Raw genomic sequence first — 114194 nt, forward strand, 5'->3', positions numbered from 1 at the left:
CGTGATCGTGCCCTGGAACTATCCGTTGTACCTGGCTATCGGGCCGTTGGTGGGGGCGTTGGCGGCGGGTAACCGGGTGATGCTCAAACTCAGCGAATCCACGCCCGCCACCGGTTTGCTGCTCAAGGAACTGCTCGCGCGGATCTTTCCTGCGGATCTGGTCTGCGTGGTGCTGGGCGAAGCCGATATTGGCGTCGCGTTCTCCCGGCTGCGTTTCGATCACTTGTTGTTTACCGGCGCCACCAGCATTGGCAAACACGTGATGCGCGCGGCGGCCGAGAACCTGACCCCGGTAACCCTCGAACTGGGCGGCAAGTCCCCGGCCATCGTGTCCCGCGACGTGCCGCTCAAGGACGCCGCCGAACGCATCGCATTCGGCAAGACCCTCAACGCCGGGCAAACCTGCGTGGCCCCGGACTACGTGCTGGTGCCGGAAGACCGCGTTGGCTCCTTCGTCGAAGCTTATCGCCAGGCGGTTCGCGGGTTTTATCCGACCCTGGCCGACAACCCGGACTACACCGCCATCATCAATGACCGACAACTGGCGCGGCTCAACGGCTACCTCAGCGACGCCACCAGCAAAGGTGCGCTGTTGATTCCGCTGTTCGACCAGGGCCAGGGCCGACGCATGGGCCATAGCCTTTTGCTCAACGTCAGCGACGATATGACGGTGATGCAGGACGAAATCTTCGGCCCGGTGCTGCCGATCGTGCCGTACACCGATCTGGATCAGGCGTTTGCCTACATCAACCAACGGCCTCGTCCGCTGGCGCTGTACTACTTCGGCTACGACAAGCGCGAGCAGAATCGCGTGCTCCACGAAACCCATTCCGGTGGCGTTTGCCTCAATGACACATTGCTGCACGTCGCTCAGGACGACATGCCGTTCGGCGGCATCGGTGCCTCAGGCATGGGCCATTACCACGGCCACGAAGGCTTTCTGACCTTCAGCAAGGCCAAGGGTGTGCTGATCAAACAGCGCTTCAACGCGGCGAAGCTGATTTACCCGCCGTATGGCAAGTCCATTCAGAAACTGATCCAGAAGCTGTTTATCCGCTAACCATCATCATCGCCGGGTAATAACAATAATGAACCCAAGCCTGTCCGCTACACCCGCGCTGTCACGGCGCGGCCTGCTGAAATTCAGCTTCGGTGCCAGCGCCTTTCTTGCCACCGCCGGGTTGGGAGCCAGCCTTAGCGGCTGCTCGTCGAGCATCCCGGCCAATGGTTTTGCGATTCTGCGCAGCGGCGACCTGCTGTTTTTGCGCGCGCTGATCCCGGTGATGCTCGACGGCGCCGTAGCGGCCGAGAAAATGCCGGCCGCCGTCGATGGCACCCTGAAAACCCTGGATAACGGCCTCAATCATCTGTCGCCGGAGATGCTCAAACTGACTCAACAGCTGTTCGATGTGCTCGGCATGGCCGTGACCCGCGGGCCGCTGACCGGGATCTGGGGCAGTTGGGAAAACGCTTCCGCCGATGAGATCCGGCACTTCCTCGACCGCTGGGAAAACAGCTCGTTGAGCCTGCTGCGCATGGGGCATAGCTCATTACTGCAACTGGTGATGATGGCGTGGTACAGCCGGCCGGAGTCTTGGGCGCATTGCGGGTATCCGGGGCCGCCTACCGTTTGAAACCGTGTCGGCCCTATCGCGAGCAAGCTCGCTCCCACAGGACGGCGTACATCCAAAATAAGAAGAGAACCTGAACATGCCCGTACCCGATCCGTTCCGCGAAGGCCTGGCCCGTGGCTGGAAAACCTACAACGGCGCGCAATTGACCCAGGACCTGACCCTGGAAGCGGACGTGGCGATCATCGGCAGCGGTGCCGGCGGTGGCACCACGGCGGAAATCCTCAGCGCTGCCGGCTACAAGGTGTTGCTGATCGAAGAAGGCCCGCTCAAGACCAGCAGCGACTTCAAAATGCTCGAAGACCAGGCCTACGCCAGCCTCTATCAGGAAGGCATCGGCCGCATGAGCAAGGATGGCGCGATCACTATTCTTCAGGGCCGCGCGGTCGGCGGCACCACGCTGATCAACTGGACCTCAAGCTTTCGAACGCCGGACCCGACCCTGGAACACTGGGCTAATGAGCACAACGTCAAAGGCCACAGCCCGGCCGAGATGGCGCCGTGGTTCGAAAAAATGGAACAACGCCTGGGCGTCGCCCCGTGGAGGGTTCCGCCCAACGCCAACAATGATGTGATCCGCAAAGGCTGCGAGCAGCTCGGATACAGCTGGCACGTGATCCCGCGCAACGTGCGCGGCTGCTGGAACCTTGGCTACTGCGGCATGGGCTGCCCGACCAACGCCAAGCAATCGATGATGGTGACGACCATTCCGGCGACCCTGGAAAAGGGTGGCGAGCTGCTTTACCTGGCCCGCGCCGAAAAGTTGTCGATCAAGGACGGCAAGGTCACCGGCCTCAATTGCGTGGCGATGGATGAGCGTTGCGTGGCGCCGACCGGTCGCACCATCACGGTCAAGGCCCGGCATTACGTGCTCGCGGGTGGCGGAATCAACAGCCCTGCGTTACTGCTGCGTTCCGATGCACCCGACCCGCACAAACGGCTGGGCACCCGGACCTTCCTGCATTTGGTGAACATGTCCGCCGGGCTGTTCGACGAGGTGATCAACCCGTTCTACGGCGCGCCACAGTCGATTTATTCCGACCATTTCCAATGGCAGGACGGCCCCACCGGCAAAATGTCCTACAAGCTCGAAGTACCGCCCCTGCAACCGGCGTTGGCGGCGACCTTGCTCGGCGGCTTCGGTAAAGAAAACTCACAACACATGGCAAACCTGCCCCACACCCACGCCATGCTGGCGTTACTGCGTGACGGTTTTCACCCGGACAGCCCCGGCGGCTGCGTCGAGTTGCGCGGCGATGGTACGCCGGTGCTCGATTATCAGGTTTCGCCCTACGCCTGGGACGGTTTGCGCCGGGCGTTCCATAGCATGGCCGAGATCCAGTTCGCCGGTGGCGCCAAAGCGGTGATGCCGATGCACGCCGATGCGCGTTACGTGAAAACCCTCGCCGAGGCTCGCGCCTTGATCGATGGTTTGAGCCTTGAGCTGTATCGCACGCGGCTGGGCAGTGCCCATGTGATGGGCGGTTGTGCGATGGGTGAAGAGCCGAAATTCGCCGTCACCGACAGCCTCGGCCGGCATCACCAACTCAGCAACCTGTCGATCCACGATGGCTCGCTATTCCCCACCAGCATTGGCGCAAACCCGCAATTGTCGGTCTACGGGCTGACGGCGCAACTGGCGACGGCGTTGGCCGAACGTCTGAAAAACCCATGAAAAACCACAATATTCCTATCGTCTATAGTGCTTTCTTACCTAACAGGCGACTTTCCCGACCGGGAAGGCTGCGATACCATCCGAGTCCCCAACGGACTCCCGCCAGGACGACGCGATGAACCGAGTGTTGTACCCAGGTACCTTCGACCCTATTACCAAGGGCCATGGCGATCTGGTCGAACGCGCCGCGCGCCTGTTCGATCATGTGATCATCGCCGTCGCTGCCAGCCCGAAGAAAAACCCGTTGTTTCCCCTGGAACAGCGCGTGGAGCTGGCCCGCGAGGTCACTAAACATCTGCCCAACGTTGAAGTCGTCGGCTTCTCGACGCTGCTGGCACACTTCGCCAAAGAGAAGAACGCCAACGTGTTCCTGCGTGGTTTGCGCGCGGTGTCGGACTTCGAATACGAATTCCAACTGGCCAACATGAACCGCCAACTGGCGCCGGACGTGGAAAGCCTGTTTCTTACACCGTCCGAGCGTTATTCGTTCATTTCCTCGACGCTGGTGCGTGAAATCGCAGCCCTGGGCGGCGATATCACCAAGTTTGTCCACCCAGCGGTGGCGGATGCCCTCACCGAACGCTTCAAGAAGTAGGAGCTGCCGAAGGCTGCGATCTTTTGGGGCTAACACCCCAATTCTGGCAGCCACCGCAGACTGCGATCCCCTGCACTTGATCGCGCCCGCGTGCACTGCGGGCGCCAATGCGGCACAATTGCGCGCATTGGTTTATTGCGCCCGGGCCTGCCGCCCCGGCTGGAGTTAGCATGTCCCTGATCATCACCGACGATTGCATCAACTGCGACGTCTGCGAACCCGAGTGCCCGAACGCCGCCATTTCCCAGGGCGAGGAGATCTACGTGATCGACCCGAACCTGTGCACCCAGTGTGTCGGCCACTATGACGAGCCGCAGTGCCAACAGGTCTGCCCGGTGGATTGCATTCCGCTGGATGAAGCCCATCCGGAGACTGAAGAGCAGTTGATGGCGAAGTATCGGGTCATTACCGGTAAGGCTTAAAAAGCAAAAAGATCGCAGCCTTCGGCAGCTACAGGATTAATGCGATCCCATGTAGGCGCTGCCGAAGGCTGCGATCTTTTAATCTTGATATTCACTCCCGCTGCTCAAACCCCTCCCCGATACACCCCAGACACCGCACAAACGCCGCTTTCGCCGGATCGACCACCAACGCCTGCCCCGCATCGCCTACACCGCCACCCAACGCGGTAAACGGCAACGACACCACAAACACACCCGCACCAATCACTGTCGCCGCAACCAGCAAAGGTCGGGCAATCAGCAAATCGCCGATCATGGCGTAGGCCGGTGGGTTTTGGATGGTGTAGCGCGGGTCGCCGCTGCCGTTGTCAGCCGCCAGCGCGGGCAGACCGACGCTCAGCAGCATGGTGACGACAAAGGTTCGAAACGAATTCATGGCACGGTCCTTCGGCTAGGCAGTGAGAACACTGACTATAGACCGTCGCACGTATCAGCTCTGGCAACGTGGGCAAAAGACGCTGGCGCGCTGGCCCAGCTTCACGTCCCGCAGCTCCGTGCCGCAGACTTTGCAGGGTTGACTGCCGCGCCCGTAGACGAACAGTTCCTGCTGAAAATAACCCGGCTGGCCGTCGCCGCCGATAAAGTCGCGCAACGTGGTGCCGCCACGCTCGATGGCGTGGGCGAGGATGCGTTTGATCTCGATCGCCAGTTTCAGATAACGCGCCCGGGAAATGCTCTTGGCTTCACGGCGCGGGTCGATGCCGGCAGCGAACAACGCTTCTGTCGCATAGATATTGCCGACACCCACTACCACCGCGTTGTCCATGATGAACGGCTTGACCGCCATCGAGCGGTTGCGCGATTGCTGGAACAATCGATCGCCATCGAACAGGTCGGTCAACGGCTCCGGCCCCAGACGAATCAATAATTCGTGATTGAACGGGTCGAGACTCCAGAGCATCGCGCCAAACCGACGCGGGTCGGTGTAACGCAGGGCCAGGCCCGACTCCAGTTCGATATCCACATGTTCATGCTTGGCCGCTGGCGAACCCACTTCCACCAGCCGCAGGTTGCCCGACATGCCCAGATGGCTGATCAACGTGCCGACCTCGGCATTGATCAACAGGTACTTGGCGCGTCGTTCCACCAGCACGATGCGCTGGCCGGACAGGCGCACGTCCAGGTCTTCGGGGATCGGCCAGCGCAGTCGCCGCTCACGCACGATAACCCGGCTGACACGTTGGCCTTCCAGGTGCGGGGCGATGCCCCGGCGGGTGGTTTCGACTTCTGGCAGTTCAGGCATGGTGCTCTCGAATCAGACGCTTTTAATCATCAAGACCGGGCCCTCAGTGATGAGTGCCGAGGTCGCGAATCGTTTGCTTCAGGGTCTCGAAATCGTAATCCGACAAGCCGACATAATCGAGCACCAAAGGCCCGACGCTGTTCCACTCGTGGTCTTCGTTCTGGTTGCCCAGCACTCGATAGGACGCGCAAATGTGCTCGGCCATTTTCAGGATCGACAGCAGGTTTTTCATCTGCGTGTTGCGCGAAGACTCATCGGTGAAGATCGCCAGGGCATTGTGGTGATTGGCGATGGCTGCGGTGATGTGTTCCGGCAGGCGCCAGGACTTAGCGGTGTAGTAGCCGACCACCGCGTGGTTGGTGTTGAACACCCGGTTCTCGGTGTCCACGACCCGGCATTCGGGGCTCGCGCTGGCGTAGGCCTCTTCCAGGGTTTTCATGTACTCGGGAAAGCGCTTGAGCATCAGCGGCACGCCGCAGTCGTGGAACAGGCCCAGTGCATAAGCCTCGTCGCCCGCCTGGGAGCCGATGCGCTTGGCCAGGGTCAGGCAAGTCATCGCTACATCCTGGGCCGTGTCCCAGAACCGGTTCAGGGTCACGATGGTGTCATCGTTCATCTCGCCCTTGATCGACTGCGCGTTGATCAGGTTGATGATCGAACGGCTGCCCAGCAGATTCACCGCACGCTGGATCGAGGCGATCTTGTTACTCAAGCCGTAATACGGCGAGTTGACGATTTTCAGCAGCGCCCCGGAGAGGCCCGGGTCCTGGGAAATCAGCTTCGCGATCACCTCCAGGTCCGGATCGGGCATGTACTGTTCCATCTGCAGATCCACCATGATCTGCGGCTGGGCCGGCACGCTGATGCCTTGCAGGGACTGTTGAATCTGTTCGGAACTCAGCTCTTGGGACATAAGTACACACTCTGGGACAGGCGCCGATTCTAACCCTTATAAAGTTGGATCCGACACATTGGCCGGCAGATCGCTGAAAATTTCATCGATTGTGCAGCATCGCCACAGGTCTATCTGCCAAGCCGAGGCCTTGCGCAACACGCTATACTCCCGCTCTTTTTTCCGGAGCGACGTCATGTCCCTGCCTAGCCTGCGCCTTAAAGCCAACGCCGACCGTCGCCTGCGAAACGGCCACCTGTGGGTCTACAGCAACGAAATCGACGTGGCCGCCACCCCGTTGCACGGCTTCAAGGCCGGTGACCAGGCGATCCTCGAAGCCGCCGGCGGCAAGCCGCTGGGCATCGTCGCCATGAGCCCGAACAACCTGATCTGCGCCCGCCTGCTGTCGCGCGACATCAAGTTGCCGCTGGACAAATCGCTGCTGGTGCATCGCCTGAACGTCGCCCTGTCCCTGCGCGATCGCCTGTTCGACAAGCCGTTCTATCGCCTGGTCTACGGTGATTCCGACCTGTTGCCAGGCCTGGTCGTCGACCGTTTCGGCGACATCCTGGTGGTGCAGATCGCTTCGGCGACCATGGAAGCCCATAAAGACGACGTGATCGCGGCGCTGACCCAAGTGCTCAAGCCAAGCGGCATTCTGTTCAAGAACGACTCCGCCGCCCGTGACGCCGAAGGCCTCAACCGTTACGTCGAAACCGTGTTCGGCCTGGTGCCGGAGTGGGTTGCGCTGGAAGAGAACGGCGTGAAATTCGAAGCACCGGTCATCCAGGGCCAGAAAACCGGCTGGTTCTACGACCACCGCATGAACCGCGCGCGCCTGGCCCCTTACGCCAAAGGCAAACGCGTGCTGGACCTGTATAGCTACATCGGCGGCTGGGGCGTGCAAGCCGCCACGTTCGGCGCCAGTGAAGTGTTCTGCGTCGACTCCTCGGCCTTCGCCCTCGACGGCGTCGAGCGCAACGCCGCGCTGAACGGCGTCGCCGAGAAAATGACCTGCGTCGAAGGTGATGTGTTTGAAGCCCTGAAAGAGCTGAAAGCCAGCGAAGAGCGTTTCGACGTGATCGTGGCCGACCCGCCGGCGTTCATCAAACGCAAGAAAGACATGAAGAACGGCGAAGGCGCCTACCGTCGCCTGAACGAGCAAGCCATGCGCCTGCTCAGCAAGGACGGCATCCTGATCAGCGCTTCGTGCTCGATGCACCTGCCGGAAGATGACCTGCAGAACATCCTGCTGACCAGCGCCCGTCACCTGGACCGCAACATCCAGATGCTGGAACGCGGCGGTCAGGGCCCGGATCACCCGGTACACCCGGCCATTGCCGAAACCCGCTACATCAAAAGCATCACCTGCCGCCTGCTGCCAAACAGCTGATAACGCCGGTTAGACGGGGAGCCAGCAGGCTCCCCGTTTGCTTTCTTCCCTACTGAATCCTTCTATTTCTTACACTTGCCGTCCTACTGACGTGCAGGAAGTTTCCCTGCATTCTTTATTCTAAAGAATAAGACTTACAAGCACTCTTCAACCTAAAGATCGCTCCCACAAAATTACTGGATATTTCCTACCAATTTACCCCTTGATAAGAACTCATTACAAACTATGATTGAGTTGTCACCAAGCGGTGGCACTCACTATCACTTACAAGGAGTTAAAAACATGAAAGCAGTTACTCTGGAAACCAACAAAATCGCTAACCTGGCTTTTCTGGTTGCACCAAAAGCCCGTTAAGTAAGTGAGACGCTGGGGAGTGCCGGCTACCCAGCGTTTTCTATGGCACAGCCCAGAGCGAACCGCCCATCATGCATATAAACCCTTATCTATTCATACTGCCTCGCACACCCGGCCAAATAGTCTGGGACTACAGGAGCCACAAGCAATTCGAACTAAACCTGGAATATTCAACCCGACTTGCACAACTTATCGACAACCCTGAAATATTCGACAACGACAATATAATAGACAGTCAATTCCTGAACACAGGAATACTCTCAACTTCAACACAAGATACGCACAACTGGGGCTGGGATGAACTATCCAAAATATTTCATATCGGCACCAAGAACATACCTTGCGAATATATCCCGCAGAACATTCATGAATGGTCGAGACACTATCTGGACCATTGCAACGAAGTATTGACCTCCAGCGCACCCGACACCGCGCTCGCGCACCGTACGGCCGGCGGGCTGATTGCCCTGCCTGCGCCTTCCGGGTTGCCGGCCGATAGCCTCGGCAATGCTCTGGTCAGCCGCAAGACCTTCCGGTCTTTCACCGGTGAAGCGGTTTCCCTCGGCGACATCAGCACGTTGCTTTACCTGTCCCTCGGCTACCTTAAAGAGCGCGAAGCCGATATCGATGAAACGGTCGCCGAAGGCCTTACCGCCCGCCGCAGTAGCCCTTCGGGTGGAGGATTGAATGCCTGCGAGGGTTTTCTTCATGTGCAAAACGTCATTGGCCTGGAACCGGGGCTCTACGCCTACCATCCAGCCGATCATGCATTGAGCTTCGTCAACCCACTGTCCGGCTCGCCGCTGGGTCAGCTGCTCTGCGGGCAACACTTCATCAACAACCTGCCTGTGGGTCTGTTCATCAGCGCGCGCTTCGACAAACTGTGGTGGAAATACCAGCACTCCCGCGCCTACCGAATGGCTTACGTCGAGGTTGGTCATATTTCCCAGACCTTCCAACTGGTAGCTACCGCACTGGGTCTGAACACCTGGCTGACGGGGGCACTGACGGACGATCAGGTCGAAATGCTGCTGGGGCTCGAAGAAAGCGCGGAGCAACCGTTGTTTTTTGTCGGCTGCGGCCAGAGCGATGGGCAGGTGATGTGCAAGGAGTTAAAAGCGCTGCTGAACGAGGGCCTGCAACAATGACCGGCGTTTCCTCTCTGCCGGATTCCTGGGCACAGCGTTTCACCCTTGGCGAATGGAACACCCGAGCCTCGGTACGGGCCAGCGAGCACACCTATCTGTTGCCGTCGGACCTGAAACTACAACTGGAAACACGACACTGGTTTCCGCCGACCTTTCTGCCTTACCTCCGCCACCCAAACATCGCTGCAGCGGACCGATCGATCATCCATCGCTTATCGGCCAATCACCTGGTGTATTTCCTCGACTACACCACCCTGCTTGAACATCGCATCGTCAACCGCGCCGTGGAAACCATCGTCCACGGTGAGCTGGATGTCAGCATTCCACAGCGAATGAAAACCGCCGCCTTGCAGCTCTACACCGACGAAGGTTTCCACGCGCTGTTCTCCAACAGCCTCGCCGAGCAGATTGCCGATCATTACGGCATCACCCAGCGGCCAGCGATGCCACAGCGGATAACCCGGCTGAATGCCCTGCTCGACCAGACTCCGGATCGGCACAAGGCGCTGGCCTGGTTTTTGGTCGGTTTCGTCTCGGAGACGATCATCGCCAGGGAATTGCTCGAGGTTTGCCGTGACGCGCTAGTCTCCAGCGTCCAGGAAATGCTCAGGGACCACCTCACGGATGAAGCACGGCACAGTCGTTATTTTTCAGAAGTGTTCCATTATCTGTGGCTGACCTTGAACAGCAGTCAACGCACGTTCAGCGCCAAACTGCTGGTGGAGATCATCCTGCTGTTCTTTGAAGTCGATGAGCGATGGCTGAAGGAAAGCCTGCACAGCGCGGGTCTGAACAATGCCTCTATCGCAGACATTCTCGATGGGCTGACAGGCATGCAAGCCACCGTGCTGCGGGCTCGCTCAGGGGCTGGCGCCACGCTCCAGGCATTACACAGTGCAGGGTTCTTCGACCTGCGCGCCAACCAGCAACTTTTCGCACAGGTGGGACTCGTCGATGGATGAAGGAAAATCTGCTGTCAGTCTTGATAAACGTCGGGCCGCGGTCATCCTGTTAATGACCATGGTGTTGCTCGGGGTCTTTCCGCTGGATGTTCTGCTGCCTTCATTTCCGGCACTGGCCGAACACTTTCGGACCACTCCGGCCGATATTGCGTTATCCATCAGCCTGTTCGCCGTCGGCATCTCCTTGTCTCAACTGCTGATCGGGCCGCTGTCTGACACCATTGGGCGCAAGGGCCTGCTGCTGTCGGGAATGGCCGTCGCGATCATCGGCGCGGCCGGCTGCCTGCTCTCCACCGAGTATTCCTGGTTCCTGCTGTTCCGTGTGGTCCAGGCCGTCGGCTGCGGCTGCTTCGTGCTCACTCAAGCCCTGGTTCAAGACCTGTTCGAAGGCAAGGATCGGGATCGCTTGAGGATACTTTTGGTGACCGCCAGCGGCATCTTCATTTCCATTTCGCCACTGGCCGGGACCCTGTTGCAACAAGCCATGGACTGGCCCGGAAGCTTCGTGATCTTCATCGTCCTGGCCGGCGCGGTGTTTCTGAAAGCCTGCCTGTTTCTTGAAAACCAGCGTCCGGCCAACGTCATGCGACGGGGCATCGTCCAGTCATACCGCCTGGTCTACCGCGATGCCGGGTTTATGGGCTATTGGCTGATCGCCTCGATTGCCTTTGCCTGCCATTTTTCCTTTATTGTCATTTCGCCGCTGATTTTCATGGAGCAGTTGCACCACACGCCCTACGAATTCTCGCTGACCCTGTTGCTTTATGGTCTGGCCTACATCATCGGCGGCACCGTCGCCCGGGTTCTCGGCGGTCGGATCGCGCCCAATACACAGATCTTCGTGGGCCTGGGCCTGATCTTCTTTTCGGGTCTGGTGATGCTGGTGCTTTCAACGTTGCTGGGGCTGTCGACCTTCACCGTGCTGATCCCGATGATCATCTGCACCGCCGGCACCACCATCGCTCGTCCTGTGGCCACCTCGATGGCGATGGAGGTTTTTCCGGACATGGCCGGCACCTCGGCGTCGGCCGGCAATTCCCTGGTATTCATCTCGGGCGGCCTGATCAGCGCCCTGATCAGCCTGAGTCCCTTCGAGTTGCAATTGACGCTGGCACTCGGTTTCATCGTCTTGAGCAGCCTCGGGCTGGTCGTGGGCAGTCAAATTCGCCCGCGCAGCCCGGCCTTGAGCGAAGCCTGAAGCGGGCGCTCGACGTCATTGCGCCTCAGGTTCGGGAGCCAACGTGAGATCGCCTATTTGCACGCTCTTATAGCGCGGCTCGATGACCTTGAAGTCTCCGGCACGCAGCCGATCCAGGTTCTGCGGCGAGAGATTGGCGCCCAACAACACGGTGACGTATTGCCACTCACCGTCAGCTGCGCGTTTATAGAGCATCGCCCGGTGGTCCCACGGTTGCTGATTGAATTGCACCACTTCAGCCTGGCCATCGCCATCAAGGTCGACCCCCCACATCACGCAGCCATCATCCTGGCACTGAAGCTTGCGACTGTTGAGGCTGATAAATTGCTCGCTGCCGTCCACTTTCGGACCGATCCATTCCAGGTTCACAGGGCTCGGTGTATAGGGCCGAGGCTCAACCGTGGACTCACCGGGAGTGTTTTTAATCTGCGCGCGTAGCACCTCTCGCGAAGGAGCATCGAGCACCTCATCGCGTTCAAGCTGTTCGGACAACGCCTCGAACTGCCGCCGACCGGCCACTCCCAAACCATTGCGCAGATAATTGCTATCGAACGCCAGCACCGAGGTGCGGCCATCCAGCAAGCGGCGCACCTGATCCCGTGCGCTGAAGGATTGCCCATTGAACCAGGGCGTATTAATGAGCACCAATACCAGGCACACCGCCAAGGCCAGGGCCGGGTTGCTGCGCCGCAGCCCGTTTAGCCACAAGGCATTGCGTTGCACCACGGCCACCATCGCAGCCAGGCTGTACGCCGCGAAGATCGCGACCAGCAACAGACCGATAAAACGCCGGGGCGACAAGCCGTACTGCTCGACCCGCAGCCAGCTTGAATACCCGGACAACGCCACCAACACCGGCAAGCACAGCAAACCCGCCTCGACACAGCGCATCAGCCACGTCGGATAAGGCTTGGTCTGGCGCCCATCCTGGAACACCCCATTGAGCAAAAACAGATAAGTCCCCACCAGGCACAACAAAATCGGGGTCGAGTAGCCGGTCGCCCAGATCTTTTGCACGCCGGTAAAGGGCAATGTCACGGTAAACAGGACTGTGATCAGGGTGATCAACGGCAACAGGAAATGACAGGCCGCCAACAAGACGCCCCGCAACATGCCGATGACTCTTTCGTTGTGCAGTCCCAGGCGCATGGCCAGGGAAAATACAACCGACAGGCTGAGGCAAATAAAGACCCGGGAGGAGAACTGCTCGGCAAAAAAATCGATGCCCAGCATGAGGAACAATTTGCTCCAGAGCAGCAGCAACAAACTGAATACACCCGTCAGCATCAGCGCAAAAAACACCACGAACACATGGCTCCAGGCGCTGTGGAACAGATCATCGTAGGCCCAGCGCCGGCCGGTGCCCGATGGCCAACTGGCGAGAAACGCGCACACCACGTAGCTCAATGGCACGCCGGTTAACAACCAATTCTCCATCAACCATCGATCGCCGTAATCGAGGCCTGACTGTTGGACCCAGGAACTGATTGCCATCATCAACAGGCAAAATCCCAGCGTCAGGGCCAGAACCCGGCGGTCTTTGAGTTTGGGGCCGAGCAGTTGCAAGAGCAGCCCCCCAACCACCACCAACGTCAGGCTCGCCGCCAGCACGCCGCGGGACTCAAAAGACTCGACCTGCCAGAAAACCACCCCTTGGCACAGGCCGACGAGCAGGTAAAACCACAACGAGCGATTGAGCAGCGACATGCCAATTCCTTTTGGTGCGATTACGCGAAGGCCGGCAGTTTAGCCAAGCGTCCCGTGCGGTGATATCCCCCCGGGAGGCTCGCTCACCGTACCGATGGTCATCCCGCACACTGCGTCAGGGCGGGATCAACACTTTGAGCCATTCCCTCCTGACGCCAGCGGTGTAGAATCGCGAGATTCATCGCCATTCATCCCCCGGCGGGTTTATGAGCTCAGGCTGAGGCAAGCGGCGATCCCGCAAAGTCATCGGCAACTTCCGGACACACGGCCATTTCTGAGTGTTCCTGACGTCAATAGAAGCTCACTCCCCTTTGATACCTGATTAGCCGCCCGGAGTGCTCCATGCCTGATTACCGCTCGAAAACATCCACCCACGGCCGCAACATGGCCGGTGCCCGCGCACTGTGGCGCGCCACGGGGATGAAAGATGACGACTTCAAGAAGCCGATCATCGCCATTGCCAACTCCTTCACCCAGTTCGTACCGGGTCACGTCCACCTCAAGGACCTCGGCCAACTGGTCGCCCGCGAAATCGAACGGGCCGGTGGCGTCGCGAAAGAATTCAACACCATCGCCGTGGATGACGGCATCGCCATGGGCCACGACGGCATGCTCTATTCGCTGCCGAGCCGCGAGATCATCGCCGACTCCGTCGAATACATGGTCAACGCCCACTGCGCCGACGCCATCGTCTGCATTTCCAACTGCGACAAGATCACCCCTGGCATGCTGATGGCCGCCCTGCGCCTGAACATCCCGGTGATCTTCGTTTCCGGCGGCCCGATGGAAGCCGGCAAGACCAAACTGGCCAGCCACGGCCTCGACCTGGTCGATGCCATGGTCATCGCCGCCGACTCCAGCGCTTCTGACGAGAAAGTCGCTGAGTACGAGCGCAGCGCCTGCCCGACCTGCGGTTCGTGCTCCGGCATGTTCACCGCCAACTCGATGAACTGCCTGGTCGAAGCCTTGGGCCTGGCCTTGCCGGGCAACGGTTCGACCCTGGCTACTCACAGCGACCGCGAACAACTGTTCCTGCAGGCCGGCCGCACCATTGTCGACCTGTGCAAGCGTTACTACGGCGACAACGATGAGTCGGTATTGCCGCGCAACATCGCTAACTTCAAGGCGTTTGAAAACGCCATGACCCTGGACATCGCCATGGGCGGTTCCACCAACACCATCCTGCACTTGCTGGCCGCGGCCCAGGAAGCCGAGATCGACTTCGACCTGAAGGACATCGACCGCCTCTCCCGCCACGTGCCGCAACTGTGCAAAGTCGCGCCGAACATCCAGAAGTACCACATGGAAGACGTGCACCGCGCCGGCGGGATCTTCAGCATCCTCGGCTCGCTGGCCCGTGGCGGCCTGCTGCACACCGAACTGCCGACCGTGCACAGCAAGAGCATGGCCGAAGGTATCGCCAAGTGGGACATCACCCAGACCACCGACGAAGCGGTGCATCACTTCTTCAAGGCCGGTCCTGCGGGCATCCCGACGCAAACCGCATTCAGCCAGTCGACCCGTTGGGAAACCCTGGACGACGACCGTGAAAACGGCTGTATCCGCAGTGTCGAGCACGCTTATTCGCAAGAAGGTGGTCTCGCCGTTCTGTACGGCAACATCGCCCTCGATGGTTGCGTGGTGAAAACCGCTGGCGTCGACGAGTCGATCCACGTCTTCGAAGGCAACGCGAAGATCTTCGAAAGCCAGGACAGCGCCGTACGCGGCATCCTCGCGGATGAAGTGAAGGCTGGCGACATCGTGATCATTCGTTACGAAGGCCCGAAAGGCGGCCCGGGCATGCAGGAAATGCTCTACCCGACGTCGTACCTGAAATCCAAAGGCCTGGGCAAAGCCTGCGCCCTGCTCACCGACGGCCGTTTCTCCGGCGGCACCTCGGGCTTGTCCATCGGTCACGCTTCGCCAGAAGCCGCTGCCGGCGGCGCGATTGGTCTGGTGCAGGATGGCGACAAGGTATTGATCGACATTCCGAACCGCTCGATCAACCTGTTGGTCAGCGATGAAGAACTGGCCGCGCGCCGGGTCGAGCAAGATCAGAAAGGCTGGAAACCGGTGGAAAAACGTCCACGTAAGGTGACCACCGCGTTGAAAGCCTACGCCCTGCTGGCCACCAGTGCCGACAAGGGTGCTGTGCGTAACAAGGCGATGCTCGACGGGCTGTAAGTCTTAATCGCCGCCAAGCCCCGCCAAGTGCGGGGCTGATCGTTCCCACGCTCCCGCGTGGGAATGTCTCAAGGGCTGCATTCCCACGCAGAGCGTGGGAACGATCAGATGATGGGATTACTGAATCTCTTCCGGCTTCACGATCACCCAATTCTTGTCCGCCGTTACCGGCAAACCTTCCTTGGCCTGGGCCGCTGCGTGCTTGGCCATCATGCCGTTAATCTGGGTCATGTATTTGTCTTTGCGGTTGACCCACAAGTGAATGCCGCCCTTGGCCACGTCAACACTGTGGAACAGCATATAGCCGTCGCTGCTCGGGGTGTCGCCGCCCACCAGTACCGGTTTTTTCCACTCATCGATGTAGGTCAGGATCGCCGCTTGCTTGCCGGCCATCCAGGTGGCCGGGGTCCACAGGTAAGGCGTCAGCTCCAGGCCGAGGTTGGCCTTCTCGTCATACTTGCCGGCGGTGATCTGCTTGCGCGCGGTGGTCAGTTCGCCGGTCTTGCGGTCCTTGAGCAGCGTGGTCACGCCGATCACGTTCTGCGGTTTGACGTTGTAGCCGTACTTCGGATCGGCCGCCACCATGCGCACCAGCTCTTCGGAGGCGGCGGTCATCACGTAGACCTCGATGCCATTCTCCATCAGCTTGTTGTACAGCTCGGCCTGGCCGGTGAAGACTTTCGGCGGCTGGACGTCGATGGTCTTGACCACATCGCCGTCGTAATAGGTACTCGGCACTGGTTTGCCGGACGCCATCAGCTCATCGACATAGCCCTTGAGTTCTTGAAGGGTGAAGCCGGAGAACACCTGCGCGACCCATGGATAGCAAACCATGTCGTCGATTTCGCAGAGGCGATAGTAATAGCTGAACAGGCTTTCCTTGTGGTCGGCGGTGTCCTTGAACGGAATCAGTTTCAGAGAGGGGTCGAGGGTCTCGCGGGTGATCAGACCCTTGTTTTCCATGAACGGCAGCAACGACTCTTCGAGGTCGTAGCGGTAACTGGTGTTGTCCATGTCGAACACCGCGAAGTTACCTTTGTTGGCATTGGCCGCGATCATCGCGTCCAGCGCCTTGGCCTGATCGGCTGGCCAATGCTTCAAATCCGTGGCAAATACCTGGCCGGCGAGGCTCAGGCCCAATCCTAAACTCAGTGCGACAGCCAGCATTTTCGGTGCGAATTTCATCTGCATGCTTCCTTGTAGAGAGACCCAGATTCAAAGACATCGACGCTAACAAAAAACTGTGACAGTTCCCGCCTGCCCGCGACCGCTTGCATCCTGATTCCGTCAGGCGCATTCCCCACAGCGGCACCCGCTTATTCCAAAAACGACAGTCCACCTCTGTTTTTGGTATTAATTCATTAGATATCAAGCTGTTAGGCTTGCCGGTTCGCAGTCACACACGAAGGTGGCTGGCACAAGTCTATGGAGTCTTTATGAATCTGCCGCTGATTCTCAATCTGCTGGTATTCCTCGCCCTGCTCTTTGGCTTGGCACAAACCCGTCACACCACCTGGAGTCTAGCCAAGAAGGTCCTGCTCGCACTGGTGCTGGGCGTGGTCTTCGGTGTGGCGTTGCACGCTATTTACGGTGCCGGCAATCCGGTGCTGAAAGCTTCGATCGGCTGGTTCGATCTGGTCGGCAACGGTTACGTGCAGTTGCTGCAAATGATCGTGATCCCGTTGGTGTTTGCCTCGATCCTCAGCGCCGTGGCCCGCCTGCACAACGCTTCGTCCCTGGGCAAGATCAGTTTCCTGACCATCGGCACGCTGCTGTTCACCACCGCCATCGCGGCGCTGATCGGTATCGGCCTGACCAATCTGTTCGGCCTGACCGCCGAAGGTTTGGTCGCCGGCACCCAGGAAATGGCCCGACTGCAAACCATCCAGACCGACTACGCGGGCAAGGTTGCGGACCTGAATGTGCCGCAGTTGCTGCTGTCGTTTATCCCGCAGAACCCGTTCGCCGACCTGGCCCGGGCCAAGCCGACCTCGATCATCAGCGTGGTGATCTTCGCCGCGTTCCTCGGGGTCGCGGCGCTGCAACTGCTGAAAGATGACGTCGAAAAAGGTCAGAAAGTGATCAACGCCATCGACACCCTACAAGCCTGGGTGATGCGTCTGGTGCGCCTGGTGATGAAGCTGACCCCGTACGGTGTGTTGGCACTGATGACCAAAGTGGTCGCCGGCTCCAACCTGCAGGACATCATCAAACTCGGCAGTTTTGTGGTGGTGTCCTACATCGGCCTGGGCCTGATGTTTGTGGTCCACGGTCTGCTGGTGTCGGCGGCCGGGATCAACCCGCTGCGCTTCTTCCGCAAGATCTGGCCGGTGCTGACCTTCGCGTTCACCAGCCGCTCCAGCGCCGCGAGCATTCCGCTGAGCATTGAAGCGCAGACCCGTCGTCTGGGCATCCCGCAGTCCATCGCCAGTTTCGCCGCTTCGTTCGGCGCAACCATCGGCCAGAACGGCTGTGCCGGTCTGTACCCGGCGATGTTGGCGGTGATGGTCGCCCCGACCGTGGGCATCAACCCGCTCGATCCGCTGTGGATCGCGACGTTGGTAGCGATTGTGACCCTGAGTTCGGCCGGTGTGGCCGGCGTGGGTGGCGGCGCGACGTTTGCCGCGTTGATCGTGCTGCCGGCGATGGGCTTGCCAGTGTCACTGGTGGCGTTGCTGATTTCGGTTGAGCCGCTGATCGACATGGGCCGCACGGCGTTAAACGTCAGTGGGTCGATTACGGCCGGGGCGATTACCAGCCAGATGATGCAGCAGACGGATAAAGAGCTGCTGGATGCGGATGAGCATGCTGAGTTGGCGCAGGCTTAACCCGACCGATCGCTCCCACGCTCGACACCAACGTCCACTTGTTGATCGTTCCCACGCTCCGCGTGGGAATGCAGCCCGTGACGCTCCGCGTCACTGGACGCGGAGCGTCCCTAGAGGCATTCCCACGCAGAGCGTGGGAACGATCTAACGATCTATACGCGCTCCCACACCTCAAAGTTGTACGCCGGCTTATCCCCTTCCGCCGCATTCGGCACATTCGACACCAGTTTCCACTGGTTCAAATCAAACTCGGGAAACCACGCATCCCCTTCCGGGCTCAACGCCACGCGCGTCAGGTATAGCCGATCGGCTTGCGCCAACCCTTGCGCATACAACTGCGCCCCGCCAATCAGCATCAGCTCATCGACGCCCTGCGCTTTCGCCCACTCTTCGGCGCGAACGACGGCAGCTTCCAAAGATGGATAAACCTCCGCGCCTTCCAACAGCAGATCCGCCTGACGGCTGACCACGATGTTCAAGCGTCCCGGCAGTGGGCGACCGAGGGAATCCCAGGTCTTGCGACCCATGATGATTGGCTTGCCCAGAGTGGTTGCCTTGAAGTATTTGAAGTCCCCCGGCAAGTGCCAGGGCATGCTGTTGTCGACACCGATCACACGGTTTTCACCGAGGGCTGCGATCAGGCTAAGGGGGAGTGATTTAGTCATGCCGGCGAGGATACCAGAGCCTCCCTTTTCCCGATAAGCGCCACAGCGGTTATGCTCACCGTTCATCTAAGCGACGGGATGCCGCGTGACTGAACTGAATAACCTCTGGCTGACGGAAACCATTCGCCTGCGCGAAGAACACGCCGGCCCTCTAGACGATCTGGAAGCCAATCGACTGGCCCGCACGGCGGGCGGTGATCTGCCCACCCGCATTCAACGCCGCGCCCTGTGGCTGGCCGAACGCGATGGACTGACCAGCGCTCTCAAGCACTGGCTGCAAGGTGCGCGACTGGCGCTGTTGTTGATGGTCGTGCTGGCCGCCGTCAGCGGCGCCGGCCTGGCATTCTCGGCGTTGGGCAACGGCACACAGCCGGTCAATGTGTTCTGGGCGTTGGGCACGCTACTGGGCCTGAACCTGATCCTGATGCTCAGTTGGGCGATGGGCCTGGTGTTCGCCGGCGAACAGGGAGCCGCCCTTGGTCGCCTGTGGCTGTGGCTCAGCGAAAAATTCGCGCGCGATACCAAAGCCGCGCAACTGCCGCCCGCCCTGCTGCTATTGCTGCAACGCCAAAAACTCAATCGCTGGGCCATTGGAGCGCTGGTCAATGGCCTGTGGCTGTTGATCATGCTCAGCGCCCTGACCTTGCTGGTGCTGATGATGGCGACCCGGCGCTATGACTTCATCTGGGAAAGCACGCTGTTTGGCGCCGACTTTTTTGCCGCTCTCACCGACGCCTTGGCGGCCGTGCCCCATGCACTGGGCTGGAGCGCACCGAGGGTGGACATGATTCGCGTGACCCTGGACACCGATTACAACCGGGAACTGGTCCGTCAGAGCTGGGCCATCTGGCTGGTGGGTGCCGTGCTGATTTACGGCGTATTGCCGCGGCTGTTTCTGACGCTGTTCTGCCGCTGGCGCTGGAAACGCGGCCGTGCGGCCCTGCGCCTGGACCTGAACCTGCCCGGTTATGCGCAATTGCGTGAGCGCTTGATGCCCAGCAGCGAACGGCTGGGCATCAGCGATGCTGCTCCGGATCAGCTTCACCGGGTCGAAAGCGGCGTCAGTCAATTGCACAGCGATGGCGCGCTGCTGGTGGCCATTGAACTGGACGACCAACGCCCGTGGCCGCCGCAGTTACCAAAGTCCGTGAGCGATGCCGGCATCCTCGATAGCCGCGAATCCCGTAACAAACTCCTCGAACAGTTGAGCCGTTTTCCTCCCGCACGCTTGGCGATTGCCTGCGATCCACGCCGCTCGCCGGATCGCGGCAGTCTGGCGTTAATCGCCGAACTGGCGCGCAACGCCAGCGCCACCCGCATCTGGCTGCTGCAAGCGCCGACCGGCGAAGCATTGGATGCCGAGCGTTTGGGTGACTGGCACACCGCGCTGCAACAACTCGAACTACCCTTCGCCGATTGCGCGCCGTTGAATTGGCTGGAGACCGGTCATGACTAAGCCTTTGAAACTCGCGGTCGTCGGCCACACCAACGTCGGCAAGACGTCGCTGCTGCGCACCCTGACCCGGGACGTCGGTTTCGGTGAGGTGTCCCATCGGCCCAGCACCACTCGCCATGTCGAAGGTGCGCGCCTGTCGGTGGACGGCGAGCCGTTGCTCGACCTCTACGACACACCAGGCCTGGAAGACGCCATCGCCCTGCTCGACTACCTCGAACGCCTGGAACGCCCCGGCGAACGCCTCGACGGCCCGGCACGACTGGCGCGATTCCTTGAGGGCAGTGAAGCCCGGCAACGTTTCGAACAGGAAGCCAAAGTCTTACGGCAATTGCTGGCCTCGGACGCCGGCCTCTATGTGATCGACGCCCGGGAGCCGGTGCTGGCCAAGTACCGCGACGAACTGGAAGTGTTGGCCAGTTGCGGCAAACCTCTGTTGCCGGTGCTGAATTTTGTCAGCAGCGCCCAACACCGCGAGCCGGATTGGCGTGAAGCCCTGGCGCGTCTCGGGCTGCATGCTTTGGTGCGCTTCGACAGCGTCGCCCCGCCGGAAGATGGCGAACGTCGACTCTATGAAAGCCTCGCGCTGCTACTGGAAAACGCCCGCCCACAACTGGATCGCCTGATCGCCGATCAACAGGCTCAACGCGTGGCTCGCCAGCAAAGCGCAGCGCGGTTGATTGCCGAATTATTGATCGATTGCGCCGCCTGCCGACGTAGCGTCAACAGCGAGGCGGAACAGGAACAACACGCGATCAGCGAACTGCGCAAAGCCGTGCGCCAACGGGAACAGCGTTGCGTCGAAGCCCTGCTCAAGCTCTACGCCTTCCGCCCTCAAGATGCCGCAGCCAGTGACTTGCCGCTGCTCGATGGCCGTTGGGGCGATGACTTGTTCAACCCTGAAACCCTCAAGCAACTGGGGGTGCGGGTGGGCGGTGGCATCGCAGCGGGTGCGGCGGCCGGTGCCGGCGTGGACCTGCTGGTCGGCGGCCTGACCCTCGGCGTGGCGGCACTGGCCGGGGCGATTGCTGGTGGTGCCCTGCAAACCGCGCGCAGTTATGGCAGCCGCTTGCTGGGCAAGATCAAGGGCCAGCGCGAACTGACCGTCGATGACAGCGTGCTGCGGTTGTTGGCCTTGCGTCAGCGGCAGCTGATACAAGCCCTGAACCAGCGCGGGCATGCGGCGATGGACAGCATCCAGGTGGCCATGCCCCAGGACAAGACCTGGCGCGAAGGCAAACTCCCCGAGGCGCTGAACAAGGCGCGGGCGCATCCTCAGTGGTCGTCGCTTAATCCGCATGCCAAGTTGAGCCAGGCGGATCGGCAGGAGCAGATCGAAGCGTTGGCCGAAAAAGTAGTCTGATCGTTCCCACGCTCCCGCGTGGGAATGCAGCCCGTGACGCTCCGCGTCACTGGACGCGGAGCGTCCCTTGAGGCAGTCCCACGCAGAGCGTGGGAACGATCATGCGAGCAGCAGCCGCAACGCCTTCTGCTTCAAAACATTCAGATCCAGCACCGGCACCCACATCTCCTTGGCCAACTCATCCCACTGACGCATCCGCAAACTGACGGCGCACAAAGGGTCCTTTTCAAAGGCTTCTGCCTCGTCCGCCGTCATCACCCCGCCCTGATACTCCAGCGTCCGGCGACTGGCTTCGCTCAAGCGTTCGTAGTACCCCGGCTCCTTGAGCGTCAGATAACGCTTAGCCTGCACGTGGTACTCCACCAGCCGCGCCATGCGCTCGCTGAAACCGGCGCGGCGCAAATAGTCCGCGCCCAGGCGCTCGTGGCTGACCACGCCAAAACCACCCATGTTCTCGGCACTCTCGGCGCAGATGTGCCCGATATCGTGAAAGAACGCCGCCAACACCACTTCATCGTCGAAGCCTTCGGCCATGGCCAGTTCGGCGGCCTGGGACATGTGCTCGATCTGCGACACCGGCTCGCCGATGTAGTCGCTGTCGCCAAAACGTTCGTACAGCGCGAACACCTCGGCGATCACTTGTTCATGACGGTCCATCAATCCTCCCCCAATAGACGGGCGACGTTACGCTCGGCCATCGCCGGCCCGACACTCATGCCGACGCCGGTATGCATCAGCGCCACGCTCACACCCGGTTGCGGACGCAGGAACGAGAACGGTCCCGGCCCTTTTGAACCATAGACGCCTTGCCAGCGCTCGATCACTTGTACCTTGCAGCCCAGGGTCTGTTCGGCCAATTCGATCATCCAGTCATCGATCTGCTCGGCGTTGAACGGTGACGGATCGCTGCCGTAATGGTGGGAATCGCCGATGATCAACTCGCCATAAGGCGTCGGGCTGATCAGCAGGTGGATGCCGTTGTCGTGCAAATGCGGTGTGTCGCGCAGAATCTGCGCTTGCACGGCGGCGGCTTCCGGCAAGTCGGAAAATGCGCCGTAATGCACGCAACTCAACCCGGTGAGCAGCGCATGTTGCAGGTCGAGATTGATCTGCGGCCGGGCGCGGAGCATTTGCAGGCGGCAGATTTGCGGGTTGAGTTCGGCAATCGGCTCGGCCAGCAGAGTCTGATAGTCGTGGCCAGAACAGACGATGATCTGTTGGGCACTGAAACTGCCGGCGGTGCTGTGCAAACGACCGGGCTCGATGTCGCGCACCAGGGTGGAGAAGTGAAACTCGACGTTCAACTCCCGACGCAGATAGTCGATCAGCGCCGGAATCGCTTCCCGGGAATACAGTTGCTGATCGTCCATACCGTGCAACGCGGCGCGGTGATGGCTGAACTGGCCGCCGTACAAATCCCGCAGGGCAGCACCGCGCAGCAGTTCGACGTTGTAGTTGTGCTCCACGGCGCGGCCGTTGCAAAAGGCTTGCAGCAGATGCTCTTCGGCTTCGGTGCGGGCGAACAGGTACGAACCGTTGCGCTTGAGTTGCAGGCCGGCCACGTCTGCCCAATGGCCCCAGATGTCGCGGCTGGCCCTGGCCAGTTCGAGCATCGGGCCGGGTGGTTGGCCAGTGATCAGGGCCTGGCCGAAGTTGCGGACCGAGGCGCCCAGGGGTGTTTCGCTGCGTTCGAAAACGGTGACTTTTAGACCGCGTTTGGCAGCGGCGTAGGCGTGGGACAGGCCGAGGATGCCGGCGCCTACGATTAGCATGTCGTTATGTTGTGTCATGGAGTTCCCCCAATGATCGTTCCCGCGCTCCGCGTGGGAATGCAGCCAAGGACGCTCCGCGTCCTCTGTGACGCAGAGCGTCACGGGATTCATTCCCACGCAGAGCGTGGGAACGATCGGTCGATCGGTGTCCGTTACTTGGCAACAACCTTCTCGGACTTGCCGTCATAGCGCTTGCGCCACTCGGTCAAAATCTCATCACGATTCTTCGAAGCCCAGGCAAAGTCGTTCTTGATCAAACGCTGCTCGTAATCCGCCGGCAATTCGGTCTGCGGCTTGGCAATACCAGGTTGCGCGAGGACCGCGAAGTTCTCTTTATAAAGCTCCATCGCCGCCGGGCTCGCGGAGAAGTCCGCCAGTTTTTTCGCCGCGTCTTCGTGTTGCGTACCCTTGATCACGGCGGTGGCTTCGATCTCCCAACCCAGGCCTTCTTTCGGCAGGATGATGTCCAGCGGCGCGCCCTGGCGCTTCAGCTGAACCGCTGGGTATTCAAAGGAAATACCAATCGGGAATTCACCGGAGGCCGCCAGTTTGCAAGGCTTGGAACCGGAGTGAACGTACTGGCCGATGTTCTGGTGCAGGCCGTCCATGTAGGCCCAACCCTGCTTCTCGCCGAAGGTTTGCAGCCAGGCGCTGACGTCGAGGAAACCGGTGCCGGACGACGCCGGGTTAGGCATGACGATCTTGCCCTTGTACTCAGGCTTGGTCAGGTCTTGCCAGCTCACGGGTTTGGTCAGGCCCTGCTTCTCGGCTTCGACGGTGTTGAAGCAAATGGTCGCGGCCCAGACGTCCATGCCGACCCAGGCTGGCGGATTGGCGGCGTCGCGATAATTGCCGCCGATCTTGCCCAGGTCCTTCGGCGCGTAGCTTTGCAGCATGCCTTGCTGGTCGAGGATCGCCAGGCTCGATGCGGCCAGGCCCCAGACTGCATCGGCTTGTGGGCGGGCTTTTTCGGCCAGCAGTTTGGCGGTGATGATTCCGGTGGAGTCACGCACCCACTTGATCTCGACGTCCGGGTTGGCCTTTTCGAAGGCGTCCTTGTAGGTCTTCAGTTGTTCGGCTTCGAGGGCGGTGTACACCGTCAACTCGGTTTTCGCCGCGAAGGCGTTCAGGCTGAAAGCGGTGAGGACAGCAGCGGCCAGGGCCAAAGGCTTGAACATGATCTTTTCCTGTTTTGAGTTGAGGTTTGCGGGATTTGAAATCAGTGGCCAGGCGCGGTCTGCCGCCAGGCCTGGGAGCGGCGCAACAAACCGCGCGAAGCCCAGGCCAGCAGCAGGGACACGCCCGCCGAGGTGAACAGAATCAAAGTGGACATTGCCGCTGCACCGCCGACATTGCCGGCGTCGTCCATGTTCAGCACCGCCACCGCCGCGAGGATGGTGTCAGGGCTGTAGAGGAAGATCGCCGCCGAAACGGTGGTCATGGCCGAGACGAACAGGTAGCGCACGATGTCCAGCAGCGCCGGCAGGCAGATCGGCACGGTGACCCGCAGGTAATGCCGATACAGCGGCGCCTTGAGCGACAGCGCGGCGGCTTCGAACTCGGCGTCGAGTTGGCGCAGCGCGGTGGTGGCGGTCATTTGCGCGGTGGTCAAATAGTGAGCAATGGTGCAGACCACGAGCAACGTCATGGTCCCGTACAGCACATGCAACGGGTTGCCGCTGAGGTTGAAGAAGAAAACGTAACCCAAACCGAGCACCAGCCCCGGCACCGCCATCGGCACGAAGCTGAGCATGCGCAAGGTCAGATTCAGTCCGCGCTGGCCCTTGGTTTTTTCCATCAGGTAAGCGCCGGTGAAAATCAGCACGCTACCGATCAACGCCGTGCACAACGCCATCTTCACGCTGTTGCCATAGGCCAGCCAACCGCCGCCCGCCGTGTCGTTGAACTGGTAATGGTTGAGCGACAGCGACAGGTTGTACGGCCAGAACTTCACCAGCGACGAGAACACCGCCATGCCGAATACCAGCAGCAACACCGCGCAGATCAGCAGCACGATGGCCAGGTAGCAACCGTCCCGCAGCTTCGACGGCGCCGGTTTGAACACTTGCGCGCGGCCGCTCATGGAATCGCCGTGACGTCGGCGCAACCAGGCATCGACCCCGAAACTGAACAGCGCCGGCAACAGCAGAACCATGCCGATCAACGCGCCGCGACCAAATTGTTGCTGGCCGACCACGGCTTTGTAGGCTTCCAGCGCCAGCACTTGATAGTCGCCGCCAACCACCACCGGCACGCCGAAATCGGTGATGGTCAACGTGAAGACGAGGCAGAACGCGGCGAACACAGCCTGACGGGTCGCCGGCCAAGTGATGCTGCGAAAGGCTTTGGCTGGACTGGCACCCATGCTCGAAGCCGCATCGAACAGTCGCGCATCCGCCAACGAAAGCGCCGACAGAAGAATCATCAAGGCGTGTGGGAAGGTGTAGATCACCTCGCCCAGAACAATGCCCCAGAAGCCGTAGATATTGTCCGAGAGCAAACCGCGCAACATGCCCTGGTTGCCGAACAGGTAAACCAATGCAATTCCCGGCAGCATCGACGGCGCCATCAGCGGCAACAACGACATGCCGCGCCAGATACCTTTACCCGGAATCAACGTGCGTTGCAGGGCGTAGGCAAACAGGTAGGCCAGCGGTACGACGATGGCCGCAACGCTGAGGGAAACTTTCAGGCTATTGCCGAGCAACCAATGGAAATTGGCGCTGGTGACCAACTCACGAGCTGCGACCAGACCACCGCCCTGCCCGGCCTCGGAGCTGAAGCCGCGCCAGAAGATCGCCAGCAACGGCATTAACACCGCGACGCCGAGCAACACCAGCAACAGCACTTTGCCGCCGACCACGAACACCCGGTCGCCGATCTCGGCACGGGAGGTCTGCCGAACCTGCTTGTGCGGTATCGGCAGCGCGAGGTTCGCGCTCATCAGGCAAACACCTGCAGGCTGCGTGGCGGCAAGGCAACCATGATTTGCTGCGCACCGAGGCGCGGCATGGCTTCCGGCGCCAGTTCCGCGAGTAAGGCGTGGCCCGGCAGTTGGTCGAGTTCAAAACTCATGCGGCAACGATTGCCGAGGAAGGTGATTTCGCGAACCTTGGCCGGGAACAGGTTTTCTTCATGCACCGGCGGGTTGACGTTGATCGCCTCCGGGCGGCAGAACAAACGGCCCGATGCGGTTTTCGCACTGCCTTCGGCCAGGCGCATGTTCAGCCCGCCGACCTGGGCATGGCTGTCGCTGTTGCGGCGGAACGGCAGCCAGTTGCCTTGGCCGACGAATTCCGCCACAAACGGCGTGGCCGGGCGGTCGTAGATGTCCTGCGGCGTGGCGTACTGCTCGACCTTACCGTTGTTCATCACGGCGATGCGGTCGGCCATCAGCATGGCTTCGTCCTGATTGTGGGTGACCATCAGCGTCGTGACGCCGAGGTTGCGTTGCAGTTGGCGCAGCTCGGTGCACAGATGCTCGCGAACCCGAGCATCGAGTGCCGACATTGGTTCGTCCAGCAGCAACAATGACGGCGCCGGAGCCAGAGCGCGGGCCAGTGCGACCCGTTGCTGCTGACCACCGGACAATTGGCCGGGGTACTTTTTCTCGCTGCCGAGCAGGCCGACCAGTTCCAGCATCTGACCGACGCGCTTGCGCACTTCATCGCGACCACTGCCGGCGAGGCCGTAGGCAATGTTCGCTTCGACGGTGAGATTGGGGAACAACGCGTAGGACTGGAACAGAATGCCGTAGTCCCGGGCTTGCGGCGCCAAGTGGGAAACGTCGCGATCACCGAGGTACAACTCGCCGCTGTCCTGCTTCTCCAGACCGGCGATGCAACGCAGCAAGGTGGTTTTGCCACAACCAGACGGGCCCAGCAGACACACCAGCTCACCAGCCGCCACGTCGAGAGACACGTTATCCAGCGCAGTGAAGGCGCCGAAGCGCTTCTGCACGCCGCGCACTTTCATCGGCGCGCCGGGGTTGGTCAGGGCAGTTGCGATCGAGTGGTTCATGGGCAGACCTCATCAAGCAGATGAGGCCCATCCTAGGTTTGTAATGCGTCCGTCATGTGGCAGTGAGGCAAAAATGGCTGATAGTGGTATTCGGGGATTTGGGTTGAGCACCGATCGTTCCCACGCTCTGCGTGGGAATGCCTCAACGGACGCTCCGCGTTCGGCTCTTGGGACGCAGAGCGTCCCGGGCTGCATTCCCACGCGGAGCGTGGGAACGATCATTACGAGGCCAGCCCCTTCGCCGCAGGTTTCAGGCTGGTGCCATCTCCTGCGCCAACCCCAGAAACGCTGCCGGCAACCGTGCGCCTTTGCGCTCCTTGAGGCAGTACAAATACTCCGGAATCTGCGGCGCATTCTCAATCGTCAGCACCCGCAACTGTGGATCATGCGGCACTTCCTGCCGGGCAATGATGCTGATGCCGATGTTGCGCAGCACCGCCTCGCGAATCGACTCTCGGCTACCGATTTCCAGCAACGGCCCGAAACTCACCCCGGCGCTGGCCAGCAATTCTTCGGTCAACCGGCGAGTGGTCGAGCCCGATTCGCGCATCAACAAGGTATGCCCGGCCAACGCACTAAGCGGCACGTGATCGTGCACGGCCAACGGATGATTGCGATGCACCGCCAGCACCAGCGGATCGCTGCCGAGCACCCGGCGAATCAAACGCGCATCGTCGAGCAACTGCGAGGACGCGGCGACATCGACCCGGTAATCCTCCAGCGCTTCAAGCACCTGTTGGGAGTTGCCGATTTCCACCGACACTTCCACCTGCGGCAAGCGCTCGCGGAAGGTCTTCACCAGATCGAGGATGTAATACGGCGCCGTGGCAGCGATACGCAGCGTGCCCTGGACCTGACCGCTGTTGCGCAGAAAAAACTCGATGTCGGCTTCCTGCTGCAACAGCGTCTTGACCATCGGCAGCAACCGCGCACCTTCATCACTGACGCTGAGGCGGCGGCCGCCACGGTAGAACAGTTCAACCGAGTACTGGCTTTCCAGATTGCGAATCTGGGTCGTCACGGTAGGCTGGCTCAGGCCGAGCTTCTTGGCCGCCAGGGTGATGCTGCCCAGGCGGGCCACCATGTAAAACGCCTTCAGCTCGGCACTCAGCACACACTTCCCTCATCGTTATTTGCGCAACAGGCGCAAACCGTTGAACACCACCAACAGGCTCACGCCCATGTCGGCGAACACCGCCATCCACATGGTGGCGATCCCGGCGAAGGTTACCCCAAGAAAGATCGCCTTGATCACCAACGCGAGGGCGATGTTCTGTTTCAGGATGGTCGAGGTCTGCCGCGACAGTCGGATGAAGGTCGGAATCTTGCGCAAATCGTCGTCCATCAGGGCGACATCCGCGGTCTCGATGGCGGTATCGGTGCCAGCAGCGGCCATGGCAAAACCGATTTCCGACCGAGCCAGCGCCGGGGCGTCGTTGATGCCGTCGCCGACCATGCCGACGTGATGACCCTGTGCATAAAGGGCTTCGATGGCTTGCAGCTTGTCGGTCGGCAGCAAGTCACCCTTGGCTTCGTCGATGCCTACCTGGGCGGCAATCGCCTGGGCGGTGTGGACGTTATCGCCGGTGAGCATCAGGGTTTTGATGCCCAGATCGTGCAGTTGCTGGATCGCTTCGCGGCTGGACTCTTTCACCGTATCCGCCACGGCGAACAGCGCCAATGGGCCGGACTGGTCGAGCAACAGCACTACGGATTTGCCCTGTTTCTCCAGGGCGAACAGTTTCTCTTCCAGCGCTGGCGAGCAGAGGTTGAGCTCTTCCACCAGACGATGGTTGCCCAAGTGGTAGACCTGGCCGTTGATCTCGCCGCGCACACCGCGACCTGCCAGGGCTTCGAAGTTATCCACAGCGAGCGGCGCGAGTTGTTTATCCACAGCCGCATTAGCGATGGCCAGCGACACCGGGTGATCGGAACGACCGGCCAGCGCTGCCGCAATAACCGGAGCCGATTCTTCGGCGGTCGGGACGAGCAACAGATAATCGGTCTGCACCGGTTTGCCGTGGGTGATGGTGCCGGTCTTGTCCAGCGCCAGGTAATCGAGCTTGTAACCGCCCTCCAGATACACGCCGCCCTTGACCAGAATCCCTTTGCGCGCCGCTGCCGCGAGGCCGCTGACGATGGTCACCGGCGTGGAAATCACCAGCGCACATGGGCAAGCGACGACCAGCAACACCAGCGCCCGGTAGATCCAGTCGAACCATACAGCGCCCATGAACAGCGGCGGAATAACCGCGACCGCCAGGGCAAAGATGAACACTGCCGGGGTGTAGATTTTCGAGAACTGATCGACGAAACGCTGGGTCGGTGCCCGCGCGCCTTGAGCCTGTTCGACGGCATGGATGATTCGCGCCAGGGTCGAGTTGTTGGCCGCTGCGGTCACGGTGTATTCCAGCGAACCCGCCTGGTTGATGGTGCCGGCGAAGACTTTATCGCCCACAGTCTTCTCGATCGGCAGGCTTTCGCCGGTGATCGGTGCCTGATCGATGGTGGAAGTGCCAGAAACCACTTGGCCGTCGAGACCGATGCGCTCTCCCGGACGCACGCGCACCCGCGCACCCAGCTCAATGATTTTGACGTCTTGTTCGACCCAGCTGCCGTCGGCCTGCTGCACCGTGGCCTGTTCCGGGGTCATCTGCATCAGACCGCCGATGGCGTTGCGCGCACGGTCCAGGGACTTGGCTTCGATCAACTCGGCGATGGTGAAGAGGAACATCACCATCGCCGCTTCCGGCCACTGCCCAATCAGGATCGCACCCGTCACCGCGATGCTCATTAGCGCGTTGATGTTCAGGTTGAGGTTCTTGAGGGCGATCCAGCCTTTCTTGTAGGTGGTCAGGCCGCCGCTGAGGATCGAAACCAGCGCGATGATCGCCACCACCCAGTTTGGCGCGGCGTTGGTGAAGTGAATGACTTCAGCCGCCAGCGCACCGACGCCGGACAGCGCCAAGGGCCACCAGTGCTTCTTCTCGGCGGCCGGCGCGGGGGCCTCAACACCCTTTTCCAAAGGCTCGGCCACCATGCCCAGCGACTTGATCGCCTCGATGATCGGCGCCGTGCTCGGCAGGTCGTGGGTCACGCCCAACACCCGGTTGATCAGGTTGAATTCCAGCTGCTGCACACCGGACAGCTTGCCCAGTTTGTTCTGGATCAGCGTCTGCTCGGTCGGGCAGTCCATGGCGTCGATGCGGAAACTGCTCAGCCGTGCGCCGTCGGTCGGCGTTTCGCTCAACTTGATCAGCGACGGTGCTGCCGCTTTTGAGGAACAGCAGGAATCCCCGTGACCGCCATGATCATGCTTCTGCTGCACAGGCTGCAGCTTGTGGCTGTGATCGTGATCGTGATCATGCCCGTCTTCGGGTTTGTGGATATGAAGGGAATCGCTCATCGGGTCGCGTCCATGAAAGGTGCCTGTTGCCAAGTAAAGACCCTGTAGCCACTATAGGGTCAAGTAACCTTTTGGAGATTGTCGCGATGAAGATCGGAGAACTGGCCAAACTGACCGACTGCGCGGTGGAAACCATCCGTTATTACGAGCGCGAAAGCCTGCTGCCAGAGCCGGCCCGCAGCGATGGCAACTACCGCGTCTACACCCAGGCCCACGCCGAACGCCTGACGTTTATCCGCAATTGCCGCACCCTCGACATGACCCTCGAAGAGATCCGCAGCCTGCTGGCCCTGCGCGACAGCCCGCAGGACCAGTGCGCAAACGTCAACGCGCTGATCGACGAACACATTCATCACGTCAAGGCACGGATCGATGGTTTGCTGGCCTTGCAGACACAACTGCTCGACCTGCGCCAACGCTGCAGCGAAGGGCCGGATATTGATCAGTGCGGGATTTTGCAGCGGTTGGAAGTGAGCGGCGGGGTGGTGGCGACGGAGGTTGAGCATTCGCACGTCGGTCGCAGTCACGGCCACTAGCGATCAATGATCGTTCCCACGCTCTGCGTGGGAATGCCGCCATGGACGCTCCGCGTCCACTGTGACGCGGAGCGTCACGGGATTCATTCCCACGCGGAGCGTGGGAACGATCATCGTGGCGGGGCTTTAAACCGCCATCGGCGCGGTCATCGGCGCATGGTGCTGGTAACCCTCAAGCGAGAAATCGCCCGGCTCGATCAACTCCAGCCATTCCGGCTGATACACACCCGTCTCGGCAAACGCCGGCACACGATCACTGATCACCAGTTTCGGCATCGGGAACGGCTCGCGGGTGAGCTGTTCATTCAGCATGTCCAGATGGTTTTCGTAGACGTGCGCGTCGCCGATGAAATAGGTGAACCAGCGCGGCGTGTAGCCGGTCAGGCGCCCGATCAGGCTCAGCAGCGCGGCGCCTTCGGTGAGGTTGAACGGCGTGCCCAGGCCCAAATCATTGGAGCGGATGTAGAGGGTCAGGGAGATTTCCTTGGTCTCGACATTCGGGTGGAACTGGTACAGCAGATGGCACGGCGGCAAGGCCATTTCATCGAGCTGCGCAACGTTCCAGCCGTGGAACAGGATGCGGCGGCTGCCCGGGTCCTTGATGATGGTGTCGACGCACTGGCGGATCTGGTCGATCGCCTTGTACAGCACCACATAAGCCTGGCCGTCTTCTTCGCCTTCGGCAATCTGACGGTAACCTTGGCTCAACGTCTGCTCGATCGCGGCTTTGTTGCTGACCGGGATCTGTTTGTACGCCGGCCATTTGCGCCATTGCACGCCGTAGATTTCGCCGAGGTCGTCTTCGCCCTGGCGGAACGGGTTGGCCAGCCACTGCGCATTTTCGTTGGCATTCTGGTCCCAGACCTTGCAGCCCAGGGCGCGGAATTCGGCGGCGTTGTTCACCCCACGCAGGAAACCGCACATCTCGCCGATCGCCGACTTGAAGGCCATCTTGCGCGTAGTGATCGCCGGGAAACCTTCCTTCAGGTCATAACGCAGCATCGCGCCTGGGAAGCTGATGGTGTTGACGCCAGTGCGGTTGGCCTGCTTGGTGCCGTTCTTGATGACGTGAGCCACCAGATCGAGATATTGCTTCATGAGTTACCTGTGTCCTTGAACCCGGGAGCCGTCGCCCCCGGGGTTCGAATTTATACGGCCGCTGCCGGTGCCGCCGGGGCGCGATGATAAGCCAGCCAGATCAGGAACAGACCGGCGAGGACCATCGGTACGCACAGGACCTGACCCATGGTCAGCCAGTTCCAGGCCAGATAGCCCAGTTGCGCGTCCGGCACGCGGACGAATTCGACGATGAAACGGAAGATGCCGTAGAACAGCGTGAACATGCCCGACACGGCCATGGTCGGCCGCGGCTTGCGCGAGAATATCCAGAGGATCAGGAACAGCGCCACACCTTCCAGCGCGAACTGATACAGCTGCGACGGGTGACGTGCCAGTTGCGCCGGATCGGTCGGGAAGATCATCGCCCACGCCACGTCGGTCGGCTTGCCCCACAACTCAGCGTTGATGAAGTTGCCAATGCGCCCGGCCCCCAGGCCGATCGGCACCATCGGTGCGACGAAGTCCATCAACTGGAAGAACGACTTGTTGTTCTTTTTACCGAACCACAACGCCGCCAGCATCACGCCGATAAACCCGCCGTGGAACGACATGCCGCCCTTCCACACTTCGAGAATCAGCATCGGGTTGGCCAGGTACGCACTCAGATCGTAGAACAGCACGTAGCCCAGGCGGCCGCCGACAATGACCCCCATCGACATCCAGAAGACCATGTCGGAGAGCTTCTCCTTGGTCCAGGTCGGGTCGAAGCGGTTCAGCCGACGGGACGCCAGCAGCCAGGCGCCGCCAATGCCGATCAGGTACATCAGACCGTACCAGTGGATTTTCAGCGGACCGATGGCCAGGGCCACCGGGTCGATCTGCGGGTAAGGCAGCATTGCGACTCCTCGTTAGAGTTGAAACCTTCAAAATTCCCGGGGGACGCTGTCACCTCAGGATTAAGCCAGGATTGTGCCGGGCGTCAGAGCAGGAAATTGAGCCCCACGCAGAACAGCAAAACGGCGAACAGTCTTTTGAGCAAGCGCGGCGACAGATTGTGCGCCAGTCGCGCGCCGAAGCGGGCGAAGAACATGCTGGTCAGGGCAATCCCCAGCAACGCCGGTAAATAAATAAAACCGAGACTATGGGCCGGCAGCAGCGGATCGTGCCAGCCCAAAATCATGAAACTTAATGCACTTGCCAGAGCGATTGGCAGCCCGCACGCCGATGACGTCGCCACCGCTTGTTGCATTGGCACGCTGCGCCAGGTCAGGAACGGCACGGTCAACGAACCGCCGCCAATCCCGAAAATTGCCGACGCCCAGCCAATCACACTGCCCGCCACGGTCAGACCGACTTTGCCCGGCACGGTTTGGCTGGCCTTGGGTTTGAAGTCCAAGGCGAGCTGAGCGGCGACGATCAGCGCGAATACGCCGATGATCTTCTGCAAATGCGGGCCGGAGATCGCTTCAGCCGTCAGCGCGCCAAAACCGGCGCCCATGAGAATGCCGACGGTCATCCAGGCGAAGATCGGCCAACGCACGGCACCGCGACGGTGATGCTCGCGTACCGCATTGACCGAGGTAAAAATGATCGTCGCCAGGGAAGTGCCGACAGCCAGGTGCGTGAGGATCGACGGATCGAAGCCCTGCAGCTTGAAGCTGAACACCAGCACCGGGACGATGATGATCCCGCCACCGACGCCGAACAGCCCGGCCAGCACGCCTGCACAGGCGCCCAGCGCCAGATAGAGCAGAAATTCCATGGCCGTAGTCCCACGCATCCCGAAAATAGGAGCGGCATGGTAACGGATGCATGGCCTCAAGCTCTACTGGATGGCGATGGATGCGCGCGCAATGTCTGCGTAGAGTGAGCAAAAACACACAAGGACCACCTTATGTGCCTGATTGTCTTTGCCTGGCGGCCCGGCCATGCCCAGCCGCTGATCGTGGCGGCCAACCGCGACGAATTCTATGCCCGGCCCACCCAGCCACTGGCGCAATGGCCCCACGTTCCCCATGTCCATGCCGGTCGGGACCTGGAGGCCGGTGGCACCTGGCTCGGCATCGGTGCCAACGGACGCTTTGCCGCCCTGACCAATATTCGCGATCCCGGTCAGCCAGCGTCGCGCACGTCACGGGGTGAACTGGTCGCGGGTTTTCTCAGCGGTGAGATGTCGATTGATGACTATTTAAGCGACGTTGTTGCACGTTCGGCGGAATATGCCGGGTTTAACCTGCTGGTCGGCAATTCCAACGAGCTGTGGCACTTCAATGCCCGGGACACCGAGGCGGTGATGCTGGCGCCCGGGGTTTATGGGTTGTCGAACGCGGGGTTGGATACGCCGTGGCCCAAAGTGCTAAAGGCCAAGGCTGCGTTGAGTGAGGTGCTGGACGATCCTCAGCCTGAAGCATTGTTGGGTATTTTGGCTGATGCGGCGGCGGCGCCGTTGACGGAGCTGCCGGATACCGGGGTTGGGTTGGCAACCGAGACGTTGTTGTCGAGTGTGTTTATTGCCAGTCCGACGTATGGGACGCGGGCGAGTACGGCATTGATTGTTCAGGCGGATGGGACGTGGCATATGGTCGAAAGGAGTTTCGGGCCGTATGGCGGGCATTTGGGGGAAGTGGAGATCAAAATCTAAAAGATCGCAGCCTTCGGCGGCTCCTACAGGTGTACACATAACACTGTAGGAGCTGCCGAAGGCTGCGATCTTTTCGCTTTAGAGGGTCTTGACCGAAGCCGGATTAATCATCCGCGCCAACCCAAGGTTCTTCAGCGCCAATTGCAGCGAGCTGTGGATCACTTGCGGGTTGTCGATGGTCATCAGCTCGGCCAGCAATTCCTTGGCCTTGCTCAGGTTGATCTGGCGCAGCATCCATTTCACCTTCGGCAAGTTGGTGGCGTTCATCGACAGGCTGTCGAAGCCCATCGCCATCAACAGCACCGCCGCTGCCGGATCACCGGCCATTTCGCCACAGATACTGACCGGCTTGCCTTCGGCATGGGCGTCACGCACTACGTTCTGCAAGGCTTGCAACACCGCCGGGTGCAGGTAGTCGTAAAGATCGGCCACCCGTGGGTTGTTGCGGTCCACCGCCAGCAGGTACTGGGTCAGGTCGTTGGAGCCGACCGACAGGAAGTCCACTTGCCGCGCCAGTTCCTTGGTCTGGTACACCGCCGCCGGAATCTCGATCATCACGCCAATCGGCGGCATCGGCACGTCGGTGCCTTCGTCGCGGACTTCGCCCCAGGCCCGGTGAATCAGGTGCAGGGCTTCTTCGAGCTCATGAATGCCGGAAATCATCGGCAGCAGAATCCGCAGGTTGTTCAGGCCTTCGCTGGCCTTGAGCATCGCGCGGGTCTGGACCAGGAAGATTTCCGGGTGGTCGAGGGTGACGCGAATGCCGCGCCAGCCAAGGAACGGGTTGTCTTCCTTGATCGGGAAGTACGACAGCGACTTGTCGCCGCCGATGTCCAGGCTGCGCATGGTCACCGGTTGCGGGTGGAAGGCGGCGAGCTGCTCGCGATAGATCGCCAGTTGCTCTTTTTCGCTCGGGAAGCGCTGGTTGATCATGAACGGCACTTCAGTGCGGTACAGACCGACGCCTTCAGCGCCACGCTTCTGCGCCCGCGCCACGTCCGCCAGCAGGCCAGTGTTGACCCACAGCGGCATGCGGTGGCCATCAAGGGTCACGCACGGCAAGTCCCGCAGCTTATCCAGCCCGAGGGACAGTTGTTTCTCTTCCTCGACCACTTCGGCGAACTGCTTGCGCAGCACGTCACTCGGGTTGGTGTAGACCTCGCCGTGGTAGCCGTCGACGATCATCTGAATGCCGTCGACCTTGGAATACGGCAGGTCGACCAGGCCCATCACCGTCGGAATCCCCATGGCCCGGGCCAGGATAGCGACGTGGGAGTTGCCGGAACCGAGTACCGATACCAGACCGACCAGCTTGCCTTCCGGCACCTCGCCGAGCATCGCTGGCGTCAGTTCTTCGCTGATCAGAATGGTGTTGTCGGGATAGACCAGGGTCTGCTGACGTTCTTCCTGCAAGTAAGCCAGCAAGCGCCGGCCGAGGTCTTTGACGTCGGATGCCCGCTCACGCAGGTAGGCGTCGTCCATCAATTCAAAGCGGTTGACGTGTTCGGTGACCACTTGGCGCAACGCGCCCTGGGCCCACTGGCCAGTCTTGATCACGGTGGTGATTTCACTGCCCAGGGAGGCGTCGTCGAGCATCATCAGGTAGACGTCGAACAGCGCGCGCTCTTCCGGGCGCAGCTGGGTCGCCAGCTTGGCGGACAAGGCGCGCATGTCGGCGCGCACGCCTTCGATGGCGGTCTTGAACAGCCCGAGCTCGGCGTCAATGTCGGTGATGGTCTTGTCCGGCACCACGTCCAGATCGGCGGGTGGCAGCATGACTACTGCAGTCCCAACCGCCGCACCCGGCGAACCCGGTACGCCGACGAACTTGGCTTCCTGGATGCCTTTGCCCTGGCGGCCCAAGCCACGGATCGAACCGGTGGCTTCGGCGTGGGCGATAACGCCCGCCAGTTGCGCGCTCATGGTCACGAGGAAGGCTTCTTCACCTTCATCGAACTGGCGGCGTTCTTTTTGCTGAATGACCAACACGCCGACGACGCGACGGTGGTGAATGATCGGCGCCCCGAGGAATGAGGCGTAGCGTTCTTCACCGGTCTCGGCGAAGTAACGGTAGCGCGGGTGATCCGCGGCGTTTTCGAGGTTCAGGGGTTCTTCACGCGTGCCGACCAGGCCAACCAGACCTTCGTTGGGTGCCATGCTGACTTTGCCGATCGAGCGCTTGTTCAAGCCCTCGGTGGCCATCAGTACGAAACGGTTGGTTTCCGGATCAAGCAGGTAGACCGAGCAGACCTGGCTGCCCATGGCCTCTTTGACGCGCAACACAATAATCCCCAACGCCGCCTTGAGATCCTTGGCGGAGTTAACTTCCTGGACGATCTTGCGCAGCGTATTGAGCATGGCTCGGGGTCGAACTCCGTCGTCAGTCGCGCGTTAAAAGGCGCGGGGCAAGCTCTTTGAGAGCGCGTCGATACACCTCGCGCTTGAATGTCACCACCTGGCCCAACGGATACCAATAACTGACCCAGCGCCAGCCATCGAATTCCGGTTTACCGGTCAAATCCATCCGCACCCGCTGCTCGTTGGAGATCAGGCGCAGGAGAAACCATTTCTGTTTCTGGCCGATGCACAGCGGTTGGCTGTGGGTACGGACCAGACGTTGCGGCAAACGATAGCGCAACCAGCCCCGGGTGCAGGCGAGAATTTCAACATCTTCGCGCTCCAGACCCACTTCTTCGTTCAACTCGCGGTACAAGGCGTCTTCCGGCGTCTCCTGGGGGTTAATCCCACCCTGTGGAAACTGCCAGGCATCTTGATTGATACGGCGAGCCCATAGCACCTGGCCGGCATCATTCGTGAGAATGATCCCGACATTGGGGCGGAAACCATCGGGGTCGATCACGGCAACAACCTCGCAAACGCATGTCGCCGCATTGTTCCACAAAGGTTGTGAAGGCAGCAACGAGCCGGCCTACCTTATGTGCACTCTTGTGAAAAGTACGTATTCTGGACGCCTTTCTACAGACTTTTCAGCGAGTAACTGCAATGCGCCTGGCTTTATTCGACTTGGACAACACGCTTTTGGGCGGTGACAGTGACCACGCCTGGGGCGATTACCTCTGCGAACGCGGCTTTCTCGATGCCGTGACGTACAAGGCGCGCAACGACGAGTTCTATCAGGATTACCTGGCGGGCAAGCTGGATAACGCCGAGTACCTGAACTTTTGCCTGGAAATCCTCGGCCGCACCGAAATGGCCACGCTGGATCAATGGCACCTGGACTACATGCGCGACTGCATCGAACCGATCGTGCTGCCCAAGGCCCTGGCACTGCTGGCCCAACACCGCGAAGCCGGCGACAAACTGGTGATCATCACCGCCACCAACCGCTTCGTCACCGGGCCGATTGCCCAACACCTGGGCGTCGACACCCTGATCGCCACCGAATGCGAAATGGTCGATGGCCGCTACAGCGGGCGCAGCACCGACATTCCGTGCTTCCGAGAAGGCAAGGTCACGCGGTTGAGTCGTTGGCTGGAAGAGACCGGGCACTCGTTGGAAGACAGCTATTTCTATAGTGATTCGATGAATGATTTGCCGTTGCTGGAGCAGGTGACGCATCCGGTGGCCGTGGACCCCGATCCAAATCTGCGGGCCGAGGCCGAGAAGCGCGGTTGGCCGGTAATGTCGTTGCGCAACTGAAATCCCTGTAGCAGCTGCCGAGGCACGACGCTGCGCTGGGCTGCGCAGCGGCCCCCGAGGGCGGTCCTGCGGACACGCAACGCAGCCTCGTACCTCGGCAGCTGCTACACAGATTCCGCGCTAAACCGGCTTCGCGCCCATCAACCCGGCAATCGCGATAAAGCAGACAAAACTGAACAACGCCAACGCAAAGGTAAATTTACCCACGCCACCTGGCGCCTTGCGCAGCTTGTTCAACCGCACAAGCAGCCAGAACCACGCCAGTGCCGCCACGGTGTACAGCACGCTCGACGCCAGAATCCAGGTCTGCCCCAGCGGCCAACCCACCAGATGCACCATCCACCAACCGGTGAACGGCATGCTCAACAGTGCCAACCCCATCAACAGCCAGATAAACACCCGTGGCCGTTGCAGCGTGCGGCTTCCAGCCGTTGCGTCACCGTTACGTCGTGCGCGCCAGACCCAGATCGCAAGCCCCAGCGCACTGACCAACAGCAACACAGTGGCCACCACATGCGCCACTTTGAGGGCGGTTAATGTTTCCATGGTTCGATTTCCTTATGACTTGCCCATCAGCGTAGCCGCTCATCCGAGAAACAGCTGATAGGCCGGGTTGTCGCTTTCATCCCAGTATGGGTAACCGATTTCTTCCAGTGCTGCGGGCACCAGATGACGTTCGTCGTGGGGCACTTGCAGGCCCGCGACCACCCGACCATCCGCCGCGCCGTGGTTGCGGTAGTGAAACATCGAGATGTTCCAGCGCCCGCCCAGTTTGTTGAGGAAGTTGAATAGCGCCCCCGGACGTTCCGGAAATTCAAAGCGCAGCACCACTTCATCGACGACCTGGGCCGCGCGACCACCGACCATGTGACGTATGTGCAACTTGGCCAGTTCGTTGTCAGTCAGGTCCAGCACCGGAAAGCCCTGCTCGCTCAGGCTGGCGATCAGCGCACTGCGCGGGTCGGTTTCCGGGTGCGTCTGCACGCCAACGAAGATGTGCGCTTCGCTGCCGGTGTTGTAGCGGTAGTTGAATTCGGTGATCTGGCGTTTGCCGATGGCTTCGCAGAACGCCTTAAAGCTGCCCGGTTTCTCGGGGATGGTCACGGCGATGATGGCTTCGCGACCCTCACCCAGCTCGGCGCGTTCAGCGACGTGGCGCAGACGGTCGAAGTTGACGTTGGCGCCGGAGTCGATCGCCACGAAGGTATGACCGGTGACGCCACGTTGCTCGACGTACTTCTTGATCCCGGCCACGCCCAAGGCGCCGGCAGGTTCGGTGATCGAGCGGGTATCGTCGTAGATGTCCTTGATCGCCGCGCAGATTTCATCGGTGCTGACGGTGATCACTTCATCGACATAGTCTTTGCAGATATCGAAGGTGTGCTGGCCGATCTGCGCCACTGCAACGCCATCGGCAAAGATACCCACGGTCGGCAGAATCACCCGCTCGCCAGCGGCCATCGCGGCTTGCAGGCAGTTGGAGTCGTCCGGTTCGACGCCGATGATCTTGATTTCAGGGCGCAGGTATTTCACATACGCCGCGATGCCGGCGATCAGGCCGCCGCCGCCCACCGGGACGAAAATCGCATCGAGACGGCCAGGGTGCTGGCGCAAAATCTCCATGGCCACCGTGCCCTGCCCGGCAATGGTGTGGGGATCGTCGTACGGGTGGATGTAAACGTAGCCTTTTTCATCGACCAGTTTCAGCGAGTAGGCCAGGGCTTCCGGGAACGAATCGCCGTGCAGCACCACTTTGCCACCGCGCGAACGCACGCCTTCGACCTTGATCTCGGGGGTGGTCTTGGGCATGACGATGGTCGCTTTCACGCCCAACACCTTGGCCGCCAGGGCCAGGCCCTGCGCATGGTTGCCTGCCGAAGCAGTGACCACGCCGCGTGCGCGCTCTTCATCGCTCAGCTGGGTCAGCTTGTTGTAGGCGCCACGAATCTTGAACGAGAACACCGGCTGCAAGTCTTCGCGCTTGAGCCAAATATTATTGCCCAGCCGCTCGGAGAGCTGGCGAGCAGTCTGCAATGGGGTTTCTACGGCAACGTCATAAACGCGCGAGGTGAGGATCTTTTTGACGTACTGTTCGAGCATCGGAAAGCATCACTGAGCGGGTTGGGCAGGGCCAAGGAGTCTAACCCGGCTTTCGCCTGAGCGACCACACTAAACAGGTGGTTTTAGGTCTGTCGGAAAAGATCACACCCTTCGGCAGCTCCTACAGGGACACGCGATCATTCTGTAGGAGCTGCCGAAAGCTGCGATCTTTTGACCTGCCAATCGGCCAATGACCTTCCCCGCCCCGAAGCCTATAATGCCGGCCTTTCCGTTCTTCCCTTGCCCGCTTCGGAGCCCGCATGACCCAGGATCAACTCAAACAGGCAGTGGCCCAGGCCGCCGTCGACTTCATCCTCCCGAAACTCGACGACAAGAGCGTCGTCGGTGTCGGCACCGGCTCCACCGCCAACTGCTTCATTGATGCACTGGCCAAGCACAAGGGCGCGTTCGATGGCGCCGTCGCCAGTTCCGAAGCCACTGCTGCGCGCCTCAAGGGCCATGGCATTCCGGTGTATGAGCTGAACACCGTCAGCGACCTGGAGTTCTATGTCGACGGCGCCGACGAAAGCGACGAACACCTGAACCTGATCAAGGGTGGCGGCGCAGCCCTGACCCGCGAGAAAATCGTCGCGGCCGTGGCCAAGACCTTCATCTGCATCGCCGATGGCAGCAAGCTGGTGCCAGTGCTCGGCGCGTTCCCGTTGCCGGTGGAAGTGATCCCGATGGCCCGCAGCCACGTGGCCCGCGAGCTGGTGAAACTGGGCGGCGACCCGGTTTACCGTGAAGGCGTGCTGACCGACAACGGCAACATCATCCTCGACGTGTTCAACATGCAGATCACCAACCCGGTGGAGCTGGAGACGCAGATCAATGCGATCGTCGGCGTGGTCACCAACGGTTTGTTCGCGGCCCGTCCGGCGGATTTGCTGCTGCTGGGCACGAGCGAAGGTGTGAAGACCCTGCGCGCAGAGTAAATCAGACACGACACAAAACCTGTGGGAGCGAGCTTGCTCGCGATGAGGCCCTGTCAGCCAATAGAGATATCGACTGATAGAACGCTATCGCGAGCAAGCTCGCTCCCACAGTTGTTTGGTGGTGCTTGTTAGTTTTGCGGTGGTTTTTTGAAGGTGTAGAACAGGTTCGGCTCACTGACCAGATACAGCGTGCCGTCGTCATCCATCGCAATCCCTTCCGCCTGTGGCACAGTCTTTTTCAGCCCTTGACGCCCCTTGCTCAGGGACAGGGTGCTCAGCGGTCGCCCATCCACATCCAGCTCGATAATCAACCGCGACTCATCGGACAGCGCCATCAAGTGGCCGCTGCGCTCGTCGTATTGCAGGCTCGACAGGTCGCGCACGAACATCCCGGCATCGCGCTTGGGATTGTTGACGACGTGTACGGCGTAGGACTTCTCCGGGTTGTAATGCGGGAAGCCCTGCACTTCATAGATCAGCATCGGGTCGCGCTCCTTGGCGACAAACAGGCGCTTGCCCACCGAGTCGTACGCCAACCCTTCGAAACCCTTGTTGCCGCTCATGTGCACGCCAAGGGTCATCTGCTCGGCGTCCGCAGCGTCGAGGAAGGTGGTGTCCTTCTCCAGGTGAATCTTGATCAAGCGCTGCTGACTTTCGTCGGTGACCACGTAGATGTCGGCGCTGATGAACTCCACGGCCTCCGGGTCGCCAAAACCAATCAGCGCGATACGCCGCAGGATCTTGCCGTCCAGGGACAGCTCGATCAGCTCGGCGTTTTTGTTGGTCACCGTGAACAGGCTATGGCGCACCGGATCGTAGGTCAGCGCCGAGACATCATCGTCCAGCCCGTCGATCACTTGGGCCTCGATCTCGACCCGATACTGATCCAGGCCAATGGCCTCAGCACTCATCGGCTGCCATAGCGTGTGCAGGTTGAACCAGGCGCGCTCGAACAGGCGCAGGTACTGGCCGACCGCGACGAGCACGATCAGCGCAATCACTGACAGGATCAAAATCAGGGGTTTGGGGCGGGCAAGTCGACGCATTCAGGCAAGCTCGAAATCAGGGCGGGCGGATGAAATACCACGGCTGACTGAATCTAAGCTTAATGGCCTATGGCCGCGGTACCGCAGGTTTACCCTAAGCGGCGACCGCACGCCACCCCGCATCTGTAGGCTATTTCTGTTTTTCGAAGCGATAAAACAGATTCGGCTCGCTGACCATGTACAGCGTGCCCGCTTCGTCCATGGTCACGCCTTCGGCGCGGGGAATGGTCTTCTTCAAGCCGTTGAAACCGCCCAGCAAGGTCATGAAGCTGACTTGCTCGCCCCTCTCGTCCAGTTCCAGCAGCAAGTGCGAGTCGGCGGACAACACCAGGGTGTGGCCGGTGCGCGGGTCAATGGCCAGGGCCGACAGGTTGCGGATGTCCAGTTCGTTACTGGCGAGTTTCTGTTTATCGCCCGTAAGGGTCTGACTGCCGTCGCTTTTCCAGCTGAACAGCGCCGGCGGGCGTTCTTCGCCCAACAACAGTTGCTGATTGCGCGTGTCCCAGACGATCGCTTCGAACGCCTTGTTCTGGTCTTTCGACGGGCCAAGATCGTATTTCGGGAAGTTGTCGCGGTGCAGTTCGCGAGTGTCGGCATCGACCTTGACGATCGACAGCATGTGCTCGCGCTCATCGGTAATGGCCAACAAACCATTGCCCATAGTCGTCACGCCTTCCGGATTGGTCCAGCCCACCAGTGGCATCTTGCGCAGCACATCGCCCTGCAGGGTCAGTTCGACCAGGAACGGGTTCTTGCCCATGACCGAGAACAGGGTTTTGGTCTGCGGGTCGTAGGACAGGTCCGAAGCTTCGTCCTTTTCCATGCCCGGCAGCAGTTTCGCGTCGATCACCGCCCGGTAATCCGGCAGCCAGACACTTTGCTGGCGCTCGGCCGGGCTTTCGAAACGCTCCAGCACCCAGAGCGCACCGCGGTCGTCCCAATGCATCGCGAACGCCAGGCCATAGCCCGCTGCCACAGCCAGCAACAGCCAGTAATACCAGCGCATGAAGAATCGTGGACGACGAGGAGTTTGCAGGGTCGGGAGCGGTTGTGTGGCCATCAGGGGATGCGTTCCAGAAATTCAGGCTAAGGGTAATAGCACAATCGGGCAGGCTCAGACGCCAGGAACCACGGAATTATCCAGACAGAATGTGAAAAAAACGGGAAATGGCGGGAAAGCCCTGCACCATGATCGTCATGATCGTCATGATCGTTCCCACGCTCTGCGTGGGAATGCCGCCATGGACGCTCCGCGTCCGCTTCGGATGTGACGCGGAGCGTCACGGGATGCATTCCCACGCGGAGCGTGGGAACGATCGTTGGACTAGCGGACGCTGCTGTTGAAGCTGCTGACACCCGGCAATTCCAGCACCAGCTCGTCACCGACATTCAGCGGGCCGACACCCACTGGCGTACCGGTCAGGATCACGTCACCGGCCTGCAGCGAGAAGCAGCCGGCCATGTACTGGATCATCGGTACGATCGGGTTGAGCATGTCCTTGCTGTTGCCATCCTGGCGCACTTCGCCGTTGATGGTCAGGCGGATGCCGATGTCGGTCAGGTCGGCGAAGCTGCCGGCGGACACGAACGGTGCAAGCACTGCCGCGCCATCGAAGGACTTGGCGATTTCCCACGGCAGGCCCTTGGATTTCAGCTCGGCCTGCTTGTCGCGCAGGGTCAGGTCCAGGGCCGGGGCGAAACCGGAGATGGCGTCGAGCACTTCTTCACGGCTCGGCTTGGTCGACAGAGGCTTGCCGATCAACACGGCGATTTCCGCTTCGTAGTGCACCGAGCCACGCTCGGTCGGAATGGCAAAACCGCCTTCCAGCGGCACCACGCAACTGCCCGGCTTGATGAACAGTAGCGGCTCGGTAGGCACCGGATTGTCCAGTTCCTTGGCGTGTTCGGCATAGTTACGGCCGATGCACACCACTTTCCCGAGCGGGAAGTGAATACGCGTACCGTCGACATACTGGTGCTGATAGCTCATAACCGACTCCTGTTTCGTAGCGCTTAAATTCAAAAGTCAAACAGCGAAAATTTTGCCCGGGTTCATGATGCCGTTCGGGTCGAACACCGCCTTGACGGCTTTCATGTACTCGATCTCAACCGGGGAACGGCTGTAGGTCAAGTAGTCACGTTTGGTCATGCCCACGCCGTGCTCGGCGGAAATCGAACCGTTGTACTTTTCGACGGTTTCGAACACCCACTTGTTGACCGTAGCGCACTTGGCAAAGAACTCGTCCTTGCTCAGGTTTTCCGGCTTGAGGATGTTCAAGTGCAGGTTGCCGTCGCCGATGTGGCCGAACCAGACGATTTCGAAATCCGGGTAGTGTTCGCCGACGATCGCATCGATTTCCTTCAGGAACGCCGGGATTTTCGACACAGTGACCGAAATGTCGTTCTTGTACGGTGTCCAGTGGGAGATGGTTTCAGAGATGTATTCGCGCAGCTTCCACAGGTTCTGAAGCTGGGTTTCGCTCTGGCTCATCACGCCGTCCAGCACCCAGCCCTGCTCGACGCAGTGCTCGAAGGTTTCCAGGGCGTGGTTGGCCACTTCTTCGGTGGTCGCTTCGAATTCCAGCAGCGCGTAGAACGGGCAGTCGGTTTCGAACGGCGCCGGCACATCGCCGCGCCCCATAATCTTGGTCAGGGCTTTGTCGGAGAAGAATTCAAACGCGGTCAGGTCCAGTTTGCTCTGGAACGCGTGCAATACCGGCATGATCGAGTCGAAATCGGCGGTGCCGAGGACCATGGCGGTGAGGTTTTTCGGCGCACGGTCCAGGCGCATGGTCGCTTCGACCACAAAACCGAGGGTGCCCTCGGCGCCGATAAACAGCTGGCGCAGGTCGTAGCCGGTGGCGTTCTTGATCAGGTCGCGGTTCAGCTCCAGCAGATCGCCCTTGCCGGTGACGACTTTCATGCCGGCCACCCAGTTGCGGGTCATGCCGTAGCGAATCACCTTGATCCCGCCGGCATTGGTGCCGATATTGCCGCCAATCTGGCTCGAACCGGCAGAAGCGAAGTCCACCGGGTAGTACAGGCCTTTTTCTTCAGCGACGTTCTGCAAATGCTCGGTGACCACGCCTGGCTGACAAACGGCCGTGCGGTCGGTGAGGTTCACGTCGAGGATCTGGTTCATATAGTCGAACGAAACGACCACTTCGCCATTGGCCGCCACCGCAGCGGCAGACAAACCGGTGCGTCCGCCGGACGGCACCAACGCCACCTTGTGCTCATTGGCCCAACGGACAATGGCCTGGACCTGCTCGGTGGTCTTGGGAAACACGATGGCCGTGGGGGCCGGGGCGAAATGCTTGGTCCAATCCTTGCCATAAGCATTGAGGGAGTCGGCATCGGTCAGCACCTTGCCAGGCTCAACCAGGGTCTTCAGCTCTTCAATCAGGGCAGGATTGGTCATCGACAGAACTCTCGAACAATTCATGGTCATCCTGAGAACGCTTCACGTCGCAGGAATGAGTGTTTAGCGGGGTGCGTATGCTAGCATACCGACCCCGCAGGGTAGTGCCCAACGGCTATTCTGCGGTGACGGCATTGTTGCCGTCCGGGTCAGCATCTGCTGGCTACTTCCTGCCATTTTTCTCCGGGATACAGGTTTACGCAGATGAGCAAGACTTCTCTCGATAAGAGCAAGATCAAGTTCCTTCTTCTCGAAGGCGTCCACCAATCGGCTGTCGACGTTCTCAAGTCGGCGGGCTACACCAGCATCGAGTACCTCACCGGTTCTCTGCCGGAAGCCCAGCTGAAGGAAAAGATCGCTGATGCGCACTTCATCGGCATTCGCTCTCGCACTCAACTGACCGAAGAGATCTTCGATCACGCGAAGAAGCTCGTGGCTGTAGGGTGTTTCTGCATCGGCACCAACCAGGTTGACCTGAACGCTGCCCGCGAACGCGGCATCGCGGTGTTCAACGCGCCGTACTCCAACACTCGCTCCGTAGCTGAGCTGGTGCTGGCCGAAGCGATCCTGTTGCTGCGCGGCATCCCTGAGAAGAACGCTTCCTGCCACCGTGGCGGCTGGATCAAGAGCGCGGCCAACTCCTTCGAAATCCGTGGCAAGAAGCTCGGCATCGTCGGTTATGGCTCGATCGGTACGCAATTGTCGGTTCTGGCGGAAGGCTTGGGCATGCAGGTGTTCTTCTACGACACCGTGACCAAGCTGCCATTGGGCAACGCCACTCAGGTCGGCAAGCTGACCGACCTGCTGGCCATGTCCGACATCGTCACCCTGCACGTACCGGAAACCGCTGCTACCCAGTGGATGATCGGCGAGAAGGAAATCCGCTCTATCAAGAAGGGCGGCATCCTGATCAACGCCGCTCGCGGCACCGTGGTTGAACTGCAAGCCCTGGCAGATGCGATCAAGGACAAGCACTTGATCGGCGCGGCCATCGACGTATTCCCGGTGGAGCCACGCTCCAACGACGAAGAGTTCGAGAGCCCGCTGCGCGGCCTGGACAACGTGATCCTGACCCCGCACATCGGCGGTTCCACCGCTGAAGCGCAAGCCAACATCGGTCTGGAAGTGGCGGAGAAACTGGTCAAGTACAGCGATAACGGTACCTCGGTATCGTCCGTTAACTTCCCGGAAGTGGCCCTGCCGGCTCACCCTGGCAAGCACCGTCTGCTGCACATCCACGAGAACATCCCGGGTGTGATGAGCGAGATCAACAAGGTCTTCGCCGAAAACGGCATCAACATCTCCGGTCAGTTCCTGCAGACCAACGAGAAAGTCGGCTACGTCGTGATCGACGTCGATGCTGACTACTCGGAAATCGCCCAAGAGAAACTGCAGCACATCAACGGCACCATTCGTTGCCGTGTGTTGTTCTAAAAGAGCAGCTACAAGTGGCAAGCTTCAAGCGGCAAGTTGAGTGCGGTTTGCTTTGACTTGAAGCTTCTAGCTTGAAGCTTGCAGCTAATAAAAAAAGGGAGCCCCGAAAAGGGCTCCCTTTTTTTATTTCACGTTGACGGTGATCTTCTTCGACACGATTGGCGGATCGAACGGCATATGGCTGCTATCGCCCAATTCCAGTTGCAAAGTGTGCTTGCCCGGGGCCAATTTGATTTCGGCCTGGGTCTGCGCTTTACCGAAGTGCATGTGGTTGGCGTCCAGCGGAATCGGCGCGCCGGCGGCTGGCAGTTTGTCGACGTCGATCAGCAAGTGGTGGTGACCGGTGTTTTTCGTCACATCACCCGCCGGAGCCAGTGAGACATCCTTGACGCCGAATTTGACGATAGAGGTTTGTTCGATGGTGGCACCGTCTTCGGGAGATACGATGAACACTTCGGCACCTTTAGGGGCCGGGGTAGCGGCGCTGGCCAGCATCGACACACCCATCAACAGGCCAGCCAATGCTGCTCGTGACATAAACGTTTTCATTCTCTTCTCCAGTTTTTCCGTAAAATCCGCGTGACCGAGACAACTTCACGGCCATTCGTTGTCGAAGGACCTCGACAACCATAGCAAAGCGAGCCTGAATCAGAGCATCGCAATAATGAATTCAAAGGAGTGACCATGCGCTTTTTGCCTGGCCTGATCTGCCTGCTACCCCTTTTGAGCCCTTTGGCCCATGCCGAACTGATTGACGACGTATACGACCGCGGCGAATTGCGCATTGCTCTTGAGGCTAATACACCGCCCTTCAATTTCAAGGACGACGGCAAACTCACCGGGTTCGAAGTCGAATTGGGGCAGTTGCTGGCCAATGAACTGGATGTACGGGCCGACTTCGTCGTCACCGATGCCAGCGAACTGCTGCCAGGCGTTGAAACCGGCAAGTACGACGTCGCCATCAACCACATAGCAATGACCGCGGATCTGAAGGATCGTTTCGACTTCAGCGAGCCTTACAGCCACACCGATGCGCAATTGATCGCGCAGAAAGAAGAGCAACCGCAGTCGATGCTGCTGGTGCAAACGCTGAAGGAAGAGGCGCCGAAGGCCAGCGAACCGGTAAGCCTGGCGATTCCGTTCCAGAAAGGTAACCCGGCGTTCCAGGCCAGCCTCGACAACGCGTTGCAGCGGATCAAGGCGGATGGTCGGCTGGAGGCGTTGACGCAGAAGTGGTTTGGGGCGGATACGAGTGTGGAGCCCAAGCCCTGATTTCAGGTTGATGAATACCTTGTGGGAGCGAGCCTGCTCGCGAAAGCGGTGCAACAGTCAACGATGATGTTGAATGTCAGGTTCGCTCCCACAGGTTTTTGTGTCAGTCGTTAATTGAGGGTTGCCAATGCGGCCGACGCTTGCAGCAACTCAAGCTCACTGAAGACTTGAACGCCATGGCGCTTGAGCAGCGCCGCCGTCACCCCTTCACCAGCGACCTTCACCCCACTGAAGCTGCCGTCATACGTAAGCAAATTCCCGCAGGACGGGCTGTTGGCCTTCAACACCGCAATCCGGATGCCGTGCTTCTGCACCAACTCCAGTGCCTGATAAGCCCCCGAAAGAAACTCCGCGCTGACGTCTTCGCCTTCAGTGGTGATCACCGGCGCATGGCCATCGAGCACTTCACCACCCTGCCCGCCCGGAATCTCCGCTGCGGCGCGCGGCGTCGGCAACCCACCCGCTACTTCCGGACACAACGGTACGACCCGCCCCTCGGCGATCCATTGGTCCAACAGATCAAATGGCCCACTCGCTCCGCCGTCGTAACGTACGCGATGGCCCAGCAGGCAGCGGCTTACCAGAATCTTTTGCATGATCAGAACGGCTCGTTGCCGCGACGGCGGAACCAGCCGGTCAATGACAGGCGATCCCGGGTCGCGGGCAGGACTTCGTGGGGCACCTCGCCTGACAGGAACACCACCAGGCATCCACCGGTGGGCACCACATTGTGTTCGACACCTTCTTTCAGGTACATGCGCAGTTCGCCGCCGTGTTCGGGCAGCCAGGCGTCATTGAGGTAGATCACCGCCGAGACCATGCGCCGGTCATCGTCGCGGAAACGGTCCACATGCTTGAGGTAGAACGCACCGGGCGGGTACAGGGCGAAGTGGCTTTCGAAATCTTCCAGGCCGAGGAACAGACCGCGATTCATCGCTTCGCGCAGGCTGTCCATCAAGCTCAGGTAGCTGTCGCAGGACTCGGTTTCGCCGGGTTCGAGCCACTGAATGTGGTCGCCGCGAATACCTTCGCGAATCTCCGACGTCGGCCCGCGCCCCACCGCCGCCGGGGCCAATTCACCCTCGGCCGCACGTTTACGGCACTCAGCCGCCAGTTCCCGGGTCAGACCCAGAGGCAGGAAAATATTCTGCTGCGACCAGCCCCGTTCGGCCAGGTCGTCGACGATACGTAACAGCAGCGGGTGATCAGAGGGTATTTGCATGGCGCGCATAGTATTCCTGTGCCTGCAAATCCGACAGAGCCGCGCAGCGGGCTGATACGAATTCTCGACAAGTTCCTGTACCGCACGGAGAATAGTCGCCTGCCGACAGGAGTCCCTATGCGCCGTTTGCTTTTTTCACTGTTGATGCTCTGTGTTTTGCCCGCCTGGGCAGACGGCCACGACCAGTTGTACAAGGTCGCCGGTTGGCCAGACCAACGCGCGCATTTTAACGACGCCCTCTCAGCCGCTCAGCAGCGCTACCAGAACAGCTTGCCGCCTGCGGTGTTTCAGGCACTGGTGAACAACAGCAACCAGCGCTTCGCCCCCCAGGCCATGGACCAGCGCGCCGAAGCACAACTGCGCAAGACCCTCGCCGATCCGAAACCGGCACTGACCTTTTTCCAGACACCGCTGGGCAAGAAAGTGGTCGCCGCCGAACTGCTGGCGACCCGGCGCGATCAATTGGCGAAAAATGCCAAGGGCTTGCCCAAGATTGAAGCCAGCGACACTCGCCTGCTGATCATCGGCCATCTCGCCCAGGCCCTGCCCGCTCGCGAGGCAGGCGCCGAAGTCACGTTGGCGATTGCCGGCGTTGCGGCCGACAGCTTGAGTTCGATGATCCCCGGTCTGCTCGGTGGCGGTCAGGCTCCCGGGATGTTGAATGGTCAGCGCCAGCGCTTGATGGATCAGATAGGCGCCGACCTGAATAACACGCTGCTCTACGTTTACCGCGACTTGTCGGATAACGAACTGGAAGAGTTCGCCACGTTTGCCGAGTCGGATGAGGGCAAGGCGTATTACCAGGCGGCGTTGGCGGCGATTCGGGCGGGGTTGGCGGTGGGGCAGTAAGCTTTCGTTGCCCGCGAAGAGCCCGGAACAGGCGCTAGAGATTCCGCCCCTTGATCCGCTTCGTCAAAAACCCGAAATACTCCTCCCGCAACGCCGGCGTCTCATTCGCCAAATGATGCCGTGCCTGGGGCAACATCAACACCTGCGGCTGATCAAACTTGGCCTTCAACACCTCCAGGTTGTGCTCCCAGTCCACCGTCATGTCCGCCTGCCCCTGCACGATCAGCGGCCGGCGCGGACTATTCGCAGACGCCTCGATACGCTTGATCCAGCGCCCCAATGCGCCGACCCATGCGGTTGGCAAACGTAGCGGCTGCAACGGATCGGCTTGCAGAAAGGGTAAGAATGCGGGGTCGTTAGAGTTCTCGCTAAAGCGTCGGGCGATGCCTTTGACAAAGGGTTTGAGCAGGTAATAACTCAACTGCGACCAGCCCCAGGCCCGGGGTCGTACCAGCGGCGACAGCAGGATCACCTGGCCTTGCGCCGGGCTGTCCGCGCCCTGATTAAGCACATGGTCGATCACAATCGCCCCGCCGGTGCTCTGTCCGAACAAATGCCACGGCTGCGGTAAATCCAGGGACTGCGCTTCGGCGAACAAGCTTTGCAGGGTGTCCTGATACTCGGAGAAATCCTTGATGCTCGCGCGCTCGCCGCTGGACAGCCCGTGCCCTGGCAAGTCGCAGGCAATCACCGCGAACCCCTGATCCATTGCCCATTCGATCACATGCCGATACAGCCCGGTGTGATCGTAAAAACCGTGAAACAGGAACAACGTCGCCTTCGCCCGCTCCGGCCACCAGACTTGGCTGACCACTTCATAACCATCGACCTGAAAACGCCCCAGGCCACGGCGCAGTGTGCGCTCCGGAAAATCCAGCCCATAGAACGCTTGATAGGCCAGGCCCTCCGTCGACAACGGCTGCCACTGGGCCAATGGCCGCAGACTGGCGCGCAAATGATCGGGGTCGAAAGTGGCAGGCATAGACTTTTCCAAAACGTGAAACGGACTTTATGGGCCTGCGATATTCATCTGTCGCGGCAAGCATGGCAAGCTGGGCGACCTTCGAGGATTGAAACCCATGCGTTCGGCCTACCGCACCACACTGCTTGCCAGCCTGCTCGCCCTCGTGTGCGCCGGCGTGCTGTGGGCCGCTTATGACTGGTTTCAGGGGCGCTACCTGCGGGCGTTCAGCGAACATACCGCGGTGTTTTCCGGCGACCCGTTGCGCCTGCCCGACGACCTCGCCGGCCCCGGCGCCATCCGCCTTGTGCATTTCTGGGACCCGGCCTGCCCGTGCAATGTCGGCAATCAACAGCACCTCACCGAACTCGTCGAGCAGTATGTACCGCAGGGCGTGGAGTTTTTTTCGGTGCAACGTCCCGGCAGTCACGGTCAATTGCCCAGCACCTTGAGCAGCCTGAAAACCATCACCGTGCTGCCCGGCTCGGAGCAGATCCCCGCCAGCCCGGCGGTGGCGATCTGGGACCGCGCCGGCAATCTCGCCTATTTCGGCCCCTACAGCGAAGGCCTGACCTGCAATTCGAGCAACAGTTTTATCGAGCCGATCCTGCAAGCGCTGAATGAAGGGCGAACGGTGAATGCAACCCACACGATGGCCGTGGGTTGCTACTGCCCATGGCCGGTGCAAGTGCAGTAAGGCATTCCGGACTATTCGAGGACGGTGATGCCCGGCACAGGAGGTCTGTGCTACATGTTTGCAGCCCACACGGGCGGCAATCGAAGAAGAACAAGGAGTCACCATGAAACGCGTCCTGACCGTACTCGCCTTGCTGATCGTCGCGCTCGCCATCGGGGTTGGCGGCTACGTCTACAGCAAGCAGCCGACGCGCCAGGGCCAGGTGGAGTTGCAACACCTGCAAGGTTCGGTAACCGTGCGCTACGACGAGCGCGGCGTGCCGCATATCCGCGCCGACAACGAAACCGATCTCTACCGCGCCCTCGGCTACGTGCACGCCCAGGACCGCTTGTTCCAGATGGAAGCCATGCGCCGCCTGGCCCGTGGTGAACTGGCCGAAGTGCTCGGGCCGAAACTGGTGGACACCGACAAACTGTTCCGCAGCCTGCGCATCCGCGAACGCGCCGAGAGTTATGTGGCCGCCCTTGATCGGCAGTCACCGGCGTGGAAGGCCCTGCAAGCTTACCTGGACGGCATCAACCAATATCAGGACACCCACGCCGCGCCCGCCGAGTTCGACGTGCTGGGGATCCACAAGCGCCCCTTCACCGCCGAAGACAGCATCAGCGTCGCCGGCTACATGGCCTACAGCTTTGCCGCGGCGTTTCGCACCGAACCATTACTGACGTATGTGCGCGATCAGCTCGGCCCTGACTACCTGAACATCTTCGACCTCGACTGGCAGCCCAAAGGCGTGCTGGCCAAAACCCGCGCCAACCCCGGCCCGGCCCTCGCTGCTGGCGACTGGAAAGACCTGAACGCCCTCGCCCGCCTCAGCGAACAAGCCCTGGCCGATAACGGCCTGCCGCAGTTCGAAGGCAGCAACGCCTGGGTCATCTCCGGCAACCACAGCAAAAGCGGCAAGCCGCTGCTGGCCGGTGATCCGCATATTCGCTTCTCGGTGCCGTCGGTGTGGTACGAGGCGCAACTGTCGGCGCCGGGTTTCGAGCTTTACGGTCATCATCAGGCGCTGGTGCCGTTTGCCTTTCTCGGCCACAACCTGGATTTCGGCTGGAGCCTGACCATGTTCCAGAACGACGATCTGGATTTGATCGCCGAGAAGGTCAACCCGGACAACCCGAACCAAGTCTGGTATCGCGGCAAATGGGTGGACATGGTCAACACCGAGCAGCAGATCGCCGTGAAGGGCCAGCCGCCGGTGACGCTGACCCTGCGTCAGTCGCCCCACGGCCCGATCATCAACGACGCCCTCGGCACTGCCGCCGGCAAGACCCCGGTCGCGATGTGGTGGGCGTTCCTCGAAACGCCGAACCCGATTCTCGAAGGTTTCTATCAGCTCAACCGCGCCGACACCCTGGCCAAGGCCCGCGCCGCGTCGGCCAAGGTTCAGGCGCCAGGACTGAACATCGTTTACGCCAACGCCAAAGGTGATATCGGTTGGTGGGCGTCAGCCCTGCTGCCCAAGCGTGCGGTCGGGGTGAAGCCCGGCTTCATCCTCGACGGCAGCACCAATCAGGCGGACAAGGAAGGCTTCTACCCGTTTAGCGCCAATCCTCAGGAAGAGAACCCGGCGCGGGGCTATATCGTCTCGGCCAACTTCCAACCGGTTGCGCCCACCGGCATGGAGATCCCCGGTTACTACAACCTGGCCGATCGCGGCCAGCAGCTCAATCGCCAGCTCAGCGACAAGAACGTGAAGTGGGACAACGACGCCAACCAGAAGCTGCAACTGGGCACCACCACCGCCTACGGCCCACGCTTACTCGCGCCACTGTTGCCGGTGCTGCGTGAAGTGGTGAGCGACCCGGCCGAACTGAAACTGGTGGAGCAATTGGCTAAATGGCAAGGCGACTACCCGCTCAATTCCGTCAGCGCCACGGTGTTCAACCAGTTCCTGTTCAACCTGACCGACGCGACGATGCGCGATGAGTTGGGCAATGACTTCTTTGAAACCTTGCTCTCGACCCGGGTAATCGACGCCGCGTTACCGCGTCTGGCCGCCACCGCTGACTCGCCGTGGTGGGACAATCGCAACACCCCGGCCAGGGAAACCCGCGCCGATACGGTGAAAGTGGCGTGGCAGGCGAGCATCGCGCACCTCAAGACCGTCCTCGGTACTGATTTCGCCCAGTGGCAGTGGGGCAAGGTGCATACGCTGACTCACGGTCATCCGCTGGGGGCGCAGAAGCCGTTGGACCGGATCTTCAACGTCGGTCCATTCGATGCGCCCGGCACCCACGAAGTGCCGAACAACCTCTCGGCCCGGATCGGCCCGGCGCCGTGGCCGGTGACGTATGGCCCGTCGACCCGACGTTTGATCGACTTCGCCGACCCGGCCCACAGCCTGACAATCAACCCGGTTGGCCAGAGTGGCGTGCCGTTTGACAGTCACTATGACGATCAGGCGGAGGCGTATGTCGATGGGATGTATATGCAGGCGCATTTCAGTGATGAAGAGGTGACGGCTAATACGCGGAGTACGTTGAAGCTGTTGCCGGCGCGGGCTGCGCAGTAGATTTTTGTTGTTAGGGCTGACGCCTTCGCGGGCAAGCCTCGCTCCTACGGACGGTGATATCTGTAGGAGCGAGGCTTGCCCGCGATGAGGCCATCACAAGCACCACAAAACTAAATCCCCCGCCGCACCCTACCCGGCGCCTCGCCATAGATCTCTTTGAATTTCTTGCTGAACGCCGCTTGGGACTGATATCCAACTTGCAACGCAATATCACTTAACCCCAAGTGCGATTGACCCAGCAAACTGAACGCCAATTCCATCCGAACCTGCGTCAGCAACACCCACGGCGACACCCCGGCCACTTTCACAAACGCCCGCATGAATGTGGCCCGGGACATGCTCGCCGTTTCGGCCAGGCTTTCGATGGTCCACTCATGGGCCGGATCGGCGAGCATCGCCTGCCAGGCGCGTCCCAGGCGCTTGTCGCCGAGCAGCGCCAGTGTGCCGCTGGCCGGCCCCAAGGTCGCCAGATGCGCCCGCAGCATCAGGGTGAACAACGCCTGGGACAGCGCGTCGAGCAGAAACTTCGCCCCCGCCTGATTGCCCTCCGCCTCGCCGCGCAACACTTCGACCAACGCCGGCAACGGCCCATTCGCCGGCAGTGCGCCGCGAGGGATCACCAGATAGTCCGGCAAGGACGCAAACAGCAGCGACGCACGGTTGTAATGAAAGGTCCCGCAGAGCATGTCCAGATCCGGGCTGGCGCCACCGATGCGATGCACCGGCAACGCGCCGCCGTGGATGATCTTCTGCGCGGAGGGCGCGACGGTTTTTCCGGGACTGTGGATCACGTGGGGCGTGCCGCCGGGCAGCAGCAGAATGTCACCGGCACGCATCGGCAGGCGCTGACCGTCGGGAAATTCCACGCGGCACTCGCCGGCCAACACGATGTGATAGGGCGCCATGCCCAGCGCTTGTTGCTCGTGGGCCAGCGCCCAGTCGCCCTGGAATTGGCAGCGCAAATCCAGAACGCCGCGAACGTTGGCCAGGGTGATGAGTTTATCGATCGAATTCATTTGAGCGCATCGAAGAAATTACTGAGCGGATCGAACAAACCCGAACCGCGCCAAAGGGCAAGACTGAGCGTGTCGAAACAGTACACCCAACCCGCTGAGGAGTTAACGCTATGTTCAATAACTGGTCCGAACTGCTGCCCACCATCCAGAAAGCCTTTGGCGCGCTGGGCAAGAGCAACCCGAAAATGGTCAAGGCCTACATGGCCCTCGGCGAAGCCGCCGCAGAAAATGATGTGCTGGATGCCAAGACGCGTGAACTGATCTCCATCGCGGTGGCGATTACTACCCGGTGCGATGGTTGTATTGCGGCTCATACGGATGCGGCGATCAAGGCTGGGGCGAGTCGCGAGGAAGTGGCGGCGACCTTGGCCACGGCGATTTCGCTGAATGCCGGGGCGGCGTATATCTATTCGCTGCGTACGCTTGAGGCGTATGACTCGCTGAAAAACTGAGTCGCGCTGATCGTTCCCACGCTCTGCGTAGGAATGCTGCCATGGACGCTTAGCGTCCGCTCTTGGGACGCGGAGCGTCCCGGGATGCATTCCCACGCGGAGCGTGGGAACGATCAGTGCTTTACCGTCAAACCATCGCCGTGAAGTTCAGCCTGAACTGCTGCGGCGTCACTCCCAACCGGCGGTTGAAAACGCTGCGCATGTGCTGGGCGTCACGAAAGCCACACTGATACGCCACGGTCTTGAGCGGCGAACGCGTGCTTTCCAGCAACACCCGCGCCGCATCCACCCTCGCCCGCTCGACAAACTCCGCCGGGGTCACTTTGGCTTCCTTGGCAAACACCCGGGAAAAATTGCGCGCGCTCATGTTGGCGGCGTTGGCGAGATCCGCGAGGGCCAAGTCGCCGGTGAGGTTGGCGAGCACGTAGAGTTGCACCAGCGCCACCGCCGACGTCGGTTCGGCGTGGGGCGTGAGGAACGGACTGAACTGCGATTGCCCGCCCGAGCGCTGGGTGAACACGACCAGGCGTTTGGCGACGCTGAGTGCGACTTCCGGGCCGTGATCGCGCCCCAGCAGGTACAGCGACAGGTCGATCCCCGCCGTGACCCCGGCCGAGGTGTAGAGCTCGCCGTCCTGCACGTACAAACGATCCGCTTCGACCTGAGTAGACGGACACAATGCCGCCAACGCCGTCGCATCGCCCCAGTGGGTGGTCACGGTGCGCCCTTCGAGCAACCCCGCCCGGGCCAACATGAACGCGCCATTGCATATCGAACCAAAGCGCTGCGCCCGCGCGCAGGCATCGCGCAGCCAGGCATCGAACGTCGCGCCGAAATTCAGGAACGGCAACTGCGGCCCACCGGCCACCAGCAGCAAGTCATAAGCGTCCGGCGCTTCGCTGAAATGCCGGTGCGCGTTCAGGGACAAACCGTTGGAGCACGGCATCATCCCGCGCTCGACACCGATGACCTCCAGCCGATAGTGGTCGTCCGGCGCGAGGAAGCGATTGGCTTCGGCGAACACATCCATGGGCCCCGTGACGTCCAGGGACTGCACGCCGGAAAACACCACGATGGCGACGGATTTTTGCATGGTTCGAAACGCCTCTATGGCACATAGATCCCCTGTAGCAGCTGTCGAGCGGAGCGAGGCAGCGTTCGGCGACGAAGTCGTCGTGAGATCAGGCTATGCGGTTTTTCAGGTAGATCGCGTACTCAGGGTTTACGACGACTTCGTCGCCGAACGCTGCCTCGCTCCGCTCGACAGCTGCTACAGATCTGCGCCAACCCTACAACAAGCGAGGTTGGCGCGATATGCCTGCTCATTGGCCGGGATCGCAGCCATGGATCGATTGTCCGCTGGCGGATGCGGGAACAGACTTTCCCCATCAGCGCCGCCACGGCGTTCCCCACGAGGAAAGCACCATGAGCAGCATCATTGCCGGCATCAAAATCCCCGACAGCGCATTGGCCAAAGCCACCACCGAATACATCCGCGACGTCGAATCCGACCTGCTGTACCACCACTCCCGCCGGGTGTTTCTGTTCGGCGCTTTGAGCGGTGAACGCAAGCAACTGGCCTACAACCCGGAGTTGCTCTACGTCGGCGCGATGTTCCATGACCTGGGCCTGGTGGAAGGTCAACGCAGCGACAACGAGCGGTTTGAAGTCGACAGTGCCAATGCCGCCAAAGCCTTCCTCAAGCCTTATGGCCTGAGCGACGACGACATCGAACAAGTGTGGTTATCGATTGCCCTGCACACCACGCCGGGCGTGCCGCAACACCTGCGGCCGAACGTGGCGCTGGTTACGGCCGGTGTCGAAATGGATGTGCTGGGTATCGATTACGCGGCGTTCCCGACCGAGCAGCGTGAGGCGGTGGTGCACGCTCACCCGCGTGGCGAAGGATTCAAGGAATGCATCCTGTGTGCGTTCGCCAATGGCTTCAAACACAAGCCGGACACCACGTTTGGCACGGTGAACGCAGATGTGCTGGTGGACAGCGAGCCGGGGTTCAAGCCGATGAACTTTGTCGAGATCATCCGCAAATCGCCTTGGGTTGCCTGACCCCACACTGATCGTTCCCACGCTCCGCGTGGGAATGCAGCCCGGGGCGCTCCGCGTCCCAAAGCGTAACGCGGAGCGTCACAAGAGGCATTCCCACGCGGAGCGTGGGAACGATCATCCGTGGATCAAGCCGCTTCCGGCGCTTGCTGCGCCCGACGCACGTCCGGTTGCTTCCAGGAATCGGCAGCACCTTCTTCGATCGCTTGCTGAATCGCCCGCTTGCGGTTTTCTTCGGCGCGGCGACTGAAGAACCAGACCAGGAAGGTCACGATCGACACCGCCAACAGAATCAGACTGGCCACAGCGTTGATCTCTGGCTTCACGCCCAGACGCACCGCCGAGAACACTTCCATCGGCAGGGTCGTTGAACCAGGCCCGGACACGAAACTCGCCAACACCAGGTCATCCAGCGACAGCGCGAAGGACATCATCCCGCCCGCCGCCAACGATGGCGCGATCATAGGGATGGTGATCAGGAAGAACACCTTCCACGGCCGCGCGCCCAGGTCCATGGCCGCCTCTTCAATCGACAGGTCCAGCTCACGCAAGCGCGCCGACACCACCACCGCCACATACGCCGCACAGAACGTCGTGTGGGCGATCCAGATGGTGATGATCCCGCGTTCCTGTGGCCAACCGATCATCTGCGCCATCGCCACGAACAGCAGCAACAGCGACAGACCGGTGATCACTTCGGGCATCACCAACGGCGCGGTCACCAGGCCACCAAACAGCGTGCGACCCTTGAAGTGCGTGATACGGGTCAGCACGAAGGCCGCCAACGTACCGAGTGCAACCGCGGCCACCGCCGTGTAGCAGGCGATTTCCAGTGAGCGCACCACCGAGCCCATCAATTGGGTGTTGTCGAGCAGGCCCACGTACCACTTGATCGACCAGCCGCCCCACACTGTCACCAGTTTCGAGGCGTTGAACGAGTAGATCACCAGGATCAGCATCGGCGCGTAGATAAACAGCAAACCCAGCACCAGCATCAGGCTTGAGAAACGGAAGTTCTTCATTCTTTGCCCTCCATTTCTTTAGCCTGACTACGGTTGAACAGGATGATCGGCACAATCAGGATCGCCAGCATCACCACCGCCAGGGCAGACGCCACCGGCCAGTCACGGTTGTTGAAGAACTCTTGCCACAGCACTTTGCCGATCATCAGGGTTTCCGGACCGCCGAGCAGTTCCGGGATCACGAACTCACCGACCACCGGAATGAACACCAGCATGCAGCCGGCGACAATGCCGTTCTTGGACAGTGGAATGGTGATTTTCCAGAAGCTGTTGAAGGTGCTCGAACCCAGGTCGGATGCGGCTTCCAGCAGGCTGTTGTCGTGCTTCACCAGGTTGGCGTAGAGCGGCAGGATCATGAACGGCAGGTACGAATACACAACGCCAATGTAGACCGCGAGGTTGGTGTTGAGGATCTGCAGCGGTTCGTTGATCCAGCCCATGCTCATCAGGAAACCGTTGAGCAGGCCGTTGTTGCTGAGGATGCCCATCCACGCGTAAACGCGGATCAGGATCGCCGTCCAGGTCGGCATCATGATCAGCAGCACCAGCACCGTTTGCAGCTCTTTACGGGCGCTGGCAATGGCGTAGGCCATCGGGTAGCCAATCAACAAGCAGAGGACGGTGCTGATCAGCGCCATCTTCAGCGAACCCAGGTACGCGGCGATGTACAACTCGTCGTCGCCGAGCATCGCGTAGTTGCCCAGGTTCAGCAGCACCTGCAGCTTCTGGTCAATGAAGCTGTAGATCTCGGTGTACGGCGGGATGGCCACGTCGGCTTCGGCGAAGCTGATCTTCAAGACGATGAAGAACGGCAGCATGAAGAACATGAACAGCCAGATGAACGGTACCCCGATGACCAGTTGGCGGCCACCGGGAATTATTCGATTGAGGCGGCGTTTGAATTTGCGCATGTTCATGAGCGAAGTACCACACCGCTGTCGTCTTCCCAGTACACGTAGACCTGATCGCCCCAGGTCGGACGGGCGCCACGGCGTTCGGCGTTGGCGACAAACGACTGCACCAGTTTGCCGCTCGGCAATTCGACGTAGAACACCGAGTGGCCGCCGAGGTAGGCGATGTCATGCACCTTGCCGCTGGACCAGTTGTACTCGCAGGTCGGCATCTCGGCGGTGACCAGCAGTTTCTCTGGACGGATCGCGTAGGTGACGGATTTGTCCTGCACCGAGGTGCTGATGCCGTGGCCGACGTAGATCTGCCGATCGAGGTCTTTGCAGGTAATGGTCGCGTGGCCTTCGGCGTCGTCGATCACTTCACCTTCGAAGATGTTGACGTTGCCGATGAACTCGCAAACCAGGCGGCTGGTCGGGGTTTCGTAGATGTCGATCGGGCTGCCGATCTGGGCGATCCAGCCCAGGTGCATGATCGCGATGCGCTCGGCCATGGTCATGGCTTCTTCCTGGTCGTGGGTCACCATGACGCAGGTTACGCCGACGCGCTCGATGATCTCGACCAGCTCCAACTGCATTTGCGAACGCAGTTTTTTATCCAGTGCGCCCATCGGTTCGTCGAGCAGCAACAGCTTCGGCCGCTTGGCCAACGAACGGGCCAGGGCCACACGCTGACGCTGACCACCGGACAACTGATGCGGCTTGCGCTTGGCGTACTGCGTCATCTGAACCAGCTTGAGCATGTCCGCGACACGGGCATCGACTTCCGAGGCCGGGATCTTGTCCTGCTTGAGGCCGAAGGCAATGTTCTGCGCCACGGTCATGTGCGGGAACAAGGCGTAGGACTGGAACATCATGTTGATCGGTCGCTCGTACGGCGGCATCTCGGTGATGTCGACGCCGTCGAGGTAAATGCGCCCCTCCGTGGGCCGTTCAAACCCTGCGAGCATGCGCAGCAAGGTGGATTTGCCCGATCCCGAACCGCCGAGCAGGGCGAAAATTTCGCCTTTCTTGATTTCCAGGGACACGTCGTCCACGGCAATCGTCTCGTCGAACTTCTTCGTGACCCGGTCGATTTTGACCAACACCTGTTTCGGTGTCTGGTCGCCCTCGAGGGCTTTCTTATAGGCGCCGGAGGCAACTGCCATTTACGAAACTCCCAGAAAAAAAGAGTGCAGTTCGCCCGAGGTGGGCCAACCTTGGATAGTTTGAGCCTTGAAGCTATTTACCCGTCTTGACCGTGGTCCAGCTGCGGGTCATCAAGCGTTGAATCTTGGGCGGCAGCTCGACCGACACGTAGGTCTTGTCGAGGACGGCTTGCGGTGGGTACACCGATTCGTCCGTGCGGATGGATTGCTCCATCAATTTGTCCGAGCCAGGGTTGGGGTTCGCGTAGCCAACCGAATCGCTGACCTGTGCAATCACTTCAGGCTTGAGCAAATAGTTGATGAAGGCGTGGGCTTCCTTGACGTTGGACGAGTCCTTCGGAATCGCCAGCATGTCGAACCACAGCGCCCCACCCTCTTTCGGAATGGTGTAGGCCACGTTCACGCCTTTGCCGGCTTCGGCCGCGCGGGCCTTGGCCTGGAACATGTCACCGGAGAAACCGATGGCGATGCAGATGTCGCCGTTGGCCAGGTCCGAGATGTACTTGGACGAATGGAAGTACGTCACGTAAGGCCGCACCGCGAGCAACTTGGCGGTGGCCTTTTTGTAATCTTCAGGGTTGGTGCTGTTGGCGTTCAGGCCCATGTAGTTGAGGACCGTCGGCATCATTTCATCGGCGGAATCGAGGAACGCCACGCCGCAGCTGTGCAGCTTCTTGATGTTCTCCGGTTCGAACAGCACGCTCCAGGAGTCGATCTTGTCGACGCCCAGCACCGCCTTGATCTTGTCGACGTTGTAACCGATGCCGTTGGTGCCCCACAGGTACGGCACAGCGTACAGGTTGCCCGGATCGTTCTGTTCCAGGCGCTTGAGCAGCACCGGGTCGAGGTTGGCGTAGTTGGTCAGCTTCGATTTATCGAGCTTCTGGAAGGCGCCAGCCTTGATCTGTTTGCCAAGGAAGTGATTGGACGGCACGACTACGTCGTAGCCGGTGCGCCCGGCCAGCAACTTGCCTTCCAGGGTTTCGTTGGAGTCGAACACGTCATACACCGGTTTGATCCCGGTTTCTTTCTGGAAGTCGGCCAGGGTGGTCGAGCCGATGTAGTCCGACCAGTTATAAATATGCACAGTACCGGCGGCCTGGACACTGACGGCAAGTGTCAGCCCGGCGCCGACCAGCATGGCATTGCGCAATAAAGAAAAAATAGGCACGTGGAGGTCCTCTAAAATTAGTTGGGCCCAAGTTGCCCAGCGTCACATGACAGCCATGGCTGCCTGGCAACAAAACCGGCGCGCAACTTACCCTCGATAAACCGTTCCAGCAAACTTTATGAAGATCTGTAGCCGCTGCCGCAGGCTGCGTTCAACTGCGAAGCAGTTGTGATGTTGAAAACGCGGAGGTCCTTCGGACCTCAACGCAGCCTTCGGCAGCTACTACAGGGGTTTACTTATTTACCGGATTTAATCTTGGTCCAACTGCGGGTCATGATCCGCTGGGTCGCGGCCGGCAAGTCGGCAATCGCGTACAGCTTGGCCAATACGTCAGCCGGTGGATAAACGCCCGGGTCGCTGGTGATGTCTTTATCGACCAATGCCGTGGCAGCCGCGTTACCGTTCGGGAAACGCACTGCGTTGGTGATCTCGGCCATGATTTCCGGCTTCTGCAGGAAGGTCATGAACTTGTAGGCGCCTTCGACGTTTTCGGCATCTTTAGGGATGGCGACCATGTCGTAGAAGCTGCCGGCACCTTCTTTGGGAATGTTGTAGCTGACTTTCACCTTGTCACCGGCTTCAGCCGCACGGGACTTGGCCTGGTAGATGTCACCCGAGTAACCGACGGCTACGCAGATGTTGCCGTTGGCCAGGTCGGAGATGTACTTGGACGAGTGGAAGTAGCCCACCGAAGGACGAATCTTCAGGAACAGCGCTTCAGCTTCAGCCAGTTGTTTTTTGTCCTGGCTGTCGGTTGGATAGCCCAGGTAGTGCAACGCCACTGGAATCATCTCGGTTGGCGAATCGAGGAAACTGATACCGCACGACTTCAACTTGGCGGCGTTTTCAGGTTTGAAGATCAGGTCCCAGGAATTGGTTGGCGCATCGGCACCCAATGCAGCCTTGACCTTCTCGGCGTTGAAACCGATACCGATCGAACCCCACATGTAAGGGAAGGCGTGTTCGTTACCCGGGTCGCTCACCGATACGGCTTTAAGCAAGTCAGGGTTCAGGTTCTTCCAGTTAGGCAGCTTGGACTTGTCCAGTTTCTGGTAAACGCCGGCCTTGATCTGCTTGGCCAGGAAGTTGTTCGACGGCACGACGATGTCGTAGCCGGACTTGCCTGCCAGCAACTTGGCTTCGAGGGTTTCGTTGCTGTCGAACACGTCGTAGACGACCTTGATCCCCGACTCGGCCTCGAACTTCTTGACGGTGTCCGGTGCGATGTAATCGGACCAGTTGTAGACGTGCAAAACCTTGTCATCCGCCTGAACTGCACCCGCCATCACGCCCATCAGGGACATGGCGAGGAGGGTCTTGCCAGCTATCTTCATACCTAATGCCTTCATGGGTAATGCTCCAATTTTTCTTTTTAACCACGTGCTCAGCGGCCTGTTACTGGGCATCCGAACAACCGGTAGTCTGGCAAGTTCCGAGGCAGGCTTTCAAGGAAAGACCCATCCTTTATTTGCACTGGGCGAAGTGCCGACCGCACACCCCGCCCAGAGCCTAGCACTTAGCCCTGCAACGCACTCAGGGTCAGGTCCAGGCACTTGCGTGCCTTGGTCACCAACTCATCGATTTCCGCCGGTGTAATCACCAGTGGCGGGGAGATGATCATGGTGTCGCCCACCGCGCGCATGATCAGGCCGTTGTCGAAGCAGAAGGTGCGGCAAATCATGCCGACGCCCTTGCCTTCGTAACGTTTGCGAGTGGCCTTGTCCTGGACCAGTTCGATGGCCCCCAACAGACCGACGCCGCGCACTTCCCCCACCAACGGGTGATCGTTCAGTTCCCGTAGACGCTTTTGCAAATAGGGTGCCGTTTCGGCATGGACGCGCTCGATAATTTTTTCTTCGCGCAGGATGCGGATGTTTTCCAGCGCTACCGCAGCGGCCACCGGGTGCCCGGAATAGGTGAAGCCGTGGTTGAAATCGCCGCCCTCGTTGAGCACCTTCACCACTTCGTCACGCACGATCAGGCCACCCATCGGGATGTAGCCGGAGGTCAGGCCTTTGGCGATGGTCATCATGTCGGGCTTGAGGTCGTAGTGATCGCTACCGAACCACTCACCGGTACGGCCGAAACCGCAAATCACTTCGTCCGCCACGAACAGGATGTCGTACTTGGCGAGGATTTCCTTGATGCGCGGCCAGTAGCTGTCTGGCGGCACGATCACGCCACCGGCACCCTGGATCGGCTCGGCAATAAAGGCACCGACGTTGTCCACGCCGACTTCCAGAATTTTCTCTTCCAGCTGATTGGCGGCCCAGATACCGAACTCGTCCGGGCTCATGTCGCCGCCTTCACCGAACCAGTACGGCTGGGCGATGTGGACGATGCCCGGGATCGGCAAGTCGCCTTGTTCATGCATATACGTCATGCCACCCAAGCTCGCGCCGGCCACGGTGGAACCGTGATAACCGTTCTTGCGGCTGATGATGACTTTCTTGTTCGGCTGGCCTTTGATCGCCCAGTAATGGCGGACCATGCGCAGCATGGTGTCGTTGCCTTCCGAGCCCGAACCGGTGAAGAACACATGGTTCATGCCTTCAGGCGCGATGTCGGAAATGGCTTTGGCCAGTTCCAGCACCGGTGGGTGAGCGGTCTGGAAGAACAGGTTGTAATAAGGCAGTTCGCGCATTTGTTTGGCGGCGGCGTCAGCCAGCTCATCACGACCGTAACCGATCGCAACGCACCACAGGCCGGCCATGCCGTCGAGGATCTTGTTGCCTTCGCTGTCCCAGAGGTAAACGCCCTTGGCGCTGGTGATGATGCGCGGGCCTTTCTCTTTAAGCTGTTTGAAGTCGCTGAACGGCGCCAGGTGGTGTTCGCTGCTCAAGGCTTGCCATTCACGGGTTTGCGGGTTGTTGCTGGTCATGCGAATTCTCCTAAGATTCCAGTGAGGGCGCCGCCAAGTGCAGCGGCGCCCGGCGCATCAGACGGCAAAGAGCAGGAATTCCCGCTCCCACGAACTGATCACGCGCTTGAAGTTTTCATGCTCGGCCCGCTTGACCGCGACGTAGCCCGTGATGAATTTCTTGCCCAGGTATTTCTCGACGGTCGCGCTGTTTTCCATGCGTTCCAGCGCGTCTTCGATGGTCAGTGGCAGGCGCAGGTTGCGGCGTTCATAGCCACGACCGACCACCGGCGCACTCGGGTTCAAGCCTTCGACCATGCCGATGTAACCGCAGAGCAGGCTCGCGGCAATCGCCAGGTACGGGTTGGCGTCGGCACCCGGCAGGCGGTTTTCCACCCGACGGTTTTGCGGCCCGGCATCCGGCACCCGCAGGCCTACGGTGCGGTTCTCTTCGCCCCACTCCACGTTCACCGGTGCCGAAGTGTCCGGCAGGAAGCGGCGGAACGAGTTGACGTTCGGCGCGAACAGCGGCAGCAATTCTGGAATGAGTTTTTGCAGGCCACCGATGTGATACAGGAACAACTGGCTCATGGTCCCGTCTTCATTGGAGAAGACGTTCTTGCCGGTTTCGATGTCGATGATGCTCTGGTGCAAGTGCATCGCACTGCCGGGCTCGCCGGTCATGGGCTTGGCCATGAAGGTCGCGGCCACATTGTGCTTGAGCGCGGCTTCGCGCATGGTGCGCTTGAACACCAGGATCTGGTCGGCCAGGGACAGGGCATCGCCGTGACGGAAGTTGATTTCCATCTGCGCCGTGCCGTCCTCGTGGATCAACGTGTCGAGGTCCAGTTCCTGCAATTCGCACCAGTCATAGACGTCTTCGAACAGCGGGTCGAATTCGTTCGCCGCTTCAATCGAAAACGACTGGCGACCGGTTTCCGGGCGACCGGAACGGCCAATCGGCGGTTGCAGCGGGAAGTCCGGGTCTTCGCAGCGTTTGGTCAGGTAGAACTCCATTTCCGGCGCCACGATCGGCTGCCAGCCACGGTCGGCGTAGAGTTTCAGGACCTTCTTGAGCACGTTGCGCGGCGACAACTCGATCGGGTTGCCTTGCTTGTCGTAGGTATCGTGGATCACCTGAGCCGTGGGCTCGATGGCCCAGGGCACCAGGTACACCGCGTTCTGGTCGGGGCGGCAGATCATGTCGATGTCGGCCGGGTCGAGCAGTTCGTAATAGATGTCGTCTTCGACATAGTCGCCGGTCACGGTCTGCAACAGAACGCTTTCGGGCAGGCGCATGCCTTTTTCGGCAATGAACTTGTTGGTCGGCGAAATCTTGCCCCGGGTGATCCCGGTCAAGTCGGCGATCATGCATTCGACTTCTGTGATCTTGTGGTCTTTCAACCAATCGGTGAGCTGGTCGAGGTTGTTACTCATAAATGCCTCTAGGCTGAGTTTCCTGACTCTTATAAGTCAGGCGTTGTTTGACGCATCGGCGTCGCGTTGTATTGCGCGCTTGCGGCAGGCATTGCCAAATGCCTGGAAGATCGCAAGGTAGTCAGGGTTGGAGCTTACCTGCCATTCGGGATGCCATTGGACTCCCAGAGCAAAAGCCTTGCCGCCATCCACCGGCTCTCCATCAATAGAGAATGCTTCTACCAACCCGTCAGGGGCCAAGGCTTCTACGCGAAGGCCCGGCGCCAGACGGTCAACGCCCTGACCATGAATAGAATTGACTTGAATCTCGCTCGCCAGGCCCAGGCCGGCGAGCACGCCGCCCGGCTGAACCTGCACCGGATGGCTCGGCGCGTACTGTTCTTCCAGCGGCAGGCTGTCATCTTCGCGGTGATCCATGAAGGCACCGGTTTCGTGTACTTTTTGATGCAGGCTGCCGCCGAAGGCCACGTTCATTTCCTGGAAGCCGCGGCAGATGCCGAGCACGGGAATGCCGGCCTCGACAGCGGCGCGGATCAACGGGAGAGTGGTGGCATCGCGTGCAGAATCATGAGCAGTGCCCGGCGCGCTGGCTGGGCCGCTATAGTGAAACGGTTCTATATTGGAAGGTGAGCCGGTAAAGAGAATGCCATCCAGACCGTCCAGAATATCGGACGGGGCCAGCAAATCCGCCAGGGACGGAAGAATCAACGGCAGGCCTTTGGCAGCTGAGGCCACGGCACGTACGTATTTGTCGCCACTGATGTGATAAGCATGCAGACCGATCTGCTTAGAGCAGGCGGTGACGCCGATTAACGGCAGGCGAGACATGAAGCACCCCGGTATTATTGCTGTTATGGGTTTGAATCGAGCTTAGCCTTGTTCATTTTTTTACACAACACCCCCGTAAAAAATACAACACGGCCCGCTCAAACGTGCGGGTACCAAGAGGGCCAAAGGCAAAAAAACGCCCCAAAGTGCCTCAAAAAAGCCCTGCGAGCGCTTTTTTAGGGCAAAAAAGGCCTCGCTTGACTTCGGCATGCCGTTCGGGTTGACTGAAACCCGAAGAGATCAATGATTGATATTTTTAACAACAAAGGTGTTGCATCATGTCGGTACCCCCGCGTGCCGTTCAGCTTAACGAAGCGAACGCGTTCCTTAAGGAACATCCTGAGGTTCTGTACGTTGACCTTCTGATTGCGGATATGAATGGTGTGGTGCGCGGCAAGCGCATTGAACGCACCAGCCTCCACAAGGTTTACGAGAAAGGCATCAACCTGCCGGCCTCTCTATTTGCTCTGGATATCAATGGCTCGACGGTGGAAAGCACCGGTCTGGGTCTGGACATCGGCGATGCTGACCGAATCTGCTATCCAATCCCCGACACCCTGTGCAATGAGCCTTGGCAGAAGCGCCCTACCGCGCAACTGTTAATGACCATGCACGAAATCGAAGGTGAACCTTTCTTCGCCGATCCTCGCGAAGTCTTGCGTCAAGTCGTGACCAAGTTCGATGACATGGGTCTGACGATCTGTGCCGCGTTCGAACTGGAGTTCTACCTGATCGACCAGGAGAACGTGAATGGTCGACCGCAACCGCCGCGCTCGCCGATCTCCGGCAAACGTCCGCATTCGACACAGGTCTACCTGATCGACGACCTCGACGAATACGTCGACTGCCTCCAGGACATTCTGGAAGGTGCAAAAGAGCAAGGCATCCCGGCCGACGCCATCGTCAAGGAAAGTGCCCCGGCGCAGTTCGAAGTGAACCTGCACCACGTGGCCGACCCGATCAAGGCCTGCGACTACGCGGTACTGCTCAAGCGCCTGATCAAGAACATCGCCTACGACCATGAGATGGATACCACCTTCATGGCCAAGCCTTACCCAGGCCAGGCGGGTAACGGTCTGCACGTCCACATCTCGATTCTCGACAAAGACGGCAAGAATATTTTTGCCAGTGAGGATCCCGAGCAGAACGCCGCACTGCGTCACGCGATCGGCGGTGTGCTCGAGACCCTACCGGCGCAGATGGCTTTCCTCTGCCCGAACGTCAACTCCTACCGTCGTTTCGGCGCACAGTTCTACGTGCCGAACTCGCCGTGCTGGGGCCTGGACAACCGCACCGTGGCGATTCGCGTCCCGACCGGTTCTTCCGATGCCGTGCGTATCGAACACCGCGTTGCCGGTGCCGATGCCAACCCGTACCTGCTGATGGCTTCGGTTCTGGCAGGCGTGCATCACGGCCTGACCAACAAGATCGAGCCGGGCGCGCCCGTAGAAGGCAACTCCTACGAGCAGAACGAGCAAAGCCTGCCGAACAACCTGCGCGATGCATTGCGCGAGCTGGACGACAGCGAAGTCATGGCCAAGTACATCGATCCGAAATACATCGACATTTTTGTCGCCTGTAAAGAGAGCGAGCTGGAGGAGTTCGAACACTCCATCTCCGACCTCGAGTACAACTGGTACCTGCATACCGTTTAAGCGGTTGCAGTAAAAAAGAAACGCTGCAGGCCTTACAGCTTGCGGCGTTTTTTTATGGGTTTTTTCGATCGTCCCCACGCTCCTGCGTGGGAATGCACCAAGGGACGCTCCGCGTTCCAGCCTCACCGATGCTGTCATGCCTGGCATCGATGTGACGCAGAGCGTCACGGGCTGCATTCCCACGCAGAGCGCGGGAACGATCAACTGTTCACTGGAGATCAACTGTAGGCGCGAGCTTGCTCGCGATGGCGTCCGGGCAGACAACATAGATGCCTGCTCGTACAATGCCCGCTGCCCCGCAGGAGACTCCAATGACGCGCCCCGCCCCTATCCGCAAACCCCGCGCACGCAGTCAGGCGCGGATCGATTCGATACTCGATGCCGCCCGTACGCTGCTGGCCGCCGAGGGTGTGGCCAGCCTGTCGATCTACAGCGTTGCCGAACGCGCTGAAATCCCGCCGTCGTCGGTCTACCACTTCTTCGCCAGCGTCCCGGCGCTGCTCGAAGCCCTGACCGCCGACGTCCACGCCGCGTTCCGCGCCTGCCTGCAAGCGCCGATCAACCACGAAGCCCTCAACGGCTGGCGTGACCTGTCGCGACTGGTGGAGCAACGCATGCTCGACATCTATGGCGAAGACGCCGCCGCCCGCCAACTGATCCTCGCCCAACACGGCCTGACCGAAGTCACCCAGGCCGACCGCCAGCACGACATCGAACTGGGTGATCTGATGCACAAGCTATTCGATCATCACTTCGAACTGCCGAGACTGCCGATGGATGTCGATGTGTTTGCCCTGGCCATGGAACTGGGCGACCGCGTCTATGCGCGCTCAGTGCAGCAACATGGGCAAATCACGCCGCGCATGGCCGAGGAAGGGATGCGGGTATTCGATGCGTATTTGGGGCTTTATCTGCCGCCCTATTTGCCCAAGCGCACCCTTGCCACTTGATGCCCTACGCCACTTCGCAGTCGTAGAGCGTCAACCGCCGAATCACCGCCCCTGGCAGCAGCAACCCGCCCGGCGCCACCACCGCGTTGGCGCCAAGGCGTGAGCCGTCGCCCATCAGGGCACCGAACTTGTCGCACCCGGTCGGCTGAACCACGCCACCCACCCGAACATTTACACCCTTGTCAGCGCGCTCGTTGCGGTAATTGGCGATGATACTGCCGGCTTCCAGATTGACCCCGGCGCCCAACACCGAATCACCGACGAAATTGAAATGAGCCAGTTTGGTCCCGCTGAAGACAAACGAAGACTTGAGCTCCGCACCGGGGCCGATGATGCAGTTTTCCCCGAGCCAACACCCTCCACGCAGATAGGCGCCGGCGGCGATAAAACAACCGGGACCGATGATTAAGGGCCCTTTCAGTACAGCGCCCTCCTCCACCTGTGCAGTACGGTGAATGGCGATATCGTCGACGATCTCGTAGTCGTCCCGCGGCAACTGCGACAGCAGGTGCTGCACACGCTCGGGAGCGTTGAGCACCAGTTCCCAGGGCGCCAACTCTGCCCATACGGCAATGGGCGAATGCAATATGTCGTGAACGTAATCTGCAATTCTGACAGTCACTGCTGATCCCTCTGCTCTTGCCCTCAGCAAGGATGCTCAAGGCAAATCAGAACGCACTCTATCACCGCCTGCGCAGGCAATAAAAAACCCCGAAGGGCTCACACCCTCCGGGGTTGTTCGCAATGCACGCGCTTACAACTTGGCGATCGACACCTCGGTGGATTTCACGAACGCGATCACTTCGCTGCCGACCACCAGTTCCAGTTCTTTCACCGAACGGGTGGTGATGACTGAAGTGACGATGCCGGAAGCGGTCTGCACGTCGATTTCCGACAGCACGTCACCCAGCACGATTTCCTTGATCGAGCCTTTGAACTGGTTACGAACGTTGATGGCTTTGATAGTCATGCGATTTCTCCTCGAGTCGAAATGAGCTGCAAGCTACAAGCTACAAGTCGCAAGAAGAAGCAGAACGCTTTTACTTGCCGCTTGAAGCTTGCAACTTGCCGCTGCTTCTATTGCGCCCAACGCAGTTGCGTAGGCAATGGTGAAACAGGTTCCGGTTCCGGCGGTTCGCCGGGCAGTGACAGCACGCGATTGAGGACTTCGGTTTCCAGCGCCGCCAGCCGATGGGAACCACGAACCCGAGGGCGCGGCAGTTCCACGAGCAGGTCGAGGCCGACGTCGCCCTCTTCGATCAGGATCACCCGATCGGCAATCGCCACCGCTTCACTGACGTCGTGGGTCACCAGCAACACGGTGAAGCCGTGCTTTTGCCAGAGCCGTTCGATCAGTTGCTGCATTTCAATTCGGGTCAGGGCATCCAGGGCGCCCAGGGGTTCGTCCAGCAACAGCAAGCGCGGTTGATGGATCAGCGCGCGGGCCAGGGCCACCCGTTGCTTCTGCCCACCGGACAAGGCTGCCGGCCACTCATTGGCGCGATCCGCCAGGCCGACCGACTCCAACGCTTCCAATGCTTGTGGCCGCCAGTTGCCCTTGAGTCCGAGGCCGACGTTGTCGATGACTTTTTTCCATGGAAGCAGGCGCGCTTCCTGGAACATCAAACGCGTGTCTTCCCGAGCATCGCTTAGCGGTGCAGAACCAGCGAGCAATTCGCCGCCCGTAGGTTTGTCGAGACCCGCGAGCAAGCGCAGCAAGGTGCTTTTGCCGCAGCCGCTACGACCGACCACGGCTACAAACTGGCCCGCCGGAACATGCAGATCGACTTCGCGCAGTACTTGCCGCGAACCGAAAGTCTTTTGCAGCTTGCGCACCGCCAGCGGAATCCCGCGCAGCAGGCGTGGAGGTTGTTGAGCAGTCATGCGGCACCTCCTTTGGCAACCTGATACGCCGGATGCCAGCGCAACCACACCCGCTCAAGTCCACGGGCCGCGAGGTCGGCCAGTTTGCCGAGCACCGCGTACAACAGAATCGCCAGCACCACCACGTCGGTCTGCAAGAACTCCCGGGCATTCATCGCCAGGTAGCCAATGCCGGAGCTCGCGGAAATGGTTTCCGCCACGATCAGGGTCAACCACATAAAGCCGAGAGCAAAACGCACACCGACCAGAATCGACGGCAGCGCACCCGGCAATATCACCTGACGGAACAGGCTGAAACCGGACAAACCATAACTGCGGGCCATCTCCACCAGCGCCGGATCGACGTTGCGGATGCCGTGATAGGTATTCAGGTAGATCGGGAACAACGTGCCCAACGCCACCAGGAAAATCTTCGCCGACTCATCGATGCCGAACCACAGGATCACCAGCGGAATCAGCGCCAGGTGCGGTACGTTGCGGATCATCTGCACCGAACTGTCGAGCAGGCGCTCACCCCACTTCGACAGGCCGGTGATAAAGCCCAGCGCCAGACCGATGCCGCCGCCAATGGTGAAGCCCAAGGCTGCACGCCAGCCGCTGATGGCCAGGTGGGTCCAGATTTCACCGCTGCGCACCAGGCTCACGCCGGCTTCTATCACGGCGATTGGCGCCGGCAGAATCCGCGTCGACAACCAACCCGCCGACACCGACAACTGCCACACCGCCAGCAGCAACACCGGCAACGCCCATGGCGCGAGGTTGTGGATAATTCTTTTCATGGCGGCGCCTCAGCTCTGGGACGCGGCTTTGGGAAGAATGTCGTTGGCCACCATCTCGCCGAACGGGCTGACGAAGTTGGCACCTTGGGGTTGTTCCGGACGCTGTACGTCAATGTGCGGGAACAGCAATTCGGCGACGCGGTAAGCCTCTTCCAGGTGCGGATAACCGGAAAAGATGAACGTGTCGATGCCCAGGTCGGCGTATTCCTTCATGCGCGCGGCCACGGTCGGACCGTCACCCACCAGCGCCGTACCGGCACCGCCGCGCACAAGGCCAACACCGGCCCAGAGGTTGGGGCTGACTTCCAGATTGTCGCGACTGCCGCCGTGCAGTGCAGCCATGCGTTGCTGGCCGACCGAATCGAAACGCGACAGCGAAGCCTGGGCCCGGGCGATGGTCTCGTCGTCCACATGCGAGATCAGCCGGTCCGCCGCTGCCCACGCTTCCTCGTTGGTTTCACGCACGATCACATGCAAGCGAATACCGAAGCGCACGGTACGACCGAGCTTCGCGGCTTTGGCCCGCACTTGTGCAATCTTCTCGGCCACGGCGGCCGGTGGTTCGCCCCAGGTCAGGACCATTTCAACCTGTTCGGCTGCCAGATCCTGAGCCGCTTCCGAAGAACCGCCAAAGTACAGCGGCGGACGCGGTTGCTGGATCGGTGGATAGAGCAACTTGGCGCCTTTCACGCTGATGTGCTGCCCGTCGTAATCAACGGTTTCGCCTTCCAGCACCCGACGCCAGATGCGGGTGAATTCCACCGAGGCCTGATAGCGTTCTTCGTGGCTGAGGAACAAACCATCGCCGGCCAATTCATCCGGATCACCGCCCGTCACCAGGTTGAACAACGCCCGGCCGCCGGACAAGCGATCCAGCGTCGCTGCCTGCCGCGCCGCCACCGTCGGGGAAATGATCCCGGGGCGCAGGGCGACAAGGAATTTCAAACGCTGGGTCACCGGGATCAGCGACGCGGCCACCAGCCACGAGTCTTCGCAAGAACGGCCGGTAGGGATCAACACCCCGCCGAAGCCCAGGCGATCCGCTGCCTGGGCGATTTGTTGCAAATAACCATGGTCAACGGCGCGAGCGCCTTCGGCGGTGCCAAGGTAATGGCCGTCGCCGTGGGTAGGCAGGAACCAGAAAATATTGAGGCTCATGGAGTGGTCTCCTTAGGAATTCGAATTACTGCGCTTTGGCAACGGCTGCCGGTGGTGTCCAGATCACGTCTTTGATGCTCAAGGGCTTGGGAATCAGCTTGAGCTGGTAGAAGCTGTCGGCGATTTTCTGTTGGGCGGCGACCACTTCAGGCGTGAGGAACAGCGCGCCGTAGCCCTGGCGTTTCACCGAGGTCAGGGTGATGTCTGCCGGCAGGCCGAGCAGTGGCGAAACCCGTTTGGTCACGTCTTCCGGATTGGCTTTGGACCACTCGCCGACGGCGCGCACTTCTTCGACGAGGGTCTTGATCACCTCGGGATTTTTCTGTGCGTACGGCTTGGTCGCCAAGTAGAACTGATGGTTGTCGACGATGCCTTGGCCATCACGCAGGGTGCGTGCTTGCAGTTGCTGTTCGGCGGCGGCCTGGTACGGATCCCAGATCACCCAGGCATCGACACTGCCACGTTCGAACGCAGCGCGGGCATCGGCGGGTGGCAGGAATACGGTCTGGATGTCGGTGTATTTGAGGCCAGCGTCTTCGAGTGCACGGACCAGCAGGTAGTGAACGTTGGAGCCTTTGTTCAAGACGACTTTCTTGCCCTTGAGGTCCGCGACCGATTTGATCGTCGAGTCCTTCGGCACCAGGATCGCTTCGCTGTGCGGCGCTGGCGGCTCGTAGGCGACGTAGAGCAGATCTGCACCGGCGGCTTGAGCGAAGACTGGCGGGGTTTCGCCGGTAACGCCGAAGTCGATCGAGCCGACGTTCAGGCCTTCCAGCAACTGCGGGCCGCCGGGGAACTCAGTCCATTGCACGTCTACGCCTTGGGCGGCGAGGCGTTTCTCAAGCGTACCTTTGGCCTTGAGCAGCACCAGGGTGCCGTATTTCTGATAACCGATTCGCAACGTCTCGGCTTGTGCTTGAGAAATAACGCCGAAGGACACAGCCGCCACAAACAGAGCGACCAGACCACGACGCAAAATGACAGTGCGCATAGCGCTCTCCTATTTGCTGTTGGGTTTTGGCTGCACCTGCTTGGCCGTTGGCGGCTGAGTAAGGTGAGTACATCAAAGTCGGGTGAGGCTTAAATGCTCCAGCGAGCACTCAACAAACGTTCGTTCAACAGGTTCGGGTCGATCGGCTTGGGCCGTCGGGCCATGGCGCTGAAAAACAACTCCAGTGATTCATTCAGTCTTTTTTCCAGCTCGGGAGCCAACTGCGCCTGGGCACTGCCTTCGCCGTAAGCGATCTGGCTGTCCACGGCGAAAATCCCGTGGAGCATTTCCTGAGCTTTCAACGCTGACAGCACCGGTTTGAGCGCGTAATCCACCGCCAGCATGTGAGCGATGCTGCCACCGGTGGCCATTGGCAACACCACTTTGTGGTCCAGGGCACGTTCGGGCAGCAAGTCCAGTACGGTTTTCAGTGCACCGGAGAACGACGCCTTGTAGACCGGCGTGGCGATCAGCAGGCCATCAGCGTTTTCAATCTGTTGCAACAGGTCGATCACCTTCGGGCTGTCGAAGCGTGCGTGCAGCAAGTCTTCGGCCGGGAAGTCCCGCACCTGATAACTCACCACTTCCACTCCTTGTTCCTGCAACCAGCGTTGCGAACGCTCCAGCAACACCCCGGAACGAGAGCGTTGGCTGGGGCTGCCACCGAGTGAGACGACCAGCATTCAGACGATTCCTTGAGCGGTGTTGGCGATTCGCAGTGCGCGATCTCGCTTCGATAGAGTGACCTTAACAGGTGATTTATATATCCATAAATCATATTTATTCATTTGGTTATTCCTTTAAAACCTATGCAAATCCTCTTTTCCCAGGCAAAAAAATAGGCCGTGGAAACGGCCTGAAAATCCCCTGCTGATCGTTCCCACGCTCTGCGTGGGAATGCATCCATGGACGCTCCGCGTCCAAAGTGACGCGGAGCGTCACGGGCGGCGTCCCCACGCGGAGCGTGGGAACGATCACATCATTAGCGATTCGGTTGCGGCGTCAGGCGCAGGTACGGCTTCACCGCCCGATAACCCTTGGGAAAGCGTTTGTTGATTTCGTCTTCATCCTTGAGCGACGGCACGATCACCACTTCATCACCGTCCTGCCAGTTGGCCGGGGTGGCCACTTTGTAGTTGTCGGTGAGTTGCAGCGAGTCGATCACCCGCAGGATTTCATGGAAGTTGCGCCCGGTGCTGGCCGGGTAGGTGATGGTCAGCCGCACCTTCTTGTTCGGGTCGATCACGAACAGTGAGCGCACGGTCAGGGTGTCGTTGGCGTTCGGATGGATCAGGTCGTACAGGTCCGAGACCTTGCGATCGGCGTCGGCGAGGATCGGGAAGTTGACGATCGTATTCTGGGTTTCGTTGATGTCCTCGATCCATTTGTGATGCGAGTCCACCGGGTCAACCGACAGGGCGATGGCTTTGACGCCGCGCTGGGCAAATTCATCCTTGAGCTTGGCGGTAAAACCCAATTCTGTGGTGCACACCGGGGTGAAGTCCGCCGGGTGGGAAAACAGCACGCCCCAGCTATCGCCCAGCCATTCGTGGAAACGGATGGTGCCGGCGCTGGAATCCTGTTCGAAATCGGGGGCGATATCGCCAAGTCTGAGGCTCATGGTGCTGCTCCTGGTGAGTGCTTGTTGAGCTCAACTGTGCCTGCATTCCGAATGGATTAAAAAGAATAAATATCGATTTATTTAGATCATAAGTGAATATTAAAGATCTGTTCACTGGACCTGAACCGCTATCGAGACCAACATCGCCCACAAGGTTCGAGAAGGCCTTGAGTTGCTGCAAAAGAGGGAAAGTTTCGAGGCGGGATTACGGGGGTGACTCCGCCTCGGAAACGCAAAAGCCCCGCCCGGCGAGGTGCCGGGCGGGGCTTTTTTTACTCAGGTGTACTTGAGCGCGCTATTACAGCAGCGGGATCGAGTAGCTGAGGATCAGGCGGTTTTCGTCCTGGTCGCGTTGACCCGGGATGTCGTTGCGCCAGGTAGCATTTTTCCACATGAAGCCAACGTTTTTCAGCGGGCCTTCTGGTACCACGTAACCTACGGTCAGGTCGCGTTCCCACTCGGAACGACCGTTACCGTTCTCACGGCCGTTGGTACCCACGGTGTCGATGTTGTCGCCACGCAGGTAAACCATACCGGCGGTCAGGCCTGGCAGGCCGACTTTAGCAAAGTCATACGAGTAGCGTGCTTGCCAGGTACGCTCGCCGGCACGGCCGAACTTCTGGATTTGCATGTCAGTGATGGTGTAGTTCGACGAACCGTCACCCTGGTTCAACCAAGGGAAGTCACTGCTACCGTTGCTGACTTGGTAACCACCACCGAAGGTGTGGCCGGCAACGGTGTACAGGAACAGGCCGCTGTACAGGTTGTTGTCGACTTTACCGCGACCGCTGGCGGTACCCGTGTAGTTACCGGAGCTGTAGTAAGCAGGGGTATTACCGTTGGCGCCGTCGTCGGAGCTGTTGAAGTAGCGCAGGTCAGACTTCAATACGCCCGGGCCGATTGCCCAGTTGTGAACCAGACCCAGGAAGTGCTGCTTGTAGAAGTCTTCCAGGTTGCCGTAGTAGTACTGGGCAGTCAGGTCTTTGGTGATTTTGTAGTCACCACCGGCGTAGATGAACTTGTTGCTGTCACGGCCGCTGATGGTAGGGCTGTTTGCGCCACCGATGGACAGTTGCTCAGTGTTGCTGGAGTTACGACCTTTAACCGCTTCGATCTGACCGCCAACCAGTGTCAGGTCTTTGATCTCGCCGGAAGTGATCTGACCACCCTGCCAGGTTTGCGGCAGCAGACGACCGTCGTTGGTCACAATAACTGGGTTCTTAGGCTGCAGAGTGCCCAGTTTCAGCTCAGTCTGGGAGATCTTGGCTTTGGCAGTCAGGCCCAGGCTGGAGAAGTTATCAACCGCTTCGCCATTGGATTTGCTTGGGAAAACAGTGCCGCCGTACGAGGTAGCCGTGGCGCCGTTGGTGCCGCCGCCCGAATCCAGCTTGATACCCAGCAAGCCGATGGCATCGATACCGAAGCCGACAGTGCCTTGGGTGTAACCGGAGATGAAGCGAAGGTCGAAGCCTTGGCCCCATTCTTCGTTTTTGCTCTGAACGCCGGAAGCGGTCTTGGCAGCCGAATCACGGTTATCGGTGTTGATGTAGAAGTTACGCAGACCCAAGGTAGCCTTGCTGTCTTCGATAAAACCGGCGGCGCCTGCCTGCTGCGCCAAAACCCCTACGGCCACAGCCAGGGCCAAGGTGGACTTATTCATGTTTCGCTCCTCTCGTTTCTAATTCTTGTGTTCCTGGCCCCGGGTCGAATGCCCTGGATCCTAAGATGCGCGATTAGCGCCAGACCGTGACTGACAAGTCAATCGTAACCTTGTGTGTCTACGACCAAGGTCTAATCACCGTTATTTGGTCCCTGCAGGGTAATGAATTCTTCATAAACCCAAAAAGAATTATTTCATTCTTTTTCATACCGAAATGGAATATATCCCATCACTACAAAACCGCACCGGGACCTCCGGTATCGGCTCATAAGCTAATTACTAAATGGTATTTATTAGCCTTTTTTTAGATCGATTAGCTTTGACGCATCTTCCATACGTCAATCCCTATCGAAAAGGCGACGCCATGATGGCCAAACGCGCACTATCCAGTCAAATTGTTACAGTTTGTATATCGGTTTTATTTTCTTTTGGCGCGCAAGCGGCCAACCTCACAGTGGGCTATCAAACCGGCATCGACCCGAGCAAAGTCCCCCAGGCCGATGGCGTTTACGAGAAAACCATCGGCCAGAAAATCGACTGGCGCCGCTTCAACAGTGGTCCGGAAGTGGTCACCGCGATTGCGTCCGGTGATGTACAAATCGGCAACCTTGGCTCGAGCCCTCTTGCTGCGGCGGCTTCACGCAACCTGCCGATCGTGGCGTTCATCGTTTCCGCCCAGATCAACGCGTCCGAAGCCTTGGTCGTACGCAACGGCAGCGGCATTGATAAACCGGAAGATCTGATCGGCAAGACCATCGCCACGCCCTTCGTTTCCACCTCCCACTACAGCCTGCTCGGCGCGCTGAAGCACTGGGGCCTCGACGCCTCGAAAGTCAAAGTGGTGAACCTGCAACCAGCAGAAATCGCCGCAGCGTGGAAGCGTGGCGACATCGATGGCGCGTTTGTCTGGTCGCCGGCGCTGGGGGAAATTCGCAAGACCGGCAAGACCTTGACCGATGCGGCACAGGTTGGCCAATGGGGCGCGCCGACTTTCGAAGTCTGGGTCGCCCGCAAGGATTACGCCGAGAAGCACCCGGAGGTGGTGGCCAAATTCGCCAAGGTTACCCTGGACTCGTTTGCCGACTATGCCGCCCATAAAGACAGCTGGACTGCCGACTCGGTGCCGGTGCAGAAAATCGCCAAACTGACTGGTGCCAATGCCATCGATGTACCGGAGTTGCTGGCCGGTTCAACCTTCCCGGATGCCAAGGCGCAGCAGACCACCGCGCTGCTCGATGGCGGCACGGCCAAGGCGATTGGCGAGACGGCGAAGTTCTTGAAGGAGCAAGGGAAGGTGGAGACAGTGCTGCCGGATTATTCGCCGTATGTGAGCGCGAAGTTCGTGCAGGAATAAACGCTGTCCCCTGATGATCGTTCCCACGCTCTGCGTGGGAATGCCTCTACGGACGCTCCGCGTTCGGCTTTCAATGGGACGCGGAGCGTCCCGGGCTGCATTCCCACGCGGAGCGTGGGAACGATCAGTACGATCGGTTACAGGGTCTTTTCGAAGATCTTCGAATTACGCTGATAGTTGTACAGCGACGCCCGCGCCGACGGCAGGCGCTCGACGCTGCTCGGCTCGAAGCCGCGCTCGCGGAACCAGTGAGCGGTGCGGGTGGTGAGCACGAACAAGGTTTTCAACCCCTGGGCCCGGGCGCGGGTTTCGATCCGTTCCAGCAATTCATCGCCGCGACCGCCATGGCGATACTCTGGGTTCACCGCCAGGCAAGCCAGTTCCCCGGCATCCGAATCGGCAATCTGATACAACGCCGCGCACGCGATAATCATGCCTTCGCGCTCCACCACGCTGAACTGCTCGATCTCGCGCTCCAGTACTTCCCGGGAACGGCGCACCAGAATCCCCTGCTCTTCCAGCGGGCTGATCAAATCCAGCAAACCGCCGACGTCTTCAATCGCCGCTTCGCGCACCAGCTCGAATTGCTCCTGGGCCACCAGCGTACCGCCACCATCCCGGGTGAACAGTTCGGTCAGCAGCGCGCCGTCTTCGGCGTAGCTGACGATGTGGCTACGCGCCACGCCGCCACGACAGGCCTCTGCCGCCGCATCCAGCAATTCGCCTTGATAGTTGTTGCCCAGGCGTTGCAAGTGCGCCGGCACTTGTTGCGGACGCAGTTCGCGAACCAGGCGACCGTTTTCATCGATCAAGCCCAGGTCTGCGCCGAACAGCAGCAGTTTGTCCGCGCCTAGGTCGATAGCCGCGCGGGTGGCGACGTCTTCACAAGCGAGGTTGAAGATTTCACCGGTCGGCGAGTAGCCCAGCGGCGACAGCAGCACGATGGAGCGTTCGTCCAGCAGGCGATTGATGCCCTTGCGATCGACCCGGCGCACTTCGCCGGTGTGGTGATAGTCGACACCTTCAAGCACGCCGATCGGCCGCGCCGTGACCAGGTTGCCGCTGGCCACCCGCAGGCGCGAGCCCTGCATCGGTGACGAGGCCATGTCCATGGACAGCCGTGCTTCGATGGCGATGCGCAACTGGCCTACCGCATCGATCACGCATTCCAGGGTCGCAGCATCGGTGATGCGCATACCGTGGTGGTAATGCGGGATCAGGCCGCGGGCAGCGAGACGGGTTTCAATCTGTGGGCGAGAGCCGTGAACCAGCACCAGTCGCACGCCGAGGCTGTGCAACAGCACCAGGTCGTGGACGATATTGCCAAAGTTCGGGTGCTCCACACCGTCGCCGGGCAGCATGACGACGAATGTGCAATCGCGGTGGGCATTGATGTAAGGAGACGCGTGACGAAGCCAATTAACGTATTCGGGCATGAACCTGGGCCTGTAATAAATAGCAGCCAAAAAATGGGCGACACACAAAACGCACAGCGGGCTGGTGGTTATCGTCGGAACAGGCTTGGCGACACGCGAGCTCTCCTCATGAATACGGGTTTGGACATCAACAATTTAACCGCGCCCCTACAAGGTTTGCGTTCAACTAACAGGCGTTTGGGCCGGCGTCAGGCAGTAATGTTCAATCAGTTGACGTAATAGATGCACGGTAGGCTGCAAACGTGACATTTCGAGGTATTCCCCCGGTTGGTGAGCGCAAGCGATGTCGCCCGGGCCAAGCACCAGTGTTTCGCAACCAAGACGCTGAAGATAAGGCGCTTCTGTGCCGAACGCTACTGCTTCGGCGCGATGGCCGGTGAGCTTTTCCGCGACCCGGACCAATTCGGCGTCCTCGGCTTGCTCGAACGGCGGCACTTCGGGGAACAGCGGCGCGTAGTCGATCTTCACCTGATGCCGTTCGGCAACCGGCTTGAGCCTCGCCAAAATCTCCGCACGCAGGGCTTTGGGGTCCATGCCCGGCAGCGGTCGCAGATCGAATTCCAGCGAACACTGGCCGCAGATGCGGTTGGGGTTGTCGCCGCCATGGATGCAGCCGAAGTTCATCGTCGGCATCGGCACGCCAAACTGCGGATTGCGGAATTCGCGCTGCCACAACAGCCGCAAACCCCGCAGTTCACCGATGGCGTCGTGCATCGCTTCGAGGGCGCTGTGGCCCAAGCGCGGGTCGGAGGAATGGCCGCTCTGACCGAGAATGTCGATGCGCTCCATCATGATGCCTTTGTGCATGCGAATCGGCTTGAGCCCGGTCGGCTCGCCGATCACCGCCGCGCGACCCAGCGGACGCCCGGCTTCGGCCAGGGCTCGAGCACCGGACATCGAGCTTTCTTCATCGCAGGTGGCAAGGATCATCAACGGTTGTTTGAACGGCTGGTCGAGCAGCGGGATGACGGCTTCGATGGCCAGGGCAAAAAAACCCTTCATGTCGCAACTGCCCAATCCAACCCAGCGACCGTCCACTTCAGTCAGTTTCAACGGATCGGTCTGCCACAACGCACCGTCGAACGGCACGGTGTCGCTGTGCCCGGCCAACACCAGGCCACCGGGGCCGGAACCAAAACTGGCGAGCAGGTTGAATTTGCCGGGGCTGACTTGCTGGATATCGCAGGCAAAACCCAAATCACCAAGCCAGGTCGCCAGCAGGTCGATCACCGGCCGGTTGGTTTGATCCAGGCTCGGCTGGGTACAGCTGACGGACGGTGCGGCGATCAGCGCAGCGAACTGATCTTTCATGGACGGCAAAGGCATCGCTGACTCCAACTCCCGGATTGAAGTCCATCATAGAACCATCGGGCGACAGGAATAAACCGCCAAGGCACGTAGGAACGTTCACTCCTGTACACTGCACGACCTTGGCAGCCACACATTCCCCCGGCTGCGCTCCCGATCCTGGATTTTCCGGCCATGCAGAAAGAAACCGAAATCAAACTCCGCGTCAGCCGCGAAACCCTCGCTGCCCTGCGCGAGCACCCGTTACTGAAAAAACGCAACAAAAGTGGCTGGGAACGCCGTGAGTTGATGAACCAGTACTTCGACACGCCTGAGCGCGACCTGGCCCGTGCCAAGGTTGCCCTGCGCCTGCGCCGCGATGGCGAAGAAGTGATTCAGACCCTCAAGACCCGCGGCCAGAGCGTCGCCGGTTTGTCCGAGCGTAACGAATACGACTGGAACCTGCCCAAAGCCAAGCTCGACGTGAAGAAACTCGACGGCGAATGCTGGCCTGAAGAACTGGCCGAGTTGGACAAGAAAACCCTGAAGGCGATCTTCACCACCGATTTCGTCCGCGAACGCGCGGAAATCGCCTGGGGCCGTGGCAAGACCAAAGTGGTCATCGAAGCGGCGTTGGACTTCGGCCATGTAGTCGTTGGCAAACAGAAAGAAGAAATCTGCGAGCTGGAACTGGAACTGCGCGAAGGCGAACCTGCCGCGCTGCTGGAACTGGCCGCCGAACTGGCCGCAACCCTGGCCCTGATGCCGTGTGACATCAGCAAGGCCGAGCGCGGCTACCGTTTGTACGACGCCAATAGCTATTCGTTGAGCCTGCCGGCGCCGCAAATCACTGCTGAAATGCCACTGGACGACGCGTTCGCCGCGCTGAGCTGGCACTTGCTGGGCAGCAGCCAGCGTCTGGCTGAACAGTATCGCTTCAATGGTCACTGGCGCTTGTTGCAGGACTGGGTCGAAAACCTCGGTGAACTGCGCGCACTGCTCAGCAGCCTCGGTCAAGCCGCACCGCGTCAGTCGACTCACGATTTGCGTGTTGCGCTCGACGCCTTGCTGGAAGACTGGCGTCCGCTGGTTCAGGCGGGCCTGGACGACGAAGACGTGCGCAAAGCTGCGCCGGAGCAGTTCCTCGAAGAACTGGAAGACCCGCGTTGGGGCCTGTTCTCCCTGAACACATCGCGCTGGTTGCTGGCTCGCACCTGGGCTGCCGATCGCAACGTCCGTGGCAATCGCCAGGGCGCTGCGCAATTGGCCAACTGGCTGCCGCGCCTGCTGGGCGAGGAAGCCACATCCCTGCAATTGCAACGCTACCAGCAACAACCGGAAGACCTGGCCGAGCAACTGCCGCGCATCGAACGCATCCAGGCCTGGATGCACCATGCCCGTGGCGTGCTGGACATCCCGGAAATGGATCGCCTGTACGGCGAGCTGAACAAACTGGCGCAACTGGCCAACGAGCCGATCACCGACGAAAGCCTGGATGCGCGTAAGCAGCAGGCGATCGCCGTGTATCAGAATCGTGCCTGGAAGATGCTGTTGCGTATGTAAAACCGCCTTTGCGGGCAAGCCTCGCTCCTACAAGGAGCGTGATCGTTCCCACGCTCCGCGTGGGAATGCAGCCCGTGACGCTCCGCGTCACTGGACGCGGAGCGTCCCTTGAGGCATTCCCACGCAGAGCGTGGGAACGATCAACAGTCACTTCAGACCGGCAAACTCGTCGTGGACTTGATCTCCGACAACGCCACAATCGAGTTCACCTCCTGAATCCCCGGCACCATCGACAGCTTCTCGAAGAAAAACCGCTCATACGCCTCGATATCCGCCGTGACGATCCGCAGCAAGAAATCCACCGACCCCATCAACACATAACACTCCAGCACTTCGGGAAAGCCGCGAATCGCCTCGGTGAACTCCGTGAAGTTCGAACGCCCGTGGGCGTTGAGTTTGATCTCGGCGAAGATCTGCGTGTTCAGGCCGATTTTCTTACGATCGAGCAACGTCACCTGCCCACGAATGATCCCCTCCTCTTTCATCCGCTGAATCCGCCGCCAGCACGGCGACTGCGAGAGCCCGACCTGTTCGGCGATCTGCGCACTGGAAAGCGAAGCGTCCTCTTGCAGCAACGCGAGAATCTTGCGGTCGTAGCCATCCAGCTCGGCGTGCATAAAAAAACCTTTGTTTGATCACTTGTTGAATCAAGCGATTCGATAAATCGCCAATACGACCGATCATAGCCAAGAAATGCCCGGCACCGAATGTAAAAATTCCTCCAGTGATTTTGGAGCCCGAACCATGCCGCATCTAGAAGCCGTAAACACCCCACCGACCCGCGCCGACGTATGGAATGTCAGCAACACCCATTGCCGCGTTCAGTACCAACTGCTGGCCGAGGCCGAACCGGATCTGCTGTGCCGCGCACTCAACTTGTTCGCCTTGCAGTTCCTGACCCCGGAACAGGTCAACGTGCAGCGCATCGATGATCTGCTGTCGATCGACATCGTGATCGACGGCCTGAGCTGGCACCGCGCCGAAGTGATCGCGGAAAAACTTCGTAACCTGATCAGCGTCTGTTCGGTGAACCTGCAAGGCGCCGATTCTGCGTGGGATGCGCAGGCGCAAGCGGCTGGCTGAAAGAACTGGAAACGGCTTCGTCGGGTAGTGGCCCAACGGTCTGTGGGTCCGCGACTATCCTTTGCACACTGCGGTCTAGATCGCTGTTTGCAGGATTGTTCAAAAGGAACCCGCATGTCCGTTCAACTTGCCACTCAGGACCGCTGGCTGGATCTCAATGATTTGCTGCGAGAACTGGTCGCCCAAGGCTTTATCAATCAGGATTCAGCCGAACTCGCGCTCAACGCCCGACGCCGGCATGCCGCTAATGGCCAGTTGCATCCGTTGGAGTTTATTGCCAGCCAGCACCTGGATGACCTCAGCCGACCCGGCAAACACCTCGACCTGGAAAGCCTGACCCTGTGGTTGTCGCAACAGGCCGGTCAGCCGTACCTGCGCATCGATCCGCTGAAAATCAACGTCGCGGCGATTACGCCGCTGATGTCTTATGCCTTCGCCCAGCGCCACAAGATCCTCGCCGTCTCCATCGACCGTGACGCGGTGACCGTGGCCAGCGCCCAGCCTTACGTCACTGGCTGGGAAGCCGACCTGACCCACGTACTGAAGCTGCCGATCAAGCGTGTGGTGGCCAACCCGGTGGATATCCAGCGCTTCAGCGTGGAGTTTTTCCGCCTGGCCAAATCGGTCACCGGCGCCACCAATGCCGATCAACAGACCAGCACCCTCGGCAACTTTGAGCAACTGCTAAACCTCGGCGCCAGCGACCAGGAGCCGGACGCCAACGACGCGCACATCGTCAACATCGTCGATTGGCTGTTCCAGTACGCGTTCCAGCAGCGCGCCAGTGATATCCACATCGAACCGCGACGCGAGCAAGGCACGGTGAGGTTTCGCATCGACGGCGTGTTGCACAACGTCTATCAATTCCCGCCTCAGGTGACCATGGCCATCGTCAGCCGCCTGAAAAGCCTGGGCCGGATGAACGTCGCCGAAAAGCGCAAACCCCAGGACGGCCGGGTCAAGACCAAGACCCCGGACGGCGGCGAAGTCGAGCTGCGTCTGTCGACCTTGCCCACGGCGTTCGGCGAAAAAATGGTCATGCGGATCTTCGATCCGGAAGTGCTGCTCAAGGACTTCGATCAGCTGGGTTTCTCCGCCGATGACCTGCGCCGCTGGCAAGACATGACCCGTCAGCCCAACGGCATCATCCTGGTGACCGGGCCGACCGGTTCAGGCAAGACCACCACGCTCTATACAACATTGAAGAAACTGGCGACGCCGGAGGTCAACCTCTGCACCATCGAGGACCCGATTGAAATGGTCGAGCCGGCCTTCAACCAGATGCAGGTCCAGCACAATATCGACCTGACCTTCGCCGCCGGCGTGCGTGCGCTGATGCGGCAGGATCCGGACATCATCATGATCGGCGAGATCCGCGACCTCGAAACCGCCGAAATGGCGATCCAGGCTGCGCTCACTGGTCACTTGGTGCTTTCGACCCTGCACACCAACGACGCGCCAAGCGCCATCAGCCGCCTGCTGGAACTCGGCGTGCCGCATTACCTGATCAAGGCCACGGTGCTCGGGGTCATGGCCCAGCGCTTGGTCCGCACCTTGTGCCCACACTGCAAGGCGCCGCTGACCCTGGGCGAAGAGGATTGGCAAACCCTGACGCGACCCTGGCAGGCACCGCTACCGAACAATGCCCACCGCGCCATCGGCTGCCTGGAGTGCCGCGACACCGGCTATCGCGGCCGCGCCGGTGTCTACGAAATCATGCAACTGACCGACAGCGTCAAGGCCCTGATCACCCCCGATACCGACTTGCTGGCGATCCGGCGCCAGGCGTTCAAGGAAGGCATGCGCAGCTTGCGGCTGTCAGGCGCGCAGAAGGTCGCGGCGGGGCTGACGACCATTGAAGAGGTATTGCGAGTGACACCGCAGAGTGAGCAGAAATAGCAGCGTCCCGCGTTCGCCACGACAAGCCGTTGCCTGGCCGGTTGCGGCGGATCGTAATCGTCAGCGCAGGAGCGTATAGCCAACGACCGAAAGACAAACCAGCCACAGAGCACCGAAGCGGCGAGGCTGGCGCAACATCTGTCGACGCCAGGCGGGAATACACAGTCCGACCAACAGCATGGGAAGGCCGATAAAACACATCATCAGCACATTCATCACCGTCACGTACAGCAACGAAGTAATAGACAAGGAAAGCATCCATGCATCGAGAAATTGTCGGCCATGGTGCCATGGCAGTCCCTCCTGGCTCCAGAGAGCAAGGCACATAAGCAAATGAAACCTTTTATGTCTCCTGATGATGCAAGGAATGACTAAGCAGTTCTGCTCGCCGACCCGCGCCGCTACACTCCTGCCATCGCCAATACATCAACAGGGAATCGTTATGCAGATCGGTAGTGTGCTTTTACTGTTTGTCGGCCTGGTCGTCGCCATTCTGTTCATGGGGTTCAAGGTCGTGCCTCAGGGCTATCAGTGGACGGTCGAGCGTTTCGGTCGTTACACCAACACCCTCAAGCCGGGCCTGAACATCATCATTCCGGTGATGGACCGCATTGGTCGCAAGATCAACGTGATGGAAAGCGTGCTGGATATTCCGCCCCAGGAAGTCATCACCGCCGATAACGCCACGGTGCAGATCGATGCGGTGTGCTTCTTCCAGGTGGTCAACACCGCGCAGGCAGCCTACGAGGTGAACAACCTCGAACATGCCGTGCGCAATCTGCTGCAAACCAATATCCGTACCGTGCTCGGCTCCATGGAGCTGGACGCGATGCTCAGCCAGCGCGACAACATCAACGAAAAACTGCTGCGTACGGTCGATGAAGCCACGGCACCGTGGGGCATCAAGATCACCCGGATCGAGATCAAGGACATCAGCCCGCCAGCGGATCTGATGGCCGCCATGTCGGGCCAGATGAAAGCCGAGCGGATCAAGCGCGCGCAAATCCTCGAAGCCGAAGGCCTGCGGGCCGCGGCGATTCTTACCGCGGAAGGCAAGAAGCAAGCGCAAATCCTGGAGGCCGAAGGCGGTCGCCAGGCAGCCTTCCTTGAGTCCGAAGCTCGGGAGCGTCAGGCCGAAGCAGAAGCCCAGGCCACCAAAGTGGTGTCTGAGGCCATCGCGAACGGCAACGTGCAGGCGGTGAACTACTTCGTTGCACAAAAGTACATCGATGCCTTGGGCAAGCTGGCCTCGGCCAACAACAGCAAGGTGATCCTGATGCCGCTTGAGGCCAGCTCGATGATCGGTGCGGTCGGCGGCATCGGCGAAATCGTCAAGGCCACGTTCGACAACAAGAAAGCCTGAGGCGCACCATGTGGGCATTCCTGCAACATTTGTCGTTCTGGGACTGGTTGGCACTGGGCACGGTGCTGCTGATTCTTGAAGTGTTCGGCGCCGGCGGCTATCTGCTGTGGATCGGCATGGCGGCCGCCGCGGTGGGCTTGCTGACCTTTGCGCTGCCGACCATTTCCTGGGAGATGCAATTCCTACTGTTCGGCCTGCTCTCGATCGCCACCGCCCTGTACTGGTGGCGACGCCAGCGCAGTGCCGTGAGGGAGAGCGATCAGCCGAACCTCAATCTGCGCGGCCAGGAACTGATCGGCAAAACCTTTGTGGTGCACGAAGCGATTATCGACGGTCGCGGCAAGATCAAGGTTGCCGATGGCGTGTGGATGGCTCGCGGGCCAGACGCCGCGCTGGGTAGCCGCGTTCGGGTGGTCAGCCAGCAAGGGGCGATTCTGCTGGTGGAGCTGGCTGACTGAGCGGTCATGGAACTCGATTGGGTAAATGACGATCCAACCCCGTAGTTAACCCCCAGTGGAGTCACCCATATGCGTCTCAAACTTGCTGTCGCTACCCTTGCCTTGCTGTCCCTCCCCGTTGGTTCAGCAATGGCCGACAGCTTTTGGCGTAACGTCATCTCGTCCGGTGCAACCACCGGCTCGACTTACCTGACCTTCAAGGATCACAAGCTGATCGTCGCGGCCCAGGACGATGCCGGCAGTTTCGTCGCCAGCGACGGCGGCATCCGCGGCCCTTACCTGGAAGCGGCGATGCAGAAAGTCCGTGCCGACAATCCGGGCTTGCAAGCCACGGACATGGAACTGGCGAACGCGATCCTGGCGAAAAACGCCGTCGCGTCGGACTAAGTTTCACAGCTGTAAAAATGCCGCTCATATGAGCGGCATTTTTTATGGGCCGGGAACACTGCACTGCACTTTCCTACAGCCGCCAATGCCGAAACCCCGGCCCACTGACGAAATTTCAGCGGATGACTGAGGAATGCTCTGATTTCAGCGTCGGCTGCGCCCCCCCAAACTTTGTCGATTCGAACACCCTGCACAAGCGAATCGATACCCATGAACAAACCAAGCCTGTCTTTATTGCTGCTCGCCGCCATGTTCAGCAATGTGTCCCATGCCGAGGGCCTCTACGGCTCGGTAAAAATCCAGAGCGTCCAGCAAAACCTGGCAAGCGCCCTGCTCACCAGCCCACGGGTCAACAATCGTGTGGCCAGCCCGGACACCAATAAAGATGTTGGCGGCTCCGTGGCCCTGGGCTACGGGTTCAAAGGCGATTGGCGCCTGGAAGCCGAATACAGCATCAAGCAGGATTCGGCGTTCAAAAGCCGTTGGGCGCCGTTCAACGCCAACGTCAACAACATGCAAGTCTCGTCCAGTCGTCTGATGGTCAATGGCTACAAAGACTTCCCGCTGAACGACTACCTGTCGTTGTATGCGATGGCCGGCGTGGGTGTGGCGCACATCAATTCCGAAGGTTATCAAACCAATCCTTCGCGACGATTTGCCAATAACAGCCAGAACAACTTCGCCTACGCCGTGGGTGTCGGGGCCGACCTCAAGCTCAACCAGCAAATCACCCTCGGTGCCGGTTACCGCTATGTCGACATGGGCGAAATCGAAACCGGGTACAACACCTTCGCCAACCGCATCAATGCCCGGGACGAACAGCTCAAGGGCAAGTTGCGAGAGCAGAATCTGTACGTAGAGGCGCGGATGACGTTCTGATTCATCGTCCATAAAAAGCAAAGATCGCAGCCTTCGGCAGCTCCCACATGGAAACGCGTACTCCAGTAGGAACTGCCGAAGGCTGCGATCTTTTGATCTTGCTCAGCGGTAATCATCCACCGGCACACACGCGCAAAACAGATTGCGGTCGCCGTAGACGTTATCCACCCGATTCACTGCCGGCCAATACTTATGGGCCTTGGTGTGCGCATCCGGCGTGACCGCTTGCTCGATGCTGTAAGGCCGCTCCCACACTCCGGTGATGTCGGCCAGGGTATGCGGCGCGCGCTTCAGCGGATTGTCCTCGGCGTCCCAATTACCGTTTTGCACTTCGGTGATTTCCGCACGAATGCTCAGCATCGCCCCGATAAAACGGTCCAGCTCAGCCTTGGATTCGCTCTCGGTCGGCTCGACCATCAACGTCCCCGGCACCGGGAAGGACATGGTCGGCGCATGGAAGCCGTAATCCATCAGGCGCTTGGCCACGTCTTCTTCACTGATCCCGGTCAGCGCCTTGAGCGGCCGCAGATCGAGAATGCATTCGTGGGCCACCCGCTCATTGCGCCCGGTGTAGAGCACCGGGAATGCGCCGGACAAATGCTGCGCCAGGTAATTCGCCGCCAAAATCGCCACCTCACTGGCATCTGCCAATTGCGGCCCCATCATGGCGATGTACATCCAGCTGATCGGCAAAATGCTCGCACTGCCCCAGGGCGCGGCGCTGACCGCACCGTTCTGTGGTTGCGGGCCGTCGATCGGCACCACCGGGTGATTGGCCACGAACGGCGCCAGATGCGCCCGCACACCAATCGGCCCCATGCCCGGCCCGCCCCCGCCGTGGGGAATGCAGAAGGTTTTGTGCAGGTTCATGTGGGAAACGTCGGCGCCAATGTCGGCCGGCCGCGCCAAGCCAACCTGCGCGTTCAGGTTGGCGCCATCCATGTAAACCTGGCCGCCGTGGCTGTGGATAACTTCACAGATCTCGCTGATGCCTTCTTCGTACACACCGTGGGTCGAAGGATACGTCGCCATCAGGCAGGCGAGTTTGTCCCCCGCCGCTGCGGCTTTGTCTTTCAAGTCATCCAGATCGACGTTGCCCGCCTCGTCACACTCGACGATCACCACCCTCATGCCGGCCATTTGCGCCGAGGCCGGATTGGTGCCGTGGGCCGAGGATGGAATCAGACAAATGTCACGGCCACCCTGATGGCGGCTCTCATGATATTTGCGAATCGCCAGTAACCCGGCGTACTCGCCCTGAGCGCCAGAGTTGGGCTGCATGCAGATCGCGTCGAAACCGGTAATCGCGCAGAGCCAGCGCTCCAGCTCCTCGATCATCAGCGCATAACCGACGGCTTGCTCCTTGGGTACAAACGGATGCAGGTTGGCGAATTGCGGCCAGGTGATGGGGATCATTTCGCTGGTGGCGTTGAGTTTCATGGTGCAGGAACCCAGCGGAATCATCGACTGGTTCAGCGCCAGGTCCTTATTCTCCAGTTGCTTGAGGTAACGCAGCATCTCGGTTTCACTGTGATGCGCGCTGAACACTGGGTGTTGCAGATAATGTGTGCTTCGCAGCAACCCGTCTGGAATGCCGGAAATCAGGGATTCGGCGTCGAGCTCGTCGACGTTGAGTCCATGATCGGCGCCGAGGAACACATCAAACAGCTTCGCCACGGTGGTTTCGTCACAGGTTTCATCGAGACTCAAGCCCAATTGCCCCCGCCCGAGAATGCGCAAATTGATCTGCGCTTGCTGAGCGCTTTCGATGACCGCCGTCTGAGCACCGCCGACTTCAAGGGTCAGGGTGTCGAAGAACTGCTTGTTGAGGTGAGTAATGCCGTGGCGTTCCAGGCCGGCGGCGAGGATGCAGGTCAGCCGATGCACACGCTGGGCAATCCGTTTCAAGCCTTCCGGGCCGTGATAGACCGCATAGAAACTGGCGATATTGGCCAGCAGCACCTGAGCGGTGCAGATGTTCGAGTTGGCCTTCTCCCGGCGGATATGTTGCTCGCGGGTTTGCAGGGCCATGCGCAAGGCGACGTTGCCCCGGGCATCTTTCGACACACCGATGATCCGTCCGGGAATCGCCCGCTTGTACTCATCGCGACTGGCAAAAAATGCCGCATGAGGCCCGCCATACCCCATCGGCACGCCAAACCGCTGGGATGAACCAAACACCACATCCGCACCAAGCTCCCCCGGCGGCGTCAGCAACAACAGGCTCAGCAGATCCGCCGCGACGCAGGCCAACGCCTGCTGGGCATGCAGGTGATCGATCAGCGGCCGCAAATCGCGGATCTCGCCGTGGGTGTCGGGGTACTGCAGCAACGCACCGAACACCTGATGCTGTTTCAAGTTATCCACAGCGTCGATGATCAGTTCAAAACCGAATCCTTCGGCGCGGGTCTGGACCACGGAAATGGTCTGCGGATGGCAATTTTCGTCGACAAAAAACAGATTGCTCTTGGACTTGGCGACCCGCTTGGCCAACGCCATAGCCTCAGCGGCAGCCGTGGCCTCATCCAGTAGCGAGGCGTTGGCCAGTTCCAGGCCCGTGAGGTCGATGGTCAGTTGCTGGAAGTTGAGCAGCGCTTCGAGCCGACCTTGGGCAATCTCCGGTTGATAAGGCGTGTACGCGGTGTACCAGCCAGGATTTTCCAGCACGTTGCGCAGAATCACGGTCGGCGTGAGGGTGCCGTGGTAACCCATGCCAATCAGGCTGGTCCAAACCTGATTCTGTTCGGCATAGCCGCGCAGCTTGGTCAGCGCGGCTTCTTCGTCGAGGGCCGGTGGCAAGTCCAGTTCACGGTTGAGGCGAATACCCGGCGGCACGGTCTGCTCGATCAGCTCGACCCGGCTGCCAAGACCGAGGCTGTCGAGCATCGCCTGCTGCTCGGTGGCATCAGGCCCCAGGTGGCGGTGCAGGAAAGCATTGGGATCGCGTAACTGGCTCAAGGACGGCAACTGGGACATGACGGGCTCTCTCTTGACTGGCGCTCGGCGTCGATGCAACACGGTCAAACCAGCATAGCAGTCGATACCCGAGCGGTTGGCGTGGCGCCGTCGGCCAATCCCGATCATCCTGTTCGGCGCCTACTTAACGTCCGCTATCGGGTGTCTATTGCTCATGAGCCAACTTCCATTTCTGCCGTTTTCCAAACCCACCATCGATGAAGCCACGATTGCAGCGGTCGGCGAGGTGCTGCGTTCGGGCTGGATCACCAGCGGCCCCAAGGTTCAGGCCTTTGAAACGCAACTGTCGGAATTTTTCGGCGGGCGCCCGGTGCGCACCTTCAACTCCGGCACCTGCACCATGGAAATTGCGCTGCGCATCGCCGGCATCGGGCCGGGCGATGAAGTGATCACCACGCCGATTTCCTGGGTCGCCACCGCCAACGTGATTCTGGAAGTGGGCGCCACACCGGTGTTTGCCGATATCGACCCGATCACCCGCAACATCGATCTGGATCAGCTGGAAGCGGCCATCACCCCGCGCACCAAGGCGATTATTCCGGTGTACCTCGCCGGTTTGCCGGTGGACATGAGTCGTCTGTATGCGATTGCCAAAAAGCACGGCCTGCGGATTGTCGAAGACGCTGCGCAAGCCTTGGGATCGAGCTGGAACGGTCAACGCATCGGCGCAACCGGCGACTTTGTGTCGTTCAGTTTTCAGGCGAACAAGAACGTCACCTCGTCGGAGGGCGGTTGCCTGGTGCTGAACACGCCTGAAGAGGTGCGATTGGCGCAGAAGTACCGTTTGCAGGGCGTCACCCGCAGCGGTTTCGATGGTCTGGACGTGGATGTGCTGGGGGGCAAGTTCAACATGACCGATGTCGCAGCGGCCATTGGCCTGGGGCAGTTTGCTCACATTGAGGCGATCACCGCTCATCGTCGTGAGCTGGCGCGGCACTACTTCGCTTGTTTTGGTGAGGATTTCGAAGCGCAGTACGGGGCGCAACTGCCGCCGGCGGATTTCGAGAATAGCAACTGGCATTTGTTTCAGTTGGTGTTGCCTGAGCGTAAGCCACGGGCCACGTTTATGGAGCAGATGCAGGCACTGGGCGTCGGCATCGGCTATCACTACCCGCCGATCCATCTGCTGAGTCTTTACCGCGAGCGCGGTTTCAAGGAAGGGATGTTTCCGGTGGCAGAGCGGGTCGGTCGCTTTATTGTTTCGCTGCCAATGTTTACGGCGATGAGTGAAGCGGATGTTGAGCGTTCGGTGGCAGCCGTCAAAGCCGTGCTAAAGCCGTAAATAAGCGTAGGAGCTGCCGAAGGCTGCGATCTTTTGATCTTGAAAGTCAAAAGATCGCAGCCTTCGGCAGCTCCTACGGGGCGAAGATTATTCGCCGATAGCGGCTTTGTAGCCAGCCGCATCAAGCAGCTTGTCCAGCTCAGCCGGGTTGCTTGGCTTGAGCTTGAAGATCCAGGCACCGTACGGGTCGGTGTTGAGTGCTTCAGGCGAACCACCCAGGTCTTCGTTGATCGCGATCACTTCACCGCCAATCGGGGAATAGATGTCGGAGGCGGCTTTAACCGACTCGACCACACCGGATTGATCGCCGGCAGCAAACACTTTGCCCACTTCGGTCAGCTCAACGAACACCACATCGCCCAAGGCTTCCTGAGCGTGATCGCTGATGCCTACGGTGACGGTGCCATCGGCTTCCAGACGCGCCCATTCGTGACTTTCGGCGAAACGCAGGTCGGCAGGGATATCGCTCATGTTCTGTGTCCTCAAGAAGAATGTCAGCGGTCGTTGCCCGCCGGAAAAGTTTAAATCAAGGTTTTGCCATGGCGTACGAAGGTCGGTTTGACCACTCGGACCGGGTACCACTTGCCACGGATTTCCACTTCTGCGCGGTCGGCGGTCGCCATCGGCACGCGCGCCAGTGCAATCGACTTGCTAAGCGTAGGAGAGAAACTACCACTGGTGATCTCCCCTTCGCCAACATCGGCTATACGGACGACCTGATGAGCACGCAAAACACCACGCTCTTCAAGGACCAGACCGACCAGTTTGTGTTGTACGCCGTTGGCCTTTTCGGCTTCCAGGGCAGCGCGACCGATGAACTGGCGAGTGGCCGGTTCCCAGGCAATGCTCCAGGCCATATTGGAGGCCAACGGCGAGACATCTTGATGAATGTCCTGACCGTAGAGGTTCATCCCGGCCTCGACACGCAAGGTATCCCGGGCACCGAGACCGATGGGTGAAATGCCCGCGCCGACCAGATCATTGAAGAATCCGGGCGCCTGATCGGCTGGCAGCACGATTTCCAGTCCATCTTCGCCGGTGTAACCGGTGCGCGCGATAAACCAGTCACCGTCGGACCGGCCTTCGAAAGGCTTGAGGATCTGAATAAGGTTGCCGCGAGACTGCGTGACTAACTCGGCAATCTTGTGCCGAGCCTGAGGCCCTTGAATGGCCAGCATCGCCAACTCGGAGCGCTCGTGGAGTTGAACGTTGAAGGCGCCGACATGGGCCTGCATCCAGGCCAGGTCCTGATCCCGGGTGGAAGCGTTGACCACCAGGCGATAACCGTCATCGAGACGGTAGACGAGCATGTCGTCGACGATGCCGCCGCGCTCATTGAGCATGGTGCTGTAGAGCGCACGGCCGGGGCTGTGCAGGCGGTCGACGTCATTGGCCAGCAACTGCTGGAGCCAAGCCTTGGCCTGGGGGCCGTCGACATCGATCACGGTCATGTGGGATACATCGAAAACCCCGCAATCGCGGCGCACCTGATGGTGTTCCTCGACCTGCGAGCCGTAATGCAGTGGCATATCCCAACCGCCAAAATCGACCATCTTCGCGCCGAGGGCGAGATGAAGGTCATACAGAGGCGTACGCTGTCCCATGGGTTTCTCCTTCCGGGCGTGGCGAAGGTGCGGACAAGCACTGCACGGGGTGAAAGCCTTGAAATAGAAGGCTTTCAGCCGATTTCAGCTACCTGATCTGTCAGACGGACCGCACCGAATGCCGCGCATTGTAGCCGCAAGGTGTAGGACTGGCACCTAAGCGTTTCGATGTGCCGAACGTCGAATCAATCCGATGACCGGCAACAGCCCGACCAAAACCAGGCTCAGCGCCGGCAACGAGGCCCTCGCCCACTCGCCTTCGCTGGTCATTTCAAAGATGCGCACCGCCAGCGTGTCCCAGCCAAACGGGCGCATCAGCAGGGTCGCGGGCATTTCCTTGAGCACATCGACGAACACCAGCAACGCCGCGCTCAAGGTGCCTGGCAGCAAAAGCGGCAGATACACTTTGAAAAACAGTCGTGGCCCACTGACCCCAAGGCTACGTGCCGCTTCGGGCAAAGAAGGCCGTATTCGCGCCAGGCTGCTTTCCAACGGGCCGTAAGCCACCGCAATGAAACGCACCAGATAAGCCAATATCAGCGCCGACAAGCTGCCCAGCAGCAGTGGTTTGCCCGCGCCGCCGAGCCAACCCGACAGTGGGACCACCAGTTCGCGATCCAGGTAGCTGAACGCCAGCATGATCGACACCGCCAGCACCGAGCCGGGCAAGGCATAGCCGAGGTTGGCCAGGCTGACACCGGAGCGGATCGCCCGGGTCGGTGCCTGGCGTCGGGCAAACGCCAGCAACAGGGCAACGCTGACAGTGATCAACGCCGCCATGCCGCCCAGGTACAGGGTGTGAACGATCAGCCCGGCGTACCGCTCATCCAGATCGAAGCGCCCGCGCTGCCAGAACCACACCACCAGTTGCAGCATCGGAATGACGAAGGCGCAAGCGAACACCAGGCCGCACCAACTCATCGCCGCCAACGCCTTGAAGCCGCGCAAGTGATACAGCGCCTTGACCCGCGGCCGCTCGTTGCTAGCGCGGTTGGCGCCACGGGCACGGCGCTCGCCGTACAGCACGACCATCACCACCAGCAGCAACAGACTGGCCAGTTGCGCAGCGGTCGACAGGCTGAAAAAGCCGTACCAGGTCTTGTAGATGGCAGTGGTAAACGTGTCGAAGTTGAACACCGACACCGCGCCGAAATCCGCCAGGGTTTCCATCAGGGCCAGCGCTACGCCAGCACCAATGGCCGGACGCGCCATGGGCAACGCTACACGCCAGAACGCTTGCCACGGCGATTGCCCGAGGACACGAGCAGCTTCCATCAGGCCTTTGCCCTGGGCCAGAAACGCGGTGCGGGCCAGCAGGTAAACGTAGGGATAGAACACCAGCACCAGAACAAGGATTACCCCGCCGGTGGAACGCACTCTCGGCAATCGCAGCCCGGTGCCAAACCATTCGCGCAGCAAGGTTTGCACGGGCCCGGCGAAGTCCAACAGACCGACGAAGACAAATGCCAGCACGTAGGCGGGAATCGCAAAGGGCAGCATCAACGCCCAGTCCAGCCAGCGCCGGCCGGGGAATTCGCAAAGGCTGGTGAGCCAAGCCAGGCTCACGCCCAACAGCGTCACGCCGACACCGACGCCGAGCACCAGCGTCAGGGTGTTGCCCAGCAAGCGTGGCATCTGCGTGTCCCAGAGGTGGGACCAGATCTGCTGATCGATGGTTTGCCAGGAGAAAAACAGCACGCTCAGAGGCAGCAGGACCAGCCCGGCGATGGCGAAGACCAAGGGGTACCAGCGGCGTTGGGCGGGGTGGGCCAATGAAAAAAACTCTCGTTTTAAATGATTGTGCCCACGCTCTGCGTGGGCACACATCTTGTGACGCTCTGCGTCACGCTTCGACGCGGAGCGTCGGGGGATGCATTGCCACGCAGAGCGTGGGAACGATCAGTGTTGCGGCTAGTTCCAGCCCGCCCGATCCATCATACGAATCGCTTCAGCCTGACGCTTGCCGGCAATTTCCACCGGCAAGGTATCGGCGACAAACTTGCCCCAGCTCGCCACTTCCGCAGAAGGTGCAACCGCAGGGTTGGCCGGGAACTCCTGGTTCACATCGGCGAAAATCTTCTGCGCTTCTGGCGTGGTCATCCACTCCACCAACGCCTTGGCCGCTTCCGGGTGCGGCGCATGCTTGGTCAGGCCGATACCCGACAGGTTGACGTGCACGCCACGGTCGCCCTGGTTTGGCCAGAACAGCTTCACCGCCAGGTCCGGCTTTTGCTTGTGCAGGCGGCCATAGTAGTAGGTGTTGACGATGCCGACGTCGCACTGGCCGGCGTTGATCGCTTCCAGCACCGCGATGTCATCGGAGAACACGTCGGTGGAGAGGTTGCTCACCCAGCCCTTGAGGATCTGTTCGGTTTTATCGGCGCCGTGGACTTCGATCATGGTGGCGGTCAGCGACTGGTTGTAGACCTTCTTCGCCGTGCGCAGGCACAGACGACCTTCCCATTGCTTGTCGGCCAGACCTTCGTAAGTGGTCAACTCACCCGGCTTCACTCGATCAGTGGAGTAAGCGATGGTCCGCGCCCGCAGGCTCAGGCCGGTCCAGGCGTGAGACGAAGCGCGATATTGCAGCGGGATGTTAGCGTCGATGGTTTTCGAGGTGAACGGTTGGAGAATGCCCATCTGCTCGGCCTGCCAGAGGTTGCCGGCATCGACGGTGAGCAGCAGGTCGGCAGTGGCGTTTTCACCCTCGGCCTTGATGCGCTGCATCAGCGGCGCTTCCTTGTCGGTGATGAACTTCACCTGCACACCGGTTTTCGCGGTGTAGGCATCGAAGACTGGCTTGATCAGTTCGTCGATACGCGAGGAGTAGACCACCACCTCGTCGGCGGCCTGGGCGGCGGTGCTGCCGATCAGGGTCAGGGCCAGCGCGGTCAATAGACGCTTGGATGCCAACATGGGAGCGGTCTCTCGATTGAAAAATGAGGCCAAATGATAAGGACTCACATTTGTCAGCTCAATCGAACAGTTGGCGGGTGCGTTACCAGATGTTGCTGCAGGAGCTGCCGAAGGCTGCTCCTACAAAGACATGCGCGAAGGGTCAGGCCTTGGCGAGTGCCGGCAAATCCCCGGTCAACCCCAGCGCCTCACGCACAAACAACGCCTTGGCCTCCGGCAGCTGCTCGACAATCTTCAGCCCGGCATTGCGCAACCAGCGCACCGGCAGCGGATCAGCCTGGAACAACCGCTCGAAGCCTTCCATCGCCGCCATCAACGCCAAATTGTGCGGCATGCGCCGGCGCTCGTAGCGACTGAGGACCTTCACATCCGCCAGACGCTCGCCGCGTTCCGCCGCTTGCAGCAGCACTTCAGCCAGCACCGCGGCATCGAGGAAACCCAGGTTCACGCCTTGCCCGGCCAGTGGGTGAATGGTATGCGCCGCATCGCCGATCAGTGCCAGCCCTTCCGCCACATAACGCTTGGCATGGCGCTGACGCAGCGGCACGCACAGACGCGGATCGGCGCTGAGCACCGTGCCCAAACGGCCCTCAAAGGCCCGTTCCAGTTCACGGCAGAACCCTTCGTCATCCAGCGCCATCAGGCGTTCGGCTTCGCTCGGCGTGGTCGACCAGACGATCGAGCACCAATCCTGCTGACCGTCCCGTTCAAGCGGCAGGAAGGCCAGCGGACCGTTATCGGTAAAGCGCTGCCACGCCGTCATCTGATGCGGTTTGGAGCTGCGCACGCTGGTGACGATTGCGTGGTGCAGGTAATCCCACTCCCGCGTTGCAACACCGGTCAGCCGGCGCACCGCCGAATTGGCGCCGTCCGCCGCGATCACCAACGGCGCACGCAACGTGCGGCCATCGGCCAGGGTCAGCAGCCAGTCATCGCCGGAGCGGCGCATCTGCTCCAGGCGCGCATTGGCCAGCATGCCGAGGTCGCAGTCGTGCAAGCGGTCGAGCAAGGCGTCCTGAACCACGCGGTTCTCGACGATATGCCCCAGCACGTCGGCGTGCACACTGGCGGCCGAGAAGTGAATTTGCCCGGTGCCGCTGCCGTCCCAGACGTGCATGTCGGTGTACGGACTGCTGCGTCTGTTGGCGATGCCGTCCCAGACGCCGAGGCGCTCAAGAATCCGCTGGCTGGCGGCCGACAAGGCGCTCACTCGCGGTTCGAACGGCGCTTGGGCATTAAAGGGTTTGACGCTCATCGGGCTGCCGTCCAGCAGCAGGACTTCCAGCCCGCTGTCCTGTAACGCCAGCGCCAGGGCGCTGCCGACCATTCCGGCCCCGACAATCAGCAGATCTGCGCGCATGTCCATGCTTTAAGCCTGTCTCGCTTGCGGCTTGAGCCGCACGTAAAGGGTTTTTTCGACCCGCGCCACCAAGGTGCCGGCGCCGTCGTGAATATCGACCTGCAACTTCGGCAGGTATTTCTCGCCACTCGCCGTCTGCCGGCGGATTTCGTCGAGCAAGGTCTCGTCGATGTTGAAACGGGCGAACACCGGACCTTTGCCCGGCGCGATGAAATCGATGTCGGCGGCCTTGTCCCAGACGATGTACTGGCGCCCGAGGTTTTCCATCAGCATCAGCATGTAGAACGGATCGACCATTGAATACAGACTGCCACCGAACTGGGTGCCGACGTAGTTGCGGTTGTACCACCCCAGCCCCATGGACACCTTGATGTCGCGGAAGTCATCGCTGATGTGCCGCACCCGCACACCCGCGCCGAGGTACGGTGGATACAGCGTCATGACCCAGCGCATCAACCGCGCCTTGCCGAATTTTGCAGTCAGCCACTCACGCATCCGGGCGAGTACCCAAACCCATGGCCTGACGGGCGAACCAGCGTTTGGCCGGCGGCAACAGATCAAGGCCGAGCAGGCCGATATTGCGGCCCAGTGACACCAACGGCTGCGTGCTGCCAAACAAGCGGGTGACCTGATCGGAGAAACCCACAGTGAGGTTCTGATCCATGCGCTGGCGTTCGCGATAAGCCTGCAAGGTCGCAAAGTCGCCGGGCCCGGTCTCGCTGGCCAACAATGCATCGGCCAAAGCCTGGGCATCGCGCAAGGACAAGTTGAAACCCTGGCCGGCAATCGGGTGCAGACTGTGGGCCGCGTTGCCGAGAATCGCCAGATGCGGACGCACCTGCTCTTCGGCCTCGATCAAGGTCAGCGGGTACAAATGCCGCGCACCAACCTGTTTCAAAGTGCCGAGGCGATAGCCGAACACGCCCTGCAACTCGCTGAGGAAACTCTTTTCATCGAGGGCCGCCAATCTTTGCGCGTCCATGCCCAAACGGGTCCAGACCAAGGCGCAACGGTTGTCCGGCAACGGCAGCAAGGCCATCGGGCCTTCGTCGGTGAAACGCTCGAACGCCATGCCGTTATGGGCTTCGCTCGGGGTGATGTTGGCGATCAGCGCGCTCTGATTGTACGGGCGCGTTTTGATGCCGATCCCCAGTTGCTCGCGCAAACCGGAGCGGCCGCCATCGGCGAGCACTGCGAGGTCGCATTCAAGCGTGGTTTCATCGTTGAGGGTCAGGCGATAGCCGTCGGTCAGCGGCTCCATGCGGGTGACTTCCGCCGGGCAACGCCAGCTGACCACGTCCTTGTCCAGGCCTTGCCAGAGGCATTGGCCGAGCCAGGCGTTTTCCACCACATAACCCAGCGCAGGAACGCCCTCTTCCATCGCCGACAGCCGCGCCGTGGAAAAACGCCCACGGTCGGACACATGAATCTGCTTGATCGGCTCGGCGCGGCGGGAGATTTCCTGCCACACGCCCAGCCGTTGATAAATCTGCCGAGCGCCATAGGACAGCGCCGAAGAACGGGCGTCGTAGCTCGGTTGATAGGTGTCACCGGGGGCGAACGGCTCGATCAGCACGATCTTCCAGCCACGCGCCTTGGCCCCGGCCTGCAGCGCCAGCGCCAGACTGGCGCCGACCAGACCGCCACCGATGATTGCCAGATTGACTCGACTCATGCCGCTTGTGTCCGTGCTTGCGCCATCAAGGCCTCGATCTCGGCAACCGTTTTCGGCACGCCTTTCGTCAGGATTTCACAACCGGTCTTGGTCACTACCACGTCGTCCTCGATGCGCACGCCAATGCCGCGCCATTTCTTCGCTACGTTCTGGTTGTCCGGCGCGATGTAGATGCCCGGTTCCACGGTCAGCGCCATGCCGACCTCCAGCACGCGCCATTCGCCGCCGACCTTGTACTCGCCGACGTCATGCACATCCATGCCCAGCCAGTGGCCGGCGCGGTGCATGTAAAACGCTTTATAGGCTTCGCTGGCGATCAGTTCGTCGACGTCGCCCTGCAACAGGCCCAACTTCACCAGACCGGTGGTAATCACCCGGACCGTGGCTTCATGCGCCTGATTCCAGTGCTTGTTCGGGGCGATTTCAGCAAACGCGGCTTCCTGAGAAGCCAGCACCAACTCGTAGATCGCTTTCTGTTCCGCTGAATACTTGCCGTTGACCGGCCAGGTGCGGGTGATGTCGCTGGCGTAGCAGTCGATCTCGCAACCGGCATCGATCAGCACCAGGTCGCCGTCCTTGAGCACCGCATCATTCTCCTGGTAATGCAGGATGCAGCTGTTGCGGCCCGAGGCGACGATCGAGCCATAAGCCGGCATCTTCGCCCCGCCCTTGCGGAATTCGTAGTCGAGCTCGGCTTCCAGGCTGAACTCATGCAAACCGGCACGGCTGGCCTGCATTGCGCGGATATGCGCCTGGGCGGAAATCCGTGCGGCTTCGCGCATCACCTTCACTTCTGCCGCCGATTTATACAGGCGCATGTCGTGAAGCAGATGATCCAGGGCAACGAATTCGTTCGGCGGCTGGGCGCCGAGGTGCGCTTTAGAGCGGATCACGTTGATCCAGTCCATCAGGTGGCGGTCGAATTCCGGGTTGCTGCCCATGGCCGAATAGACCCGGTCGCGCCCTTCGATCAGGCCCGGCAGGATGTCGTCGATGTCGGTGATGGGGAAGGCGTCATCGGCGCCGAAGTCGCGGATCGCGCCTTCCTGGCCGGCGCGCAGGCCGTCCCACAGTTCTCGCTCGGCGTTGCGCTCGCGGCAAAACAGCAGGTATTCGCCGTGCTCACGGCCGGGCATCAAAACGATGACGGCTTGAGGCTCGGGGAAACCGCTGAGGTACTGGAAGTCGCTGTCCTGGCGGTAGACGTGCTCGACGTCGCGGTTGCGAATGGCAACTGCGGCAGCGGGCAGGATCGCGATGCTGTTGGGTTCCATCTGCGCCATCAAGGCCTTGCGGCGACGGCTGTATTCCGATTTCGGGATATGAATCATGGGCAGATGGCTTTCCCTGGCAGGCGATTAATGCAACGACGGTTTGGCGGTGGCTTCGTCGGTTTTCTTGGTTTCCGTGAACAACAACAACGGAGCAACGCGCAGGTACTCCATCACTTCCATGTAATCGCTTTCGCCGTCGTCAGACTCTTCCAGAGCATCTTGTACCTGGGCGATGGCGGCCAGATCTTGCAGCACTTCGGTGGCTTCGGTTGTCAGGGCATATTCACGACGGGTCAGACCGAAGCCGGTCAGGAAGCCCTGGCACCATTGGCCCAGTGCGGCGGCGCGGTCAGCCAGCGGGGCGTCGTCGGTTGGCAGTAGCAGAACGACAGTCATGTCGTCGCCGGTCAGCTCGCCCTTGACCATCTCTTGCAGGCCGATCAGGGCGTTGCGAACATTGTCTTGCGGCTCGCCTTCGAGCAGCTCGGCGGCATCGGCCAGCCAGCTGTCGGCTTCGAAGCCGGCACCGGCACAACTGCGGCCGAGCAACAGGCCATGCAGTTCGGCAGGCGAGACGTTATGACCGCTGGAAGTCAGCAGGGTGGCAAAGGCTTGGTACGGGGAATTCTGAATGGGCATGGGCAGCTAGGCGCCAGACGGCGCTATGTCTAGAATGAAGGCCTTGTATCCTACATCGACAGACTCGCCAAGACTATTAAAGGCTGTCCACCAGCCTGGGGCTGTACGAAACTAAGCGCGCTCGACGCGTCGGCAATTTCCTACAGAGCCTGCCACCCATCAGACACCTATTCAGTGGACAAAATGGAAGACACCGATCTGCAAGCGCTGATGGCAAGACTCGAGCTGCTAATTAGCCGAGTCGAGCAACTAAAGAGCCAAAATGGACTCCTATTAGCTCAGGAAAAGACCTGGCGCGAGGAACGCGCTCACCTCATTGAAAAAAACGAAATCGCCCGGCGTAAGGTCGAGTCAATGATTTCGCGCCTCAAGGCCCTGGAGCAAGACTCATGAGTTCAAGCAATAGCGTTACCGTGCAGATCCTCGACAAAGAATATTCGATCATCTGCCCCCAGGAAGAGCGCAGCAATCTGGTGAGTGCTGCCCGTTACCTGGACGGCAAGATGCGCGAAATCCGCAGCAGCGGCAAAGTCATCGGTGCCGACCGCATCGCCGTGATGGCCGCGCTGAACATCACCCACGACCTGCTGCACAAGGAAGAACGCCCGGACGTGCAGGCCAGCGGTTCGACCCGCGAGCAGGTTCGCGACCTGCTCGACCGCGTCGATCTGGTGCTCGCGACCGATCCGGACGTCACCAAGGGCTGATTCGTGGAACCGCTTGGGGTATACTCGCGTCACTCCCTGGGGTGCTTGCCAGTTGACGATGTCCCTGAGCCGATTCGCACTACCCTGGAAGTTGCACGTTGGGCTGGTGTGCATGTCCGCTAGACGGAAAGCCTTAAAGCCTACTGCATCTTCCACCTTGAACTTTCGGGTTCAAGGGCTAAGTCAGCAGCGGTTCATCCGGGGAGCCTGATTCCAGTCCGATGCCGGTTTAAATACCGGCATCGGCTTTTTTACGAGTACGCTTTGTGCACTCGACCTGCTGAAGCCCTAATCCATGACCGAACCTGCGCTGCTTCCCCGCCCGCAACTTCGACGCATGCTGCGCAAGGCCCGCCGCGCACTGACAGCCAGTCAGCAGCGTCAAGCCGCTCGCGGGCTGTACAAGCAATTGGCCCAGCACCCGCTGTTTCGCCGCGCAAAACATATCTCTCTTTATCTGCCCACCGACGGTGAAATCGACCCGCGTCTGCTGCTGCGTGCCGCGCAACGCCGGGGCAAGGCCACGTATCTGCCGGTGCTCAGCGCCTGGCCGCGGACCAAAATGGTGTTTCAGCGAATCCGCCCGGGTGAAAAACTCAAGCCCAACCGTTTCCGGATTCTCGAACCGCAAGCCAACCTCGCCCGGCAACGCAAAGTCTGGACGCTAGATCTGGTGCTATTGCCATTGGTCGGGTTTGACGATGTCGGCGGGCGCCTGGGCATGGGCGGTGGTTTTTATGACCGTAGTCTGGCGTACCTGGCGCGGCGCAAAACCTGGCGCAAGCCGACGCTGTTGGGGCTGGCCCATGAATGTCAGAAGGTCGGACGATTGGCTCAGGCGAGTTGGGATGTACCGTTGCAAGGAACGGTGACAGACAAGGCGTGGTATTTCGCAGGCTAGACGCCACTGGGTTCAGCGGCGTCCAGAAGACCGGTTCAGCGTTTGAAGGCCGACGGCTGTTGTTGCTGCGCGATCTCGATCGGCGCGTCGGTCTTGTTGTTCCACAGGCTTTGGGCATAGCCAGTGGTCACGACGCCGAGGCCGAACAAAATAACCAAAATCCATAGTAAATCCGGTTTGCGTTTCATCGATTGCCCCCCAAAGGCATATCAACACGATGACAGCAGCGGTTTCCGTTGTAGGCCGTGCGGCAGCGTCAAGCTTAGAAGGCCGGCATTTTGCGACAACGTGAACCGACACGCAAACACTGGCGTCAACCGACTGTCGGTTTGTCATAAAATTGCCCGACAACTTGCCCACCCTCTCGCAAGGAGCAAAAACCATGGCCTATTGGCTGATGAAATCCGAGCCCGATGAACTCTCGATCAAAGACCTTGAGAGGCTTGGCAAAGCGCGCTGGGACGGGGTTCGCAACTATCAGGCGCGCAACTTCTTACGGGCGATGGCGGTGGGAGATGAGTTCTTCTTCTATCACTCCAGTTGCCCGGAGCCCGGAATTGCCGGGATCGGCCAGATTGTCGAAGCGGCGTATCCGGACCCGACGGCCCTTGAGCCTGAGAGTCATTACTACGATCCGAAGGCTACCCCGGAGAAAAACGCTTGGAGCGCCATCGATGTGGCTCACGTTAAAACGTTCGCCAACGTCCTGAAACTCGATTACCTGAAACAGCAAACGGCGCTGGCTGAAATGCCGCTGGTGCAGAAAGGCTCGCGCCTGTCAGTGATGCCGGTGACCGCCGAGCAATGGGCTGCAGTTCTCCAATTGCGCTAAGTAAAGCAGAACCGCACGGTCATCCTCTTTTGCCCACCCAATCGGGTTAGGCTGCGTCTCAATTGACTGGCATCAAGCCGCCTCGGCGCTCGATCAGCCAGACTAGGACGCAACAGCCGCAGGATGCCCGCATGTCTACGCACAGTCGCTCTTCGATTTTGTTCGCCAGCTCTTTGATGGTTCTGCTGCTGGGCGCCGGCGGTTTCGGTTACTGGAAGTCGATGCATGACCGTCTGCCCGAAGGCCTGTACGTCGGCAACGGTCGCCTTGAAGCCACCGAAGTGCAGATCGCCAGCAAAACGCCGGGGCGACTGGCCGAGGTGCTGGTCGATGAAGGCGACAAGGTCATCAAGGGCCAACTGCTGGCCCGCATGGATACCCGCACCCTGGAAGCCCAGCGCAATCAGGCTGAAGCCGAGGAGCTACGCGCCCGGGAAAACCTTTCCGCCGCCCAGGCCAACGTGCAACTGCGCCAGAGCGAACAACGGCTCGCGCAACAGGAACTCAAGCGTTCCCAGGAACTGTTCAAGCACGGTTTCGTCAGTGGTCAGATCATCGATCAACAGCAAGCACGCCTGGACACTGGCAGTGCCGCAGTCGCCGCATCCCGAGCCCAGGTCTCGGCCGTCGGTGCGGCGATTGGTGCGGCGCAGGCCCAGGTCGCGATGCTGACCAGCGAAATTGACGATAGCAGCCTGCGGGCCCCCATCGACGGGGTGATCCAGTTGCGCATGGCCGAACCCGGCGAAGTGCTCGGTGCGGGCGGACGGGTACTGTTGCTGATCGATCCTAACGACCAGTACATGAACCTCTACCTCCCAGCCTCGGTAACCGGGCGCGTGGCAGTTGGCGATGAAGCGCGAATCCTGCTCGACGCCCTGCCTGATCACTCGCTGCCGGCAAAAATCACTTTCGTCGCCGGCAAATCACAGTTCACTCCCAAAGAAGTCGAGACTCGCGACGAACGCCAGAAACTGGTGTTCCGCGTCAAACTGCGCCTGACCGACCCAAGCGCCCTGCCCCAGGCTAAACCGGGCATGCCCGGCGCCGGTTATGTGCGCACCGCCTCTATTAGCTGGCCGGCCAACCTGCAATGACCGGCCTGGCGCTGCAAGCGACCGGCATCCATCACCGTTACGGTAAACAGCAGGCGCTGAGCGATATCACGTTCAGCCTGCCCGCCGGTACGCGTTGCGGGCTGATCGGCCCTGATGGCGCCGGCAAGTCGAGCCTCTTGGGACTGATCGCCGGGGTGAAAACCCTGCAAGACGGTCAACTGGAAGTGTTGGGCGGCTCGATCCAGGATCGCCGCCATCGCAACAGCCTCTACCCGCGCATCGCCTTCATGCCCCAGGGCCTGGGCGGCAATCTTTATCCCGAACTGTCGATCAGCGAGAACATCCACTTTTTCGCCACCCTGTTTGGCCTGTCGAAAGCCGAATGTAATCAGCGCATGCACAGCCTGCTGCTGGCCACCGATCTGCTGCGCTTTGCCGACCGCCCCGCCGGCAAGCTCTCGGGCGGCATGAAGCAGAAACTCGGGCTCTGTTGTGCGCTGATCCATGAGCCAGACTTGCTGATCCTCGACGAACCGACCACTGGCGTCGATCCACTGTCCCGTAGGCGCTTCTGGGAATTGGTCGACGATGTGCGAAGCCAGCGCCCGCAACTGACGCTGCTGGTCGCCACTGCTTATATGGAAGAGGCCGAGCAGTTCGAACATTGCCTGATGCTCGATGGCGGCAAGCTGATAGCGACGGGCCTGAGCAGTGAACTGGCCGCCGCGACGCCCAGCGGCAAACTCGACGAAGCGTTCACCCACTTTCAGGGCGACAGTGGCCACGACAATCAACCACTGGTGATCCCACCGCGCAGCGGTGCCAACACTGACATCGCTATCGAAGCCCACGACCTGACGTTGCGCTTCGGTGATTTCACCGCTGTCGACAAAGTCAGCTTCGCCATCGGTCGCGGTGAGATCTTCGGTTTTCTCGGCTCCAACGGCTGCGGCAAAACCACCACCATGAAAGTCCTTACCGGGCTGATGCCGGCCAGCGAGGGCAGCGCCACGCTGCTGGGCAACCCAGTGAACGCCAAGGACCTGGCCACCCGCAAACGGGTCGGCTTCATGTCCCAGAGCTTCTCGCTGTATGGCGAGCTCAGCGTTCGGCAGAACCTGGATTTGCACGCCCGCTTGTTCGATTTACCCAAGGCCGACAGTGCCCCGCGCATCGACGAATTGATCCAGCGCTTCAACCTCGGCAGCGTCGCCAATCAACAGTCCGGCGCCCTGCCCCTTGGTTTACGCCAACGGCTATCCCTGGCCGTGGCGGTGCTGCATCGCCCGGAAGTGTTGATCCTCGATGAACCGACCTCCGGCGTCGACCCGGCGGCGCGGGATGATTTCTGGCGATTGCTGATCGAGTTGTCCCGCGAGCAAGGCGTGACGATTTTCCTCTCGACCCACTTCATGAACGAAGCCCAGCGCTGCGACCGTATCTCGCTGATGCACGCCGGCAAGGTGCTGGCCTGCGACACCCCGCCGGCGCTGCAACAGCAGTTCAAGGGCGAGTCGCTGGAAGCAGCGTTTGTCACTTGCCTGGAACAAGCCCAAGGCGCGAGTGAACCCCCAACGCCCGTAGCACCCACCGACGAACCTGTTACGCCAGCCAAGCCGATGAAGGAGCGCGGTTTCAGCGTCGGGCGTCTGGTGGCAGTGGCCAGTCGCGAAGGCAAGGAGTTGCTGCGCGATAAAGTGCGGATGGCGTTCGCCCTGCTCGGGGCGATTTTCATGATGGTGATCTTCGGCTACGGCATTTCCCTGGACGTGGAAAAACTCGCCTTCGCCGTGTTCGACCAAGACCAGACGCCGCAAAGCCGTACCTATCTGGAAGCCTTCCGCAGCTCGCGCTATTTCGCCGAACAAGCACCGATCCGCGATAGCAAAGAATTGCATCGACGCCTTCAACGTTCGGAGATCAAACTGGCGCTGGAGATCCCGCCGGGCTTTGGCCGCGACCTGTACGCCGGGCGCCAGCCTACCGTGGCGGCGTGGATGGATGGTGGGATGCCGTTTCGTGCCGAGACCAGTCGCAACTACGTCGAGGCGGTGCACCAGGCGAATATCGAGCAATTGGCCGAACAGAGCAGCCCCGCACTGAACCATCAGGCGGCGGCCAAACTGGAAACCCGATTCCGCTACAACCAGGACGTGGTCAGCGTTAACGCTATCGGCCCCGGGGTGATGGCGCTGATCCTCGCGTTTATCCCGGCCATGCTCACCGCGCTGGGGATCGTGCGCGAGAAGGAGTTGGGATCGATCACCAACTTCTACGCCACGCCGCTGACCCGACTGGAATTCCTGCTGGGCAAACAGGCGCCGTATCTGGCCATCAGCCTGGTCAACCTCGCGGTGCTGGTGGCGATGAACCGCTGGCTGTTCGGCGTGCCGTTCAAGGGTAGCGGCCTGACCCTGGCCTTCGGTGGGTTGCTCTACGTGCTGGCGACCACCAGCATGGGCCTGCTGATCTCTGCGTTCACCCGCACCCAGATCGCCGCGATCCTCGGCACCATGATCATCACCAGCCTGCCGACCATCCAGTTCTCCGGGCTGATCGTGCCGCGCTCATCCCTTGACGGTGCAGCCTCGGTGATGGGCATGCTGTTTCCAGCCGGTTACTTCCTCGATATCGCCGTCGGCACCTTCACCAAAGCCTTGGACCTGCGGCAGTTATGGTCGCAATGCCTGGCGCTGTTCGGGTTCTTTCTCGGGTTCACCGGGCTCAGCCTGGTCATGCTGAAAAAGCAGGAGGCCTGATGCACAAGCTTGCGCATATCTTGCGGCTGGGCCTCAAGGAACTGACCAGCCTGCGCCACGACAGTGTGTTGCTGCTATTTCTGTTCTACGCCTTTACCGTGGCGATCTACATGCCGGCCGCCGGCTCGGTGATCGGCGTGCACAACGCCAGCGTGGCCATTGTCGACGAAGATCACAGCCACCTCTCGCGGCAACTGGCCCAGGCCCTGCAACCGCCGGAGTTCCAGCGACCGGTGCTGCTACCTTACGGGCAACTCGATCAGGTCATGGACAGCGGCCAGTACACGTTCGTGATCAACGTACCGGCGAATTTCCAGACGGATCTGTTGGCCGGTCGCCAACCGGCGGTGCAGATCAACGTCGATGCAACGGCGATGAGCCAGGCGTTCATGGGCGCGGGATACATCGGGCGGATTTTCCAGCGCGAACTGCTGACCTACAGCGGCCAGATTGATCCCGCCAGCAAGGCGCCGGCGCTGTTGACCACTCGCTCGCTGTTCAACACGAATCTGGAGGGCGGCTGGTTCCTGGCGGTGATTCAGATCGTCAACAACATCACCATCCTCGCGATCATCCTCACCGGCACGGCGCTGCTGCGTGAGCGCGAACACGGCACCCTCGACCATTTGCTGGTGCTGCCGCTGACGGCGCTGGAAATCATGCTGGCGAAAATATGGAGCAACATGCTAGTGGTGGTGCTGTGCACCTGGATCTCGCTGGAAGTGATCGTCAAAGGTGCGCTGGGCGTGCCACTGGCCGGCTCCATGACCCTATTTTTGCTGGTGACGGCGGTTTATTTGTTTGCCAGTACGGCATTGGGGATATTTCTAGCGACCTTGGCCCGCTCCACGCCGCAGTTTGGACTGCTGGCGATTCCAGTGATCATCCCGATGTTGCTGCTGTCCGGCGGTAGCACGCCGCTCGACAGCATGCCGCAATGGCTGCAATGGGTGATGCAGGGTTCGCCGTCGACGCACTTCGTCAGCCTCAGCGCCGCGATCCTGTTTCGCGATGCCGGGTTGAGCGTGGTCTGGCCGGATTTGCTGGCGCTGACCGCCATCGGGCTGGTGTTCTTTGCGATTGCGCTGATGCGGTTTCGCAAGAGTCTGGCGTCCTGAAGGACCGCGTCGCCCCCCTTCGCGAGCAGGCTCGCTTCCACAAGGATTACGCAGATCCAATGTGGGAGCGAGCTTGCTCGCGATAGGGCCAGCCCAGACAGCCGAAGTCTTATTGAATGATCAAGTTGTTGAACAACAAATCCTCAACCACCGGCTTGCCGGTTTCGTCGCTCATCACTTGCTGGGTCTGTTTCAGGGCTTCCTGACGCAGCTTTTCCTTGCCATCAATGCTGTTCATCGCCTCGGTGGTCTGCTGGGTGAACAACGCCACGAGTTGATTGCGAATCAAGGGTTCGTTGGCCTTGACCGCTTTTGCTGCCTCATCCCCGGTCACCCGCAACGCCACGTCAGCCTTGAAGACCTTCAGCTTCGGCGTACCGTCCAGCCCATAGTTACCCACGAACGGCGGGCTCAGGGTCAGGTAGCTGACTTTCGGGGCTTCACCTTCTTTGGCGGCTTCTTCGGCCATCGCTGCCATCGGCAGAGACAGGGCCAGCAACAACATGATCCACGCTTTCACAATTCGCTCCTTATCCGGTTTGCGGCCTAGCATAACGACCCGCCGCGCAAGCACAAGCTTATGGCTGACTATCAGGGCCGGGCATGCTCGTTGACCCAACGACTCACACACCTACACTTATCGGCCATCACTCCCAAAGGAATAGCCCTGATGAAAGCCGTGCTATGCAAAGCCTTCGGCCCCGCCGAATCGCTGGTGCTGGAAGACGTCGCCAGTCCTGTCGCCAAGAAGAATGAAATCCTGCTGGACGTGCACGCCGCCGGGGTCAACTTTCCGGACACGCTGATCATCGAGGGCAAATATCAGTTCAAGCCGCCCTTCCCGTTTTCCCCGGGCGGCGAAGCGGCTGGTGTGGTCAGCGCGGTGGGCGAAAAGGTCAGCCACCTCAGGGTCGGTGACCGGGTCATGGCCCTGACCGGTTGGGGCAGCTTTGCCGAACAGGTCGCGGTGCCGGGCTACAACGTGCTGCCGATCCCGCCGTCGATGGATTTCAACACCGCCGCTGCGTTCAGCATGACCTACGGCACCTCGATGCACGCCCTCAAGCAACGGGCCAATCTGCAACCAGGTGAAACCCTGCTGGTGCTGGGCGCTTCCGGCGGTGTCGGCCTGGCCGCCGTGGAAATCGGCAAAGCCATGGGCGCCCGGGTGATCGCCGCCGCCAGCAGCGCTGAAAAACTCGCCGTGGCCAAGGCCGCCGGCGCTGATGAATTGATCAACTACAGCGAAACCAGCCTCAAGGACGAAATCAAACGCCTGACTGACGGTCAGGGCGCCGACGTGATCTACGACCCGGTGGGCGGCGATCTGTTCGACCAAGCCGTGCGCGCCATCGCCTGGAACGGCCGCCTGCTGGTGGTCGGTTTCGCCAGCGGACGCATTCCCGAATTCCCGGTCAACCTCGCCCTGCTTAAAGGCGCAGCGGTAGTCGGTGTGTTTTGGGGCTCGTTTGCCCAGCGCCAGCCCCAGGACAACGCGGCGAACTTCCAGCAGTTGTTTGGCTGGTTCGCCGAAGGCAAGTTGAAGCCGTTGGTGTCGCAGGTGTATCCGCTTAGTGAGGCGGCACAGGCGATTAATGATCTTGGCCAGCGCAAGGCGGTCGGGAAGGTGGTGGTGCAGGTTCGTTGAAAATGATGAAGCGGTCTGGACGGCAGAATCCGGATCGCTTCTTCTTTATACGCAGGATATTTCTCAAAACCCCGCACTACTCTGGTTGTGAAACCGCACAAAGGCTTACCAAGTAACCTTTCCCACACCGTCCTACACTTACACCTGAGCGACATGTTCATAAAGGAACACCCGATCTCTAACATTTCCGCTGTTTTGCCAATGCGAACCGGTGCTATTTTCGGTAACGAAACTGTAACATTCGCATCCGCAGTCAAAACAAGAAATTTGGAGCTCTTGAATGTTTGCTTTCTTTCGACCTGCCGCACATCAGGCTCCATTGCCTGAAGAAAAAATAGACGACACCTACAAACGACTTCGCTGGCAGATCTTCGCCGGGATTTTCATTGGGTACGCGGGTTACTACCTGCTGCGCAAGAACTTCACCCTGGCCTTCCCGGATCTGATCGCCCAAGGCTACACAAAGGGCCAACTGGGTGTGGCGATGTCGGCGATTGCAATCGCCTACGGTCTGTCCAAGTTTCTGATGGGCATCGTGTCCGACCGCTCCAACCCCCGTTACTTCCTGCCCTTCGGCCTCCTGGTGTCTGCCGGGGTGATGTTCGTGTTCGGTTTCGCACCGTGGGCGACGTCCAGCGTCACCATGATGTTCATCCTGTTGTTCATCAACGGTTGGGCGCAAGGCATGGGTTGGCCGCCGAGTGGCCGGACCATGGTGCACTGGTGGTCGCAGAAAGAACGTGGCCGTGTGGTCTCGGTCTGGAACACCGCGCATAACGTTGGCGGTGGCTTGATCGGACCGTTGGCGATTCTTGGCATGGGCTGGTTCAACGA

Annotated in this window: 107 protein-coding genes and 1 other RNA gene (2 of these 108 cut by a window edge); 45 read left to right on the forward strand and 63 right to left on the reverse strand. The window is 60.2% G+C overall.

The window, feature by feature from the left end; all coding sequences use genetic code 11:
* The 5 genes from ACA071_RS29805 to ACA071_RS29825 form a co-directional block, all read left to right on the forward strand.
* Positions 1–1060 carry the 3' portion of a coniferyl aldehyde dehydrogenase gene (locus ACA071_RS29805; RefSeq protein WP_497642294.1) on the forward strand. 371 nt of this gene lie to the left of the window's left edge, so the window shows 1060 of its 1431 coding nt (coding positions 372–1431); the start codon falls outside the window, past its left edge; its stop codon occupies positions 1058–1060.
* A gap of 28 nt (positions 1061–1088) precedes the next feature.
* Entirely contained in the window at positions 1089–1634 is a 546-nt protein-coding gene (locus ACA071_RS29810) for a twin-arginine translocation pathway signal protein (RefSeq protein ID WP_497642295.1), read from the forward strand.
* A 76-nt stretch (positions 1635–1710) separates the two neighbouring features.
* Positions 1711–3306 (forward strand): GMC family oxidoreductase, encoded by a 1596-nt coding sequence (locus ACA071_RS29815; protein ID WP_497642296.1) that lies wholly within the window; start codon positions 1711–1713, stop codon positions 3304–3306.
* 115 nt (positions 3307–3421) lie between these two features.
* Complete coding sequence (gene coaD, locus ACA071_RS29820; RefSeq protein ID WP_007945531.1) at positions 3422–3901, forward strand: pantetheine-phosphate adenylyltransferase; 480 nt, start codon at positions 3422–3424, stop codon at positions 3899–3901.
* Positions 3902–4071: 170 nt separating this feature from the next.
* Positions 4072–4323, forward strand: a complete 252-nt coding sequence (locus tag ACA071_RS29825) for a YfhL family 4Fe-4S dicluster ferredoxin (RefSeq protein ID WP_048722619.1) — start codon at positions 4072–4074, stop codon at positions 4321–4323.
* Positions 4324–4414: 91 nt separating this feature from the next.
* Here the strand turns inward: ACA071_RS29825 and ACA071_RS29830 are convergent, their stop codons facing one another.
* The 3 genes from ACA071_RS29830 to ACA071_RS29840 are packed head-to-tail and all read right to left on the reverse strand — an operon-like array spanning position 4415 to position 6464.
* Positions 4415–4738 carry a multidrug transporter gene (locus ACA071_RS29830; RefSeq protein WP_497642297.1) on the reverse strand — a complete coding sequence of 108 codons (324 nt, stop codon included), beginning with the start codon at positions 4736–4738 and terminating at the stop codon, positions 4415–4417.
* A gap of 54 nt (positions 4739–4792) precedes the next feature.
* Positions 4793–5605, reverse strand: a complete 813-nt coding sequence (gene mutM, locus ACA071_RS29835) for a bifunctional DNA-formamidopyrimidine glycosylase/DNA-(apurinic or apyrimidinic site) lyase (RefSeq protein WP_497642298.1) — start codon at positions 5603–5605, stop codon at positions 4793–4795.
* Between the two features lie 43 nt (positions 5606–5648).
* Positions 5649–6464 (reverse strand): HDOD domain-containing protein, encoded by an 816-nt coding sequence (locus tag ACA071_RS29840; protein ID WP_497645403.1) that lies wholly within the window; start codon positions 6462–6464, stop codon positions 5649–5651.
* A 229-nt stretch (positions 6465–6693) separates the two neighbouring features.
* On the opposite strand from ACA071_RS29840, the gene ACA071_RS29845 reads away from it, so the two are divergent.
* The 4 genes from ACA071_RS29845 to ACA071_RS29860 all read left to right on the forward strand — a co-directional run bounded on the left by ACA071_RS29845 (position 6694) and on the right by ACA071_RS29860 (position 11552).
* On the forward strand, positions 6694–7890 hold the full coding sequence (locus ACA071_RS29845; RefSeq protein ID WP_497642299.1) for a class I SAM-dependent rRNA methyltransferase: 1197 nt from the start codon (positions 6694–6696) through the stop codon (positions 7888–7890).
* 425 nt (positions 7891–8315) lie between these two features.
* Complete coding sequence (locus ACA071_RS29850; protein ID WP_497642300.1) at positions 8316–9392, forward strand: SagB family peptide dehydrogenase; 1077 nt, start codon at positions 8316–8318, stop codon at positions 9390–9392.
* A complete protein-coding gene (locus ACA071_RS29855; protein WP_497642301.1) occupies positions 9389–10354 on the forward strand; it encodes a diiron oxygenase in 966 nt (321 codons plus the stop codon). Before ACA071_RS29850 ends, ACA071_RS29855 begins: the two co-directional genes overlap by 4 nt.
* Positions 10347–11552 (forward strand): multidrug effflux MFS transporter, encoded by a 1206-nt coding sequence (locus ACA071_RS29860; protein ID WP_497642302.1) that lies wholly within the window; start codon positions 10347–10349, stop codon positions 11550–11552. The genes ACA071_RS29855 and ACA071_RS29860 overlap by 8 nt, the downstream gene beginning before the upstream one ends.
* A gap of 15 nt (positions 11553–11567) precedes the next feature.
* Here ACA071_RS29860 and ACA071_RS29865 read toward each other — a convergent pair whose 3' ends face one another.
* Positions 11568–13259: a DUF4153 domain-containing protein gene (locus ACA071_RS29865; RefSeq protein ID WP_497642303.1), complete on the reverse strand. Its 1692-nt coding sequence runs from the start codon at positions 13257–13259 to the stop codon at positions 11568–11570.
* A 342-nt stretch (positions 13260–13601) separates the two neighbouring features.
* On the opposite strand from ACA071_RS29865, the gene ilvD reads away from it, so the two are divergent.
* A complete protein-coding gene (gene ilvD / locus ACA071_RS29870; protein WP_123404122.1) occupies positions 13602–15443 on the forward strand; it encodes a dihydroxy-acid dehydratase in 1842 nt (613 codons plus the stop codon).
* Between the two features lie 117 nt (positions 15444–15560).
* Here the strand turns inward: ilvD and ACA071_RS29875 are convergent, their stop codons facing one another.
* Positions 15561–16628 (reverse strand): HAD family hydrolase, encoded by a 1068-nt coding sequence (locus ACA071_RS29875; RefSeq protein ID WP_497642304.1) that lies wholly within the window; start codon positions 16626–16628, stop codon positions 15561–15563.
* Positions 16629–16879: 251 nt separating this feature from the next.
* Between ACA071_RS29875 and ACA071_RS29880 the strand changes: the two genes are divergently transcribed.
* A complete protein-coding gene (locus ACA071_RS29880) occupies positions 16880–18271 on the forward strand; it encodes an L-cystine transporter (RefSeq protein ID WP_497642305.1) in 1392 nt (463 codons plus the stop codon).
* A gap of 152 nt (positions 18272–18423) precedes the next feature.
* Here the strand turns inward: ACA071_RS29880 and ACA071_RS29885 are convergent, their stop codons facing one another.
* Positions 18424–18936 carry a dihydrofolate reductase gene (locus ACA071_RS29885; RefSeq protein WP_497642306.1) on the reverse strand — a complete coding sequence of 171 codons (513 nt, stop codon included), beginning with the start codon at positions 18934–18936 and terminating at the stop codon, positions 18424–18426.
* A gap of 85 nt (positions 18937–19021) precedes the next feature.
* Here ACA071_RS29885 and ACA071_RS29890 point away from each other — a divergent pair, with 85 nt between their 5' ends.
* Positions 19022–20392: a DUF2868 domain-containing protein gene (locus ACA071_RS29890; protein WP_497642307.1), complete on the forward strand. Its 1371-nt coding sequence runs from the start codon at positions 19022–19024 to the stop codon at positions 20390–20392.
* Positions 20385–21752: a GTPase/DUF3482 domain-containing protein gene (locus ACA071_RS29895; protein ID WP_497642308.1), complete on the forward strand. Its 1368-nt coding sequence runs from the start codon at positions 20385–20387 to the stop codon at positions 21750–21752. The genes ACA071_RS29890 and ACA071_RS29895 overlap by 8 nt, the downstream gene beginning before the upstream one ends.
* A 99-nt stretch (positions 21753–21851) precedes the next feature.
* Here the strand turns inward: ACA071_RS29895 and ACA071_RS29900 are convergent, their stop codons facing one another.
* The 7 genes from ACA071_RS29900 to ACA071_RS29930 form a co-directional block, all read right to left on the reverse strand.
* On the reverse strand, positions 21852–22409 hold the full coding sequence (locus tag ACA071_RS29900) for a phosphonate degradation HD-domain oxygenase (protein ID WP_497642309.1): 558 nt from the start codon (positions 22407–22409) through the stop codon (positions 21852–21854).
* A complete protein-coding gene (locus tag ACA071_RS29905; RefSeq protein WP_497642310.1) occupies positions 22409–23542 on the reverse strand; it encodes a TIGR03364 family FAD-dependent oxidoreductase in 1134 nt (377 codons plus the stop codon). The genes ACA071_RS29900 and ACA071_RS29905 overlap by 1 nt, the downstream gene beginning before the upstream one ends.
* A 134-nt stretch (positions 23543–23676) precedes the next feature.
* Positions 23677–24702 (reverse strand): putative 2-aminoethylphosphonate ABC transporter substrate-binding protein, encoded by a 1026-nt coding sequence (locus ACA071_RS29910; RefSeq protein WP_497642311.1) that lies wholly within the window; start codon positions 24700–24702, stop codon positions 23677–23679.
* A gap of 41 nt (positions 24703–24743) precedes the next feature.
* On the reverse strand, positions 24744–26468 hold the full coding sequence (locus ACA071_RS29915) for a putative 2-aminoethylphosphonate ABC transporter permease subunit (protein ID WP_497642312.1): 1725 nt from the start codon (positions 26466–26468) through the stop codon (positions 24744–24746).
* Positions 26468–27544, reverse strand: coding sequence for a putative 2-aminoethylphosphonate ABC transporter ATP-binding protein (locus ACA071_RS29920; RefSeq protein ID WP_497642313.1), 1077 nt, complete (start codon positions 27542–27544; stop codon positions 26468–26470). The genes ACA071_RS29915 and ACA071_RS29920 overlap by 1 nt, the downstream gene beginning before the upstream one ends.
* A gap of 250 nt (positions 27545–27794) precedes the next feature.
* Complete coding sequence (locus tag ACA071_RS29925; RefSeq protein ID WP_008026094.1) at positions 27795–28658, reverse strand: LysR family transcriptional regulator; 864 nt, start codon at positions 28656–28658, stop codon at positions 27795–27797.
* A gap of 15 nt (positions 28659–28673) precedes the next feature.
* Positions 28674–30950 carry a heavy metal translocating P-type ATPase gene (locus ACA071_RS29930; RefSeq protein WP_497642314.1) on the reverse strand — a complete coding sequence of 759 codons (2277 nt, stop codon included), beginning with the start codon at positions 30948–30950 and terminating at the stop codon, positions 28674–28676.
* A gap of 86 nt (positions 30951–31036) precedes the next feature.
* On the opposite strand from ACA071_RS29930, the gene cadR reads away from it, so the two are divergent.
* Positions 31037–31486, forward strand: a complete 450-nt coding sequence (gene cadR / locus ACA071_RS29935) for a Cd(II)/Pb(II)-responsive transcriptional regulator (RefSeq protein WP_497642315.1) — start codon at positions 31037–31039, stop codon at positions 31484–31486.
* Positions 31487–31612: 126 nt separating this feature from the next.
* Here cadR and ACA071_RS29940 read toward each other — a convergent pair whose 3' ends face one another.
* The 3 genes from ACA071_RS29940 to ACA071_RS29950 form a co-directional block, all read right to left on the reverse strand.
* On the reverse strand, positions 31613–32584 hold the full coding sequence (locus ACA071_RS29940) for a thymidylate synthase (RefSeq protein ID WP_169372622.1): 972 nt from the start codon (positions 32582–32584) through the stop codon (positions 31613–31615).
* 50 nt (positions 32585–32634) lie between these two features.
* The gene (lgt, locus tag ACA071_RS29945) at positions 32635–33441 is read right to left on the reverse strand and encodes a prolipoprotein diacylglyceryl transferase (RefSeq protein ID WP_497642316.1); all 807 of its coding nucleotides are present in this window, start codon (positions 33439–33441) and stop codon (positions 32635–32637) included.
* Positions 33442–33524: 83 nt separating this feature from the next.
* Positions 33525–34307, reverse strand: a complete 783-nt coding sequence (locus ACA071_RS29950; RefSeq protein ID WP_497642317.1) for a sulfite exporter TauE/SafE family protein — start codon at positions 34305–34307, stop codon at positions 33525–33527.
* 132 nt (positions 34308–34439) lie between these two features.
* Between ACA071_RS29950 and ACA071_RS29955 the strand changes: the two genes are divergently transcribed.
* Entirely contained in the window at positions 34440–35186 is a 747-nt protein-coding gene (locus tag ACA071_RS29955; protein ID WP_497642318.1) for an NRDE family protein, read from the forward strand.
* Between the two features lie 78 nt (positions 35187–35264).
* Here the strand turns inward: ACA071_RS29955 and ptsP are convergent, their stop codons facing one another.
* A complete protein-coding gene (ptsP, locus tag ACA071_RS29960) occupies positions 35265–37544 on the reverse strand; it encodes a phosphoenolpyruvate--protein phosphotransferase (protein ID WP_497642319.1) in 2280 nt (759 codons plus the stop codon).
* A 22-nt stretch (positions 37545–37566) separates the two neighbouring features.
* Positions 37567–38046, reverse strand: coding sequence for an RNA pyrophosphohydrolase (locus ACA071_RS29965; RefSeq protein WP_007945562.1), 480 nt, complete (start codon positions 38044–38046; stop codon positions 37567–37569).
* A 143-nt stretch (positions 38047–38189) separates the two neighbouring features.
* On the opposite strand from ACA071_RS29965, the gene ACA071_RS29970 reads away from it, so the two are divergent.
* Positions 38190–38846: a histidinol-phosphatase gene (locus ACA071_RS29970; RefSeq protein ID WP_497642320.1), complete on the forward strand. Its 657-nt coding sequence runs from the start codon at positions 38190–38192 to the stop codon at positions 38844–38846.
* 120 nt (positions 38847–38966) lie between these two features.
* Here ACA071_RS29970 and ACA071_RS29975 read toward each other — a convergent pair whose 3' ends face one another.
* Together ACA071_RS29975 and ilvA are read right to left on the reverse strand one after the other, a co-directional pair.
* Positions 38967–39392, reverse strand: coding sequence for a DUF2269 domain-containing protein (locus ACA071_RS29975; protein WP_497642321.1), 426 nt, complete (start codon positions 39390–39392; stop codon positions 38967–38969).
* 39 nt (positions 39393–39431) lie between these two features.
* Positions 39432–40946 carry a threonine ammonia-lyase, biosynthetic gene (gene ilvA, locus ACA071_RS29980; RefSeq protein WP_497642322.1) on the reverse strand — a complete coding sequence of 505 codons (1515 nt, stop codon included), beginning with the start codon at positions 40944–40946 and terminating at the stop codon, positions 39432–39434.
* A 260-nt stretch (positions 40947–41206) separates the two neighbouring features.
* Here ilvA and rpiA point away from each other — a divergent pair, with 260 nt between their 5' ends.
* The gene (gene rpiA, locus ACA071_RS29985; RefSeq protein ID WP_123404076.1) at positions 41207–41881 is read left to right on the forward strand and encodes a ribose-5-phosphate isomerase RpiA; all 675 of its coding nucleotides are present in this window, start codon (positions 41207–41209) and stop codon (positions 41879–41881) included.
* Positions 41882–42009: 128 nt separating this feature from the next.
* Here rpiA and ACA071_RS29990 read toward each other — a convergent pair whose 3' ends face one another.
* From ACA071_RS29990 to ACA071_RS30005, 4 genes are all read right to left on the reverse strand, one after another.
* The gene (locus ACA071_RS29990) at positions 42010–42927 is read right to left on the reverse strand and encodes an SdiA-regulated domain-containing protein (RefSeq protein ID WP_497642323.1); all 918 of its coding nucleotides are present in this window, start codon (positions 42925–42927) and stop codon (positions 42010–42012) included.
* A gap of 130 nt (positions 42928–43057) precedes the next feature.
* On the reverse strand, positions 43058–43987 hold the full coding sequence (locus tag ACA071_RS29995; RefSeq protein WP_497642324.1) for an SdiA-regulated domain-containing protein: 930 nt from the start codon (positions 43985–43987) through the stop codon (positions 43058–43060).
* Positions 43988–44251: 264 nt separating this feature from the next.
* Positions 44252–44917, reverse strand: coding sequence for a fumarylacetoacetate hydrolase family protein (locus ACA071_RS30000; RefSeq protein WP_149660278.1), 666 nt, complete (start codon positions 44915–44917; stop codon positions 44252–44254).
* A 36-nt stretch (positions 44918–44953) separates the two neighbouring features.
* Entirely contained in the window at positions 44954–46348 is a 1395-nt protein-coding gene (locus tag ACA071_RS30005) for a D-2-hydroxyglutarate dehydrogenase (protein WP_497642325.1), read from the reverse strand.
* Positions 46349–46552: 204 nt separating this feature from the next.
* Between ACA071_RS30005 and serA the strand changes: the two genes are divergently transcribed.
* Positions 46553–47782 carry a phosphoglycerate dehydrogenase gene (gene serA, locus ACA071_RS30010; RefSeq protein ID WP_497642326.1) on the forward strand — a complete coding sequence of 410 codons (1230 nt, stop codon included), beginning with the start codon at positions 46553–46555 and terminating at the stop codon, positions 47780–47782.
* Positions 47783–47905: 123 nt separating this feature from the next.
* Here the strand turns inward: serA and ACA071_RS30015 are convergent, their stop codons facing one another.
* Positions 47906–48331, reverse strand: coding sequence for a DUF4399 domain-containing protein (locus tag ACA071_RS30015; protein ID WP_497642327.1), 426 nt, complete (start codon positions 48329–48331; stop codon positions 47906–47908).
* Positions 48332–48466: 135 nt separating this feature from the next.
* Here ACA071_RS30015 and ACA071_RS30020 point away from each other — a divergent pair, with 135 nt between their 5' ends.
* On the forward strand, positions 48467–49054 hold the full coding sequence (locus tag ACA071_RS30020; protein WP_497642328.1) for a transporter substrate-binding domain-containing protein: 588 nt from the start codon (positions 48467–48469) through the stop codon (positions 49052–49054).
* Between the two features lie 110 nt (positions 49055–49164).
* Here the strand turns inward: ACA071_RS30020 and ACA071_RS30025 are convergent, their stop codons facing one another.
* Entirely contained in the window at positions 49165–49650 is a 486-nt protein-coding gene (locus ACA071_RS30025; protein ID WP_497642329.1) for a 2-thiouracil desulfurase family protein, read from the reverse strand.
* A 2-nt stretch (positions 49651–49652) separates the two neighbouring features.
* Positions 49653–50285 (reverse strand): 2OG-Fe(II) oxygenase, encoded by a 633-nt coding sequence (locus tag ACA071_RS30030; RefSeq protein ID WP_497642330.1) that lies wholly within the window; start codon positions 50283–50285, stop codon positions 49653–49655.
* A 108-nt stretch (positions 50286–50393) separates the two neighbouring features.
* Here ACA071_RS30030 and ACA071_RS30035 point away from each other — a divergent pair, with 108 nt between their 5' ends.
* The gene (locus tag ACA071_RS30035) at positions 50394–51125 is read left to right on the forward strand and encodes a DUF2059 domain-containing protein (protein ID WP_169372606.1); all 732 of its coding nucleotides are present in this window, start codon (positions 50394–50396) and stop codon (positions 51123–51125) included.
* 34 nt (positions 51126–51159) lie between these two features.
* On the opposite strand, the gene bipL is transcribed toward ACA071_RS30035, so the two are convergent.
* The gene (bipL, locus tag ACA071_RS30040; RefSeq protein ID WP_497642331.1) at positions 51160–52107 is read right to left on the reverse strand and encodes a phospholipase BipL; all 948 of its coding nucleotides are present in this window, start codon (positions 52105–52107) and stop codon (positions 51160–51162) included.
* Positions 52108–52204: 97 nt separating this feature from the next.
* Here bipL and ACA071_RS30045 point away from each other — a divergent pair, with 97 nt between their 5' ends.
* Together ACA071_RS30045 and ACA071_RS30050 are read left to right on the forward strand one after the other, a co-directional pair.
* On the forward strand, positions 52205–52783 hold the full coding sequence (locus ACA071_RS30045; RefSeq protein ID WP_497642332.1) for a DUF6436 domain-containing protein: 579 nt from the start codon (positions 52205–52207) through the stop codon (positions 52781–52783).
* A gap of 103 nt (positions 52784–52886) precedes the next feature.
* On the forward strand, positions 52887–55298 hold the full coding sequence (locus ACA071_RS30050) for a penicillin acylase family protein (protein ID WP_497642333.1): 2412 nt from the start codon (positions 52887–52889) through the stop codon (positions 55296–55298).
* 110 nt (positions 55299–55408) lie between these two features.
* On the opposite strand, the gene ACA071_RS30055 is transcribed toward ACA071_RS30050, so the two are convergent.
* Positions 55409–56314: an AraC family transcriptional regulator gene (locus ACA071_RS30055; protein ID WP_497642334.1), complete on the reverse strand. Its 906-nt coding sequence runs from the start codon at positions 56312–56314 to the stop codon at positions 55409–55411.
* A 110-nt stretch (positions 56315–56424) separates the two neighbouring features.
* Here ACA071_RS30055 and ACA071_RS30060 point away from each other — a divergent pair, with 110 nt between their 5' ends.
* The gene (locus tag ACA071_RS30060; protein WP_054616978.1) at positions 56425–56766 is read left to right on the forward strand and encodes a carboxymuconolactone decarboxylase family protein; all 342 of its coding nucleotides are present in this window, start codon (positions 56425–56427) and stop codon (positions 56764–56766) included.
* A gap of 127 nt (positions 56767–56893) precedes the next feature.
* On the opposite strand, the gene ACA071_RS30065 is transcribed toward ACA071_RS30060, so the two are convergent.
* Entirely contained in the window at positions 56894–57859 is a 966-nt protein-coding gene (locus ACA071_RS30065) for a GlxA family transcriptional regulator (RefSeq protein ID WP_497642335.1), read from the reverse strand.
* A 332-nt stretch (positions 57860–58191) separates the two neighbouring features.
* Between ACA071_RS30065 and ACA071_RS30070 the strand changes: the two genes are divergently transcribed.
* On the forward strand, positions 58192–58833 hold the full coding sequence (locus ACA071_RS30070; protein ID WP_169372599.1) for an HD domain-containing protein: 642 nt from the start codon (positions 58192–58194) through the stop codon (positions 58831–58833).
* A 125-nt stretch (positions 58834–58958) separates the two neighbouring features.
* On the opposite strand, the gene ACA071_RS30075 is transcribed toward ACA071_RS30070, so the two are convergent.
* The 8 genes from ACA071_RS30075 to ACA071_RS30110 all read right to left on the reverse strand — a co-directional run bounded on the left by ACA071_RS30075 (position 58959) and on the right by ACA071_RS30110 (position 68204).
* A complete protein-coding gene (locus ACA071_RS30075; RefSeq protein WP_497642336.1) occupies positions 58959–59852 on the reverse strand; it encodes an ABC transporter permease subunit in 894 nt (297 codons plus the stop codon).
* On the reverse strand, positions 59849–60730 hold the full coding sequence (locus tag ACA071_RS30080; RefSeq protein ID WP_497645404.1) for an ABC transporter permease subunit: 882 nt from the start codon (positions 60728–60730) through the stop codon (positions 59849–59851). The genes ACA071_RS30075 and ACA071_RS30080 overlap by 4 nt, the downstream gene beginning before the upstream one ends.
* Positions 60731–60765: 35 nt before the next feature.
* Complete coding sequence (locus tag ACA071_RS30085) at positions 60766–61908, reverse strand: ABC transporter ATP-binding protein (RefSeq protein ID WP_497642337.1); 1143 nt, start codon at positions 61906–61908, stop codon at positions 60766–60768.
* A gap of 73 nt (positions 61909–61981) precedes the next feature.
* A complete protein-coding gene (locus tag ACA071_RS30090; RefSeq protein WP_497642338.1) occupies positions 61982–63079 on the reverse strand; it encodes a polyamine ABC transporter substrate-binding protein in 1098 nt (365 codons plus the stop codon).
* A 236-nt stretch (positions 63080–63315) separates the two neighbouring features.
* Positions 63316–64413, reverse strand: coding sequence for a polyamine ABC transporter substrate-binding protein (locus ACA071_RS30095; RefSeq protein ID WP_497645405.1), 1098 nt, complete (start codon positions 64411–64413; stop codon positions 63316–63318).
* Between the two features lie 182 nt (positions 64414–64595).
* Positions 64596–65960, reverse strand: coding sequence for an aspartate aminotransferase family protein (locus ACA071_RS30100; RefSeq protein WP_497642339.1), 1365 nt, complete (start codon positions 65958–65960; stop codon positions 64596–64598).
* A gap of 57 nt (positions 65961–66017) precedes the next feature.
* Positions 66018–67376 carry a glutamine synthetase family protein gene (locus ACA071_RS30105; RefSeq protein WP_497642340.1) on the reverse strand — a complete coding sequence of 453 codons (1359 nt, stop codon included), beginning with the start codon at positions 67374–67376 and terminating at the stop codon, positions 66018–66020.
* A gap of 36 nt (positions 67377–67412) precedes the next feature.
* Positions 67413–68204 (reverse strand): gamma-glutamyl-gamma-aminobutyrate hydrolase family protein, encoded by a 792-nt coding sequence (locus ACA071_RS30110; protein ID WP_497642341.1) that lies wholly within the window; start codon positions 68202–68204, stop codon positions 67413–67415.
* Between the two features lie 278 nt (positions 68205–68482).
* Between ACA071_RS30110 and ACA071_RS30115 the strand changes: the two genes are divergently transcribed.
* Both ACA071_RS30115 and ACA071_RS30120 read left to right on the forward strand, forming a co-directional pair.
* Positions 68483–69859 carry a glutamine synthetase family protein gene (locus tag ACA071_RS30115; RefSeq protein WP_497642342.1) on the forward strand — a complete coding sequence of 459 codons (1377 nt, stop codon included), beginning with the start codon at positions 68483–68485 and terminating at the stop codon, positions 69857–69859.
* 311 nt (positions 69860–70170) lie between these two features.
* The gene (locus tag ACA071_RS30120) at positions 70171–70809 is read left to right on the forward strand and encodes a TetR/AcrR family transcriptional regulator (protein WP_497642343.1); all 639 of its coding nucleotides are present in this window, start codon (positions 70171–70173) and stop codon (positions 70807–70809) included.
* Positions 70810–70813: 4 nt separating this feature from the next.
* On the opposite strand, the gene ACA071_RS30125 is transcribed toward ACA071_RS30120, so the two are convergent.
* From ACA071_RS30125 to ACA071_RS30165, 9 genes are all read right to left on the reverse strand, one after another.
* The gene (locus tag ACA071_RS30125; protein ID WP_497642344.1) at positions 70814–71431 is read right to left on the reverse strand and encodes an LbetaH domain-containing protein; all 618 of its coding nucleotides are present in this window, start codon (positions 71429–71431) and stop codon (positions 70814–70816) included.
* Positions 71432–71563: 132 nt separating this feature from the next.
* The gene (locus ACA071_RS30130; RefSeq protein WP_003229256.1) at positions 71564–71779 is read right to left on the reverse strand and encodes a TOBE domain-containing protein; all 216 of its coding nucleotides are present in this window, start codon (positions 71777–71779) and stop codon (positions 71564–71566) included.
* A gap of 107 nt (positions 71780–71886) precedes the next feature.
* Positions 71887–72693 carry an aliphatic sulfonates ABC transporter ATP-binding protein gene (ssuB, locus tag ACA071_RS30135; RefSeq protein ID WP_497642345.1) on the reverse strand — a complete coding sequence of 269 codons (807 nt, stop codon included), beginning with the start codon at positions 72691–72693 and terminating at the stop codon, positions 71887–71889.
* On the reverse strand, positions 72690–73472 hold the full coding sequence (gene ssuC / locus ACA071_RS30140) for an aliphatic sulfonate ABC transporter permease SsuC (protein WP_133835504.1): 783 nt from the start codon (positions 73470–73472) through the stop codon (positions 72690–72692). The genes ssuB and ssuC overlap by 4 nt, the downstream gene beginning before the upstream one ends.
* A gap of 9 nt (positions 73473–73481) precedes the next feature.
* A complete protein-coding gene (ssuD, locus tag ACA071_RS30145; RefSeq protein WP_054044581.1) occupies positions 73482–74630 on the reverse strand; it encodes an FMNH2-dependent alkanesulfonate monooxygenase in 1149 nt (382 codons plus the stop codon).
* A gap of 25 nt (positions 74631–74655) precedes the next feature.
* Complete coding sequence (locus ACA071_RS30150; RefSeq protein WP_497642346.1) at positions 74656–75621, reverse strand: sulfonate ABC transporter substrate-binding protein; 966 nt, start codon at positions 75619–75621, stop codon at positions 74656–74658.
* Between the two features lie 89 nt (positions 75622–75710).
* Positions 75711–76304: an NADPH-dependent FMN reductase gene (ssuE, locus tag ACA071_RS30155; protein ID WP_497642347.1), complete on the reverse strand. Its 594-nt coding sequence runs from the start codon at positions 76302–76304 to the stop codon at positions 75711–75713.
* A 299-nt stretch (positions 76305–76603) separates the two neighbouring features.
* Complete coding sequence (locus tag ACA071_RS30160) at positions 76604–77242, reverse strand: peroxiredoxin (RefSeq protein ID WP_497642348.1); 639 nt, start codon at positions 77240–77242, stop codon at positions 76604–76606.
* A 298-nt stretch (positions 77243–77540) separates the two neighbouring features.
* Complete coding sequence (locus ACA071_RS30165; protein ID WP_497642349.1) at positions 77541–78902, reverse strand: OprD family porin; 1362 nt, start codon at positions 78900–78902, stop codon at positions 77541–77543.
* A gap of 367 nt (positions 78903–79269) precedes the next feature.
* Here ACA071_RS30165 and tauA point away from each other — a divergent pair, with 367 nt between their 5' ends.
* A complete protein-coding gene (tauA, locus tag ACA071_RS30170; protein WP_497645406.1) occupies positions 79270–80256 on the forward strand; it encodes a taurine ABC transporter substrate-binding protein in 987 nt (328 codons plus the stop codon).
* Positions 80257–80393: 137 nt separating this feature from the next.
* Here tauA and argA read toward each other — a convergent pair whose 3' ends face one another.
* Entirely contained in the window at positions 80394–81692 is a 1299-nt protein-coding gene (gene argA / locus ACA071_RS30175; RefSeq protein WP_092276518.1) for an amino-acid N-acetyltransferase, read from the reverse strand.
* 162 nt (positions 81693–81854) lie between these two features.
* Positions 81855–83018, reverse strand: coding sequence for an acetylornithine deacetylase (gene argE / locus ACA071_RS30180; protein WP_497642350.1), 1164 nt, complete (start codon positions 83016–83018; stop codon positions 81855–81857).
* Between the two features lie 156 nt (positions 83019–83174).
* Between argE and ACA071_RS30185 the strand changes: the two genes are divergently transcribed.
* Positions 83175–84542 (forward strand): CYTH domain-containing protein, encoded by a 1368-nt coding sequence (locus ACA071_RS30185; RefSeq protein WP_322269918.1) that lies wholly within the window; start codon positions 83175–83177, stop codon positions 84540–84542.
* A gap of 152 nt (positions 84543–84694) precedes the next feature.
* Here the strand turns inward: ACA071_RS30185 and ACA071_RS30190 are convergent, their stop codons facing one another.
* The gene (locus ACA071_RS30190; RefSeq protein ID WP_121733342.1) at positions 84695–85159 is read right to left on the reverse strand and encodes an Lrp/AsnC family transcriptional regulator; all 465 of its coding nucleotides are present in this window, start codon (positions 85157–85159) and stop codon (positions 84695–84697) included.
* 127 nt (positions 85160–85286) lie between these two features.
* Between ACA071_RS30190 and ACA071_RS30195 the strand changes: the two genes are divergently transcribed.
* Both ACA071_RS30195 and tfpB read left to right on the forward strand, forming a co-directional pair.
* Positions 85287–85625 (forward strand): ACT-like domain-containing protein, encoded by a 339-nt coding sequence (locus tag ACA071_RS30195; RefSeq protein ID WP_497642351.1) that lies wholly within the window; start codon positions 85287–85289, stop codon positions 85623–85625.
* A gap of 114 nt (positions 85626–85739) precedes the next feature.
* Positions 85740–87524: a type IV pilus assembly ATPase TfpB gene (gene tfpB / locus ACA071_RS30200; RefSeq protein WP_497642352.1), complete on the forward strand. Its 1785-nt coding sequence runs from the start codon at positions 85740–85742 to the stop codon at positions 87522–87524.
* Between the two features lie 60 nt (positions 87525–87584).
* Here the strand turns inward: tfpB and ACA071_RS30205 are convergent, their stop codons facing one another.
* On the reverse strand, positions 87585–87773 hold the full coding sequence (locus tag ACA071_RS30205) for a hypothetical protein (RefSeq protein WP_497642353.1): 189 nt from the start codon (positions 87771–87773) through the stop codon (positions 87585–87587).
* A gap of 193 nt (positions 87774–87966) precedes the next feature.
* On the opposite strand from ACA071_RS30205, the gene ACA071_RS30210 reads away from it, so the two are divergent.
* From ACA071_RS30210 to ACA071_RS30225, 4 genes are all read left to right on the forward strand, one after another.
* Positions 87967–88887: an SPFH domain-containing protein gene (locus ACA071_RS30210; RefSeq protein WP_054044604.1), complete on the forward strand. Its 921-nt coding sequence runs from the start codon at positions 87967–87969 to the stop codon at positions 88885–88887.
* An 8-nt stretch (positions 88888–88895) separates the two neighbouring features.
* Entirely contained in the window at positions 88896–89345 is a 450-nt protein-coding gene (locus ACA071_RS30215) for an NfeD family protein (RefSeq protein ID WP_497642354.1), read from the forward strand.
* A gap of 69 nt (positions 89346–89414) precedes the next feature.
* Entirely contained in the window at positions 89415–89732 is a 318-nt protein-coding gene (locus ACA071_RS30220) for a DUF2388 domain-containing protein (protein ID WP_123403978.1), read from the forward strand.
* A gap of 210 nt (positions 89733–89942) precedes the next feature.
* Entirely contained in the window at positions 89943–90611 is a 669-nt protein-coding gene (locus ACA071_RS30225; protein WP_497642355.1) for an outer membrane protein, read from the forward strand.
* A gap of 102 nt (positions 90612–90713) precedes the next feature.
* Here ACA071_RS30225 and gcvP read toward each other — a convergent pair whose 3' ends face one another.
* Positions 90714–93587 carry an aminomethyl-transferring glycine dehydrogenase gene (gene gcvP / locus ACA071_RS30230; RefSeq protein WP_497642356.1) on the reverse strand — a complete coding sequence of 958 codons (2874 nt, stop codon included), beginning with the start codon at positions 93585–93587 and terminating at the stop codon, positions 90714–90716.
* Between the two features lie 154 nt (positions 93588–93741).
* Between gcvP and ACA071_RS30235 the strand changes: the two genes are divergently transcribed.
* Positions 93742–94869 carry a DegT/DnrJ/EryC1/StrS family aminotransferase gene (locus ACA071_RS30235; RefSeq protein ID WP_497642357.1) on the forward strand — a complete coding sequence of 376 codons (1128 nt, stop codon included), beginning with the start codon at positions 93742–93744 and terminating at the stop codon, positions 94867–94869.
* Positions 94870–94956: 87 nt separating this feature from the next.
* Here the strand turns inward: ACA071_RS30235 and gcvH are convergent, their stop codons facing one another.
* From gcvH to ACA071_RS30280, 9 genes are all read right to left on the reverse strand, one after another.
* Positions 94957–95340 carry a glycine cleavage system protein GcvH gene (gene gcvH / locus ACA071_RS30240; protein WP_497642358.1) on the reverse strand — a complete coding sequence of 128 codons (384 nt, stop codon included), beginning with the start codon at positions 95338–95340 and terminating at the stop codon, positions 94957–94959.
* Between the two features lie 50 nt (positions 95341–95390).
* The gene (gcvT, locus tag ACA071_RS30245; RefSeq protein WP_497642359.1) at positions 95391–96473 is read right to left on the reverse strand and encodes a glycine cleavage system aminomethyltransferase GcvT; all 1083 of its coding nucleotides are present in this window, start codon (positions 96471–96473) and stop codon (positions 95391–95393) included.
* A 156-nt stretch (positions 96474–96629) separates the two neighbouring features.
* Complete coding sequence (locus ACA071_RS30250; protein ID WP_497642360.1) at positions 96630–98246, reverse strand: ABC transporter permease; 1617 nt, start codon at positions 98244–98246, stop codon at positions 96630–96632.
* Positions 98247–98384: 138 nt separating this feature from the next.
* Entirely contained in the window at positions 98385–99389 is a 1005-nt protein-coding gene (locus ACA071_RS30255) for an extracellular solute-binding protein (RefSeq protein ID WP_497642361.1), read from the reverse strand.
* Positions 99390–99531: 142 nt separating this feature from the next.
* Positions 99532–100749: a 2-octaprenyl-3-methyl-6-methoxy-1,4-benzoquinol hydroxylase gene (locus tag ACA071_RS30260; RefSeq protein WP_497645407.1), complete on the reverse strand. Its 1218-nt coding sequence runs from the start codon at positions 100747–100749 to the stop codon at positions 99532–99534.
* A 9-nt stretch (positions 100750–100758) separates the two neighbouring features.
* Positions 100759–101244, reverse strand: a complete 486-nt coding sequence (locus tag ACA071_RS30265) for a DUF4442 domain-containing protein (protein WP_497642362.1) — start codon at positions 101242–101244, stop codon at positions 100759–100761.
* A complete protein-coding gene (gene ubiH / locus ACA071_RS30270) occupies positions 101237–102424 on the reverse strand; it encodes a 2-octaprenyl-6-methoxyphenyl hydroxylase (protein ID WP_149660233.1) in 1188 nt (395 codons plus the stop codon). Before ubiH ends, ACA071_RS30265 begins: the two co-directional genes overlap by 8 nt.
* Positions 102421–103755 (reverse strand): Xaa-Pro aminopeptidase, encoded by a 1335-nt coding sequence (gene pepP, locus ACA071_RS30275; protein WP_497642363.1) that lies wholly within the window; start codon positions 103753–103755, stop codon positions 102421–102423. Before pepP ends, ubiH begins: the two co-directional genes overlap by 4 nt.
* Positions 103756–103782: 27 nt before the next feature.
* Positions 103783–104337, reverse strand: coding sequence for a YecA/YgfB family protein (locus ACA071_RS30280; protein WP_497642364.1), 555 nt, complete (start codon positions 104335–104337; stop codon positions 103783–103785).
* 183 nt (positions 104338–104520) lie between these two features.
* On the opposite strand from ACA071_RS30280, the gene ACA071_RS30285 reads away from it, so the two are divergent.
* The 4 genes from ACA071_RS30285 to ACA071_RS30300 all read left to right on the forward strand — a co-directional run bounded on the left by ACA071_RS30285 (position 104521) and on the right by ACA071_RS30300 (position 105945).
* On the forward strand, positions 104521–104730 hold the full coding sequence (locus tag ACA071_RS30285; RefSeq protein ID WP_007942437.1) for a TIGR02449 family protein: 210 nt from the start codon (positions 104521–104523) through the stop codon (positions 104728–104730).
* Positions 104727–105044 (forward strand): cell division protein ZapA, encoded by a 318-nt coding sequence (locus ACA071_RS30290; protein ID WP_007942435.1) that lies wholly within the window; start codon positions 104727–104729, stop codon positions 105042–105044. Before ACA071_RS30285 ends, ACA071_RS30290 begins: the two co-directional genes overlap by 4 nt.
* A 30-nt stretch (positions 105045–105074) precedes the next feature.
* Positions 105075–105253, forward strand: a non-coding RNA gene (gene ssrS / locus ACA071_RS30295) — 6S RNA.
* Between the two features lie 86 nt (positions 105254–105339).
* Positions 105340–105945: a 5-formyltetrahydrofolate cyclo-ligase gene (locus ACA071_RS30300; RefSeq protein ID WP_497642365.1), complete on the forward strand. Its 606-nt coding sequence runs from the start codon at positions 105340–105342 to the stop codon at positions 105943–105945.
* 35 nt (positions 105946–105980) lie between these two features.
* Here ACA071_RS30300 and ACA071_RS30305 read toward each other — a convergent pair whose 3' ends face one another.
* Positions 105981–106133 (reverse strand): hypothetical protein, encoded by a 153-nt coding sequence (locus ACA071_RS30305; protein WP_007942433.1) that lies wholly within the window; start codon positions 106131–106133, stop codon positions 105981–105983.
* A 194-nt stretch (positions 106134–106327) separates the two neighbouring features.
* On the opposite strand from ACA071_RS30305, the gene ACA071_RS30310 reads away from it, so the two are divergent.
* From ACA071_RS30310 to ACA071_RS30325, 4 genes are all read left to right on the forward strand, one after another.
* The gene (locus ACA071_RS30310; protein WP_497642366.1) at positions 106328–106777 is read left to right on the forward strand and encodes an EVE domain-containing protein; all 450 of its coding nucleotides are present in this window, start codon (positions 106328–106330) and stop codon (positions 106775–106777) included.
* A 131-nt stretch (positions 106778–106908) separates the two neighbouring features.
* Positions 106909–107874, forward strand: coding sequence for an HlyD family secretion protein (locus ACA071_RS30315; RefSeq protein ID WP_497642367.1), 966 nt, complete (start codon positions 106909–106911; stop codon positions 107872–107874).
* Positions 107871–110594 (forward strand): ribosome-associated ATPase/putative transporter RbbA, encoded by a 2724-nt coding sequence (gene rbbA / locus ACA071_RS30320; RefSeq protein ID WP_497642368.1) that lies wholly within the window; start codon positions 107871–107873, stop codon positions 110592–110594. The genes ACA071_RS30315 and rbbA overlap by 4 nt, the downstream gene beginning before the upstream one ends.
* Positions 110594–111712, forward strand: a complete 1119-nt coding sequence (locus tag ACA071_RS30325) for an ABC transporter permease (RefSeq protein WP_497642369.1) — start codon at positions 110594–110596, stop codon at positions 111710–111712. Before rbbA ends, ACA071_RS30325 begins: the two co-directional genes overlap by 1 nt.
* Before the next feature lie 109 nt (positions 111713–111821).
* On the opposite strand, the gene ACA071_RS30330 is transcribed toward ACA071_RS30325, so the two are convergent.
* Positions 111822–112232, reverse strand: coding sequence for a flagellar basal body-associated protein FliL (locus ACA071_RS30330; RefSeq protein ID WP_497642370.1), 411 nt, complete (start codon positions 112230–112232; stop codon positions 111822–111824).
* 150 nt (positions 112233–112382) lie between these two features.
* Here ACA071_RS30330 and ACA071_RS30335 point away from each other — a divergent pair, with 150 nt between their 5' ends.
* Positions 112383–113360 (forward strand): NADPH:quinone oxidoreductase family protein, encoded by a 978-nt coding sequence (locus tag ACA071_RS30335; RefSeq protein ID WP_497642371.1) that lies wholly within the window; start codon positions 112383–112385, stop codon positions 113358–113360.
* 280 nt (positions 113361–113640) lie between these two features.
* Positions 113641–114194: the 5' end (the start) of a glycerol-3-phosphate transporter gene (glpT, locus tag ACA071_RS30340; RefSeq protein ID WP_497642372.1), read on the forward strand. The gene runs 796 nt beyond the window's last position; the window shows 554 of its 1350 coding nt (coding positions 1–554); its start codon is at positions 113641–113643; its stop codon lies off the right edge, out of view.

This window comes from Pseudomonas sp. LBUM1646, assembly GCF_059716165.1.

Bases quoted from the DNA above. Each gene is read 5' to 3' on its own strand.
- ACA071_RS29810 (WP_497642295.1), top strand. From the start codon at position 1,089: ATGAACCCAAGCCTGTCCGCTACACCCGCGCTGTCACGGCGCGGCCTG.
- ACA071_RS29815 (WP_497642296.1), top strand. From the start codon at position 1,711: ATGCCCGTACCCGATCCGTTCCGCGAAGGCCTGGCCCGTGGCTGGAAA.
- coaD (WP_007945531.1), top strand. From the start codon at position 3,422: ATGAACCGAGTGTTGTACCCAGGTACCTTCGACCCTATTACCAAGGGC.
- ACA071_RS29825 (WP_048722619.1), top strand. From the start codon at position 4,072: ATGTCCCTGATCATCACCGACGATTGCATCAACTGCGACGTCTGCGAA.
- ACA071_RS29830 (WP_497642297.1), bottom strand. From the start codon at position 4,738: ATGAATTCGTTTCGAACCTTTGTCGTCACCATGCTGCTGAGCGTCGGT.
- mutM (WP_497642298.1), bottom strand. From the start codon at position 5,605: ATGCCTGAACTGCCAGAAGTCGAAACCACCCGCCGGGGCATCGCCCCG.
- ACA071_RS29845 (WP_497642299.1), top strand. From the start codon at position 6,694: ATGTCCCTGCCTAGCCTGCGCCTTAAAGCCAACGCCGACCGTCGCCTG.
- ACA071_RS29850 (WP_497642300.1), top strand. From the start codon at position 8,316: ATGCATATAAACCCTTATCTATTCATACTGCCTCGCACACCCGGCCAA.
- ACA071_RS29855 (WP_497642301.1), top strand. From the start codon at position 9,389: ATGACCGGCGTTTCCTCTCTGCCGGATTCCTGGGCACAGCGTTTCACC.
- ACA071_RS29860 (WP_497642302.1), top strand. From the start codon at position 10,347: ATGGATGAAGGAAAATCTGCTGTCAGTCTTGATAAACGTCGGGCCGCG.
- ACA071_RS29865 (WP_497642303.1), bottom strand. From the start codon at position 13,259: ATGTCGCTGCTCAATCGCTCGTTGTGGTTTTACCTGCTCGTCGGCCTG.
- ilvD (WP_123404122.1), top strand. From the start codon at position 13,602: ATGCCTGATTACCGCTCGAAAACATCCACCCACGGCCGCAACATGGCC.
- ACA071_RS29875 (WP_497642304.1), bottom strand. From the start codon at position 16,628: ATGAAATTCGCACCGAAAATGCTGGCTGTCGCACTGAGTTTAGGATTG.
- ACA071_RS29880 (WP_497642305.1), top strand. From the start codon at position 16,880: ATGAATCTGCCGCTGATTCTCAATCTGCTGGTATTCCTCGCCCTGCTC.
- ACA071_RS29885 (WP_497642306.1), bottom strand. From the start codon at position 18,936: ATGACTAAATCACTCCCCCTTAGCCTGATCGCAGCCCTCGGTGAAAAC.
- ACA071_RS29895 (WP_497642308.1), top strand. From the start codon at position 20,385: ATGACTAAGCCTTTGAAACTCGCGGTCGTCGGCCACACCAACGTCGGC.
- ACA071_RS29900 (WP_497642309.1), bottom strand. From the start codon at position 22,409: ATGGACCGTCATGAACAAGTGATCGCCGAGGTGTTCGCGCTGTACGAA.
- ACA071_RS29905 (WP_497642310.1), bottom strand. From the start codon at position 23,542: ATGACACAACATAACGACATGCTAATCGTAGGCGCCGGCATCCTCGGC.
- ACA071_RS29910 (WP_497642311.1), bottom strand. From the start codon at position 24,702: ATGTTCAAGCCTTTGGCCCTGGCCGCTGCTGTCCTCACCGCTTTCAGC.
- ACA071_RS29915 (WP_497642312.1), bottom strand. From the start codon at position 26,468: ATGAGCGCGAACCTCGCGCTGCCGATACCGCACAAGCAGGTTCGGCAG.
- ACA071_RS29920 (WP_497642313.1), bottom strand. From the start codon at position 27,544: ATGAACCACTCGATCGCAACTGCCCTGACCAACCCCGGCGCGCCGATG.
- ACA071_RS29930 (WP_497642314.1), bottom strand. From the start codon at position 30,950: ATGAGCGATTCCCTTCATATCCACAAACCCGAAGACGGGCATGATCAC.
- cadR (WP_497642315.1), top strand. From the start codon at position 31,037: ATGAAGATCGGAGAACTGGCCAAACTGACCGACTGCGCGGTGGAAACC.
- ACA071_RS29940 (WP_169372622.1), bottom strand. From the start codon at position 32,584: ATGAAGCAATATCTCGATCTGGTGGCTCACGTCATCAAGAACGGCACC.
- lgt (WP_497642316.1), bottom strand. From the start codon at position 33,441: ATGCTGCCTTACCCGCAGATCGACCCGGTGGCCCTGGCCATCGGTCCG.
- ACA071_RS29950 (WP_497642317.1), bottom strand. From the start codon at position 34,307: ATGGAATTTCTGCTCTATCTGGCGCTGGGCGCCTGTGCAGGCGTGCTG.
- ACA071_RS29955 (WP_497642318.1), top strand. From the start codon at position 34,440: ATGTGCCTGATTGTCTTTGCCTGGCGGCCCGGCCATGCCCAGCCGCTG.
- ptsP (WP_497642319.1), bottom strand. From the start codon at position 37,544: ATGCTCAATACGCTGCGCAAGATCGTCCAGGAAGTTAACTCCGCCAAG.
- ACA071_RS29970 (WP_497642320.1), top strand. From the start codon at position 38,190: ATGCGCCTGGCTTTATTCGACTTGGACAACACGCTTTTGGGCGGTGAC.
- ACA071_RS29975 (WP_497642321.1), bottom strand. From the start codon at position 39,392: ATGGAAACATTAACCGCCCTCAAAGTGGCGCATGTGGTGGCCACTGTG.
- ilvA (WP_497642322.1), bottom strand. From the start codon at position 40,946: ATGCTCGAACAGTACGTCAAAAAGATCCTCACCTCGCGCGTTTATGAC.
- rpiA (WP_123404076.1), top strand. From the start codon at position 41,207: ATGACCCAGGATCAACTCAAACAGGCAGTGGCCCAGGCCGCCGTCGAC.
- ACA071_RS29990 (WP_497642323.1), bottom strand. From the start codon at position 42,927: ATGCGTCGACTTGCCCGCCCCAAACCCCTGATTTTGATCCTGTCAGTG.
- ACA071_RS29995 (WP_497642324.1), bottom strand. From the start codon at position 43,987: ATGGCCACACAACCGCTCCCGACCCTGCAAACTCCTCGTCGTCCACGA.
- ACA071_RS30000 (WP_149660278.1), bottom strand. From the start codon at position 44,917: ATGAGCTATCAGCACCAGTATGTCGACGGTACGCGTATTCACTTCCCG.
- ACA071_RS30005 (WP_497642325.1), bottom strand. From the start codon at position 46,348: ATGACCAATCCTGCCCTGATTGAAGAGCTGAAGACCCTGGTTGAGCCT.
- serA (WP_497642326.1), top strand. From the start codon at position 46,553: ATGAGCAAGACTTCTCTCGATAAGAGCAAGATCAAGTTCCTTCTTCTC.
- ACA071_RS30015 (WP_497642327.1), bottom strand. From the start codon at position 48,331: ATGAAAACGTTTATGTCACGAGCAGCATTGGCTGGCCTGTTGATGGGT.
- ACA071_RS30020 (WP_497642328.1), top strand. From the start codon at position 48,467: ATGCGCTTTTTGCCTGGCCTGATCTGCCTGCTACCCCTTTTGAGCCCT.
- ACA071_RS30025 (WP_497642329.1), bottom strand. From the start codon at position 49,650: ATGCAAAAGATTCTGGTAAGCCGCTGCCTGCTGGGCCATCGCGTACGT.
- ACA071_RS30030 (WP_497642330.1), bottom strand. From the start codon at position 50,285: ATGCGCGCCATGCAAATACCCTCTGATCACCCGCTGCTGTTACGTATC.
- ACA071_RS30035 (WP_169372606.1), top strand. From the start codon at position 50,394: ATGCGCCGTTTGCTTTTTTCACTGTTGATGCTCTGTGTTTTGCCCGCC.
- bipL (WP_497642331.1), bottom strand. From the start codon at position 52,107: ATGCCTGCCACTTTCGACCCCGATCATTTGCGCGCCAGTCTGCGGCCA.
- ACA071_RS30045 (WP_497642332.1), top strand. From the start codon at position 52,205: ATGCGTTCGGCCTACCGCACCACACTGCTTGCCAGCCTGCTCGCCCTC.
- ACA071_RS30050 (WP_497642333.1), top strand. From the start codon at position 52,887: ATGAAACGCGTCCTGACCGTACTCGCCTTGCTGATCGTCGCGCTCGCC.
- ACA071_RS30055 (WP_497642334.1), bottom strand. From the start codon at position 56,314: ATGAATTCGATCGATAAACTCATCACCCTGGCCAACGTTCGCGGCGTT.
- ACA071_RS30060 (WP_054616978.1), top strand. From the start codon at position 56,425: ATGTTCAATAACTGGTCCGAACTGCTGCCCACCATCCAGAAAGCCTTT.
- ACA071_RS30065 (WP_497642335.1), bottom strand. From the start codon at position 57,859: ATGCAAAAATCCGTCGCCATCGTGGTGTTTTCCGGCGTGCAGTCCCTG.
- ACA071_RS30070 (WP_169372599.1), top strand. From the start codon at position 58,192: ATGAGCAGCATCATTGCCGGCATCAAAATCCCCGACAGCGCATTGGCC.
- ACA071_RS30075 (WP_497642336.1), bottom strand. From the start codon at position 59,852: ATGAAGAACTTCCGTTTCTCAAGCCTGATGCTGGTGCTGGGTTTGCTG.
- ACA071_RS30085 (WP_497642337.1), bottom strand. From the start codon at position 61,908: ATGGCAGTTGCCTCCGGCGCCTATAAGAAAGCCCTCGAGGGCGACCAG.
- ACA071_RS30095 (WP_497645405.1), bottom strand. From the start codon at position 64,413: ATGAAGATAGCTGGCAAGACCCTCCTCGCCATGTCCCTGATGGGCGTG.
- ACA071_RS30100 (WP_497642339.1), bottom strand. From the start codon at position 65,960: ATGACCAGCAACAACCCGCAAACCCGTGAATGGCAAGCCTTGAGCAGC.
- ACA071_RS30105 (WP_497642340.1), bottom strand. From the start codon at position 67,376: ATGAGTAACAACCTCGACCAGCTCACCGATTGGTTGAAAGACCACAAG.
- ACA071_RS30110 (WP_497642341.1), bottom strand. From the start codon at position 68,204: ATGTCTCGCCTGCCGTTAATCGGCGTCACCGCCTGCTCTAAGCAGATC.
- ACA071_RS30115 (WP_497642342.1), top strand. From the start codon at position 68,483: ATGTCGGTACCCCCGCGTGCCGTTCAGCTTAACGAAGCGAACGCGTTC.
- ACA071_RS30120 (WP_497642343.1), top strand. From the start codon at position 70,171: ATGACGCGCCCCGCCCCTATCCGCAAACCCCGCGCACGCAGTCAGGCG.
- ACA071_RS30130 (WP_003229256.1), bottom strand. From the start codon at position 71,779: ATGACTATCAAAGCCATCAACGTTCGTAACCAGTTCAAAGGCTCGATC.
- ssuB (WP_497642345.1), bottom strand. From the start codon at position 72,693: ATGACTGCTCAACAACCTCCACGCCTGCTGCGCGGGATTCCGCTGGCG.
- ssuC (WP_133835504.1), bottom strand. From the start codon at position 73,472: ATGAAAAGAATTATCCACAACCTCGCGCCATGGGCGTTGCCGGTGTTG.
- ssuD (WP_054044581.1), bottom strand. From the start codon at position 74,630: ATGAGCCTCAATATTTTCTGGTTCCTGCCTACCCACGGCGACGGCCAT.
- ACA071_RS30150 (WP_497642346.1), bottom strand. From the start codon at position 75,621: ATGCGCACTGTCATTTTGCGTCGTGGTCTGGTCGCTCTGTTTGTGGCG.
- ssuE (WP_497642347.1), bottom strand. From the start codon at position 76,304: ATGCTGGTCGTCTCACTCGGTGGCAGCCCCAGCCAACGCTCTCGTTCC.
- ACA071_RS30160 (WP_497642348.1), bottom strand. From the start codon at position 77,242: ATGAGCCTCAGACTTGGCGATATCGCCCCCGATTTCGAACAGGATTCC.
- ACA071_RS30165 (WP_497642349.1), bottom strand. From the start codon at position 78,902: ATGAATAAGTCCACCTTGGCCCTGGCTGTGGCCGTAGGGGTTTTGGCG.
- tauA (WP_497645406.1), top strand. From the start codon at position 79,270: ATGGCCAAACGCGCACTATCCAGTCAAATTGTTACAGTTTGTATATCG.
- argA (WP_092276518.1), bottom strand. From the start codon at position 81,692: ATGCCCGAATACGTTAATTGGCTTCGTCACGCGTCTCCTTACATCAAT.
- argE (WP_497642350.1), bottom strand. From the start codon at position 83,018: ATGCCTTTGCCGTCCATGAAAGATCAGTTCGCTGCGCTGATCGCCGCA.
- ACA071_RS30185 (WP_322269918.1), top strand. From the start codon at position 83,175: ATGCAGAAAGAAACCGAAATCAAACTCCGCGTCAGCCGCGAAACCCTC.
- ACA071_RS30190 (WP_121733342.1), bottom strand. From the start codon at position 85,159: ATGCACGCCGAGCTGGATGGCTACGACCGCAAGATTCTCGCGTTGCTG.
- ACA071_RS30195 (WP_497642351.1), top strand. From the start codon at position 85,287: ATGCCGCATCTAGAAGCCGTAAACACCCCACCGACCCGCGCCGACGTA.
- tfpB (WP_497642352.1), top strand. From the start codon at position 85,740: ATGTCCGTTCAACTTGCCACTCAGGACCGCTGGCTGGATCTCAATGAT.
- ACA071_RS30210 (WP_054044604.1), top strand. From the start codon at position 87,967: ATGCAGATCGGTAGTGTGCTTTTACTGTTTGTCGGCCTGGTCGTCGCC.
- ACA071_RS30215 (WP_497642354.1), top strand. From the start codon at position 88,896: ATGTGGGCATTCCTGCAACATTTGTCGTTCTGGGACTGGTTGGCACTG.
- ACA071_RS30220 (WP_123403978.1), top strand. From the start codon at position 89,415: ATGCGTCTCAAACTTGCTGTCGCTACCCTTGCCTTGCTGTCCCTCCCC.
- ACA071_RS30225 (WP_497642355.1), top strand. From the start codon at position 89,943: ATGAACAAACCAAGCCTGTCTTTATTGCTGCTCGCCGCCATGTTCAGC.
- gcvP (WP_497642356.1), bottom strand. From the start codon at position 93,587: ATGTCCCAGTTGCCGTCCTTGAGCCAGTTACGCGATCCCAATGCTTTC.
- ACA071_RS30235 (WP_497642357.1), top strand. From the start codon at position 93,742: ATGAGCCAACTTCCATTTCTGCCGTTTTCCAAACCCACCATCGATGAA.
- gcvH (WP_497642358.1), bottom strand. From the start codon at position 95,340: ATGAGCGATATCCCTGCCGACCTGCGTTTCGCCGAAAGTCACGAATGG.
- gcvT (WP_497642359.1), bottom strand. From the start codon at position 96,473: ATGGGACAGCGTACGCCTCTGTATGACCTTCATCTCGCCCTCGGCGCG.
- ACA071_RS30255 (WP_497642361.1), bottom strand. From the start codon at position 99,389: ATGTTGGCATCCAAGCGTCTATTGACCGCGCTGGCCCTGACCCTGATC.
- ACA071_RS30260 (WP_497645407.1), bottom strand. From the start codon at position 100,749: ATGCGCGCAGATCTGCTGATTGTCGGGGCCGGAATGGTCGGCAGCGCC.
- ACA071_RS30265 (WP_497642362.1), bottom strand. From the start codon at position 101,244: ATGCGTGAGTGGCTGACTGCAAAATTCGGCAAGGCGCGGTTGATGCGC.
- ubiH (WP_149660233.1), bottom strand. From the start codon at position 102,424: ATGAGTCGAGTCAATCTGGCAATCATCGGTGGCGGTCTGGTCGGCGCC.
- pepP (WP_497642363.1), bottom strand. From the start codon at position 103,755: ATGATTCATATCCCGAAATCGGAATACAGCCGTCGCCGCAAGGCCTTG.
- ACA071_RS30280 (WP_497642364.1), bottom strand. From the start codon at position 104,337: ATGCCCATTCAGAATTCCCCGTACCAAGCCTTTGCCACCCTGCTGACT.
- ACA071_RS30285 (WP_007942437.1), top strand. From the start codon at position 104,521: ATGGAAGACACCGATCTGCAAGCGCTGATGGCAAGACTCGAGCTGCTA.
- ACA071_RS30290 (WP_007942435.1), top strand. From the start codon at position 104,727: ATGAGTTCAAGCAATAGCGTTACCGTGCAGATCCTCGACAAAGAATAT.
- ACA071_RS30300 (WP_497642365.1), top strand. From the start codon at position 105,340: ATGACCGAACCTGCGCTGCTTCCCCGCCCGCAACTTCGACGCATGCTG.
- ACA071_RS30305 (WP_007942433.1), bottom strand. From the start codon at position 106,133: ATGAAACGCAAACCGGATTTACTATGGATTTTGGTTATTTTGTTCGGC.
- ACA071_RS30310 (WP_497642366.1), top strand. From the start codon at position 106,328: ATGGCCTATTGGCTGATGAAATCCGAGCCCGATGAACTCTCGATCAAA.
- ACA071_RS30315 (WP_497642367.1), top strand. From the start codon at position 106,909: ATGTCTACGCACAGTCGCTCTTCGATTTTGTTCGCCAGCTCTTTGATG.
- rbbA (WP_497642368.1), top strand. From the start codon at position 107,871: ATGACCGGCCTGGCGCTGCAAGCGACCGGCATCCATCACCGTTACGGT.
- ACA071_RS30325 (WP_497642369.1), top strand. From the start codon at position 110,594: ATGCACAAGCTTGCGCATATCTTGCGGCTGGGCCTCAAGGAACTGACC.
- ACA071_RS30335 (WP_497642371.1), top strand. From the start codon at position 112,383: ATGAAAGCCGTGCTATGCAAAGCCTTCGGCCCCGCCGAATCGCTGGTG.